Consider the following 109,240-nt stretch of genomic DNA (forward strand, 5'->3'; position numbering starts at 1 on the left):
TCGGCTTTCGCGAATAGTTTGACGAGTTTTCCGACCGTCTCCTCATTAAGCGGATCGTCAGTTTCAAACAGTGCGTTGGGGTTGTTAATTGGCATTTAGTTGGATCACTGCTGGCGAAGCCGCCAGCGGGCTAGTTGTGGACGTCGCGATTCGACTCGGGATCAATCAGTTCGCATCGACGAGCGGCACCCATTCGCCCGTCTCTTCATTCTGGATTTTCAGCGGGATCGGCGTCGCATCCGGGCCGAGTTTGATCGATCCGTCAGCGAACGCTCCGACAACTGTGCCGGATGCATCGACAAGATTCAGTGACGGGCCAAATTCTGGGGTCGACTCGTCAACCGAGATCGTTGCATCGCCCGTTTGTGACCACGATTCAGGGTCGAACGCCCCGTTATAGACATAATAGCAGTGGATCTCATTCGGTGACGTATGGCCACGGCATTTTTTCGTCCGTCGCGATGCGTCATCTCCAAACCCCCAGTTCCGCATCAGATAGTTCGCGCCTTTCCGAGCGGTCGGGTGGATCGTCCCGGTCGCGCTAAACGAATAGCCGCTGCCGGTCGAATTGCCCGAATTATCGATTTTGATGAACTGAATATCTGCATCAGTCATCGGGGGGTTCGAATCCGCGGGCGGGTCTGGCATCGGCCGGGTTGTGTTTGGCGGATCCGGGCTCCCGCCAAGTATCATATTATTCCGGACGTGTGCTGAATTCGAATAGTTCGAATCACTCCCGCCGAGGACACCGTTTACAGCGCCCCAGTTATCCGGTGTCGCATTCACTTCGATATGGTACTGGCCAGATACTCCGTTATGCGTGATATGGACGTCATCAAACGCCCAGTATCGTGCCGGCTGATCCGTACTATCGCCATTGTAGATCGCCCCGTCGCTTCGATTCGATCGGTAATAGATTCGGCAGTTGATGACTTCTGCACGCTCAGGGACTGCTGACCCGCCGATCGCCGCGCCAGGATACTGAGGCGGGTTATCCGGGACAGCATCGATAACGAAGTCACATTCGGTGACTGAGTGGGTGCCGGAGTATGTGTCGTAATCCGGGCCATTACTTGATGCCTCATCGGCTTCGTACTGGATTCCGCGCTGAAGTTGGCTATCAGCCCAGTTCGGAGGACAGCGTTCATTCTGGATAACGAGCGTGTTATGTATTTCCGTATTCCCGCCCGTCCGGATTCCGTTCTGGCTATTTTTAACAAACGAATTGAGTACTGTGACCTTCCCGCGGGGGTTTTTCGCATAAATCGTATTCTCACCCCAGCGTTCGAACCAGCAACGATTGATCGTCAGATCGCCAGACCCTTTTTCGACGAGAATAGCGCGTCGGTTGCTTCCCTGGCTGACTGATTGGTTACTGCCGTCATGAAAATAACAATCCTCGATAAGGCCGCTATGCCCCGAATCAGGGACTTCCGGTCGCAACCACGTTCGGGAAGGTGTTGAATCGCCTGGTGCCTGACCGTCAGTTTCACAGTGCACTTCGCCATGCGTCGCGAGTCGCGTCAACTCGAAATCATTACACCCGACAAACATCGTCCCGGGATTTCGACCATGCACGTCGATGCCAAACTGATCGGCAACGAATCCATCGCCAGTGACGTCCCACCATAGATTCGTTGCATTGCTGCCGTAGTCTTGCGGGATCAGCGTCGCGTTCGGACTGCCCTTGAGTGTGAAATTAGTTACTCCGGATCCAACGACGAGACTGTTTAACAGATACTGCCCCTCGGGAAAATAGACAGTATCGCCCGATCCGACCAGGTCGTCGAGTGTTGGATCAATAGGGTTGGATCCGGTGTTGTCCGCGCCCTGATCGACGATATTGTATTGTGCCATTGTTATTGCTCGACCTCGCTCGAGTCAGCCCATAGCGTCTGTCCGTCGAGATTCGATGGTTTGGTATCACTGATGACGACAACCGCTTGCTGCTCGCCGTCACCTAATGTCCGCACCGTCTGTCCAGTGAAACTCGGTAATGTCTCACCGTCCATTGGGAACGTCGCGATCGTCGTCCCCGATCGCGTCACTAGTCGGAACTCGCTGGGTGTGGTCGATGAATCATATTCGAGATGGGCATCCTCAATATGCAAATCGCCGATTTCTTTGACCGCGTTCGGCGTCATCGTTTCCGTATCGTAGACGATCTCACCAGTCGTATCGGATTGCGTGAGCCCGACTTGGTAATCAAAGCTCCCGAATTTATTGGGAGAATGCCAAATGACTAAGCGAGCATTCAGGTAGCTCGTTGCCTTGATATACAGGTAGTGTTCGTTGGTCGATGATGGCGATGTAATCACTACCTCCGCGTGTCGATTCTTCTCCGATCCGTATGATTCAAACTCGAGGTGTGGGTCGTCATCTCGGTTTGCGAAGTAGCCGCGAAGTCCGGTCGGTGGAGCGCTAATTGGCCCTGCGAACTGTAGATCAAATCCGAAATGTGAGTCATTGAAATTGCCGCCATTGTCTACCCGTCCGATCTTAAACCACTGCTCGGTGCCGTTATTCGACAACGAGAACATTCGCTGATTGACGACGTGATCGCTGAAATCGGCCGTCAATTCCCCATTCTGAATGTCCAGATTATCGCCCGCAAGAGTATCGACTGCCTGATTGTCGGTCACCCCGCCCGTGATCGAATCGAGTGTGAGATCATACCCGCGATTCATCGGCGTCGATTCGTCTTCGGCAGTGTCGATCGTTCCGAGCCGGAGCGTCCCGCCAGTTCCAACCATGGGAGCCGAATCCGATGATTTGATCTCGATCGTGACTGAATCCGCGTCGAGATCAACCACCAGAAAGACGTAGTTAATGCCGGAGGTGACCGGCAGATTGAGCCCAGTCTCAGCATGGACATTCACAGGGAATGCCATATTGTTCGTGCCACTGACGACAGCCCGCCCGCCCCCGATATCGACTTCATTTGCCGTATGGTCGACGTCGAAATTCAGGCCGACTTCGACAATATCGGTCGTCAGTGTGCGAAAGGCATGCTGTGCTAGTTCTGTCTCGGTTATATCGTCACCATTACCGAGTAAAATGTCTCCACTCATGAGTATTGTATTATCTAGTGTTTATGGATCGCAAGTTGCCGCCTAGCTCTGTCGCGTTACCGCGCTGAGTTGCGCGGACATTTGAGACAACATATCCTCGAATGTCGATCCATTCCCGAATGTTGCCTGTGTTTGGCCGAGGTTCCGCGTCACCGATTTCGGAGCGAGGGCCCGACCATCGGCGATCGGGTCGTCGAACCGCACCGACTCGACGAGCCCCCAGTTCGCATCCTCATTCGGGATCGTCACTTCGGCAAGGAATCGGGGCTCTTGCAGCTCTTCGACGATGACACGGGCCATTTGCTGGCAGCTTTGGTTGTTGATCAGCCCCGAGACGTCCTTCGGTGGCAACCAGTCCGCTTCGTCCGGATCGACGCCCGGCAGAACGTACTCGCCATAGGTGTCGTATCGATAGGTCGCGACGTATCGATCGCCATCGGTCATCCGGCCATCAGCGAGCGTGGTGATCGTCCCGTCCCGGTTGTCGATCTTGTAATCGAATCCCCGCGCGTATTCTGTGTCGTTGTTGACGTCGGTGACGGTCTCGGTTTGCGGCTGAATTCGCGCTTGATCGAGCTCGATAGCCGTCCCGTGATCGGCGTAAAAGAAATCCTCATAGTCACGCGATGAGCCATATACGCTCGCCGCCTGCACCCGTCGCGAGGTATCCTTCTCGATTGAATATCGCTCGGAACTAAACGACGTCTCGGCGATGCGCTGTCCTGGTTTCGTCCAGTCTAAACGCAAGCCTTCCCCCTCTTCATAGCTGACCGCCCATAGGAAATTTCCCTGGTTGGCCATCTCGGAGAGGATCGACTTGAGCTCGTCATTATAGCTTTGATTGACCACTAAGGGCAAATTCTCGAGATCCGCCCGCAACTCCCAGCTATGCAATTCCTGGGTAGCAAACCCGCGGGTCGGAAAGTCATTGCGCCCGGGATCGTCACCCGCTCGAGACAGGACGAAATAGGCACGAAGTGACGCTCCGGGATTTGGCAGTGATTCCCAGTCTGTTGAATCCGCGCCTTGCTGGCCCGTGATAACGGTATCAGTCCCGGTATGGCTAAATCCGACTCGTAAATCACCGCCCGAAACGGTATCGGTTCGGCTTAGTTCGGTCTCGATTGATGCCCCAGTGACTGCCATCGCTTGCGGGACGTTATCCGTCCAAAACCAGACATTATCCGGGTAAACCTCGGGGCCAGGGAGGTAATTGCCGGAGTTTTCATCGCCGGGATTCGGCCAGGTGTACTCATATCGAGTATCGTAAACGGCTGCCGAATCCAGGACATAATCGCACGGCCCGGTTGCGACCACGCCCAAGAAATAGGATTGGCCTGCCTCTAGCTTCCGTCCGATGACGCTCCGATAGTCCCGATCGGGCTGCCAGTAGCCTTCGGTGCCGATCTCTTTCCATGATAGCGATTCTGACGAGTCACTGAATTCCTGGAAAACTGCCTTTGACGCACCGGCACCTGTCCATCGAAATTCGATATTACTTGCACCGAGTACGAGATCGCGTATTTTCATCCCAACGCGGCCGACCGGGACGTCGTAATCAAACCGAACCTCAATGACAACCCGATCGCCCTCTTCCGTGAAATGATACGCCTGGCCGCCGTTGTATTCCGGTCCCGAGACGACTTCGGGCCCTGGTGCGATATTTGCGTCGCCCGGAACCGACTTTGGCTTGCACGTCTCACTACAGGAGATATACCCTCCGAATCGGGCTTGTACCGGATCGGTATCGGCGAATGAGGTTAGATTTTCCATCTCCTCCTGGCGGGTTGCCGATTGCACCAGGACGTCTTCGTCACGCTCGGTTGGGGGTCGATCGACGTTCGGGACAAGATCCGTCTCGGTCTCGATCAACTCTTTGACGGCATCATGCATCGCGATGACGTCATACTCGCGTTCGGCAGGATTCTCGAGCTCGACAGCACCGCGACCGCGCAGTTCGGTTTCGCTCTCGGTCTGGCGAATTAGATCGAGTGTGGAAATCGGCTTTCGATCGCCGTTTTTCCACACCCGCATCGGAGCGTCTTCAAACCGCTCGTCAGACCACTTGTCGTTTTTCTCCACCGGGACGGTAATGGATGGGATTCCGCCCTCTTGTGGTTGGTATTGGACGTCTTTTTGTGGCGAGATTGTATGCGTGTGTCCGTTTGGTGTGTCGACTTCGATATGCCAGCCGTCAGCGGTTATGCGTCCGTCTTTTGTTTGCATCGTTGGTTAGGCAGGGATATTTGAATCTCGAATGAGCGTTTGCACTTCGCGCGAGTCGCGACCGGATGGCCGTGCGATCGGCGCGAGTCGGTCGACGAGCCCGTCTGGCGTTGGCGATGCGTTATTTGGCTTTGTCCATTGTGCGAGTCCAAGGCCACGGCGAAGCATCATATCCAATCGATACAGGTCGTTTGTCTCCTGGTTGCGGAAATCAACCATCGCTTCGACACGCTCCGGGCCGATCCGCGAGAGATTGAAGGTTTTGAGCCGCCATGGAGACATTCCGAGTTGCAGCAAATCCCAGTGCGACGTCATGGAATTCCAGCGGAACGCCCGGAGTTTGCCGTTTACCTCATCTGGGATTAACCGCAAACTGCCACTCTCGACGATGATTCGGCCGTCGAAATCGTGATCTGTACGAAAGACACGCTGCCAAGTTGACGCAACCCGAACGCGCCGACCGCTGCCGACCGTTGCACTGCCGACGATTGCATCGCCGACCGAACTCCCGTCGCCCGGGGGCTCTTCATACAGGACTTTCTCCCGGTTGTGATCGTCCCAAACTCGGCAGTCGCCCCGCGGCTCTTGGTGATAATCGATCTTGTAGACGAGCGTGGGTTTCGTCCAGGGAGGATACTGCGAGTCATAGAGGACGTGGGTGCAGTATTCACCCTCGCGACGCGCGACCGGGCCCGCGTCTTTCCGCTGTCCGCCACGCTCGTCGATCCACATCACATCGCGAGCCATCTCCGGGATCGCGATGATCTCTCCGGGGTTCCCGCCGAACGGGTTATCGATACTGCCGGGATTCGTGCGCACGGCCCGATAGTGCGAGGTTGCCGTCCCCTGTCGGACGAGATCGCCGTCAATCCGATACAGGCCATCAGCACGCGCTTCGATCGGCTCGACGGTGACGTCCCGGAGCGTATAATAGCCGTGTTCGGGGCGATGTGCCGTATCGACGTGGGTGAACGGCACCGCACCGAACGATGCCGCGTTAAACAGTTCCTTGATTTCAGCCGCCATCTCGTCGGCAAAGCGAGCGCGGAACTGGCCCGTGATCGATCGGTCTTCCGGTTCAACCGCGACCGACTGCACCGCCGCAACGTCTTCGCCAGGGATGCTTCCGGATTGGATGTTTCTCGCTGCTGACCCGCTTGCCCCGGTCTGTGAGTCACCCGGGATAACGAGGTTGTATAGTTGTATATCTGGCATGATTCTTAAAACGGTAGTCGTTTGATCGCGTCGAGTGCGTTCCGTAGGTCAGCAGTTTTCAGACACGTCAGGCTGCCTTCCGCAATCCCGAACTTGTTGACGTCGAGCGTCGTCATCGGTTGTTCGAAGACGACGTCGAGCGCGCCGCCGCCGGTTCGGGTGCCGTACTCAAGTCGGGCAGGATGGAACGAATCAACCTCGGTCTGCTCGATCGCTTTCGAGAGTTCGCCTGCCTGAGACCAGACGTCACCGCCGCCCGCACCGCCGAAAGCGTCGGTGTTGCCCTGGTAGGTCTGGAACTCAATCTGCACCTGAAACACACCGCCGCCTTTGTCGATGTGGATGCCGGCACGCTGGCCGTCACCTGTCGAGTTGTTGAACGGGTTGCCGTCGTCCATCAACTCGTGAAACATCGCGTTCACGGTCGACCCGCCGCCATCACCGCCGACGAGAAAGCCGGTTCGGACACCATCCTCAATAACGATGCCTTTGGACATCTCGAAGACCTGGCCACCAACCGTCAGCTTCGCCCAGTGTTGTACCATTAGAAATCCACGATCCTTCGAATATCTTTGCGAACCAGATTGCTGATTCGACCGATGTTATTGTTGATCGCTCGCCAGACCGCGTTCTGAATATTCCGTGCGTTGATGCCCAGATTCAGGTTGAGTTCGGTGTTAAACCCGATATTGCCGTTGGCGAGTTTCTTGAGCCAGTTTGGCGCGGAGAGGTTAAGATCGGGCATCTCCGGCCACTTGAATTTCTTGAGCTGGTTGGCGACTGGCCAGTTCCAGTTCATGAGTTTCGATGGCTTCGGGAAGTCCCATTTGAGCAACTGCTTCGGTTTCGGGAAATCCCAGTTCATTAGCTTCCGTGGTTTCGGCCAGTTCCAGTTGAGGAGTCGCCCGGGTTTCGGCCAACTCCAGTTCATCAGTTTCTTCGGGTTCGGCCACTTGAAGTTCCGAATCGCCTTGGGCGCGGGTGGCCATTTGATATCGAATGCGTTGGTTGCCGCTTCCCCGATTTTCCGACCGATCGCGTCGCCGCCAATACCGCCGAGGATCGCGCCGCCGATCCCGCCGACAGCAGCACCCGCCGCGGTGCCAGCGCCGGGAACGATCGAGCCGATAGCAGCCCCTGCCATCGCGCCGCCTTTCGCGCCGGCAGCAGCACCAGCAAGCCCGCCGCCGAATCCGCCGACCGTCCGACCGCGTCCTCGATTCGTCTTTTGACCGGCGTACTCGCCACCGTACAGCAGGCCCTCAAGAATCGGCACTTTCCGACCGATGGATTTTGCGATTCCTGCTGGTTTTGAGGATGCAATCCGACCGGCACCCGATCGAAGACGTTTGATCAGCCCCGATCCGCCACCGCTGAGAAGACTGCCACCGCCCTTTCGGATGCCGGACAGCACACCGCCGCCGCCGAGCCCGCTTCGAAAGCCCTTCGGAATATTGTCGAGTGCGGACTTGATCGCACTGCCGGTTTTCGATGCCTTCTGTCGGAGGTTGACCGATCGGATTCCCTTGATCGCATCGTCAAACTTGTTCGATGACGTTTCGAACAGTTGCTTCGATGCTGACCCGACTCGCGAGTTCTTGGCATATCGCAGGGCATCGTCATAGACGCCTGCTCCGCGACGATAGGCGTTATCCGCGGCCCGACCGAGTCGCGTTTCCTTCGCATATTTCAGGGCATCGTCGTACGCCGACGCACCCGCTCGATACGCCCGGCCGGACGCCCGACCGAGTCGGCTCTTTCTCGCTCGAGCCAGCGCGTCGTCAAACTCCGATCGTGCTCGCGAGAACAGCCGATTTGCGCCTTTTCGCAGTCGCCCGGAGAACCGTTTCCCGCGTTTCCATAGGCCTTTGCCGCGCTTTTTCAGCCACGCACCGCCGCGTCGAAGCCGTTTCTAGGCACCCTTCCCGAATTTCTTGAGTCGCCCGAGTGCGGATTTCAGGCCCTTCGCGAGCCCGGCTTTCAGGCCACCGCCGCCGAGCATTCCAGCGAGTCCCGCTAGTGGCAGGAGTGGCAACCCACCGCCCTCGGAGGCCGCCATCTTCTCGACTGTTTCATGAAGATCGCGGATCTCCTCGAGCTGCAGGGTGAGTAGTTTGTTCGTGGTGTCCGTCGCAGCGCCAAGTCTCGACAGCCGATTGCGAGACCCGCCAGGGGCTGCCATCTGACCGCCGCCACCGCCACCACCACGGCGTCGACCGCCGATCTGTCCTCCGGGAACGGTGACGTCGACCGTGACGTCGCCGATCGAATCCTGGATTTTCGAGCGTGTTTTCTTTAGACTTCGATCGGATACATCGACGTCTAAAATCGCTTCTGTACTGAATTCTACCATAACGTTGTTATCAAAAATTGGCGGTGGTCACTCGTCGAAACCGCCCGCGAATGGATTTTCGATCGACTGGATCACTGGATACATCTCCATGAACGTCCAGACATCTCGGACTGGCCACGTATCGACTTCACGCGGATCGTGACCGTGAGACACGAGGAGCATCCGTCCGAACTCGAGCTGCAGCTGTTCGCTTACGTCGTTTCCAAGTCCTCCTGGGCCCTCTGTAACCGCTCGTTGAAGTTTCCCACGTCCACGTCAGGCGTTGAAAACTCGCTGACGCGTCCCTCGAGCCACTCTTTGAAGTGCGGAGGTGTCTCTCGGATGACGGCCGTCTTTTGTGGGAGATCAGTATCGGCATCGATCGGTGGGGCATCGATCAGGCCGGCTGCCGTCCGATAGATCGAGCCAGCACCCTGGACGACAGGATCATCACCCATCCCTACCATCTGGTTCCGAAGCGATTCAGTCCGATCCTGGACGTCCGCGAACTCGCCCGTGGTGAGTGCCCCGATCGTGATGGTGACGCTGTCGTCGTCGATCCGATTCGACCGCCGACTTTCGACTGCGTCTTTGACGTTCTGACTCGTCTCGACCGCTTCGATCTTGTCGAGAAAGTCATCGACGCGACCATCGCGAACGTACTGGGCGCGGGTTTCGTAGTTCTGATCGAGCCACGCTTGCTTGTCCCATTCGTTCCAGGTCTCGGCGGCTGTCGGGGTTTCTGCACCCCACTGATCGATCGCCCATTGGACGCCCGCGAGCTCCCGCTCGAGTTGATCACGCCGATCGAGCAGGCCATTTAGTTCCCGTGCGAGCGTCGCCTCTTCTTGTTCTGTCGTCTCGTCTTCGTCGTATTCCGCGTTTGTCTTCGCGACTTCATATGCAATTTCGTCAAGTTCGCTATCGATTTTATCAAACTCTTCTCGCAGGTCAATCGTTTCTGTTTTTCGTGGCATAGTTGGGACTCGTGAAATGTGGTGTCTCAATCGGTACCGGGTGTCGGTCAGTTACAGCGCGCTACTCTCGCTCGACGAGGCAGTCGCTTCGATATGCCCCGCGGTGAATGTGACGTCTTCCATCGCATCGTTTTCGGCGTCGATGAAGTTCGTCCAGCCGTATTCGCTTGGCTTTGCAAAATCAGTTACATTGAATGTAAGCCCACTTGTTCCGGGCGTCTGTAAGGACAGATTGGCAGTTGGGCCATTGACCTGTGTTTGCGGGCCGCCCGATCCGCCGTATGCTTCAGCGCGCAAGTCGGTGCCGGTGATCACCTTGCTCATGGTGAGTGACGTCTCGACACCGCCGAGAACTGCCTCCTGTGGGTGCTGATTCCAGCCGCGCTGGAAGCGAGCGTTTGGCGAGATCTCGAGTTCTGCCTCTTCCATCAGCGTCTGATTCGTGCCGCCGATGTTCATCTGGCCCTGGTGGAAAATCAGCGGCTCGGGTTCCGTTTCAAACGAACTTGGCGTGATCGATGCGTTCGGGGTCTCGTTGCCGTATAGTGCAGTCAGGGACGCCTCGACGGGATCGCCTTGCGAGACAGTGATCGAGTAATTCGTCCCGACAACACCCTCGAGTTGCCGCTCGGTGGTATTGGTCAGGTAGTTAATCCCGGCATACACGCGCATCGACTGGAAGCGACCGGGTGTAAACGACCAGGTGTAGTCATAGGGCCCACTTCCACTCGAACTCGGGGGGGTGCCGAAGACGTGGTTTAGGTGCCACGGATTCGTGACATGCCAGCTAGCCGAGAACGCACCTTCGAACTGGGTTTTAACCGCATCGACGATCTGGGGGTCGTCAGCAACCCGCATCGGCTCGAGTGCGTTCTCGAAGCTGATATCGTCGACTGATGGATTCTTACCGAATCGCTTGTAAGACGATCCGGACGGGTCACCGCCGTAGTTTCCAACTGGTTCATGATCCCAGCCGAAACTTGCATTACCGGCGCCCGTCATTCGATACCACTACTGTTGCTGTTACTGATGATGGTCAACATTGGTTTGAAAAGTATGTGAGTGTGACCGACTCGCCCCACGCGCCGCTGCTGGGGGTCACTGTGGTCTTTGTTCGTCTAATGCACGCAAAATCCAGCTGAGTCGAGAGGAATTAGTTGATTAGTCGTCTTCGTCTTGATCGCCGTTTTCTTCAAGCTTCTCGACGCGCTGTTCCAGCCGAGATATTTCGGCGTCAACTGCGTCCAATACTTCGACAAGACGAGTTTCTACGACGCCCATTGTGGCATAGGCCCCTCCACTATCTTCGTCTTCTATGTCGTCACGTAGTTCTTTCAGTTCTCCAGGCATGCATATAATGGTTATAAGAGTGGAACGAAAAAGGTGTTGGTCGTGTTAAATTCGTCTCGCGTATCTACCACTACCGATTAGGCGACTTGCACAAACGACCCATCGCGCTTTTGCCGATAATATCCCGTGCCACTGCCGTCACCACTGTCGGTAAAGTCCACAAATGTCCCAATTGGGTAGCTCCCTTGTGGGGTTTCTGCCGCCGCTGATTCGATGGCCTCACCGTTGATAATCGTTCCAGTGCCATTGTCGGTATATGACCCAGCGTTCCTTACGTCGATGAACTCCGTATCTGCTGAATTCGCAGTGATATTGATACCCGTCCCGCATTCGAAGTGGCTATTTTCAATGATTGCGGAGGTGTCGAGATGCAAATCATCGCTATTTGGCGTGCCACCGCGAAGAGTGACATTCTTTAGTTTGATGTTTGTTCCAGAGGTGGAGACTGTTATCCCCCTAAATCCAATATTCGGATAATGGAGGTCTGCACCATTGATTGTCACATCATCCGCATTCTCAGCAATCCAAAGACAGTGGGTCATTTCGGTTGTGGAATAGCCAGTCACATCCGAGATATACACATTCGTTGCATCGCCAAGGATGTAGACAGGACTCGAAGAGGTGTGCTCATAGGCGTGTATTCCACTTGCGCGGAGATTGTTACCATTGCCTGCAAAGCGCACTGTTCGCTGACACCGAACTGACGTGACATTATTCATCGAGATATTGTCGCTCGCCTGTGTGAATCCAAATGCGGTGCCATCAGTGATATCGTAGGCAATGCAATCGGAAATCACCACATGGCTTGCTTTATCTGTTGGCCCATCGGGTCGCTGTGCATCGCCTGCGATTGCACGGTCGTATCCCGTTTGCAGTTTGTAGCCGTGGATATGGCCTTCATCCCCGCCGAGTTGGATGCCACGGTCGCCGGGGTCTTCGATATAGCCGTCTCGAATTGTGTAATCCGTTGTCCCAGCATAGATGGTAATGCCCGAACCACCCGAACCGTGCTCTTGTGGTGAGGTGCGACGAATATCATATTCATCAAGTGTAAACCCATCGACTTGGTAGGTTGTAATACCGTGTAGTCGCGTTGCAGTGCCTTGATTTGGCCGATTGCCATCCCAGCCGTAGTTTTTGACGGTGATATCGCTACAGGCGGTTGTTTCGCCGAAGATGAAACCACCAATATCAGCACCGTCGGCGGCTTTCATGATGGGATTTCCGTCTTTAGCTAATGGGCTCTCGAATTCGATGGTGAGTCCATCCACCCCGTCGAATTTGATTTGGCTGGTGACAATATAGGGGGTATCGGGGCGCTTGACGCGCACCACATCGCCGTCGCTTACGTTTGATGGGAGTGATCCGATCCCGGACGCTGATGTGGTTAGAATGTCCCAATCGCCGGTCAGTTCGTCCGTTTCCACGCGTCCAATTTCTAACGATGAATTATCTGTCATTGTTTAATAGTTTTTGTAACAAGTTTGTGTTCGTGCTATCCTTTGAAGTCGAGCGAACCCGGTCCGTCCAGCGAAATCCCCCAGTCATAAATTCGCAGCTCAGACTGGCTTGCATCGGTCGAACCAATGCGACAATTCAGCAATTGGTAGGGGTTGACCTCTGGAGAACCTTCGGTCGTTTGATCCAATGGCGGGTTATTGTCGATGGTTTGTTCCATAATCCCGTCCATCCCTGATTCGCTCCATTTTGCGAATTGTGCGACACTTTTCTCTGCGTTATACCGACACTGGAACAATCGCTTCGTCCCATTTGTTGCTAACGGTTGATTCCCTAACCCTTCGGCAGTCCCATCGGCGACATGTGCGCAAACCTCGCCGTTAGTGATTCGAAGGCCGATATGAGGTGCAGTCCCGATCCCACCTCGTGTGACCCATCCCTCGGCGGTTGATATGTTGGGGATCTCCATGACAACATACCAGACCATATCAGGCCAATCTATCGTATCATCAAGAAGCGCGCGCGGCTGTCGTCGGTATTCGAGGATGCTATTTGTCCCATCAGTTCCCGATTGCAGTTGGGCAAAATCCACAACCCCACTTTGGTGGAATTTGATGCTCCCGCCAGTGCTTTCACTTGGGTTGAGGCGATAGGCGTCTAACGAATCAAATGAACCCTCATGTGTCCACTTTAGATTATCAACCAGCGGGGTCGACTGCGGGCGGGTTGTCCCGTTAAACCGCCATTTGTCTTGGTACCCTGTCTCGTCTTTCGAATAGGACTGTTCGACACTCACATGGCCGTCTTGATATATTTTAATTTTGCCGTATGGTGTGACGCTAAAGTCTGCATCGCGGCTAACTATCCCAACAGAGTGAGGATAGTGTTGGTAGAAGTAGCGAACACCATCATAGAATTGGGTAGTGGATTTTGTGAACAGTGGGTCACGACCATATGTATTTTGGTGGTGACAATGCGCGTAGAAGACCGTCGTGATGTTGTCATGTTCCGAGAGTAGCTGCGAGTACTTCGACCGACTCTCCGGGAGGAGGTTATCGTATGCACTCATCGCCCCACCAAGGAATGATGGAGTATGCGTCCAAATCAGAACGGGTTTTTCAGTAGATTTCAGTTCAGATTTGAGCCACGAATACTGGCCGGGCGGGACCATCGACCGCAGATTTTGACGCGACCCATCGTTGTAGCCAGTGTTGAGGACGATGAGTTTTGCGTGATGGTAGTCCAGCGAGTAGTAGGTTTCCTCAAGGGAACTGACTCCCCAATTGCTATACGACCAGTCTTCGCCCCAATCGTCAACCTTTGCGTATTCGTGATTGCCCCAGACCATATGAGCAGGGCAATTGAGTTGACTTTCCGCATAGTTGCGAAAGTCGTCGATTCGTTGTTGTGAGGTGCTAAGACTGCTTGCGTCCTCTTGGATCATGTCTCCGCCCCAGATAACGAGGTCTGCACCGTCCTCACCCCACGAATTCATATCTGCGACGAAGGTATCAATTTTTGACTGCAAATCAGCAAGCGTGTCGGACCACTGGCCGGATTGCGCTCCCCAGTGAGAGTCTGTAAAGTATCCGACTTTGAGCGGGCCAATGTTCACTTCGTTGCTCGATACACGCTCCGCATTTACCGCTTCGACATTGGCGACGTCCGTATTAACCGGCTGCTTGACCCACTCACCGATATTCTCATCATAGCGCCAACGTGCACCCGGCTCGCCCTGGGACTCGTCGGTTTCAATGAAAACCGCGTTGTGCGGGGCTTCCGGCGGTCGTGCCGACAGCGTCCCAAATCGGGGGACACTGTCAGGAGAAGGGGAAGTTTCCGCACCGGTCGACTCGTCGCTAGCGCTGTCGGGTGGTTCGTCCCCCGAATCGGTACCCTCATCTGGTTCTTTGCTTGCACCGTCGGCGTCCGGAACGACGACGTCGCCATCGTCGTACTCGACGTCATACCGATCGGCTAGTCGTTCCATCACCGCATCGGCGTGCTCGTCGTCGACGTCGAAGTAGCCCTCGTCATCGACGCCTGCCTGCAGGCGGTTGTATGCCGGGACGAGTGGCACCGATCCGGGCTTCCCGCTGCCGAGTGCGTACGCTGGGTGTTCAATTCTCATTCGTATCCTCCGTTGTGGTTTTGACTACCATGCTATGGCCCTCTATGCTGCCGGGTAGCTCGACAAGTACTGGATGTGGTTACCGTGCGATTTGTCGATGAGCGTGCCGAACTCCGCGAGCGCTGCCTTGTCGCCCAGGCCGACGCGCCCGAGTGGGACGGTCGTCAGCGGCATGAGCGCGCGGAACCGCACGTTGTTGCGATCCCAGATAAAGGCGTCCGTGTTGGATGCCGTGAAATTCGTGGTGGTCTGCCACGGCTGATCGCGAATGTTCGGACACTCGACGACAGGGACGTTCTGCTTGAGGTTGATCATCCGGCCGCCGAAGTTGATGTCCTGGTCGAATGCGTCCAGTCGCGTCGAGATGTTGGCCTCATTTTCGAGTCGATCGAAGAACGTCGGCGAGACCGCGATCTCGGCGCTGTCGTACGTGAGACCTGTCTCTTCGACGGCCTTCGTCAACTCGTATTTAAGATCCTCGAGCAGGGGCTGATCGCCGGACAGCGTGATCGACGATTTGTCGACCTGGTTTCCGGAATCAGTAGCGATCTTTGCCATGCCTTCGTAGGCGTGTTCGGATTCGAGCGACGCGTAGCCGTTGGCACCCGCGACACCGACCGATGGGTCACCGTAGAAGAACTGGGTGGCCTTGAACAGCGCGTGCGCGATGACTCGCTGTCCGAAGGTCATTTGACCGACGTCCATGTAGCCCAGCGAACTCTCCGCGCGAACCGTAAAGTCGGAGATGTTCACCTGGTCGGCAAAGATCTTCATGTCCTTTTTCTCGTTGCCGAGCGAGTGATCGGACTCCTTGTTATCGGACAGATCGAGCGCGTCCGACTCGCCGAGCATGCCGATCGGGTCGGATCGATCGGAAACCACGTTGTAGGACGCCTGGAAACCAGCCTGTCCCTCCTGGACAACGCGCGTCGTGATGGTCGCCGTCGACCGCTGGATATCGACAATCCGGGGGTCGAACTGGATCGGCGTTGCGCCCTGGACGGTGGCCGCCGTGATGGGGCCGTCTTTTTCGATCGTCTGGTCGAGACCTTTCAGGCCGCCAGTGTAATCGTCACCGACGCTTGCCGCCTGCAGGATAACATTTGAGTTGCCCTGACCGAGCTTCTCCTCGACCGCGTAAGCGTGCTTTTGCGAATAGCCACGCTGGTAGGCAGGGAGGTCGACCGCCGATGCCGTCTTCGACGACCAGCCGTCGCCTTCTTCAGGAACTTCTTTGCCGGCGTCCTCGAGGAGCTTCCCCGTGATCGGGTAGACGACTTCGTCACCGAGATCGCGGGCTTGGATGCCCCAATCGTTAAAGACGCTTTTGGCGATCTTCTCGGCCTGCGAGGGGTTCATCTTCTCGCTACCGGTCAGTGCATGCAGAACAGTGGTTCCAGCTGCGCTCATAGTTCAAACTCCTTGGTGGTGTCTTCAGATTCTCCCGTCTCGTCGTCAGGAACGGTGCTTTTCGTCCCGGATTCTTCCGGATCTAGCTCGTCGAGAAATGACCGCATCTCGCTGATGTTTTCCTCGAGCTTGTCGAGGCGCTCGCCATCGATGGCCGACTTTTCGTCGTCATCCTCGTCTTCATCGTCATCGTCTTCATCATCGTCGTCGCTCTCCTTTTCGAGAGCGTCGAGTCGGTTCTTGATTTCGCTACGCTCCTCGACGGCATCCTCTTCAAGAGAGATCAGCCGCTCGAGTAGCTCGTCGTTATCTTTGTCCGTCATAGTGTTGTCGCTGCCACCGTCACCGCCATCGGTGCCGGTGTCGGTATCTAGAACTTGTTTCACCCGCTGTTCGGGGGGTGCGGGGTCACTAGCGGTGCCGTCCTGGTGCTCGAGCATCTCGTCGACGATCGCCTTCGCGAACGTCCGCTCGTCGAGCTCGAGATCGTCAAAATCACCTGCACGTTTGGCCATCGCGACCGCCGTATTCGCGGCATTGGTCGCAACGGATTCACGGTTCGACTGAATGCCGACAGACGAGACTTCCATCAAGTCCGTCGAATTGAAGATAAGGCCGCCAGCGTCCTTCTCGTCGGCATTCTTAACGCCGAATCCGATTGAGAACCCAACCGGCATATCCGCTTTGACGTAGCCAGTGAGTTGCTGGCCACGCTCGTTTTGCGGATTCGGTCGGATGTAACCGTATAGAACGTCGACGCTCTCGCCGTCATCTGACTTTTCGGTTCCCTCTTCGATTTCTGCATCTTCTAAGGAACCGATAATGTCTTTCCAATCGTAGCGTAGCCCGCCGAAAAGCCCGCCACCGCCTTCTTTGCGGCCGTGGTTTTCGAATACGGGTCGCGATTTGGCCGTGATCTGATCGCGTAGGTCTTTGAGACCATCGTCCGAAAACTCGTCACCATCGCGATCGATGCCTGTCGACGAGATCGGAACTTTGAGGTATTCATGCTCGTCGCCATCCGGCGATCGAGTAACGACACCTGTCGCTTGCACCGACTTGCGGTGCATTGTATCGCTCATAATGTCCTCATCAAAATCGTTGATCCGCGTGTGCCCGCACCCTGATGTCCCGGGACTCTAGGACGTCATCGGAAAATCGTCAACAGTAGGCGTTACTCGTCAGTCAGATCGCCACCATCGACCTCAACCGTGTCACCGGACGAGACCGCACGAAGGGCGCGCTCGCCGATATGCTTCGGCAGCGCTCCGAAGTCAATTTCCTCGTCGTTGATTGAGACGACTGTCTCACCAGCGTCTTCGCCGAGCTGCTGGCGGTACTCACGATAAGAGATTGCGCCCTGATTCCAGCGCTCGAGCAGCGCCTTTTCGTGTTCACGCTCACGTACGGGGTCGGAATGCTGCAGTGAGACGCGGAAGGGTTTGTCGAGCGTTCGATAGACGTCGAATTTCGGGAGAAGTTGGCGGTTGATCGCCTGCTCAAAGGTCTGTGTGAGCGGCAGGGTAACCCGCTTGTAGATGATCGTCGAGACCTCCGACGCCGTGTTGCGGTTGACGTCCTCGATGATCCCCATCTCGTGCTTATTGACGCCGATCGTCGCCCAGCACAGCTGTTTGAACCATTTTTGCTCCTCGATCACATCTAGCTGGATCTTATCCCCGCCTATGTCGACCCACCGTGCCTGGCCGCTGCCACCGATCGACGGGGCTTTGCGTGGGTCGCCACTCGCGTCTTTGATCTGTTTGCGTACGTTCTTGAGATCCGAATCGCTGGCTTCGAGCCACTGCAGTATCCCGGGTGGGATCTGGTTATCGCTGTAGTAGCGACCGAGATGGACGGTCGAATCCTTGATGTGTCGCAGGTACTCTTTGACCTGCATGGTCGGACACATCACGTACGGGCGGTTGGTGCGGGTCGACCCTTTCCAGTGCATCTGGACAAGGTCGTCTTGCTCGAGCGCTGTTGGTTCGATCCCGGCCATCGATACCGCCGAGCCGCCGACTGTCTGAAACGGTGCCTGGTAGAATGCTGGCTCGTCGAATTCACCCTCTTGTGTGAGATTGTGCTGTACGGAAAGCGGATCAAGTGGCTTGAGCATGAGGACGGGAATCGAGCCGTCCTTGCTGGCCAGTGGCTGCCAGTAGCCATAGCCGGTGTCGATCATGTCCGCGATTGACGACGCAACCAAGTCGTCGAAGTCGTAGTTTTGCGTATGCGGGCCCTCGATGATATCCCGTAACAGATTCTGGAACTCTTCGACAGCGCTCGGGAATTCTTCGCCGTCGTCGCTGACAAAGGCAAGGTCGACGCCGTTCAGCTGGTCGATCACCGTGTTTTTGATGATCTCCATCGTCGGCGTTTCGCCGAGTTCGCGAGCTTCCCAGGCGTCTGTGCCGCGCGGGACGCCGTACTCCTGTGTGGTGAGGAACGTGTCTTCGACGTCGTACGTCCCCGCCGTTCCGCTGTCTTCGGCCTGGATCGTCTCGCCGCCGACCGTGGTCTCGCTCTTTTCGGTGTTGGCTCGACGCCGTCGCTCGCGAAGTGCGCGACTGAATAAACTGTCAGACATGATTTGTTAGTTTGCTATGGCCCTCTCACTTGCACGTATGGAAAGTCCCATTTGATATTTTGGTGATGATATCCACCCTTCGAAGAGGCAGCTAGAAGCCCTTCCCAAATGGATTCAGGGACGCCCCGATACCAGTACTCCCGACCGCCGTGAAACTCGATCGCGAGTACCTGGTCGAACTTACTGTATGAAACACGATGGATGTTTGACGACTGGACGCGCACCCACTCGCCGAGATTGACGCGGATCTCGTCAGGGGTCGACTCGAGTGCAGATATTGGTTGTTGGTTTGGCATTATAATCCTTGCATCCTGAATTTGTCGCGGAATTCTTCGACCGCCTGTCCGATCTCCGAGTCTCGAAACTCGTCGGACATCTCGTCGCCGACGTCGTCGACCTCGATCGTCCCGACTGGCGCTGCTTTGTCGATCGCCTTTTCGGCCTGGTAAAGTGCTGAAACGGGGTCGGGTGTGTGGCCGACGAGTTCGCCCTCTTCCATCGTCAGCGTGGTGAGTGCGTTGATCAGTTGCTCGGTATGATCATGGCCCGACCGGTAGAAGTTGTACGCACCCTGTGTAACGCGATGGGCGATCCGTGGGATGCCAGTCTCCCAGGAGTGCTTTTTGACGGATGTGTGTTCCTTGCGAATCGGCAGGTCGCGATCGAACTCGACCGCGTCATCGATGATGTATTGTTGCATGCCGTTGCCTTCGATGACGATATCGCTTGGCGCGTATAGCAAGTCGAGCTCTTGCAGTTTCGATTTGAAACGGGAGGGTGCGATCGACTGTGCATTGTAGACATGCAGGATATCACGAACGCCAGCCGGTCGGACGCCGACCACAACAAATGACGACTTGTCGGTGCCGCCAGTACTCGCCGGGTCGACACCGACAACCGTTCGTTCGTACGGGCTGTTCGCGACGTCGATGAGATCCGGTGGTCGTTCGTGAACCGAACAGCGCTCGTCGATCAGCGCGCGTTCGATGATGGCGTCCCGAACCTGCTCGAACACCATGCAGAACTCGCGGGCGAAGTACGGCCCGCCCATCGCTCCGAGTTTCCGGGCAAGCCAGTTCTCCGGTCGACCCTCCGGCCACAGGATATGGATTGCGTCGCCAGGGACGTCGAGTGCGTTCGCGAGGGTTGGATGTGTGACCTCCGTATAGAGTTCCTTCGGTGCCAGGTCGCCGGGGCGATCGTCGCCATACTTGCGATCCCATACTTCGCGGATCGCAGGATATTCTACGAGATCGTACGATGGGAGATCCCAGTCCTCCTCTTTGTTTTTCGTCCGGAGGATTTCATACAGATCGTTCGGACGTTTGCGTGTGCCGACGATGACGTGCACGCCATCGCGATTCAGCATCGGTTCGATGACCTTGCTGTACCACGCTTCGATCTCGACGTCGGGGATGCCGCCGATCTCTTTGAGCGGGTCGTCACCCACGCTCATATTGACGTGTGCACCTTCGGCAGCGCCGGTTACCCAGGTCGTGTGAACGTTGGATTTGTTATGGAAAACCTTGTGTTCGCGACCGCCGCAACAGTCGCCGCCGTCATGCAGCTGATCGAGCCATAGGTTTGACTCGACCATCTCCTCGAGCTCCTGCATGCGCTCGCGGACTTGATCCTGGGTGTTCGCCCAGTACAGACAGCCGTACCCCTGCTGATATTGGCAGGCGTACATGATCTCCGACAGCACCCACGTCGTCTTGGTGTGTTTGCGGCCGGCCAGGATCTCGTTGAGGGGACTAGTGTGGATTTGACGATGCCAATGCATCGCGTGTTCGGGGACGACCTCCCACTCGGTTGCCCGGACGTCCAGGTAGTTGAGCGAGACGAGATTGCAAAACAGCCAGAAGCGGGTTTCGTCGAGCTCGTCATCCTTTGGTTTGCAGACGTCCCGTTTCTCGGCAGCAGTGAGTTGCTGATTGAGGTCGTGAAAAGGGGTTTCGGACTCGCGAAGGGCAGCCGCGACCAGCGCTTCGGTGTCTCGATCAGACTGATTCGCGGATGCAGTACTCATTCGTCCGTTGAACTATTTCGAAGATCGCCGATCGCTTCTAGGAGCGCGCCTTCGCTGTCGTCGTCGAGGGTGTGTTCGACCTCCTGCTCGAGATTGATTGTGTTTTCGTAGACGCCCAGCACTTTGCCCTTTGCCTCGAGGTGTCTCGATTGTTCGCTTCGGGCTGCCTGCCGGGCAGGGATATCAGGTTGATCGCGAGCGAGCCCGACCATCGTCGTTGTATAGCGTGGTGATCCGTCGAGTCCCTGAATCGGGTAGTGTGTCCCGGGCTCGAGGGTGACGGTTCGGTCTAAGAATCGGACGATCGTATCACGCTCGACTGCCCAGTCCGGCCAATCGTCGTCACCAGGTTCAACGAACTCCCACGCTTGGAGTTCCTTGGGTGCACCTTCGACGACAGCCGTCTGTGGAACAGTGGCTTTGATCGGGACGTCTTCGGTTGCACGCTCTTCGTCCTGCCGGGCTCGCTTGTGTTTCTGTTCTTCGCGTTCGGCAATCTGCAGGCGGGTATTCGCGTGTTCTTCTTTGATCAACTCTTCAACTTCGTGTGCCTCTTTCTCGTCTAGGTAATCGCGGATGGTGCTGGGTGCGAGCTCGATGCCGACGCGATCGTCGAACCGATCGACGATTTCGGGGACGGACAAATGATCGAGATATGCCCATTTGACCGCCATCGTCACTCGCCATTCTCTAGAGCCTCTTTTGGTCATGGTTTGGAATGCGAATTGACGTCCTTCTTTTTATACTACTTGTAGGTCTATGGATGGATGACGTACGCCATCGCGCTGATCAGCAGAAAGTCGATACCGGCCACGAATGGGATCGCTGCAAGCCGGACGATCCAGCCGAACGGTGGGTTTGAGATATCCCAGCCGCCCTGGTCGTATTCGTCGTAGATGGCGACGATGTTGCCCCAGAAGACGTACGCACTGATAACGAGAAACGTGAGAAAGAGGCACAGAACGCCGAAATCAGCGAACGCCTGTGCTGGATTCTCGAGTGCGTAGATGAATGGATTCATCGTTGTGAATCGAGCCAGTCGGCGTAAGCGACTAGTCCTTTGCCGAGTGCTCGAAACCCGTGCTCGTAGACTAGCTCACCGAGTTGCTTGTCTTCGACGAGCCATTTTTCTTCGAAGACCGGTTTACACTCACTCGTCGTCATCGGTGTCCTTGTCGTCATTATCGTCTTCGTCGCTCGGTTCGCCGTTCTTGAAGCGGATCTTTTTTGCCATCGGTATCTCTCCTGGTGTCGGTGATTTCTCGGGTGTATTGTGTTGTATTGAAAGGGTTACGAGAGAGGTGTGAGCCTCTATCGAGGGGTTGGGAACGAGAACTTTCGCGGAATGGTTGGTGACACTATAACGGGAAGCCAACCCGTAGCCAGGGCATCCGGCAGCGCCCAACCCCTATGTCTCGGCCGTGGAATCGAACCACGATGATACCAATCGAGACGACAGCAACTGCAGTGCGTTAGACCGGCGTCGCCTGCTCGACGGGAACGCGATGGACGATCCCGTTATGCTCGACGCGATAGACATGCCGACCGTCAACCCACGGGCCAGGGTAGTGTTCGTTGATGACTGTCCCTTCGACTTCGTGGTCGGCGAAGCGGTAGCGGACTCTTTCTGGTGGCATGCTATCGATCGCACCAGGGGCATTGTGCCGTCGATCCCAGTGCGGTGATTCTGATGTGGTTGCACGAACACCGATGGAACGTCCTGGTGTTGGTGCGGTTAATGCAGTTCATCCGTTGATGACGCGCCCTAGTGCGAGCGCTAAATCTTGTGTTGCGCGGTACTCTCGGTGGAAGTGGTGAATTTGCGGTATGGTGAGGTCGATATCGAGCCTGGTGATGACCCGACCGATCACGGTGTGATCGTCCTCGAGGTAGGGGATATGAACAGTGTGATTGCAATTACCGCACGAATCGCAGATTGTTCCTGTGGTGATCAGATTCTTGAGTTGCTTCTCGCCGACGTCTGCTTCGGGGGTTCGGTGCTGAAACCCGACCGCCATCTCTTTGGTGATTTCTTGTCCGTATCGCTCAAGGAACCACCATTCATTTTCGGGATCCCACGACCATCCGGTGCCCGTGACGTCGAACGCATGATCGGGCTTCGGGGGTTCGATCGTCTTCAGCTGGGTAAAACACGAATAGCAGACAGTATGGTCGTGTTTGAGTTTTCTGAGGTGTTTGTAACTTTCGTGTTTGTGCTCGCACTCATTGGAACAATACGCTCCGTGATGGAATTCCCATACTTTGCCGTGGGTTTCGCAATCGGGATTCTGGCACTCGATCGATGCGGTGCTTTTGCTGGTGGTGGATTGGGTTTTTGACATACTCTCGGCTGGTGAAAAAGCGACGCGTTCCCCATCGCAGTGCCGTTCTCAGGATGCGACTTCTTGGGGAGTTATAGACTCGGTAACATCGTTATGTGAGTTGAGTGGGAAAATAAGCGTTTACGAAGCTGCTCTATCTATTCGTCCAGTGTCATATAGTGGGTTCGTGCTCGTTTCGTCGCAGGATGCCAAGCAGTCACTTGTTTGAGATCTTCCTCCTCTGCCAGCTGTCGGCACTGCCGTAACGCGGTGCTCTCCGCGATATCGAGATATTCTGCGACTGTGGAGGGATGTACGCCCGGGGTAACCGAGTTTGCAGGCTCGTCACTTTCCATCTGTTCGACTGCTTCTATGACGTCTGCTTTTGGAATTCGGTGTGATTTCATACTCATAGTTTACCCGGGAGAACTTCGAGGTGTTTCTCCGTACGTTTCGGCTTCGGGATTGGTCGAAACGTCTGCCACTCTTCGCCGCACCCTCCACAACCATGTACTGCATACTTTTTCCCGTTGGAGTACAGCGGGATTATCGTCCTACACTGTATGCATTCGTACGGGATTATCGGTCGATAGCCCGGATACTCATCTTGCTGGATTTCTCCCTCCATATTCATCGCCCTCCTCGCGCCCCCGGATACGCCGCGCCACAGATACAAAGCGCCGACGTGGAGACGACTTCTCGATTGCACTCGGGGCAACGCACCATATCCGCCTCGTATCCAGCGTCAGTCATGGCTCCACCTCATCGACAGGCTTCAACAGTAGCGTCTCACCGTCGCTGAAGACCGCGTACTCCGCCACCTCGTGCATATCAAGGATTACGTTGGGGAGCGCGTCCAGCCCGGACACGTGGGCGGTGCCTCGGATTGTCCAGTCCCATTCTGTGTTCTTCTCGTTCACGTCTCCCTTTTTGTGCCGGTCAACGCACTCTTCTGAACAGAACGGGCCATGATTTCCGTCCACGTCGCGGTACCACAATGCCCCCAAACTGTCTGATAGCATAAGTTCGCCACAAACACAGCATGGTCGCTGAATTGGTTCTACTGCTTGATCGCCCATCAGACCATCATCTCCGTTGGCATCTCTCTCATCGAAACACCGTCAGCCGATTCGTGTTGATACAGTCCGATATGCTCGCTTGTCGTCAGTGATGGGTCGTAGAATGCGATCCAGTCGAGAACGCCATAGTATGACGCGATCGCTTTGACCGATCGAGCGTGGAACAGCGACGCTTTCGAGAAGTCTAGCTTCGACTTTTCGAACGAGGTGAGTGGTTCCTGTCCGTATTTGTGGCCTTCGACCTCTTCGAAGGACTCGCGTTGCACGCGGATGATTTCATCCATACAATGTTTCGGCGTATCGGCGCTTAGCACAACTTCGAGTGTTCGTGCATCGTCTTCCGGTCGAACGGCGTCGAAAAACTGGTCACGAACCCAATTCGCCGCGGATATCGTTGCAAACTCGACAGGCTGACAAAGCCCGTTTTCGTATTCGTAGGAATTATTTTGCATCGTGGTCTCCTCCGTCAGCAATCGCACGATGTGCCTGTTCGAATTCTCGCTCTTCTTTGATGATCTCGGGGCCTTCCATCGTCGAGACGATCTCGCCGAACGGCCCATCAGACGGATCGGTCTCGGTCGGGGTTCGAAACACCGCGGGTTCCAGCGGCATCGTCCCTATGTCGGTGTTGAATGGGGCCAGCCGAGTGACTTTCTCGCAGTGTCGACACGGCCCGAAGACGACCATTCGTTTCTCCCATCCTGCTGGGACTCGGATGTGACCGAGTTTGCCACAGTGCTGGCATTTGCGAAGTGTGACACTCACTAGTCCTCGACCGGCGAGATAGTGCAACGGGGTGAGCTCATGACAAACCCGACAGCCCATCCGAATCACGTCTGGCAGATTGGGGGTTAAGCGGTACAGCATCGGTTGATGGCATCCCGCGCAGGCACGCAATTGGGCTGCTTTGCCGTCGACGTGATGGATTGCGCTTTGCCCCCGTTCGGGCAATTTCCATAGCCCATCAGCGAGGGGTTCGTCCGACATTATTCACCGACCTCTCCGAACAGTGTCTCGTCTGGTGCTCGGCCAAACGTGTCCGGACAGATGAACACCGTGCCGAACACCCCTCTCTGAATCTGACCGTGCATTTCGGCATGATCGACGAGCGGTGCTAAGCATCGCGAGCAGTTGCCGGTGGTTTTGGTGACGCTCATTGGTCGCGCTCCTGGGGTGTCATGTCCCGCGGTCGGCCGCCATCCGTCCGGGCTGCTTCCAATGCATCCATCTGTGAATCGACAGAATCGGGTGTTGCGGGCTCGGCGAAGTCGGACACCGTAGTTTCCGTTGGGCCGGTGACTAGTCCCGTGTCAGATTGTGCGTAGTCGATGATATCTTCGGCCAGGTAGCCGTCCGTGATGCCGTCTGCAACGTCAACACAAATCGTGGCTGCCTGTCCCGAATCGTCGAATGAATAGCCGTCCTCGAGGGCGACTTCGTTCATCAATTCGAGCGTGGATGCTCGCGAAACCTTCTCGTCGAGAATATCTTCGCGAATCTTCGTTGACGTTGCTCGCGTGCGACCTGTTCCGCTCGTCGCTGCCTTGCGGCCCAGCGCTATCTTGATCCGTCGGACGCGCTCGGCCCGATCGAGATAATCGACGTTTCGCCAGCAAACCGTCGGGACGCCCTCCGGTGCGAGCGATTCGGCAGCTTCCGGTTGCATCCACACGTCGGGGTTGTTCGGATGTTCGACGAATCCTTTCCGATCGACCACTCGTTTGAGATAGTCCTCGATCGTTGGTTCGGACGCCTGGCCGCTATGTGCGGCCACGTCCGACACTTCTGCCTCGAGCTCGGATCGGGTAAAGCCGGTTTTTCCGAGTCGGTTCGATATGATCATCGTCCGACGCTCCTTTGCCGAGAGACCGGACGACCCGCCTTCGCTCTCGTCGAGTTCCGACAGGAGGCTTTCGCAGTCGTCCAGGACGCGATCGAGTTTGTTTTCTAGGCGTTGTGCACGCCCGCCGTCTCGATATTGCTGAATTGCACGGGCGAACGTCACGCCTAGTGCATTCTCGCCGTCTTCTGCGGCACGTTTGAACTCGTCTTTGATCTGTGGGTCGACGCGAACCTGAACACGCGAGGTTTCAGACGCATCCAAGTCAGATGTTTTTTCTTTGAAACCCAGTTCGGAAGGTGTACGCCCCGCTGCTTGCACGAGTCGATCGACCTGTTTTTCGACGGGTTCGAAACGGTCGGCATCGGCGTACTCCCGCATCGCGAGTTCCGCTTCTCGGCCGAGATACCCCTCGACGCGTCCGAACTCGCTTTCGACGTGTTGGCGGAACTTCTCCCACTCGGCCGCTGGAACACGCCAGTCGAGTGGTTTGCGGTCGATCATTCAGCCGTCACCTCCACTACACCACTCCCTGCAAGCTGCAGGGAATGGACGAATCTCATTCTTCCATTTCCTGCACAGTGCAGGGAGGCAGGGGAGGGGGTCACCAGACCCCCTCTTGCGTAGCACATCGTTGATGCGCTACGATTCGGCAGGCAGCGGCCCGCTACCGCGGTTGGTGGGGGTGTCTCGACACCCCCTCCCTGCACCTTTGGGGCCGCTTTCAAACAAAAAATAAATCCTTGCAGGTTCCCGTGCTTGCCGTGTTCTTGCAGCCTTGCAGAACCGGGTTTATTGAGCCGCGTTTGAGACGGGTAGAAGGGAGTTTTAGCGCCTCTCCGTGATGATAGGCAAACTTATCTTTATTACTGGTGCCCTACTTGCCCGCTGAATTGCAACATAACTTTGTAAGTAGTACTGTAACTACGGCCATTTTGGGGCTACTAACGACGATATTATTTTATCGAGAGATGTAGAAAATCGTTCTACAAATACACACTATCTCGATGGTGGTTTTTTATCGAACGCTTTCCAACCGAGGCCGCTACGATTTTCACACTCCGTTTGGAGGCAGCTGCTAAAACGACGTACGTGAATCTCTCTTTGAGCGCGAATTTCTCTCTTTATCGCCCAGCGATATCGTATATCCATCATCGAAATGGGAGTCCGACGGCGATATTTTGTCCCCACTCGAACCATCGAGCGGTTCACGCCGGTAACCTCTATGAGCGAAGTACTTCGACTCTCTCCCTCTCTCGCGCTACTCGCTGCCGCCTCACAGATCTATAAATCATATGTCGCTATATCATTCGACTTAGGTCGCGGCTCGAAAAGCCGTCTGGAAAAACGGGTTTAGATGGTTATCACGAACGCCTTGATACAATGCATGCGAAGTCCCGTTGCAGTGTGTTAATACTGACGCGCGGTTGATTGCAAAACCTCAGTGATATCGTACGGAGATCCGTGCACTGTCCGATTGGGCTTGAATTTAATAAATTTCTAATATTTTAAAGTTGGTATATTAATAATTTATGATGTAGATTAGCGATTTACAAAAATTTGATGTATATGAATGTAATATACTGTATCTTTTTGGTTTAATAGATTCAAATATACAGTGTACGTCCGGTCCGGACGACGCCTCCTTCTGGGGTGCGGATGAATTCCTGACCGAATAGCTTGTTGTTTCTCGATCGACACGTATGAAAGGTCACTCGCATTCTGTCCGAAAAGCGGCGCACCGCTCTCAGAAGATATCCACTTCGACGAACTGGGACGCGCCCAGCGTCACGTCGTGGCTGATGGTCGCAGAGCAAAACAACAACCGGAAGGAGAGTTGACCAATGGTTCCCTTCGTTCGTCGAAGGCGGCGATGTTCAACTATTTCAGGCGCTGCCACGGGAGTCGCGGCGAGACGGACTCGAAGCTGTATTCGAAGGTCGCCCTCGCACTTAATCGCCTGAAGCGAACGACGAACGGGCACGACGAGTGGGATATGTACGTTTGGTTCGCGCTTGCCGAGCGCCTCGACTGGTTCGGATTCGACGTTCGGTGGATGAACGACCACATCGAGCCACGGTGTCCACAGTGCGCGGGCCGTCTCAAATACGAACGGCTGGAGAGTGGCCGACTCATCGCTCTCTGTGGCACGAACTGCACGAACGACCGGAGAGACCGTCTCGCGGAAATCCGTGAGACGGTTCTAAGCCTTTACGTCCGAACGTACGCCATAGATTCGAGCGAAGCACCGTCTGCTGACGACCTCGTGTTGTTGTGAACGCTGAGATGCTCGTCGAAACGGGTCACAATTCCCCACTTCACACAGCTTAGAAATGGCACAGGAAGACATGCGTCTGGTGGACGTAATGGCGTCTGGTGGACGTAATGGCGATATCGGAGCGCGCACGCGAACGAACAGTCGAGTTTCTCGACGACGAAGGACTCGACTACACGATATCCGACCACACCGACGGTTCCGCCGAATCGGCCCGCATTTCGTTCCCGGTTCCGACGCACCATGTCGAACCGCTTCGCGCGAAACTGGAAGATTGCGGTGTCGAAGACGACATATACACCGTGGTCACCAAGCCCGAAGCAATCGTTTCGGCCCGATTCGACCATCTCGATAAGCGGTACGAGAGCGTCGGAACGTTCGGCCACCAGCGAGTCGCGCGTGGCGAACTTCACTCGAAGGCGGCCGACCTCATCCCGGATATGGTCGTATTCGGTATCATGACCGCCATCAGTGCGTTCGTCGGCACTGCCGGGGTACTGCTTAGCTTCCTTTCGGTGATGGTCGGGTCGATGGTCATCGCACCGCTTCTCGGCCCGTCGATGGCGACGAGTGTTGCGACAGTTATCGACGACCAAGACCTGTTTACGACCAGCGCGCGGATGCAACTCATCGGTGGGGCTATCTCCGCCGCGAGTGCGGTCGCGTTTCGCCCTCTTCGTCAGGTTCATGCGAATTGGGACGAATGGCATCGACATTACGGCGAGTTTGGAACTTAGTGTCCATAGTTCGCCGACCGTCTTACTTCTCGTCGTCGCACTTTGTGCGGGTATCGCGGGTGCGGTCAGTCTGTCGACGAGCGGGATGACTTCCCTCGTCGGCGTGATGGGCGTCGGCATCGCGTGGATGCATCCTCGTTTGTCTCGGTCCCTTCTTCCTGTTGATGCCGTTTTTCGGCGAGATGAACTACTTCTGGATGGTCGCGCTCACCACCGTCGTCACGATCGAACGACTGCCCTCGACGTGGGGCGAAGAGCTCTCGATTGCGACCGGTGTCGTTTCTCTCGCGGCCGGTCTCGTCGTCGTCCTGTTCCAGCCATCCTTGCCGATCGGATTCGTGGTGTAACCGCGACTCACTTCTCTAAATTCTCTCGAATCGACTTCGCTACCGAATCCATCGCCTCGTCCGCGGCCGTAACCGAATCTGCGAGAGAGAGAAAGCCGTGCGCCATCCCGGCGTAGTGGCAGTGTCGAACCGCCACGCCGTCTTCTTCGAGTCGGTCGGCGTAGGCGATTCCCTCGTCGCGGAGCGGGTCGTGGCCACAGGTGACGACGGTTGCAGGGGGAGTCCCCGAGAGGTCGGTCGCGCGAAGCGGCGACGCGAAGGGGTTCGCCCCATCGACAGGACTCCGGAGGTAGCGGTTCCAGAACCACTCCATGTCCGCCCGAGTCAACAGGGGTCCGTCCGCATTTTCGGCGTATGAGTCGGTACCGAAATCGTGGTTCGTGATGGGATACAGAAGACACTGATGGGAAAGCATCGGCCCGTCGAATTCGCGCGCGCGGAGCGCGGTGACCGCCGCGAGGTTTCCCCCCGCGCTCGTACCCGCAACGCCGAGGCTCGTCGCGTCACCGCCGAACGAATCGGCGTGTTCTCCGACCCATTCGAGCGCCGCATATGCGTCGTCCGCCGGAAACGGATGCTCCGGCGCAAGTCGGTAATCGACCGAAACGACGGCGCATTCCCCCGCTTTGACAGTTCTCGACAAACGCCGTCGATCGAGTCGAGCGTTCCCAGCACCCAGCCGCCGCCGTGGTAGAAGACGACGACGGGAGCGGTTTGTACGTCGGGGCGATACACACGAATCGGAATGTCGCCTCCCGGCCCCGGAATCGAGAGGTCGCGGACGAAACTGATTTCCTCACGCTCGTCCGCGGTGAACACGTCGTCCTCGACTCTGCGTGCGCTTTCGACGGACATCGCTTGCCACGGCGGGACGCCCATCGCCTCGATTCGCTCGATTTCGGCGGCCATTTCGTCGTCCATACCCATCCCTTGCCAGCGGGCGTGTTATAGTTTCAGCGAGCGGTAGTACCAAACAGCAGCGCCAAGGGGGAAAGCAGCACTGGCAAGCAGACAATCAAGTGTTTTCGCCCGAAACGGCGGGTATGGACACCGACGAAATTGACGCCAAACGACGGGATGAAAACGACCCGCTGGCCCATCTGCGCGATCGATTTCATATTCCGAACGACGAACTATATATGGACGGCAACTCCCTCGGTCCGTTTTCTACGGACGCGAACCGAGCGTTGTCGAACGCGGTAGACGAGTGGCGCGAACGAGGAATCCGCGGTTGGACGGACGCAGACCCCGAGTGGTTCCACTACGGCGAGCGTCTGGGCGACCGACTCGCGCCACAAGATACCCGAGTGTGAAGTCGGGACGACGCGCGACCCGGCCCGCCGAGGTGGCCACGTCGCGGTCGAACACGACGAAGCGTATCGAATCAACGAGGCGCTCAAATCCCGCGGTGTCATCGTAGATTTCCGCCCGCCGAACGTGGTTCGAATGTGTCCGGCACCGCTCTACGTCGGCTTTCACGACGTGTGGCGAGTCGCAGAACAGCTTCGGGACATCGTCACGACGAACGAGTACGAATCGTTCGACATCCGAGGTGGTGGCGTGACGTAGCCATAGCACGTATCACGGATGATGGCCTTTGATGTTCGTATGAGCACTATCGCGGAAATGGAACTCCCCGCACAGGAGTTCGCATTGAGGAAGACGTTGGAACACGTTCCGGAGGCCGAGTTCGACATCGTTCGCGTTGCCGCTCACGACAACGACCAGGTGCTCCCCTATCTCTGGGCAACCGCGGACGACTTCGAGAAATTGGACGAAGCACTCCGTGACGACCCGAGCGTGGACGAGGTGACCCTGTTGGAAGACCTCGGCGACGAACGACTGTATCGGATGAACTGGGTCGAACAGATTCGCGTCGTCATCCACATTCTCGTCGAAGAGGAGGCGACGGTGCTGAATCTTCGCGGCAAGGAGAATCGGTGGCGACTCCGTACCCTGTTTCCGAACCGGGACGCGCTGTCCGCGACCTACGATTTTTGCGAAGAAACGGGTCTCACCCTCGATTTGCGGAACATCTACGAGATGAGCGACCAGCGTCACGGTCTGTTCGGCCTGACCGAAGAACAGCACGAGACGCTGATGATGGCGCTCGAATCGGGATACTACGACGTGCCGCGGGATGCGACCGCGGATGACCTGGCAGGAGACCTCCACATCTCGCATCAGGCGGTTTCGGAGCGCCTCCGACGCGGGCATCGGAGTCTCGTGAAAAATGCGCTCGCGGTCGGTCCCGGCGACGGACGGAAGTAATCGGAGTCGGTGCGGAAAAGAGCTGGCTGTCCCGAATTATTGGTCGTTCATTCGCTGACCCGTTTCCGCTCCACAGACGACACAAGTGCTAATTCGATACGGTTCCCGCGAAAACGCGCTGTTTTCCGCGTGCTCGTTTTCAGTTCGAATTTCGATACTCACGACGTGCGGCGTCTCGTCAGCGCAGCTGTCACATCGCTCCGCTATCTGCGAGCTGTCGTGCTTCGATTTCATAGTCGCACCATCCGGACTGCGGTTCCTTTTTGGTGAGCGAGCTGGCCGAAGTCGTCGGTGCTGTCGGAGTAGCCGGTCTGTCTGGAGTGGCTGGAACGGTCGATGCGGGTCGGTCGGTCGTACTCGAACGCACCCTTGTCGATTCGGAACAGTTCGAAGTCGGAGAGCGACCGGCCCATTTCGTGCTGTGGCTCTCCGTACAGCGTTTCGCCGGGGGCTTCCGTTTCGGGGACTTCGTGTTGCGGCTCGCCGTACAGATGGCGTTCATCGTCCCGTTCGCCATCCGAATCGGACACCGAGTGTGGCGTCATGGCTTGTTTCCTCGTCAGATATCAACGTACCCAAAGGCAGGTGGCTCCTGCCTGCGACCGCAAGCGGATAATAAGGGGTCAGTTACCACCGAAGACGGAGCCGAGTTGGTTGCGCCATTCGCGGAGTTCGGATAGGTCGTCTTCCAGTTCCGAGATGTCCGCCTGGAGCTGCTCGATTTCGCTCAGTTGGCTTTCGACGTTCGAAATATCCGTGCGGAGGCTATCGATTTCGTCGTCCAATTGGAATTTGGATTCCGAGACGGAGTCAGAGAGGTCGGACACCGTCTCCGAGAGAGTCTCGATTTCGGAAACACTCTTCTCTATGGTTTCGACGTCGTCTTCGAGAGCTCTCACGTCGTCGAAATCGTCGCGGAGGTCTTCGATTTCGTCGTCCAGCGCGGACGCCTCCTGCGTGTTCGTGGCGACGAGGTCTTCCAAGTCGTTGAGTTGCGTGTCGAGCGTGCCGAGGTTTTCGCCGAGATCGTCTACGCCGCCGAGCTTTTCGTCGAGGTCGTCAAGGTCGGCTTCGAGGTCTGCGACGCAAGCGCGCGCCTGCGCACCTTCGTCTTTCGCGCGCTCGATGTCGTCGTGCATCGTTCCGAGTTCGTCGCGGAGGGATTCGACTTCGTCCTCGAATCCGTCGATGACCGTCTGGGCCGTTCCGTTGTCGCCGATAAACTCTTCGAGCGCTTCGATGTACGCGGAGAGGTCGTCGACACGCGACTGAAGGTGGCGGATGCGGACGTTCGTGCTTTCGGGCGTATCGAGGTCGAGTTCCTGCTGGATGAGTTTGAGGTCGGACTCGCTCACCTCTCCGGCGCGAATCTCGTCCGCGAGCGCGGCGGCCACGCTTCCGGGGCGCGGAGGCGAAGCGGACCGTTCGACTTCGACGGCTTCGTTTTCTGCGGGTGGTTCGAGGATGTCGCCGTCATCCGATTCTGTGAGCACGTCGTCCGTCGAATCGGACGAATCCGCGGATTCGTCCAGTATCTCGCCATTGAAGCCAGTAAACGGCGCTTCAGATTCGCCGCTTTCTTCGTCCGTCTCGGACGAAGAAAGCGGATCGTCGGCCGCTTCGGTAGTTGGTACGTCTGCTATGTCCGTTGCGTCCGCCACATCCGAAACCGATTCGTCCGCGGTTTCTGCGGCCGGGTCGTCCGACGCTTCCGCAAGCGGGTCGCGCGCACTTGCGTTCGCGTTTGCGTCCGCGAGCGGGTCGGATTCCTCTCCAACGCCGAGACCCGGCAGTCCGCTGTCGCCCGCGATGACGTCGCGGACGACCTGACTGCTGTCTTCGGACACGATGTCGGTGATGGTGTGTTCCTCCATGCGATCTTCCGTCTCGATTCCCGCGTCGTTCGCGACCGGTGTAACCTCTTCGAGTTCCGGTTCGATGAGGAACGATTCCGCGTCCTGCCAGTCCGTGAGTCGGACCCCGTACACCGTCGTCAGTTCCTCTTCGGGCTCGAGGGTGCGTTCGAACTGGACGCGGTGGTCTTTGTACGCCGTCCAGTTTTCGTTCTCGTATTCGGGGTGGAACCCGACGTTATCCATGGGAAAATCGTCGGGAATTCGGTCGGTGACTCACACGGTGACCGTTTCGTCGCAGTTTGAGCGGACTTCGAATCGAATTGCCGGAACCGCAAATTCCTCGCCGTCGAACGATTTTTCGATTGTGACGCCGTGTTCGGAGCTCGTTATCACTTCATTTCCGCTACTGAAATCACTCATAGAGTTCACATCCGAGAAGGGATATATAAAACATGCGCCGACATCCTCGCCGCGTTCTTATTTAATTTTGATATCTATAGGTGTAGAAATAGTTTATAAAGCGGTGTCACGATCGCTCCCGATTCATGACACACGTTTGTCTATGTTCTCCGATGACTCTTCCATGATTCATCAAACATCAGTCATCAAGGCGCAGACGAACGGTGATTTCGTCCGAGTCTTCGATTTCGATACCGTTTTTCGTCGGAGTCGTCGTGATACCACGCGCGAAAAACCGCTCTCGAATCGTTTCGAGCGTTTCGCGATTCGGGACGACGAGTTCGAACCACGCCAAGCCGCGTCCTTCCGCCGGGTTCGTTCGGTTGTTCCAGACGTTGCAGCCGATGTGATGGTGGTAGTCGTCGGCTGCGAGGAACAGCGCAGAGGGACCGTACTCCTGTCGCACGTTCATTCCGAGCGCGTCGGCGTAGAACTCGCGTGCGGAGGGTATCGAGGACACTTCGAGGTGAACGTGACCGACGACGGTGTCCGACGGAACCGTCTTCGTTCCCGCCGCTTGCTCGCGGAGGTCGTCTGTATCGAGCGCGAGCGTGTCCATCTGAACTCGTCCGTCGTCGCCGGTCGGCCAGGCCTCGCGCGGTCGGTCGCGGTACACCTCGATGCCGTTTTCTTCGGGGTCTCGACAGTACAGTGCCTCGCTTACGTGGTGGTCGGACGCCCCGCTCAACTCCCACTCATCTTCGATACGGACGAGCGCGTCCGCAAGCGCGCTCCGCGAGGAGACGAGGAACGCCGTGTGAAACAGGCCAGTTTCGTCTCGCGTTCGCTCCGTGGCGTCGGCATCCGCGACCAGTTCGAGGAGCGGTACGCCTCCCGCGCCGAGAATGGCCTCGCCTTCGTTTTTCGATTGGAGTTCGAGGCCGACGACGTGCTCGTAGAACTCGCTTATTCGGTCGAGGTCGTTCACGCAGAGAGCAACCCGTCCGATGGTCGTCCCGTCCAAAAATCCCCCGTTGGTCTCCGTCATTGTCTGCTTCAATAGTCGGTTCGAACGACCCTGTACCTTGTTTTACAGGAAGAACCGGCCTTCGTCTATGGGGTTACTGTTCGTCCGAACCGTCGCCGTTTGCGTCCTCGTCCGTGTCCTCGTCTCCGGTCTCCTCTCCCGTAACGACACCTTCGTCTTCTTTATCGCCGTCCATATCGTCCGAGATGTCTTCAACTTCGATGCTGACGGGCTCCGTTTCGGATACCTCGTCGTTCAGGTGGTTATCGAGGTTAAACACCGTGTTGAGTTCCCCCTGCAGTTGGTCGACGATGCCGCCGACGAGTTCGCTCGGCGCGATTGCGGTGTACTCGTAGGGGTTGTTTCCGGCCCCGGCGCTCTCGCGCTTCTCGCGGACGACCTTCTCTTCCTCGTTGAGTTCGGCGAGCGATTCGCGCACCGTGCTCGGATACAGGCCGGTTCCTTCGGCGATTTCCTCGCTCGTGCTTCCCGAATGCTTGCGGAGGTAGACGTAAATTCGCGCGCGGGTTTCGGTGTCGAGCACCCACGAGAGAAGGTCAACGATTCCTTGGTCGAAGCCTTCAACCGCCTTATCGGCCTCCTTCCCGAGGCGCTTTCGTCCCCGGGACAGTGGTTTTTCGTCGGACGTTTCCTCGGCATCGCCCGTGTTGACGGGCACCTCGTCACCGACGTCGTTTCGGTCATCTCGGTCGTTGTCGATGTCATCCCCGGACATGTCGTTCCCAGAAGGACAAAAGCCGCTTTCGGGTAAAAAACTTGCTTACAGCAAGAGTGACTCACAGAGCGCTTCGAACCCGTCCTCGTTGCAGATACGTCGCTGATGCTCCGCACCGCTTTCTCCGTCGAAGATGTCGCCGATACCGGAAACGCCGAGTCGGTCACACTCTCGCCCGACGACTTCGGCGAGCGAGATTTCCCCGTCGCGGTCGCGGCGGATGAACGAAGCCTCGTGGCCGTAGCGCATCGCACGCCATTTGTTTTCGTCCAGCAGTTCCCTGCGGTGGCGGTAGCCCGTTTCGCCGTCCTCGTATCGCTCGACGAGGTCGATGATAAGCGCATGGGTGTACTCCACGAAGGCTAGCACGCGCTCCGGATCGGCCTGCCCGTCCGGCGTTCGAACCTCGACTGTTCCGTGACCCGAGTGCGGGCGCACGTCGTACCAGAGTTCGCCGCGGTCGTTTATCGACCCGTTTTCGACCATCATGCGCTCGAACTCGGCAAACTCCTCGAAAGAGTCAAAATCGGACGGCATTCCGGTGTTCGGGAGCGCCTCGAAAATCTTGGCACGCGCAGACTGGAGGCCGGTGTCGTAGCCGTCCCAGTATGGCGAATTGGCGGACAGCGCCAGCATGACCGGGAGGTACCATCGAACTTCGTTCGCTACCCACACCGCGGCGTCGGCGTCGTCAACGCCGACGTGGACGTGCAGTCCCGCGGTCGTATTGCGGTGCTGCGGGAACTGAATCCGGTCAAGTTGCGCGCGATAGCGCTCTTTCTCGGCGTGTTTCAGTTCCCGCCACTTAGCACCCGGGTGGAGACCCGCCGCCGCGATACCAAATCCGTTCGAACCCGCGTGTTCGACGAGCGCCTCGCGGACTTCTCGAACATCATTATCGACGTTTTCGAGCGTCGTTTTCGGCGTCTGTGTCTCGATGACGCATTTGAACAGTTCGTGGTCGAGACGGTCGTCCAGAATATTCGGGGGGTCGGTCTCGTAGACGAGTTCGTCAGTGCCCGCGGTCGGGACGCCTCGTTCGTCAACGACGAAGAACTCCTCTTCGACGCCGAGGGAACCCATTTCCGTGAAATTCTCGGCCGAACCCAAATCCATTTTCCGGAAATTAGCAACCGGACACGTAAATACTTCCGGAGACGGCGACCCCTACCGGGGAACCGCGACGACGCCGAGGTGGTCGGTGTGGAACGGTTCGAGTCGCTGGGTTTCCACGATTTCGTACGCTTCTTTCAGGGATTCTCTCGCGCGGTCGAATACGGTTTCTGGGTCGCTCGCCACGTCCTCGCTTCTAGCTTTTATAGCGAGGAGGAGTCGACCATCATCTGCTAGAAACTGTCTGTTCTCGCATGCAACCCGCGCCTGCCCGCGGGTTGCCACATCTTGTACGATAACATCAACGTCCGATTCGACGACGTGCGCGTAGGTCGCTGGTTTCCGTGCGTCCTTCAGCAGCGGAAACAGGTTGTTCCGTGAATCGGCCACATTCAACAGATCGCGGGTCGGGCGCGGTGCGAACTCGACCGCGTAGGTCGCGCCGGAAAAATCCGCGACGTGGCTCACGGTCGTTCCGCTGGCCCCGCCGAGGTAGAGCACCGTCTCGTCGCCTTGAAGCTCCGTATCCATCTCGCGTTCCAGCATCGCGGCCAACTTGGAACGTCGGGCGTCCCAGCACCGCCAATTGCCGTCGGTCGGTTCGCCGTAGACGGGCGACCCCTGCGTCGCCAGTCGGCTTTCACCCCCGAACTGCCTACGCTCGACACCCGCCGGGAGGTTATCGTCTTTTTTTGAGTCACTCATTGTTCTCACCCCGCGACTGAATCGCATCCATTCGCCTATCGAGTTCCGCCTTCAGTTCGGGATTGTGTTCGCCCGAGTAGTGATCGATTCGCGCGCCGATAACGAGTTTTCCGGAGAGGGTTCGGGCCGCAGAGCCCCGCTCGCCGTGGGGTGCTCTCCGGACGTATTCGTGCGTGTAGAGAATCCCGTGCTTCGGCGAGGACGCGTGTCCGCGAAGATGCGCGAACAGGGCGTTTTCCGCCCCCAACACCTGCACCGTTCCGCCGGGCATTTTCGCCAGCGATTCGAGACCTCCCGCCAGCGCGATGAGTCGCGCGGCGAGCACTGGTCCCGCGAGGTCGGAGAGGTTCGGCGCGACCGCTGGTGCCTGTCGCTCGACGAAACTCCGAAGTTCGTCGCGTTCGTCCGCGAGGTCTGCGACGCGCCGAGCCAATGAAACTACCTGTTCTTCGACCGGCGTCTCCGGATCCGTTTCTGCGAGCGTTTTCGCGTACTCGACGCCGGTTCCCGCGTCGGGATACAGAGTTCCGGCCCATTCCGCGACCCGTTCAGCGAGTTCGTTCGCTTCCGATTCGCAGTCGTCCATCGCGCGAACCGCGTGAACCAGTTGTTGGTCGTCCGCGCGCTCGCGCTCCGTGACGGCCTCGCGGGTCGCCCGGATGCTGGCCGAGCGAAGCTTCGCGTAGTAGTCCGATTCGTCCTCCGCAAAGCCAGATTCGACGGCTTCGCTGGGCCAGTCGGCCGGGGCGTCCGCGCTCCCCTCTCGGATGGCGTTCACACCCCCGCCAGTGTCGTCCGGCGAGACGCCTGCGAACCATCCGTCGGCGTCTGATTCGGTCATGTCCGTGGGTTGTTCGGCGTCTCGTTTAAACCTACGTTTACTATGGCAGGCGAAGGTACTTTTCGGGAGCTTGTGCGTTTGGGGTCCGTTTTCGGCCTCGAGTTGCTTTCTTCGTGGACTTTTACTGTTTCAGTTCGCCGCGTGTTCTGCGTTTCGTTCGAATGTGGTCTGCAATTTACGACTCCAAAATAACCGCCACCGCACCGCGCTCACGGCTTCGCCGTTCGCGATTGAGATTTCGAAGAAAGCTCGTCCGCCCTTGATTACCCAGCCGAAAGGTCGCGTCAGCGCGTTCACACGAGCGCCGAACGACAGTGAGACGCGAGTACAATCCCGCGCTGGCAAGAAGAAGCGGGGAGACTGCGATTGCGGAGGCGGTTTCATTGGAGTCGGCATACCTAGTGACGCGGTAACAAATGGAAATATTAGCAAGAATTGACAAAACTCTCCCGTGACCAAATTCGGTAAAGTCGGCAAGTCGCTACTCTCTATCCACGTCCAATTTCTCTATTCCGACTTCGTACACTAAACGAATCAAAACGAACTCCAGGACACCAAAAACAATCGTCGTGAAGTCGCTCATTCAACCGTTTTGACCGCGATGACAGCCGTTAAGACCCGTCCCCAGAGTTGGCACCTATGGCCGGTCTCTACGCGCATCCTGACTACTACGAAATCGCCTTCGATTTCCGCGACGTCGCCGCCGAAGTGGATTTCTTCGAAACTTGCATCGACCGATTCGGCGACGGAGCGACCGACGCGGACTCGGTGCTCGAAGTCGCTTGCGGCCCCTCGCCCCATCTCCTCGAATTCGACGCTCGCGGATACGATTTTACCGGACTCGACGAATCCTCGGAGATGATTTCCTACTCCATCGAAAAGGCCCGCGAGAACGACATCGAGGCGACGTTCCTCCGACGAAACGTAGCCGATTTCTACCTCCCGGAGCGCGTCGATTTCGCCTTCTGTGCCCTCGGGTCGCTCTACCTAGATTCGAACGACGCGCTTCGGTCGCACCTCGAATCCGTCGGAGATTCCCTTACTGGGGGATCGATCTACTGCATCGACGGGTCAATCGACTTTCCGGGCGGTACCTCCTCTGAACACGAATGGGAGACGACGCGGGGCGACACGACCGTCGAGTTCAGGATCGACCAACAACCGACGAACGCGGCAGAACAGTTGGTTCGCCAGACGGTTACGACGAAGGTGACGGACGGCGACGAGACGCACCGATTTCGGGAAGAGGACGAAATTAAGACCTTCGCACCCCAAGAGTTCCGCATGGTGGTCGAGGACAGCGATTTCGAGCACGTCGGCTGGTTCGACAGTTTCGACCTCTCGAAACCGGTTTCCAAATGTGAACCGGGAACGCTTCATCGTCCGACGACAATCCTCCGAAAACAATGATACAAACAAACATGTGGGACTGGCAGGTCGAAATCGACGATACGCTCGTTTCGGCCTCTCCCGACGAAATCCGCGGCCAGATAGTGGAATACGAGAACGGTGATCGCGACGAGTTCGACCTCAACGTCGAATTTCCAGCGTCGTTTACGGGCCGTGTCATGTCCGAGATGACGGACGTTCCCCGCGGCGAGACGCGAACCTACGGCGACATCGCGGAGACGCTCGACACCGCCGCAATCGCAGTCGGGCAGGCTTGTGGTCGAAATCCGGTTCCGGTCGTCGTTCCGTGCCACCGCGTCGTCGCGGCGGACGGACTGGGCGGCTACTCCGGCGGCAAAGGCGACCGACTGACGCTCAAAAAACGACTGCTCGACCTCGAATCGGAGTAGTTACTCCGGAACCACGCTTTTCACCCGCCCGGTGATTCCCGATTCCAGTTCGACTTTGACGCCGCCGGGTTCCGTCTCGCCTTCGGAGTGAATTTTCGCGATATTCCCTCGGATTGGCTCGGCTTCGTCCGCGTTCTCGGCGTTCGTCTGCTCGATTTCGACGGACATTCCCCTACGCAGTTCCTCCCGCGTCGGTCTGTCTACGGACATACGTGGGGCGTACAGCGCTCCGAACAAAGAGCGTGGTGGCCAGGATTGTTCGAACGCCTGTCTCTGGTAATAATGTACTTCAGATATAATTAATTCAACTACAAAAGAATATAATAAATCTCTCCGTAGCGGTACGTGCGGCGCCATCATCTCCCTTCCCCCTGACACCAAATTGGATAGTGGGCGCTATCGTTCACATTCTCGAAAAACAGTTCGACCACCCGAACAGTTCCTATTCGAACTTCTCGAACGGCTGTTCACAGCCATCACAGAAGTGCATCGATCGGCAGAGCGACGGCCCTTTCGGATGTTCGCGGTATGTGTTCGTCGAACCGCAGTACGGACACTCCGCGCCCTTATCTTCGCCGCTCGTCGTCACGCTGGGGTCGAGTCGCCTCATATGCTCAGTCCGAATTCCCGAAGGTCGTCTTTGCCTTGTTCTGTGACCATCTCGATAGACCACGGCGGATTCCAGACGAGTTCGAGGTCGGTACTTTCGACGCCCGAAACGCCCGCGACCGTCTCCTCGATTTCCTCGGTCAGCATCTTCCGCGCCGGACAACCGGTGTAGGTGAGGGTCATGATGACCGTCGCCTGCGTTCCGGCATCGCCGCCTTCATCGCATTGCACGCCGTAAATCAGTCCCAAATCTACGATGCTGATCGGCATCTCGGGGTCTTCGATGGCGTAGAGGGCGTCCCAGACGCGCTTTTCGACTCCCGTCGCTCCGTCGCCGGTTGCAGGCAGTTCCTCGGGCGACTGCCCCCGCTCCGAGTAGTCGGTGTACGCACAGGCCGTGGGTTCCGACTCGATGTCGTACTGTTCCGAGTCAATCTCGTACTCTTGTGGTTCGTTGCTCATGTTTGTCTCCGTGGGTCGGTCTGACCCCTCACTGCTCATCGTCGGGATCTGCCATGATGCGGTGGGCCTCGCTTCGTCCGAGTTCTCGGTACGACCGCGTCATGTCGTCGTGCAGGTTCGTCCAGTCGTCGGTGTGGCTGCCATCGCGTCCGAGATGCTCGGGGAGCAGTTCGTCCGGATTGCCATCCCGAATCTCCTGTGGTGTTTCCACACCCAGCGACGCGAGGAACGGAACGACGGTGTCGAGCCACTGTTCGCGCATGGATTCGAGCGATTCGGTTCGGATGCCGAAATGGTCGATTTCCGCGCTCGCATCGCCGTCCTCGAACAGCGTCAGCGCGTAGGGGAACAGTCGGTCGACCGACGACTGCACGCGTTCCGTCCCCTCGTCGTCGCTCGTTAGCCGTTCGAGCCAATTCTGGGCGTGTTCGAGGTGATAGTTCTCCTCGGACATGATTTTTGCAACCCTGTCGGCGATTCGCGGATAACTCGTCTCTTCGAGGGATTCGAGGCGCAACTTTTCGGCCACATCGTAGAGGTAACCGCGAACGATGGCGTCGGCCCAATCGCCCGATTCGAACGGCAGTTCCACGAGCGTCGCGTGTCGGAAATGGCTCGGGTCTCGCTCGAAGATGAGTTCGGATTCCGTGTGACCGAAATCCTGTAGCAGGTCGTACCAGAGGCGGGCGTGGCCGAGCTCGTCCTGTGCGATGTTCGAGATGGCGAGGTCGGATTCGAGCGTCGGCGCACGAACCTGCCATTCGGTGTAGCGCTCTGCGAGGACGAGTTCGTCGTCCGCGAGGCGGTAGAGCAGGGATTCGACTGCGGCCCGCTCGTCGTCGCTCAGTTCGTCCGGCCCGGCGAGCTGTGCGGACATTATGCCTCACCTCGCTGGCGGTCGGCTTTTTCCTGTTCGGCTTCGGAGTCCTCGATTTCCTCGGCGAAACTAGAATCGATGCGGTTGTACGCCATCACCCACCGATAGGATTTGTCCGTCGTGCCGCCGAAGGCGGTGTCGTCGGCATCAACTTCCGCGATTTCGTCCTTTGGAACGACCCAGATGCTGTTCGTCGGCTTGCGTCGCCCGTGCTGAATCTGGGCGAACATGAGCGCCATGTCGCGGTCGGGCGCGTGAACGTTTCCGCAGTGGGTGTGGTACTTGCCCGCTTCGTCCTGTCGGAATACTTCCCAAATCATCTTAATCGGCCGCCACCGGAGTGTTCGAACTGCCCGTTTCCCAGTCGTCCAGCACGTCGCGAACCCATTCGACCGCGTCCTGTGCGTTTTTGCGGCCGTTTATCTGGCCGACGCCGGGTTCGTAGCTGTTCTTGGCGATTTGGAAGAACTCGTCCCAGTCGAGGTCATCCTCGCGCACCTTGTAGGTGTTCGTCTCCTCGTCGTACTCGATGCGAGGTTCGTCCGGAATCTCCAGTCCGTACTTTTCCGCCTTCGGGATGTAGGCGTTGAGGAAGGCGTTCCGGAGGTCGTCGTTCGACATCGTCTTCAACCCGACGTCGGCGGAGAAGTCGTGGTGGGTACTTTTGTCGTTGGTCGGGCCGAAGAACTGGATGATGCGCGGCCACCATTCCTCGAAGGCGTCCTGCATGAGTTCCTGTTCCTTTTTCGACCCCATCGCGAGTTCGCGCATGATGTCCTCGCCGTGTTTTACGTGGAATCCTTCCTCGAAACACACCTTGTCCATCGCGTGGGCGTAGGGTTCCCAACTCGTGCGCTTCAGGGTCGCCTGTCGGCGCATCGCCGCGCCGTCGACGAAGAACGCGATCATCGGCGTTTCCCACCACTTCTCCATCTTGTAGTGGAAGCAGTTCAGGAATTTTCCTTCTCCGTTCGCCAACTCGTCGAGCATCTGTTCGCGGGTTTTGATGCCGAGTGATTCGGCGGCTCGGTAAAGCAACTGGCCGTGGCCGATTTCGTCCTGCACCTTTGCACTGCACGCCAGTTTTCGGTCGAGGCTCGGCGCCTGCCGGATGAACGGTCGTTCGAGGTACGCACCCATGATTTCGGAGTTCGCATGGAACTGAATCATGCGAGTTGCGGCTTTGCGGTACTCCTCCGGCATGTCGTCCTTGGGACTGAACTGCCGGGGACCCGCCCGCTCTTTGACGGTGTCTAAGTCCATATGCGTCTCTTCTATGGCCCGACCCATACCATTTCACCCGTTTATAGACTGCGTTTAAATACCCTCGATTCATACGATTCCACTATGATTGATGAGTGTCTCGTCGTCGAGTTTGTGGTCACCGGGGACGATTGTCCGCTCGCCGAGGCGTCGAAAACGATTGGCGTCCGTATCGACTGTCAGCCCCCACAACACAGAGACGACGGCTACGCCCTCCTTCGATTTAGCACTCCAAAAGGAAGCAACGGTCTCACCGACTTTCTCGATGCAGACGACCGAATCCGGTACCTGCACGTTTCGACGACCGACGGCAGACAGAATTTCAGATGTCTGTCGAAGCACCCCTGTGTCGTCCACGAACTGACCAACGTCGGATTTATGGCCGAATCGCTTCGCTACCGCGATGGAAGCGCGACCTTCACGGGTGCAGTTGTGGGCCACGATGTGCTACAAGGCGTTCTCGAAGCGGCGGGCGAAACTGTCGGAATGCAGTTACAGCGCATCCATCAGCTCGGTTCCGAGGACGAGAACGTCGTCGCCCAACAGTGGGATGTAACGCCGGCGCAGGAGCGCGCTCTGCGAACCGCGTCAGAAATGGGCTATTTCGGCGTTCCCCGTAAAACCACCGCGAGTGAAGTTGCCGAAAAACTCGGCATCAGCAAATCGGCGTTTCTGGAGCGAATTCACCGCGCTGAACGTTCGCTGTTCTCGCAAATGTTCGCCTAATTCGTCGTTCGTCTCTCGTTTCCGGCTGCCGGTTAGAAGAAAATACGTAATCCAGCGGAAGGTTATTGTGGATTGGCATCCTCGGATTTTTCACCGTGGCCTCCACAAACATCCCTCCGCATCCCCAGATAACTCTCATCGTTCTCGGCTATCTGGTCGTTGCGCAAGCCGAGAATCTTCCGGATGGATTTTCGGTAGTAGGATACGTACTTGGGTTCCTCCTCCTCGTTTTGATTCCGCTTCTCGCACTTGGCGACGGAGATTCAGCTCCGACGGCCAGTAGGGCGAAATAGCCATTCAGCGAAATAGTCACATGAATCTCGTGGCGGCGCTTTCCGCCGAATCGAGCCTGCTCTGTGTCGTCGGTGCGGGTGGGAAGAAATCGACGCTGTACGCACTGGCAAAGCGCGTCAACCGAGCGGTCGTGACGGCGACGGTTCGAATCCCGATTTTCGACGAGCACGTCGCTGACGTACTCGTCAGCGACACACCCCAAAAAGCACTCGAATCAGTCGAAGAGTGGCCCGTCGGCCTCGTGCCAGAGCGGGAACGACCCGACCGCTATCGAGGGTACGACCCGAAAACGGCGGCATCGCTTAAGGGACGTGACGCAACCTCGATTCTCGTGAAAGCCGACGGTGCCCGGACTCGATTGTTGAAGGCTCCGATCGAACGGGAGCCACAACTTCCGACGAACGCGGACGTCGTGGTTCCGATTGCGAGCGCTCACGCGGTCGGCAAACCGTTGACGGAGAGATTCGTCCACCGTCCGGAGAGAGTGGCGGACGTAACCAACCGACAGATGGGCGAGAAAATCCGTGCGTCCGACGTAGCCACTGTGTTGGCCGACGAACACGGCGGCATGAAGGACGTTCCCGACAGTGCGACCACGATTCCCGTCGTGAACATGGTGGACGACGAGAAACTGAGACAAGTCGGGAACGAGATTGCGGAGCAGGTGCTATCGAAGGCGGACGTTCCTCGCGTCGTTCTCACGCAGATGCCGGCCCAAAATCCGGTCATAGCCGTCGTTGAGTGAGCGTTAATAGGGCGAACAGACGACACGAACGACGGAAAGTCGCGAAGCGGTGTGCCGTACTTCCGCGAGTCGCTCCACGGCGAACGTCAACGCATGGCGACGATGGCCGCGGTTTTCGTGATAAAATTCAGGGTCAAAATCGTTTGACTGCAGCTTCGAACTCCGCTTTCGTGTTGACATTCTCGAACGACTCCATCGACCCGTGTTTTTGCAGGTCTTCTTCTTCGACAACCACGTAGTCCAGTGCGAACAGCGGTTCGATGATTTTTCGCTCGTTCTGCCGGAGTGCGGTGTCGCAGGCTTCGACCATCGGACTTGCTTGGTACACCGCGTGAGTCGTTTGAAACCAGCCGTCGCCCAATCGCGGAACCACGGCTTCGTGACCCTCGGCTCTGTCGAAAAGGTAGTCCACGAGTTCGGGGCTGACGAATGGCATATCGCAGGCGACGACGAAGGCGTATTCGGCGTCGCAATCTCGAAGTCCGGTTCGAATGCCAGCCATCGGCCCTTGGTCGGGGTTTGGGTCGATGGCGAACTTTGTCGGGTGAGGATAGTCGAGAATCGTTTTTTCGATGGCATCGCGCTGGCTTTCCCGGCAGTTGACGACGAGCTCGTCCACAACGCCCTCGATTCGGCCCGCGACTCGTCGGAGCATCGGCACGCCAGCGAGGTCGGCGACCGCTTTGTCTTCCTCTCCGAATCGCGTCGAACGACCGCCCGCGAGGATAACTCCTGCTGGCATCGTTCGACGGTAGGAGTCACGTCGGTAAGTGTCTGTGGCCGCGAGCGTTTTTGCCGCCCAGTTCCTCGATTCTAGATGAATGGCTCTCGCGGATACACTGCTCCGCATCGACCTCTCTGCTCGAACAGTCGAGAGTGAGAAAATCCCCGAACCGTGGTTGCGACGATTCGTCGGCGGAAAGGGTCTCTCGGCCCGCTATCTCTACGACGATCTCGCTCCCGGCACTGACCCGCTGGCTCCCGAAAATGCCCTGCTGTTCATGTTCGGCCCGCTGACCGGGAGGACGCCCGGTGGGTCGCGATACTCGGTCGTTACGAAATCGCCGTTGACCGGAACATTTCTCGATTCGTACATCGGCGGAACGTTTCCCGAACCGCTCGATTTTTCGCTGTCGAACCATCTCGGGATTTCGTTCACGGGTTCCGCTTCCGACCCTGTCGCGATTCGAATCGCGGACGGCGACGCGACGATTGAGTCCGCGGGAGACCTGTGGGGAAAAACGATTCCCGAAACGTGTGCAAACTTCGATTCACCGACTTCTTGCATCGGCCCCGCCGGTGAGAAACTCGTCCGATACGCGACCATCGCATCGGACGGCGGCGACCACCATGCGGCCCGCGGCGGGGCGGGTGCGGTGATGGGGTCGAAAAACCTCAAAGCGGTCATCGCCGGGGATTCGGAATCCGACGAAGGAACGGGAAAGAGCGAAGACCACGACCGATATCGGTCGACCGATATCGGTCGTTGGCAGGCGGCGAGCGAGACGATGGAAACGATAGATTTCGCGAACGAGGTGGGCGTCCTTCCGACGAGAGGGTGGCAGGAAAGCACCTTCGAAGGCGCGGACGACCTCGGAATCGAGTCGGTTCGGGAGTCGGCCGTCGGACGCGAACGCCCGGAGGACGACGTCTCCGGCGGCTTTCGAGTCGAAAGCGAGGTGGGTGAAACGGTTCCGCGCGGTGCGACCAGCATCTCGCTCGGCGCTGGTCTGGGTATCGATGATTTCGATGCGGTCGCCGTCCTCGGTTCCGTCTGCGACAATCTCGGTCTCGATCTCATCAGCACGGGCAACGCGGTGGCGTGGACGATGCGCGCAGTGGAGGAGGGGTTGCTGGAACGGGACATCGAGTTCGGTGACGGCGAATCCGCACGCGCCTTGCTGGAGGAAATCGCCGCCCGTTCGTCACCGCTCGGCGACGTTCTTGCGGACGGAATCGACGCGGCGACTGCCCGGTACAGCGGCGAGGAACTCATACCGACCGTGAAGGGGATGGATTTGCCGACATACGACCCTCGGAGTTCGCCGTCGATGGCGTTGGCTTACGCGACCAGTGACCGCGGCGCGTGCCATCGCCGGGCGCGACCGGTACTCGAAGAGGTGTTTGCGGCAGAGGAATGGAGCGACGACCGCCGCGCGGAGACGGTCATCGCGGAACAGAACCTTCGGTCGCTTCTCTGGTGTTTGGTCGCGGACGATTTCGCTGGCGAAGCACTGTGGAAGAGCGGTGCGGAGTCGGAAGACGGTGAGAACGAATGGCTCGGTGAAATCGCTTCCGAGCGTTCTCGCGACGAACTCCTTCGAATCGGGGAGCGCGTATGGACGCTGACGCGGTTGTTTAATGTCAGGGAGGGATTTTCGCGCAGGGACGATTCGCTTCCGCCAGCGCTCCAACGACCAAGTCGTGGCGATGAGCGCGACGGCGAACGACTTGAAAAAGAGTCGTTCGATCGACTACTGTCGGTGTATTACGAAACCCGCGGTTGGGACGAGCAGGGCCGTCCGACCGAGCAACTGCTTTCCCGACTCCAACTGAACGGCGTGGTTGATGAATGTACACCAGTTGGGGTCGATTAGTCGTCGCCCGTCGTCTGTTCTTCCGGCGTGTCTTCCCCGTCGCCTGCGGGTGGTTTGACCGGAAGCGGCTCCTCACCCGGATCGGTGCCGAGCGGTTGGATTCTGACGCTGGTCACCTTGTACTCAGGGATGAACGACGTCGGGTCGAGTTCGTGCTGCGTGAGTTCGTTGATTGCCCCGTGGGCGAAATGCATCGGAATGAAGACGACGCCGGGGTCGGACGTTTCCTCGACGTTCGCCTTCGTTACGATGTCGCCGCGGCGGGAGACGACGCGGACGTATTCGTCGTCCGTCACGCCGAGTTCGTCGGCCATCTCCGGGTGAATCGTAACGAAGCTTTCCGGGACGTGGTCCATCAGCACGTTCACCCGGCGGGTCATGGTGCCGGTGTGCCAGTGGTAGAGCACGCGCCCGGAGGTGAGCATCAGCGGAAACTCTTCGTCGGGGAGTTCGACCGGCCCGGCGTAGTCCGCGGGAACGAACCGGGCTTTGCCGTCCTCGAAGTTGAATTCCTTCTTGTAGAGGTACGGCGTTCCGGGGTCGGATTCGTCCTCGCAGGGCCACTGGAGTCCCTCCGGCGTCGATTCGAGGCGGTCGTAGGTGACGCCGCCGTAAATCGGCACGAGGTCGTTGATTTCCGCCATCACGTCCGCCGGACCGTCGTAGTCCCACTCGAAGCCGAACCTGTTTGCGAGGTCGGACAGGATTTCTAAGTCCGGCTTCGCCTTTCTGGGTGGCGAGACGGCGGGTCGAACGCGCTGGATGCGTCGTTCCGTATTCGTGAACGTTCCGTGCTTTTCGGCGGCGGAGGCGGCAGGTAACACTACATCGGCGAATTCGGCGGTTTCTGTGAGGAAGATGTCCTGTACCGCGAGGAACTCTAGCTTTTCGATCGCCTTCTCGGCCCCGCGGATGTCGGGTTCGGAGAGCACGGGATTTTCGCCCATGATGAACATTCCTTTGATGTGGCCCTCTTCCATCGCATCGTACTGTTCGGGGAGTCGGAGACCGATTTCGTTCGGCGGGCGAACGCCCCACGACTCCTCGAACTTGTCCAAAATCGCGTCGTCGGTGAGGTCTTGGTATCCCGGCAGGGTGTGCGGTGCTGGCCCCATATCGCCGCCACCGCCCTGCACGTTGTTCTGACCGCGGAAGGGCGACAGCCCCGCTCGCGGTTTGCCGAGATTGCCGGTCACCAGCGCGAGATTCGCCACCGCGAGGACGTTTCTGGTTCCGTGGGCGTGCTGGGTCATCCCCATCGCCCAGCCGAAGATACAGGTGTCGGCCGTCGCAATCGTCTCCGCGGCGTGTATCAGTTCGTCCTCCGGAACGCCAGTGAGCTCCTCGACTTTCGCGGGCGTGAACGGTTCGACCTTCTCCTTCAGTTGGTCGAAATGCTTCGTTCGCTCCTCGATGAACCCCCTGTCGTGCAGGTCGTTGTCGATGATGTGGCGGATCATCCCGTTCAGCCACGCGATGTCCTCCCCGGGTTTCGTCCGAGTGTACTGGGTCGCGTGTTCCGCGAGGCCGATTTCTCGCGGGTCGAACACGAAGAGATCGGCGCCGTCGCGGACGTTCTGCTTGATTCGCGTTGCGAGCACGGGATGGCTCTCGGTCGTGTTCGACCCTGTGATGAGGTAGCAGTCGGTTTTCCCGATGTCCTCGTTGATTCGGTTCGTCATCGCGCCGTAGCCGACGGTCTGCTGAAGGCCGACCACCGTCGAGGAGTGACAGAGTCGGGCGCAGTTATCGACGTGCTTCGTGTGAAGCACCTGCCGGGCGAACTTCTGGGCGAGGTAGTTCTCCTCGTTCGTGCATTTCGAAGAGGAGGTGACGGCAATCGCGTCGTCGCCGTTCTCTTCGCGGATTCTGGAGAGTTCCTCGTGTATCCTGTCGAGCGCTTCGCCCCACGTCGCCTCGCGGAACTCGTCTCCTTCCCGAATCAGCGGCGTTTTCAGGCGATTCGGACTGTTGACGAAGTCGTAGCCGAACTTGCCTTTCACGCAGGTCGAAAAATTGTTCGCCGGGGTTGCGTCCTCGTCCGCGGGTCGAACGCCGAGCACCTCACCGTCCTTCCCGTACAGGTCGAACCGACAGCCGACGGCGCAGTAGTTGCAGGTCGTTTCTGCCTTCGTCACCCTCGAGAGGCGGGCGTCGCTCACGACGCCCGCCACGTCGAACATCCGCCCGACGTTCATCGTGTTCGCGGCGGTTTCTTCGGCGACGTGTTCGAACTCGGCTACCGCCTCGTTCGTCACCCGTTTCGCGGTGTCTCGGGCCTTCGAGCGCGCCTTCGCCATGAATCGCGCGACGCCGGATTTTTCCTCGGTCACTCGCTCGCCCGGGACGTTTCGGTTCGGCGCGTCGGACGTGTCCGAGGTTTCGGCGTGTTCGCTCTCGACGGATTTCCCGATGGAGTTCTTCTGCGTGAATCCCGGAATGGGGAGCGTCGCGGAATCCTTCAATCCCTGCTCAACCAGCGAGCCGGTCGGACACACCGTGGCGCAGTGGCCACAGGAGACGCAGGTCGATTCTCGCATCGTCTCCGCGTCGCTCTGGAAGCCGATTCGGGTATCGGCTCCCTGACCTTCGATTCGCAGGACGCCCTCGACCTGCACGTCGTTACAGGCGTCCACGCAACGATTGCAGAGGATACACTTGTTGCGGTCGATCTGGATGGCCGAGGAGGTGTCGTCTATCGGTTCGTACTCGTCGCGGTTTTCCAGCACGCCGTACCGCGGTTCCTCCACGTCGTTGTCGATGGAGGCGTCTTGCAGTTCACAGCGTCCGTTCTGCCCGCAGGTCGTACACCGAAGGTTGTGATTCGACAGCACCAAATCGAGGTTCACGTCTCGCACTTCCGTGGCGGACTCGGCGTCGGTTCGAATCGACAGGCCGTCTTCCGCCGGAAAACTACAGGACGGAACCAGTCCGTGCTCGTCGGTTTCGACCATACAGGTTCGACACTCCGACCGCGGGCCGATGTTGTCCCCCTGCTCGGTGTCGCGGTCGTAGTAACAGAGCGCGGGGACGTACTCCTCCGTTTCCACTGCTTCCACGGCGTCGATGAGGGTCGCGCCCGGTGGCACGGCGATGGGGTGGCCGTCCACCGTGATGTGATTCATCCCCTCGGCGTCCGCACCGACTTCGGGGTCGTTCGCGGTTCCGGTGACGAAATCTTCGGTCAGCGGCGTACTCGGTCGCGGATCGTCGATGTCCGGAACGCCAGGTTGCGGCGATGCCGGGGCGGTGTCTTCGATTCCTGATTGCTCGTCCGAACTCATGATTCTGCCTCCTCGCACGCACCGCTCGGACAGCGTCCTTCGGCGTGCGCGTGAAACTCCAGTTCGAACTCGTCCATTGCGGTCGCTACGGGACGGGATGCGGACTGTCCGAAATAACAGATGCTCGTCTCGCGCATCGTCCGGGCGAGTTCGCGGAGCGCGTCGTCCGCGAACTCGCCGGAGTACACGTCGCGGAGCATCCCCACCAACTGCTTCGACCCCTCCCGACACGGAACACAACGCCCGCAGTTTTCGTCCTCCGCAAATTTGGCACGCGTTCCTGCGGTCGCAACCGCACACTGCGACTGATTCAGCAGTTCGACCGCGCCGTCAGTCCCGAGGTGTGCGCCCGCCAACGCGGGCGCACTCGGCGAGCGGTCAAGCGAGCGAGTCAGACCGCCGAACTGCCCGCCGACGCAGGCCATTTTGAACTCCCCGTCCACCGAAACTACTTCCCGACAGTCCGAAAGCGAACCACCGGTCGGCAGTTCGATAGTCGCAGGGGCGGCCACGTCGCCGGTCACGGCGACCAGTCGAGTTCCCGGGTCGGCGTCGTCGGCGTCGAACTCGTCCGGAAACAACAGCATCCGGCGAACCTGCGCGAACGATCTCGGCGTGTGAACGACGGTCGGTCGCCCGTACAATCCGTGCTTCGCGGGAGTCGGCGGCCGAAGTCGCGCTTCCAGTCGGTCGTTGCCTTCCAACGCCTCCAGCGCCATCGTCGGTTCGGACGCGATGTACTGATTCGGTGACGCGAAAATTTGTACCGTCAAATCGTCCGTACCGTCGGCTTTCTGAAAGACGCGAACTGCCTCTCGAACTCGCCGTTGGGTTTTGTCCGCCGATTCCGGTGAGTAGACGATAACGTCCTCCGCGCCGACGACGTGCGCGACAGCAGTCGCGCCGTCGAGCACGGAAATCGGGTCGCCTTCCAGCAGAAGTTGGTCGGTTCGATTACGTTCGTCGGTTTCGCCCGCGTTGACGACGACAACGGGTTCGCCGTCGGTTTCGCGCGCAACGTTCCACTCTTCGGCAACGGGTTCGTCCATTCGTGCATCGCCACGGCCCCGTCCGAGGAGGCCGAAGTGCGCGACCTGCGACAGAACCTCCTCCGGGTCGTCGCGCGCGCGCTCGGCGACGAACGGTTCGTTGTCCTGTATCTTCGCGGGGTCTGCCCAACCGCACCGAGCGAGCACGTTTCGACGACCGACGGAAAGCGGGCCGTGGTTCGGCACCGGCGGGGCGCTCTGGTCGGATTCGTGCGGGACGACTGCGTGCGCGTCGTCCTCCGGAAACGCTCCCGATTCCAGCTCAGAGACGAGCGTTCGCCCTCGCTCTGGCGTGCAGTTCGCGAAGAAGACGGTCGTTTCGTCGTCTGTTACCGAAACGAGCGGTGCGAGTGCTTCGATTCCGGTCGGGCCGACTTCCACGACGGACACCGCGTCGGCTTCGTCGCGCGCGCTATCGAATACAGCGGTAGCGCGTTCCCGCCCAACTCCCCCAGAGACGCGAAGAACCGGGGCGTCAGAAACGTCTGCAGTTCCCATCCCTTAGAACTGGTACAGCTACGTGATAAAAGGTTGTGGTCAAATGATTGACGCAGGTCTCAGAACGGCGGCTCGAGAGCCGTCTCGTTCCGGGTTCGCCGAACGAACACGAGCGCGAGAAGTGACGCTACGAGCACGATTCCGAGTACGAACCGGCGTTTTCTCATCGCTCACCCGGTTTTGTAAACGCCGCGGGCGTCCGCGATGTGTTCGTCGTCCTCGTCGTAGACCCTCACATCGACGGTTCCCACGTCGCTCCCGTTTCGAACGACGTCGGCCTCGGCGTGGAGGTCGCCCGTCCCCGCGCTCAGGTAGTCGATTCGCATGTCGATGGTCGGCACCGGTTGGTCGTTGAGCGAGACGAGCGCCGCGCCGCCGACGGTGTCCGCGAGGGTGAATGTGACGCCGCCGTGCGCCATCAGTTCGTCTTGGTTCCACGACAGTTCGTCGCGCATCTCGATTTTGCCTTCGGCGTGGCCGTCCTCGGCCACAGTTACTTCGACCCCGAGCAGGTCGGCGAAGGGCATCCCTTCGAAGAACGCTTCGATGTCCATACCTCGACTGGACGTGGGGAGTAATTAAATGTGCATGCCGTGACCCTCCCGTATGCACGTCTCTGACGACGACGGCGTTCGAACGGTGACGTTCGACCGACCCGAAGTACGAAACGCGTTCACACCAGAAGCCGCGGGCGAACTCGCGGAAATTTTGGCGGAGAGCGACCCGAAATCGATCGACGCGGTCGTGCTGACGGGCGAAGGGAAGGCGTTCAGCGCGGGCGGCGACATTCAGTCGATGGCCGAGCGCGAAGAGAACGTTCGAGAGGCTTACGAGCGAGTTCGGGATACGCTCTCGCGAGTCGTCCACGAGGTGCTGTCCGCACCCGTCCCGGTCGTCGCGAAAGTCAATGGCGACGCGGTCGGTGCCGGAATGGCGCTCGTCACCGCGGCGGATTTCGCATACGCCGCTGAACCCGCCCGATTCGCGGCCTCGTTCATTAACGTCGGCCTCATTCCGGATATGGGCGGCACCTTCCTCCTTCCGCGACTCGTCGGTCTGCGGAAAGCGAAGGAACTCGCGTTCACGGGCGAACTGATTTCGGCAGACGAAGCCGCGAAATTGGACGTAGTAAACGAAGTCGTGCCGGACGAGCAACTCGACGTCCGGGTTGCCGAGATGACCGAGACGCTGGCGAAGCAACCGACTCACACCATCGCGCTCGGGAAGCAGGCTCTGCACGAGAATCTAGGCAAGGATTGGCGCGAGGCGCTGGACTACGAGACGATGGTGCAGTCCCAAGCCTACGACATGCCCGCGCACAAAGAAGGCGTTTCCGCGTTTTTGGAGGGGAGAAAGCCCGAGTTCGAGTGAAACGATTCGATTGAAAGTCAATCACGGTGCTGTGAAAAGTCGAAATTTTCCCGAATTTCTGAAATTGAGATGACTATTTTGCGCGCAAACTACGTCGAATATCGAACTCATAAACTGTATCTCGCGCTATAGAATTGTGGGGATATCTCGTTCACGCTCCGGAGAGGTGAACGTGAATCACTCGGTTGCAGTCTTCCTCGCCGCAGACTGCACATTCACCGTTTTCGTCCGTGCCGTGCGCTTTGGCGAGCGTGGCGGCACCGTCCGCATCCAAATCGGTGGTTGCGAGCACCACACGCTCGCCAGCGTGGCCGAGTTCGTACTTTCCATCGGTTTCTCGGACGAATCGCTCACGGAGCTTTGAGAGGTGGTAGTTGAACCGACCCGTATCCCGGATCCCCACTCGTTCGCGGAGCTCCGAGAACGCGAGTGGTTCGTCCGCCACCGCGAGTTCACGGAGAATCGCGATACGGTGTTCGCTTGCGAGGGTGCCGAGTGCCTCTATCGCAGTTTCGGGGATGTCACCTGCGGTAGATTCCGTCGGGTGCATGGGTGGAATCAGTTAGTCTCCGTGACATACTTTTGGGAATTGATCATATCAGTTACAGAAACGAGTTTCGCGGAAACGATATATTCCTCTCGCTCGGCAGTCGAAACATGACTGGCGCAGATATCGAATTTCGGTTCGAATCGCTCGAAGACGAAGAACGGTTCGTTCGGGAGTACCTTCCGGATGCGTGGAATCGCTTCGAAGCGAGCGACTGCTGGGAAACCGGGTGGTTCTGGGCGTATCGGCAGTTCGCGGAGTACGACTCGGGGCCGGACTGCGGGCTAGCGCGAATCGTTTTCGAGGGCGACCCGGACGCGGTGGCTGATAGCGAAAAATCCCGTTGGAATCGATTCGACGGACTCGAATCGTGGCGACTCCGCCGATACGAGGAGACCGAGGAAGGATACGACAGTCTGCTCGAACAACAAAGGGACGCGAAGGGAGAGGTCGGCGGTGAGTGGGAGTACCGCCTGAAGCCACTCGCGGCCCGGTTCGCGGTTTCGTACTTCCGCGACTTCGACGAATCGCTTCCAATCGTCGGCGAAGCGTCCGACGACAACCGCGCCGGGGCCGGTTTCTGGGCGATGTACCACTACGCCATGATTCAGTGCGGTTTCGACTGGTACGACGAAACGGAAGCCTGTCTGAAAGGGATGCAAAATCGGTTGAAATCGCTTGCCAGTTACGAGGGGACGGACGCCGCTCGTGAGGAGTACGACCGTTTGCTCACCGAGTGGGAAGCCTATCGGGAGGAACTGGAAACGTGGTTCGACGAACATCCGACGGGGGAGGCGTCGGAACCGTGATTTCTCGAAGCGAAATCGCCGTCTCATCTCGATAATTCGTGATAGTTCGGGCAAAATCCCACCGAGTCACTTAACGGAATGGAACCCGTGTATTTGAAATACGAAATTCGATGCCCCTCGATTTCATCACGACCACCGCGATGGTACTGGCGTTGGGATTCGGCGTCGCGTTCACGTACTTCGGCTACGCGTTCGTGACACAACTGACGTCGCTGGTCGGCGCACTCGGCGGTGCACTGCTAGGAAGTTCCCTCGCACGTGCGTTCGTCGCGCCAATCGTTGGCGTCGCGTCGCCCGATCTGTTACTCGTGTCGCTTCTTGGCGCAATCGTCGGCAGTATCGTGGGCGGTCGCCTCGCTCGCTCCGCACAGCGATTGGCAATCGTCGCGCTCTGTTTCGTAGGTACCTCGACGATCGCTTACTCGATGTTCGGTCGTTCCAACCTCTTCGACCCGCTTTCGCTGCCGTCGATCGGTTCCGGCGTGGTAGATCCCTTCTTCGGGTCAATTATCGTCGGCGGAATCGTCAGCGTTCTCGTCTGGCAGTTCTATCTTCCGTTCTTGGCCGTCGTGACGAGCCTTCTGGGCGCGAGCATACTTCAGCAGTTCGTGCGCCACTGGAGCGACTTGCTCCCGGTGTTCCAGTCGGACGTGTGGGCGACGCTCGGAACGAACCATGTTCTCTGGGTGCTCCTCGTCGGAACGGGAATCGTCTATCAGTATCGACGCTATCGCAGACGGAAAGCGAGTAGACGCCTGCTGAAACCGATTCACCGACGCTTGAGCTAACCCTTCGCACCGGAACGACCCGACGCGAAGAGCCAGTACAGCTAACTACGTCGCCGTTTGCAGTCGAACACATGAATACCGCGAAACTCGTCGGACAGCACACTGTACCGACAACGCTCTCTCATCTCGTCTGATGGTCGCTCCTCCCGAACCGGCGTTCAACGACGTTTTCGGTAGCGTGGATTACACGGCGTTCCTGTTGCAACTCGGCGTTTTCGCCGTGTCGTTCATCGTGACCTACGGTGTCGGGCGTCTCGTCGCGGTGCCCGTCGGTCGGCGTCTTCTCAGGAGCCAACGCGTTACGCCGACGGTCAGAAAGCCCATGCTACGGTTCATCCGCGTTTCGACCGTCATCGTCGCCTTCTTCGTTGGACTCTTTTTGGCCAGGTTGGAGACCCTGTTGTCCGTGATGGGTGGGTTCGCGGCCGCGCTCACCCTCGCCGTCGGGTTCGCTTCTCGGGACATCGTCGGGAACCTCGTCGGGGGCGTGTTCATCATCAGCGACCCGAAGTTCAACATCGGCGATTGGATAGAGTGGGAGGACAACGAGGGAATCATCGAGGACATCAGTTTTCGAGCGACCCGCGTTCGAACGTTCAAAAACGAACTCATCACGGTGCCGAACTCCGTCCTCGCCAACAGCGTCGTCGTGAACCACGCAATCAAGGACGTGCTTCGAATCGATTACTCGTTCAGCGTCGAGTACAGCGGGAACATCGACGATATGCGGCGCGTCCTCCTCGAAGAAGCGGAGCGGAATCCCCAAATTCTCGCCGACCCGAAACCGGAGGTCATCGTAGACGACGTGACCGCGGCCGGAATCGGACTCACCTCGCGGTTTTGGATCGCCAACCCGAGTCGCCAGCGGTATCTCTCCGTCCGCTCGGCATACTTTCAGGCGGTCAAAGAGCAGTTCGAACGCGAAGGTTTCGAGATGTCTCCCGAGTTCCTCGAACTGACGGGTGAACTTGACGTACCCGACTCCTCCACTTCCGATAGGTAGCGAATCGACTGCGGCGAGGAACGTGATTAAAGCGTCGAGAGTGCTTATTCCACGTCCTCGAACGCTTTCAGCACCACCTTGCTCAGCGCCGGATGAATGTGAATCGTGTCGGTGACGTCGCTGATGGTTCCCGACCCGCTCGCCAGCGCGAGCAGGACTTCGTGAACCAGCGTCGAAGCGTCGGAACCGACGATATGACAGCCGAGAATGTCGCCGTCGTCGGGGGCGGCGAGCACTTTTACGAAGCCGTCTCGTTCTTTCTGCGCCTTGCCCATCACGGTGTCCTCGTAGGCACAGTGTCCGACGACGTACTCCCGTCCGGCCTCTCGGAGTTCTTCTTCGGTTTTCCCGGTTGCGGCCACCTGTGGCGACGTGAAGATGGCGTGGCCCATGCTCGAATAATCGACGGCTTCGCGCTCGCCGTCGAGCACGTTCTTCTCGATGTACTTCGCCTCTTGGTCTGCGGCGTGCTTGAACTGGTAGTTGCCCGCGATGTCGCCCTGCGCCCAGACGTTTTCCGCACTCGTCTCCAGATACTCGTTCGTCGCGATGAACCCCTGCTCGTCGGTGTCGATTTTCCCTGCTTCAACGCCGAGACTGTCGGTGTTCGGTCGCCTGCCGACGGCGACGAGCAGAGCGTCACCCGTCACCGAAACCTCCTCGCCATGGTCTCCCTCCGCAGTCACCGAAATTCTGTCGTCCTCCTGCGAAACCGCGGTCGCCTCGTGGCCGGTGTACACGTCGTGGCGTCGGCGCGCTACGTCGGTGAACGTCTCCGCGATTTCGCGGTCTTCGTTCGAGAGGAGAACGTCGCTTCGCCCGATGATGGTGACGGACGTGCCGAGCGCTTCGTAGAAGTACCCCAACTCGGCGGCGATGTACCCACCGCCGACGACGACGAGGTGTTCCGGTTGTCTATCGAGTCGAAGCGCGTCCTTGCTTGTGAGGAAGTCCACGTCGTCCAATCCGTCGATGGGCGGTACGACCGGCCGCGCTCCGCCAGCGACGACGACTTTCTCGCCCCGGATGCGCTCGTCACCGACTTCTAGCGTCCGGTCGTCCACGAATTGTGCTTCTTTCTGATAGAGTACGAGGTTGTCGTGGTCGCGGATGGTTTGCTCCATTTGCTCCGCTTTTCCATCGACCGTTTCCGTCACTTCGCGGACGATACCCCGAAAGTCGATGCCGATCGTCTCGGCGTCGATACCGAACTCGTCGGCGCGCGCTATCGTCTCCGCGACATCGGCGCGATGAATCAGCGTTTTCGACGGGTTACAGCCGCGATTCACGCACGTCCCGCCGATTGGCCCCCGCTCGACGAGCGCCACGTCCAACCCGCGCTCCGCACCGGCGCGCGCGACTTTGTTCCCTGTTCCCCCGCCGATAACGACGATGTCGAAATCCTCCACGTTCGGTCACCCACTCTCGATAGGGTCGGTATCGGTAAGAAACTCGTGCCCCAATCAGAGGAGCTTGTTCCCGCGAACCGTTACTTCGACGCTCTCGACCGTTTTTCCGTCGAAATCGACCGCAGTGAGCGTCGATTTTCCGACCGGGAGAAAAATCGACTTCTTGGTCTGTCCACTCCGCACAGCCGCCGTGTCGAACTCGGTTCCGCTGGAACTGATGACGGTTAGGTCACGGACGCCGGATTCCGTCGTCGCGGTCGGCGTGAGACTGACGCTCGCCACCACGCGCCCGCTCGCCCACGAGTCGCTGACTGACACTTTTTCGAAAATCTGAGAATCGGCGAGTCCGGAGACGCTCACATTCGGATTAAGTGTGAGACAACCGCTCAAACCCCCGATTCCAGCGCCGACGGTCGCACCGAGGAATTTCCGCCGCGAGAGGCAGGATGATCGTTCGTCCGTCTTTTCTCCCCTCGTCATCGTTGTGAGTCACGCAGAATCAGCGGTCCGATAGCCAGCGTTCGTTTCGCAACCGTGGCGATTCGCAGGATGTACGAAACCAGCAACATGAACGGAACGAGCGTCACGGTGAACGCGCCCGAGACGACCCAGAGGATGTCCGTGACGCCGAGCGTCGTTCCGGTAAACGTCCCGCTTCCGACGAACGCGAGCATCGCACCTGCGACGAAGAGGGCGGGAATCGCCGCGTAGAGAATCAACTGCGAGAGGTCGATGAGCGCCCACTGGAAGTAGAGCGTCTTGATGTGTTCCCGCGCCGGGCCGAACATCGACAGCGAGGTTTTCAACTCTTCGAACAGCCGGTGTTGCTCGTCGTCGAGGCTGTCGGAATACTCGTCGCGCATTCGCTCGACGTGGAAAATCTTCCACGAGTAGTTAAAATTAAGCGCCGCAAACAACACGTCGAACGTTCCGAACACCGCGCCGTCGAGTTGGTCTTTGACCGTGTCGGCGTTCCCGGTGAGACTGTCGACGAACTCGTCTAACTCCTCGCGCAGCTCCTCGTTTCCGTCTTCGCCGATCGAGTCCCGGAGTTCGTACGCCCGACTCTCGGTCGCGCTGATTATCTCCTTCAGGAACGCCGAGGGGTCGGAAGGCGTCGTGTGACCGAGCAGTTCCCCGACGAAGTTCCGGAAATCCATCGCATCGCTCATTCGCTGGCGTTGGTCGCCGAGCGGACCGTTTTCCTGCGATATGACCAACTGGCTGATGGTGACGACCAGCGTCGTCCCGGTGATGTTCGCGCCGATCATGGTGGAGAACATCGTCTCGATGGTGTCCGTTCTGGCGATTTCGGACTTCAACGGCGGATAGAGAACCGTTCCGGCGACGACGAACGAGACGAAGAAGACGACGGCTATCGCACCGGTTACGACGAGGCGTCGCGCGCCGAGGACCAACCAGAGTTTGATGCGACTCTCTCCGGCCCGTTCGCGCATCGTGTTCGCGGTGCTTATCTCTCCATCATTCCCGTCACTCATCTTCGTTCTCACCCTCCCACCATCTCGGTCGCTTGAAAACAAGATACTTCGTTCCGCCGCCGACATATTCGATGGTCGAGACGAGCTCCCATCCCTCCTCTCCGAGGTCGTTCAGGTCGTTAACGGGGTCTATCGACTCTTTTTTCGTACTGCCACGCGGTGGTCTGATAGTTTTGTACTCCCACCGGTCTCCAGTTTGCGATACCATCTTCTCGGTTACGTCGTCCGCGCGACCACGAATTACTGTTGTGGCTCTCCTATTTTGCGGAATGCTTGTGGGCCGATTCGAGATCGTCCACATCCTCTCCGAATCTCGAACCGCCTCAGTCGTTTCCTTTCCGAACGACCTCGACGCAGTTTTCGCCTTCGCCGTCTTCGGCGACCATCTCGAACACGGACGATTCTGGATTCTTCACGATGTAGCCGAGCAGGCTCCCGAATCCGTTGTGTTCGGGATGCAGGCCGAGGCCGCTTCCAGCACCGACCAATCCCGGCGGTTCCGTATCGAGCGTCTCCCGCCACCAATCGCCGTCGAAAAACAGGGTGGAAATCTCCATGTGTTTCACGTCGTGCGTGAAGCAGTAGCCACCCGACCGAAGGAGCGGCCAAAGATGTTCGAGGCAGGTTTCCGCGGATTCTCTGAGTCCCACGTCCAAAAAGAGGAGAACGCACGGTTGTTCGAACTCCGGCATCGTCCGGTCGAAGTATCCCTCGTGGAACGTACAGACTGAAACGTCGCCGTACCGAGCTATGTTTTCTTGAACTTCCTCTATCGGCGCACCCCACGCGTCCTCGTCGTAAGTGTGGATTTGCTCCGACTTGACGAGGACGTGTTCTCGGTCGTTTTCGTTCGGTTCCGGCATTCCCTCGAAGGAATCGAACACTTCCAGCGGTCGATTACAGAGTCCGGCGACGAGCGAGAGGTTGGCCGTACTCCCGCCCTTGTAACAGCCGCACTCGACCAAACTGCCGTCGTCCTCGTGGGGAATCGTCAGCACCTTCGTGGCGATGACGAGATGTTCGAGAAACGTCGAACCGGTCTGTATTTTCACGTTGTTCCGCGCCATCCTCGCGGCCAAGACGACCTTATCGACGAGTCCGACGCCGTACTCGGCTCCCGTTTCGGGGCGGAAGTATTCCGCGAGAACGACCGGCAAACTCGCCGCCAAGAGGGCGAACCGATATATTCGTGCGACTGACGCCACCACGCTTCGAGTGTTGTCTCCCATCTGTCGCCCTGAATTTCTCGTCACGGGATTTTGTTATGGCCCGTCAGAGTCGCGGTAAGAGGTTCCTACGCGGTGTCTCGCTCGCCGAACGAGATGTGCCAGTTCGACCGCTGGCTCAGTCGTTTGTCGCCGAGCGACCAGTTTTCGCAGTTGAGCGGAAGCGCGACGAGGCGACAGTCGAAATCCGACATCCACGATAGGGGTGGCACCGCATCGCTGATGAAGCCGAATTCGCGGAGCAGTTCGTCGGGAAGGTCTCCTTGCGTAACCGAAATGAGGTCGGAACCGGCGTACTCGCGGACGATTCGGTCGAGAAGTCGTGCGACCGCGCGACTTCTCGATTCGCTTTCGACCAGCGGAACGACGTCCGCGAGTTGCGTCACGGTTACCCCATTCGACGTCGTCCGCGTCCGTACCACGATTGCGGCGACCCCGTCGCCGCGCTCACGCGCAACGTAGGTTTCGCGTTCCCACGCGGGGCTCGAAAACCGCCAGCGATAGAACGTTTCGTCGCGGAGCGCATGAACCACATCCGGCGGTGTAGCGCGGTACAGTTCGGTGAGAATCGACGTTTCGACGCCCGAATAGCGAGTAACCGAGTGAGCCGTCGGAGTTCCCGAACCGTCCGACGGACCGTTCGTTCGGAATCGTCCCGTCCGGGAGCGATTCAGCCCGTGGAGACGACGCACGAACGGGGTCGCGAAATCGAGAAACCGCGACCGAATGCGTTTTCCGCGTCGAGCATCCCGGAAGAAGACGGACGGGTTCTGGATCCGATAGTACGTTTTTCGGTCGCCAACGATTTGCCAGCCGAGTTTGAGGTAGCCGGGCCTGGAACGCTGATTCGGGAAGTTGAAGAAAAACGCGGGTTCGCCGCCCGCGTAGTGGTCGATTGCGTGTTTCGTCATCCGGGTGAACAGCCCCCGTCGCCGATGCTCCGGATGCACCATGGTGTCCGCCGGTTGCAGTGCGAGTACCGTTTCTGAACCGGTACGCATTCGAAACGCGAGGAACGGCCGCGTACCGACGATTTCGCCGTCCTTCTCCACGACGAACACGGGGACGTGGTCGATGTAGGGATTATCCACGTACTTCCACCGAAACCAGCGTTCGCTCCGGTTTCGCCCGAAGACGGCGCGGTCGAGCGAGAGAAATCCGGACAAATCGCGCTCCTCGTACCACCGCACGACGTACCCATCTTCGGCAGTTCGATTTACTGTGGACATCTCTTCACGAACCTGCCTTCCGTAGTTTCGTACATAGTTATGCGGTGGAAGACCGGCGATTGGCCGACGCTACTGCATCCGCGAGAAGCGCCCGTCGATTGGATTATTGGTTTCCTCGTCGTGCGCACGGCAGCGGTAGACGCTCCGTTCGTTTCGGACGATATCGCGCTCCCGCAGGACGCGCAGGGCGCTGTAGAGTTCCAGATACTGAATTCCTAACGCTTCGTGTAGCTCTTCAACCGTCGCACCGCCCACAACGTGCAGATAGAGATACACCAGTTTCGTCCGCGGCGAGGGGAGGGTTGCGACGGATGCAAACCGCTGCCCGAGTCGAACGTTAACCATCAATCGAACTGTATCGCTCGCACCACTCCTTGTTATACGTCGCCTAAAAATCGGGGTCGAGGTGCTTATCTCGCCCTCGCGTTTCGTTCTCCCACTACTGCAGAACGCATGCCGTTCTCACAGGTCGAGGAACTCTTCTGCGTTTTCCCAAAGGATCTTGCGCTCGACTTCCTCGGGGAAGTCGAGTTCTTCGAACTGGTTCAACCACTTTTCGGGTCGAATCATCGGGTAGTCGGTACCGAACATCACCTTGTCTTGCAGGAGCGACTTCGCGTAGTGAAGCACCTGGTCGTCGATGTACTTCGGCAACCAACCGGAGAGGTCCATGTAGACGTTGCCCTTCTGCTGGCAGATGGCGAGCTGTTCTTGCTCCCACGGGAAGGCGGGGTGCGCGAGGAGAATCTGGAGGTCTGGATGTTCGGCGGCCACGTCGTCGATGAGCATCGGATTTCCGTACTTGATTTTCAGGCCGCGCCCGCCGGGTGCGCCCGCGCCGAGCGTCGAGTTACCGCCGTGGAAGACGACTGGAACGCCGAGGTCTTCGATGGTCGAAAACAGTTCCTCGTGTTCGGGGTCGCTCGGGTCGAAGCCCTGCGCGATTTGCTGGAATTTGAACCCGGAGAGGTCGAGGTCATTGGCGACGCGCTCCGCCTCCTCGACGCAGTCGGCCTTCAGCGGGTCGACGCTGCCGAAGCCGATGAAGAAATCATCGTACTCGTCGCGGATTTCGGCGACGTAGTCGTTCGGCACCGGCGGATTGCCGGTGTTGGTTTCCGCGTCCCAACCGAGCAGAATCGTCCGACCGATGCCCGCCTCGCGGTATTCCTCGACGAACGAATCGTAGGTGTCCGTCTCCATCTTCGCGCCGAACTTGTTCGCGGCGTCCTCCATCATTTGACCGCCAGCGTCCTCCAAGAACTCTTTCGTCGGCTGGTGGGCGTGGGTGTCGATAATTCGAGGTTCGTTCTCGTCTTCGAGGATGTCGATTGGCATACGCGATAGTTCGCGCTGGGGGTGAAAAAGATAGGCTACTCGGTTCCGCCTCGCTCTAAGAAGAACCGAGAACGTATTTAGTTATTTTAATAAAAAATGCGTGAATTAAACTTATAAATTAACGCCTGTACTGTTATCGAGATGAGCGAACCCTCTGATACAACGGCTTCCAATCCATCAAAAATCGACAGGCGCTCGTACCTGAAACTGGCGAGCAGTTCGATGGTCGCCGGTGCAACTCTCGGCGGTGTCACCGCCACAGCGACCGGCTTGGCGGACTCCACTGCATCCGACCAAACCACGGACTCCGACGATTTCCAATTCGATACCGTGTACAACGTCGTCTCCGACCTCGGCATGGATCCGACCGGGGAGGAACCCATCGACGACATTCTCGATGCGAACATCCAAAGCAATACGAAGCTGGAGTTCCCGCAGGGCGAGTACCGCGTCACGGATTTCACCTTCGATTTCGGCAACGGACTCCACGACTTCGGAATGGTTGGCGTCGAATCGGGCGCAACTATCGTCCTTGACACGGAGGACGACGTGACCGGAAATTCCGGCGCGGTGTGGTTGTCGCTCGGCGGGAAGGACTCGTACAACCTTCTCTACGAAGGTCTCACGCACGACGTCGGTAGTGCGCCGGAAGCGCCGAAAATGCAGCTTATCGTCGATGATGGACTGCTCGTCCGGGACGTGCTTCACCGCGGCAGTCACGACGGGTCACAAGGGCCGTTTCTGTTCGGCGTTCGAACAACATCCGGAACCGGCCTCGTTGAGAACCTTCGTGCGCCGGACGGTGCTCCGGACGGGAGCGGCGCAGTCGGTCTCTTTGTGGAAATGAACACGACCGGCGAATTGGAGTTTCGGGACTGTCACCTCGCGGGATTCCCGAACAACGGTCTCTACCAATCGAGTAAAAGCACCGGAACCGTCCGCGTCGTCGGCGGTGAGTACCGGAACAACAACATCGCAAACGTGCGACTCGCCGGGGCGGGAAGCGAGGTTCGTGACTGTTGCGTGACCGTGGACTCGTCCCATTCCGACGACTCGTTCCCGACGAATATGCGCGGTATCTGGCTGTTCGCGTCCGATGCCACGGTCGAAAATTGCGACGTGAACCTCACCGCGGAGACGGTTAGCGACGGTGCGATTGTCGTCGTCGGAGGCGGAACGCACGAGATTCGCGACACCCGGATCCGAGTCGATACCGACGACACCGCGGCGATGTACGCCGCCGCACCGGACACGACGCCAGCGCCCGTTTCGTGTACGAACGTTCAGGTGACGGGAGACGCGAACCACACGGCGAGCGGGTATCCCGGCAGCGCCGCCCTCCGCGTGTACGGCCGCCCTGATTCCGTCTTCGATTCCTGCTGCGTGGAACAGGCGGGAACAGACCGGGACGGTGTCCTGTTGCAGTACAGCGAGAACAGTCGGGTCTCAAACTGCTCGTTCGGCGTGACCGGCGACGCCGTCGTTCTCGACAACTCCGCCGACGTCGTCCGCCAAAACAACACGACCTGCGCTGCGTCCTGCGCCGCGCCATCGTGTTCGTCATCGACCGAGTGAGAGGATACACTCGCATCTAATTGAAAAACAGCAAGCCGAAAGAGAGCAGGACGACGCTGATAACGACCGCATCAGGGACCATATCTCGTTATTTATTCGTGGAAATATAGCCCGTTCGGAAGGGTCAAACAATTCGAATAACGATTCCCCGACAAAATACACATCGCCGATTACTCTTCGCGCTTGATGAGGAACTTCATGTCGCCCTCGAAGACGACGGTGTCTTCCTGGTTGGTCATCGTGGTGTCGATGACGACGAGGCCGGAGTCCTCGCGGCTGGACAGCTCTTTCGTCTCCACGACTTCCATGTCGAGCGAAATGGTGTCATCCATCCTGACGGGCGCGGGGATGTCCATGTAGTTCATGCCGAGGAACGCGAGGACGGTGCGCTCCAAGAAACCGCAGCGGTAGACGAAACCGGTCGCAAGGGAGAACGTCATCGGGCCGTGGGCGACGCGCTCGCCGAAGTATTCGTCCTCGGCGTAATGCTTGTTCGTGTGGAGTTCTGTCCAGTCGCCCGTGAACGCCGAATGCTGAACGAAATCGTATTCGGTGACCGTTCGACCGACGCTTTCGAACGTCTGGCCTTCCTCGAAGTCCTCGAAGTAGTGGGGTTCGTAGCTGTACGCCATATCGTCACCCTCTCGGGTAGAATATAAGTAACTACTGCACTGATGCGGATTATGGCGGAGATTCCCGACGACCACCGCGAAAAAATCGCAGCCGATCCGTTCTGTGCCACGCTCGGCATCGAACTGACAAGCCTCGAACCGAGCGGTGCGCGAACCGAACTGACGATTACGGACGACCTGCTCAACTTCCACGGGACGCCGCACGGCGGTGTCGTCTACTCACTCGCGGACGCCGCCTTCGCGGCGGCGTCTAACTCCGAGGGGAATGCGGCGCTCGCACTCGAAACGAACATGTCCTATCTCGCCGCGGCAGAGGTCGGGGAAACGCTAGTCGCGGTTGCGGAACGAGAGGACGAAACGCGGCGGACTGCATCCTATCGAGTTGACGTGCGTGCCGACGGCGAGAACGCGAATGGGGAGACGATCGCCATCTTCCGGGGCCGGGTGTACAAACCGTAGCTTTCGCTTCGCCCGCTTCGACTTCACTGCATTTTGTCGGAGACGTTTGACTTCGAAAATAGCAACTCAACGCTCGCCAGCGGTCATACAATCGAACCCAGAACATCCACGCTGTGAATTTCGGAATGGGTAATCAATCCACGGGATTTATACGCTCTCGAAAACTCGCGTGGAGTATGTATGTGAGTCCCGCTCCGTGGACTCCCTCGCTATTGTGCGCGGAGAGCGGTGGCCAATCCACCCGCCGAAACGTCGTCGTTCCGCTCTTCGACGGGATGGCAACCGACAGAACGGTTGAGTTTGCCGCCTCGATCGCCGATGAGTGGGAAGGTGACGTCATCCTCGCCAATCCGGTCGTCCGACCATCAGGGACGCAGTTCGACGGTTCAGACGATTTGCTGGACGAACACCAAAAAACGGCCGAACGGGCGCTCAAAACGACTCTCGGCCCGAATACGGGCGTCGAAACGCGGGGAACTGCCCGCGTCGGTCGATCGCTCCCGTCAATCGTCGGCGAGGTGAGCCAGGACTGTTCGGCCGGAGCGGTCGTGATAGACGACCCAGGTTCGGCGACGCGGTCGAATCCGCTGGGCCGGAACGTTCCCGCGCGCCTCGCTTGCAGCGTCGATTGCGACGTTCTCACCGTCGGCGGAAGCCACGCTTCGAAAACAATTTCGTCAGTTCTCGTTCCAGTTTCGGGCGGCCCCCACTCGGGATTAGCAGTGGACGTCGCCCGATACGTCGCACAAGCACACGGCGCGTGGGTCGAACTGCTTCACGTCATCGAAACCGGTGCGGACGAGCGACGACGGGACGATGCGGAGGAGTACGTCTCCGCCGCACGCGATCGACTCGGCGAGTTCGACGACTTCGATACGTGGGTACTCGAAGCCGACGACGCTACCGACGCGATTATCGAGCAGTCGAAATATTACGACATGACGGTGATGGGTGCGCCACAAAAGGGGAGACTTCGAGAGTTCGTCTTCGGTTCGACCATCGGTGAAGTTCGCTCGTCCGCACACAACACGGTCGTTACGGTCGAACGCCCGCACGAGCGGGATTCTCTTCTCGGTCGGTGGTTGTAGTTTCGGTCGGTGCTGTAACGGAAATCGGCATTTTCGAATCGCCGATTTCCGCGCGGGTTCGGGTATTCGTTTACGTTACCGGTGGTCGTAGACGCGCTTTACCTTTCCAACCTCCGTTCGCTCGATGGCACCCGGTTCGACCACTTCAAGTTCTTCGGGCGTTACGTCGAGTACCTCGCCGAGTCGAGCCTGAATTTCTGCCTTGAGTTCCTCCGGTGAGGCCTCGAACTGCTCGTGGTACTCGACCGTAATTTTCATGCGGTCTAAGTTTCCGTCCCGCGTCAGGTCGATTCGGTAGTGCGGTGCGACGGCGTCCAGGTCAACCATCACCTCCTCGATTTGGCTCGGATAGACGTTCACGCCGCGAACGATGAGTAGGTCGTCCGCCCGACCGGTGACGTTGCCCATGCGAACCATGGTTCGCCCGCAGTCACATTGCTCGTAGTTCAGGTTGGTCATATCGCCGGTTCGATAGCGCAAAACGGGAAGGGCTTCCTTCGTCAGACTCGTGATGACGAGTTCGCCTTCCTCACCTTCCGGAAGCGGTTCGCCCGTGGTCGGGTCGATGATTTCGGGATAGAAGTGGTCTTCCCAGATGTGTAGGCCGTCCTGCACGTCGGCACATTCGATGGAAACCCCCGGGCCGATGATTTCTGAGAGGCCATACACGTCCACCGCGGTCACGTCGAGCGCCGCTTCGATTTCCTCGCGCATCGGGTCGGTGAACGGTTCCGCGCCGATGACGACCGTCGAAAGCGGAAGGTCTCGGGGGTCGATACCCCGTTCTTCCGCGGCCTCCGCGAGGTAGAGGCAGTACGAGGGCGTGCAGGAAAGCACGTCGCTCTCCAAATCCTGAAGCATATCGATTTGCCGGGCGGTGTTTCCGCCACCGACCGGAATCACGCAGGCACCGAGTTCCTGTACTCCGTCGTGGAATCCGAGCCCCCCCGTGAACAAGCCGTAACCGTAGGCGTTCTGCACCACGTGTTTCGGTTTGACGCCCGCTGCGGCGAGCGACCGGGCCATCACCTCGCGCCAGACGCCGAGGTCGTCTTCCGTGTAAGAGACGATTTTTGGCTTTCCGGTCGTCCCTGACGAGGCGTGAATCCGGTGAATATCCTCGCGCGGAACCGCGAACATCCCGTCCGGGTAGTTGTCGCGGAAGTCCTCTTTCGTGGTGAACGGAAGCTTCGAGATGTCCTCCACGCTCTCCACGTCGTCCGGCGAAACCCCCGCCTCGTCCAACACGTTTCGGTAGAAGGAAACGTTCTCGTAGGCGTGTTCGACCGTTTCGACGAGTCGGCCATCCTGCAATGCCCGTAGCTCATCGCGTGACGCCGCTTCGGTGTCACTGTATACCATGCTGGTCGGTGCTTCGAAGAGCGACGGGAAAACTGTTTCTCGATTCTTGGCTGAACATTTATTTTGGTTGACGTTGCATTTCGATTGGATGGCAACAGTTTCGGAGCGGTTTTTGTGGGGTCGACAGGAGGGGAGGGTGCGCCACTGGTCGGTGTTCGTCGGGGGATTCGCAGGGGTGGTCTCGGCACTTTTCCTCGTGGTACTGCTCGGAAGCGGGTCGGGGTCGCGTCTCGCCTACGACTTCCTGCTTCCCGTATCGCTGTTTTACGCGCCGCCGATGATTTCCGCGATTAGCACGTTTCGCGGCGGTGGTCTGCTCGCCAGCCTCGCCGTCGGCGTCGTTCCGGCGGTGTCGTTCGGCGTCGTGTCCGTAGTTCGGCAGTTGGTGACCGGCGTTTCGTCCGCGGACGCGCCACTCTGGGCGCTCGTGCTGGGGTTCGGACTAATTGGGGTCGCCGGATCGATAGCTGGATTTCTGACTGGACGGGTCATTTTGCGGTTCGTTGAAGGGTGACATTCGGGAGTCGATATTCGGTAATTCGGAAGGAACTGTGATGAGCTGTGAATGATTTAGATTGGTGTCGAGGTGCTGTTAGCAGTTGCCGACACCAACGAAACCACCACGACGAATCCAGTAGTACGCGATTGAAACACGGTAGCTTGTCGGAAGCAAATCACACCAACACATGACCGCAACCGCGGGCCACACACCTCCCCAACCGACTGCGCTTCTCACTCCCTGCGGTCGTTGCGATGCTCATCCCTCGCACGACTCCAGCATGCCTTCACGTCCGAGGTTCCGCACCAAAGCCGCGCGAGGGACGAGCGAAGCGAGTACGATTGGAGAGGTATGTGGCTTGCGGTGGCGGTATATTTGGAGTCGTGACTTGCTCCCGGACAATCCTCCACCGGTGTAAATCGCGTCCTCTTAATTCGAACCACTCCGTCGAGACCCACCGAATCATACCGACACGGAAAACACGAAACAAAGCACTCCAACTGTCTCCCGATGGTTTTAAACAGATGAACGACCCGATATAACATATCAATGGCTTTCGAGGACCTGCTAAGCGACCCGGTGATTCAGAAGTACCTCCACGAACTGGTCGGGCCGAAGGGCATGCCGGTTGCCGCCGCGCCGCCGGACGGCGAGGTCACCGACGAGGAACTCGCAGAGGAACTCGACCTCGAACTCAACGACGTTCGCAGGGCACTGTTCATCCTCTACGAGAACGACCTTGCGACGTATCGCCGACTACGCGACGAGGATTCGGGCTGGCTCACCTATCTGTGGACCTTCGAGTACGACAAGATTCCGGAGAATCTGGAGGAGGAGATGCACCGCCTGCTCGACGCGCTGGAACAGCGCCAAGAGTACGAACGAAACCACGAGTTCTACCTCTGTGAAATCTGCTCTCTGCGATTCGAGTTCGGCGAAGCGATGGATTTCGGCTTCGAGTGTCCCGAATGCGGCTCGCCGCTCGAATCCATGGAGAACTCCATGCTCGTCACGTCGATGGAAGAACGAATCGAGGAACTCGAACGGGAACTTAATGTCGAGGTACTCGGTGCATAATGGTCGTTCTCGCAACCAAAGTGTACGTCAGCGGTGAGGCGAAACGCCGGGCGCTCGACGGACTCGAATCACTCATCGGCAACGCCCTTGGCGACTTGGACGTGGAGTACGACATCGGCGTCCGTCACGACGATTTCGTCTCGGTGACGGTCGAGGGGGAGGACGAAGTCGTCGCCCGAAACGTCCTCGGCGAGGAGTGGGGTGAGGTGACGCCGAACCTCCGCGAAGGAGACGTGTACGTCGGAACGCTCGAATCGTGGGACGACGACGGCTTCGTCCTCGACGCCGGGCAGGACGTTCGGATTCCGGCGTCCGAACTCGGACTGGGTCCCGGCAAACCCGAACAGATTATCGAACGATTCGGGCTGGTACAACACCTCCCGATGCGGTTCGTCTACGGCGGCGAGGACGACCCGTCCCGCCTCGCCGACGAGGAGCGCGACCGCCTGTTCGATTGGACGCGCGGCAACGGTCGAGTGAACGTCAACAGCGCGACCCGCGGCGAGGTTCGCGCGACGGTCAATCGCGCTGGACACGCCCAAGACATCGTGACGGTCGAACGCCTCGGCGTGCTGGAGCAGAGCATCATCTGTACGGAAAACACCGACCCGCCGGGACTGCTCTCCAGCATCGGGGGCTACATCCCCGCGGAGATCCGTTGCGTAATTCCATGAATCGACGCCTCGTCCTCGCATTCGGTCTGTTCGCTCTTCTCGCCATCAGCGCGGGCTGTACGTCGATTTTCGGCTCCGGAAGCATAAGCGACGACCAACTCGGGAAAGAGGCGTCGTACGACTGGAACACGGAGCAGAACGTCACCTACAACGTGACCAGCGACCAGTACCGAGCTATCTACGAGATGGACGGGAAGACGACGCTCGAAATTCACCAGGAAGAGGCGCTCGGCGAGCGCGCACCCGTCGAAATTTCGTCGGTACAGTTTCAGTACCCGAACGGAACGGTCGCAGGACACGAACAGATTCGAGTGAAAAAGACGAAAGAACAGACCATCATCACGCCGCCCCAGGGCGAGGGCAAACTGGCGTACACAGCGCCACGACAGGGGAAGACGTTCGCCGTTCCGACTCATCTGAACGATCAAACCTACGAGGTTATCATTCCAAAGGGAATGCGCGTCGATATGTTTCTGTTGAGCGACGTTCGTCCCGGTAGTTACTCGACGGAGATTCAGGACGGGCGCGTCCACGTCATCTGGGACCAACCGGTTGACGCGGATAACATCTCGGTTCGCTACTACCTCGCTCGTGATAAGTTCCTCTTCGGCGGCGTGGTCGGCATCGCGCTGGTGGCCGGATTGGTCGGACTCGCGTACTTCCGACTCCAGATTCGGGAACTCGAACGGAAGCGCGAAGAAATGGGCTTGAACACGGACATCACGGACGACGACTTCGGCGGCGGGCCGCCGCCAGGAATGCGATAGGCGGGTGTCGGTTGAGGGACGGCGGCGACGAGCGAGAAACGACGGGACGGGAGATGCAGTAGGGCTTTTCTTCATCGGGCCACACGATTCGATATGAAAATCGCGCTGATTTCCGTCGGAGACGAAATTCTTTCCGGCGACACCGTCAACACGAATGCGGCATGGTTGGGCGAGCGTTTGACCGAGCGCGGCGTCTCGGTCGAACGGGTACACGTCGTCCCCGACCGCGTGGCCGACATCGCCCGCGTGGTGAACGAATCGCTGGCCGAGTACGACGCCGTCATCGTGACGGGCGGACTCGGCCCGACGCACGACGATTTGACGATGGAGGGTGTCGCCGCCGCTGTCGGTGTTCCGGTCGAAGAGCACGCGGAGGCAGTCGAGTGGATAGAGAATCATTCGGACTACTCGCATGCCGACCTCGTTTCCGGGACGACCAATCTCCCGAAAGGGTCCCGAATGCTTCCGAACGAAGTCGGCGTCGCGCCCGGCGCGGAAATCAAGGACATCTACATCCTTCCTGGCGTGCCGGAGGAGATGAAGGCGATGTTCGAGCTCGTCGCCGACGAGTTCGACGGCGATCCGTATTTCAGACAGGTCGTTCCGGCGGACGAACCCGAAAGCGCGCTCATCGACCGATTCGAAGAACTACAGGAACGATTCGACGTGAAAGTGGGTAGCTATCCGGGCGACCACGTTCGCGTCAAAATCGAGGGGTCGGACGAAGAAATCGTGCAGAGCGCCGCCGGGTGGCTCCGCGAGCGGGTCGAACGACCCTGAAAACGGTTCGTTCGTCTATCGATAGAAGTACGCCATCCACGCGGCGACCGAGCCGATTGCGGCGACGAGAACGGCGATGCTGACGGCTTCGGTGGGAAACGTTGCGAGCGGAGCGAGGTCTGCGACTGGAATCATGTGCGGCGGTTGTCGGCGCTCTCTCTTAAGGTTTGAGAACTGTCCTCAGGACTGCTCGATTCGTCCCGATTTGTACTTACGATTATTTATGACGGCTATAAATAGTTTACCAGTACGCTCGATATATTTGCCATTTTGCAGGAGTACAAAACAGGCCCGTTAACGGCTGCGTTCGTTGCAGTCGGGCACTCGGTTTCTATCTCAGCGGACAATTCGATTATCCGCTGGCAACTGCGGAAGGATTTCTTGCGCTCGGATTCTTCTGGCCGCTTTTTTACTGTTACCGGCGGACTTCTGCCGCGGCGTAATTCGAGACGAATCGAACGCTTTCGCGAAAGCCACTACACTTATTGAAACGCTTGCTGGATTCGATTGCGGTGGGGAACGATGTTTTACCACGACAATGGGAAACTCCAGTACACAGTCGAAGTAGAGGAACCGAACCCGGAGTTTGCGAAGATGCTCCAGCAGGCCATCGGCGGCGTGGAGGGGGAGATGCGGGTAGCACTGCAGTACCTGTTTCAGGCGTGGGCGCTTCCGCAGAAACACAGCGAATACCGCCACGCGCTGTTGGAAACCGCCGCGGAGGAACTCGGACACATAGAAATGCTGGCGACGGCGGTTGCGAAGAATCTCGAAGGTGCGCCGGTCGAACTGCGCAATCAGATGGGACAGGACAACGCCGTCTCGGCGGCGATGAACGGGATGCAACCCCGACAGGTGCTTTCGTCCGGCCTGCACGCGATGCCCGTCGATAGCAACGGTGTCCCGTTCAACGGAAGTTGTATCGTCGCGAGCGGCAACCTCGTGGCGGACATGTACGCCAACGTGATGGCCGAATCGACCGGACGACTGCTCGCCACGCGACTGTGGGAGATGACCGATGACGACGGGATGAAGGACATGCTGTCGTACCTCATCGCGCGGGACACGATGCACCAGAATCAGTGGCTCGCGCTTCTACAGGATTTGGGCGACCCGGAAGACATGTTCGACCACCTGCCGGTTCCGGACAGTTTCCCGGACGAGATGGAACATCAGGAGTTCAACTACTCGTTCATGTCCACCGACATCAACGAACCGGACGACCCCCAACAGCCGTGGACACAGGGTGAATCGGTGGACGGCGAAGGGTCGTTTTCGTTCATCCGAGAACAAAACCTCGACGGAATGGAACCGGACCTCCAACCGCCGAACGAGAAGGCGCACAACGAAGTGAAAGAGAGCGACGACTAACGGGCGAGACAGGACCTATTTCGCCACTGCCCACACGCCTTTTATTCGCGCCGCCCAACCCACAGCCATGCGAATCGGCGTGGTCGTCAATCCCATCGCTGGCATGGGTGGGCGAGTCGGCCTGAAGGGAACAGACGGAAAAGTCGCGCAAGCGCGGGAGCGCGGGGCAAAACAACGCGCGCCGGACAGGGCGGAGGCCGCCCTGTCCGCGCTCAAGGAACGGGCCCCCGAGGCAGAAATCCTGACCTACGCCGACGAGATGGGTGCCGAAGAAGCACGACGCGCTGGATTCGACCCGGAAATCGTCGGCGAACCGTCGAAGGACGACGGGGAGAACGAAACGAGCGCAGAGGACACCCGCGAGGCGGTTCGCCGACTCGCGGCGGAAAACGTCGATTTAATTCTGTTCGTCGGCGGGGACGGAACCGCGGTCGATGTCGCCGAAACGCTCTCGGAGACGGATGCGGAAATCCCGATGCTCGGCGTGCCCGCCGGGGTGAAAATATACTCGTCCGTGTTCGCGGTTACGCCAGAGGCGGCGGGGCGAGTCGCCGCCGGATTCGACCGCACGGAGGAGCGCGAGGTGAACGACATCGACGAGGACGCCTACCGCGAGGGCGAGGTTCGTGCCGAACTGCGAGCGATTGCGCGCGTTCCCGTGGCGGAATCGCTCCAATCGAGCAAACAACTCGGCGGCGGAACCGTCGAAAGCCTCGCCGCCGGGGTCGCCGACGAAGTCGAGGACGGCGCAACCTACGTTCTCGGGCCGGGAAGCACCGTCGGGGCGATAAAATCCCAACTCGGATTCAACGGGTCGCCACTCGGCGTGGACGTGTGGCGCGACGGCGAGGTACTGACCCGCGACGCCAGCGAAACGGAAATCCTGTCCGCCCTCGGGGAGCGAAACGTAATCATTGTCTCGCCGATTGGCGGGCAGGGATTTATCTTCGGGCGGGGAAACCACCAGATTTCGCCCGCCGTGATTCGCCAGTCCGGGGTAGAAGTCGTCGCCTCGAAGACGAAACTCGACGACATCGGCGTCCTACACGTCGATACCGGTGACGAATCCGCGAACGAATCTCTGCGCGGATGGCGAAAGGTACGCGTCGGACGGTTCGAACGTCGGATGATGAAAGTCGAATGAATTTTTAATCTCTCCGCGTGAATGTACGAATCAAGACAGTTGTTGGCATATGGCGACATTTAAGGTTTGGTGGAGAAATTAAAGGACATGGAAACACGGAAGGTTCAGCGATTGGGGCCATCGACGTTGGCGATGACCCTTCCCGCGGAGTGGGCACAGGAACACGGAGTCGAAAAGGGCGACGAAGTGTCTCTTCGAATCAGCGGAAAAGGGTCGCTCACCGTTCTGCCGGAGTCCGCCCACGACGACGAGGCGGAAGCGACGATTCACACGGAACAGTTGGACGCTGGCGCGGTCGAGCGCGCAATCGTCGCGCAGTACGTTCTCGGGCGACGCGTCATCCACGTCGTCAGCGAAGACACGCTCGAAAGCAGCCACATCAACGCCGTTTACAAGGCTGAAACGCAGTTGATGGGACTCGGCGTCATCGAGGAGACGCCCGAAAGCATCGCCATCCGATGTTCGGTTGACCCGGAGGATTTCGACTTGGACAACCTGCTGGAGCGACTGGAGAACACGGGCAGCACCATGCGCGGCGAGGCGGTAAAGGCGCTGGCCCACGGTAACCCAGACCTCGCACAGCGGGCGTTGAACCGCGAGCGACAAGCGAACAAGATTTTCGTCCTCCTCCTTCGTCTCATTTTCACGGCGCACGAAAACCCGACGCTCGCTCGCGCAGTCGGATTGGACAGCGGTTTCCCGCTCATCGGTTATCGCTCGATTGCGAAAAATCTCGAACTGACCGCGGACAACGCCGAGGATATCGCGGACATCGTCCTCGAAGCGAACGGGCATACGCTCGAAGTCGATACTGGCACGATGCGGCGAATCCGCGAGTTCACCGACCAGGTGGATGATATGACCGCGCTGGCGGTACAGGCCGCGGTCGAGCGGGACTACGATATGACGCTCGAAGTTCGGCGGAAGTTCCACGAACTCGGGGACCGGGAATCGGACATCCTCTCCGACCTCCCCGAAATGTCGAACGACGACCTCCTGCAAGTTCGGGACGTGCTCGTCAGTCTCCAGCAGACCGCCCAGTACGCCATGCGAAATGCGGAAATCGCGGCGAATTTGGCGCTGAACGAAGAGAGCGAACACACGACTATCAATTGAACGCTGTGTGGTGACTCGTTTTTTGCCGATTGTTTCGATGAGTGGAACGAGTTTTCAGTCTGCTCCCACCTCGGCGTTTCCGTCGGACCCACCGACACCGGATTCTTCGGCCTCCTTTTCCGCGGTCAGCGGATTGTGCAGGGAAATCCGGCACGGGAAGTCGGGATGCTCCGCGAAGTGACGAACCAGCAGGTGTCGGCGAGACCCCGTGATTCCGGTTCGCCCCACGTCTTCCGCGGAAAATTCGTCCGGCAGGCGGTCGAACAGTCGTGCCATCGCATCGAAGCTTTGGAACACCTTGGCGTTCCCTGCCGAGTCGGCACCTCTCCGAGACACCTCGTAGCTCCCGTCCTCGCGGAAGGTTCCCGCGGTGCGGAAGAACTCTTGGCGCTCCGTCAACGCATCGCCGACGGCGTCTTGCAGTTGCGTCGCTGTTTCGCGCGACAGTTCGTAGTCCTGTCCGTCGATGGCCAGTACAATCGATTCACCGTCTCTCGTTGCCGTTACAGCACTCTCATCGCCCGAGAAGAACTCGACCAGGAGAGTGAGTACTCCGTGGCATACGCAGACATGGTTGGGCCAATATAAAAACTCTGTCGGTGGCGGGAATATTCAGCGATGGTCGGTTCTTCAGTACTGGTCGGCGCGTCAGCGACCGTCAAACAATTCGACAGCGAGCAGTGTTCCGAGGAGTCCGCCGTCGTCCGTGGTCGTCTCGTCGTCGGTCTCCACGGTGGTGGTTCCGTCACCTGATTCCGAAGTCGGCGTCGTCCCGGTCGTTTCCTCGACGGTTTCCGTTTCGTCGGTCGGTTCACCGTCAGTCGTCTTCCTGGTCGTCGAACCGGGCGCAGGATTCACGTCGTCCAACGCACCCTCCGCCGAGTCGTTCTGGAAGATTTCCGTTTCGATCTGTCGCTCGTAGGTCATCGAGCGAAGCGGCACGCGAACCGTGTCGCCGGTCGGTAGGTCGATTTTCGCGTGGAACTCGATTTGCAGCTCAGTCACTTGGTCGTTTTCGAGGTGACTCACCCACCAGTCGTCGAGTTGCTGGTTCCGGATGTTTGCTTGCAATCGAAGCGTTTTTTCGGATTTCGCCGGGATCGTGTACGGCTGTGCGGTCGTTCCGTTCCCAACCGGAACGTCGTTCATCGTCATCTCGTAGCCGATTTCCGAAATCGTGTAGGGGATCGATTTTGGGTTGTACGCCCGCATTCGCAGTTGAATCGGTGTCCGTTCCTGTGTCACTGAACCCCAATTCGCGCCCGTCTCGTTCACGTACAATACCGGGTCGGAGACAAACGGGGCGCTCGCGTTCACCGGGCGCGTTTCGGTCGAGTTGAACTGCCCGATAATGTCCGTCTCGATTTCGTCCTCGTACGGCACGCGTACGGAGCGACCGACGGCGGACGAGCGAACCTCGGACTGAATCCGGAGCGTCGTCTGTTCGTCGTTCCGGATGTGAGTGACCCACCACGCCGGAATCTTTCGATTCTGCATCTGCGTCGAGAACCCGAGCGTCGTCTCCCCCCGGTCGAGCGCGATATTCGAGCGGTGGCCGCTCGCCATCTCCACGTCGTTCATCTCGACGGTGTAGTCAACCGAAGTGTTGCCGACCTGAACGCTGAATGGATTCGGGTTGTCCACGACGAGCGCCGTTCCGATTTCCGTTCGTTCGTTCGTTACGTCGCCGAACTCGTTGTCCACGCCGGAGACGCGCGGTGCGCCGAGAACGCCGGTAAACACCGCGCCCCCGACGAGTACGACGACGAAAAACAGGGCGAGAAATCCTCGCTTTCCAACCGGTAATACCGACTTGAGTTTCTCCGCGACCATATGCGGTTCCTGCGGAGTGACACCAAAAACTTCCCGACTTGTCTCTCTGTCAATAACGGAATTGCACGCGAGTAGAATGAACTAAGTCAGCCCTCCCGCAAAGAGGACATATGGCAGGAAATCAGGTAGTTTCGACGGATATGGGTGTTGGTCTCTCCGTGCTGTTCACGCTCGTCGCGTTTGTGTGTGCGGGGGTAACATTTGTCACACCGGGGACGGAAACCGCCGCATGGGGTTTCGCCGCGGCCATCATCGCCGGTATCCTCGCAGTATCCGCGAGCCACGCCTACTCGAACTGACGCGAAATCAGCACTTGTTCTGTAGGGGATAATGGTTAAGGCCATCTGGCACGTATTGGTGGTGAGGATGACTGAGTTCACCAACGAGGAACAGCGTATCCTCGAATTCCTACGCGACAGCGTGTCGGGCGGTGAGCGCTATTTCCGCGCGAAAAACATCGCCAAACACCTCGGCCTCTCATCCAAGCAGGTGGGGTCTCGGCTGCCGAAACTTGCCGAGAAGTCCGACGACGTAGACATCGAGAAATGGGGGCGCGCTCGTTCGACGACGTGGAAAGTTAGCCCGAACTAAGTGGCTGGCTTTTTACCACCACAGCCCAATTCTAGCGTATGACTGTCCGGGTAGAGCGGACGTTCGAACTCTCGGTTCCTCCCGAGGACGTGTGGGAGTTCCTCGCCGACCCGAAGCGCCGAGCCAGTGCTATCAGCGTCGTCGCGGACTACGACGCGCACGAAGGCCATCGCGCGACGTGGCACATCGAACTTCCAATCCCGTTCGTGAACAAAACGATTCCAGTGGAGACGGAGGATGTTGCGCGCGAGGAACCGCGATACGTAAAGTTCGTCGGGCGCTCGTCGGCCCTTCGCGTTACCGGTGAGCACGAAATCGAACCGACGGGAAAGGGGTGTCGGCTCATCAACCGCTTCGTCGTCGATGGGCGCGTTCCCGGTATCGAACGCTACTTCAAGAAACATTTGGACGACGAACTGCAAAACTTAGAAGAAAAACTTCGTGAGGAGGTTGGCGTAACCACATGAGGCTCGCGCTCGCACAAATCGAAATCGAGGGCGGCGATGTCGAGTCGAACCGCAAGCGCGCCGCGGACGCCATCGAATCCGCGGCGGAACGGGACGCCGACCTCGTTTCCCTCCCCGAGATTTTCAACGTCGGCTACTTCGCGTTCGAAACCTACCAGCGAAACGCGGAGGCGCTCGACGGTCCGACGCTCACACAAATCAGTTCCCTCGCGGACGAACACGATATTGGCGTCCTCGCGGGGAGCATCGTCGAAGATCTGTCCTTAACGGACGGCGAGACCCCCGCCGAAGAGGGGCTTGCGAACACTTCCGTCTTTTTCGACCGTGACGGAAACCGGCGAGCGGTGTACCGGAAACACCACCTGTTCGGCTACGAATCCGCCGAAGCCGAGATGTTGGTTCCCGGCGAATCGCTCGGTATCGTCGAGTTCGAGGACGTAACTATCGGAATGACGACCTGCTACGACCTGCGTTTTCCCGAACTGTACCGCGATATTGCGGAGGCGGGCGCAACCCTCGTCCTCGTTCCGAGCGCCTGGCCCTACCCTCGCGTCGAGCACTGGAAAGTGCTCTCTCGGGCGCGGGCCATCGAAAATCAGTGCTTCCTCGCCACCGTCAACGGCTCCGGTTCCTACGAGGACGCGACTCTCCTCGGTCGTTCCACGGTGTACGACCCGTGGGGAACACCGCTTGCGAGTACGGGTGACGAACCGGAAATCGTCGTCAGGGACATCGACCCGACGCGCGTTTCGAAGATTCGGGAAGAGTTCCCGGCGTGGCACGATAGACGTCGCTAGGCGAACGAAAAAACAAAAGATGGGTTGATTTACAAGTCGATTGCGTGACCGTCCGACAGTGTTTCGGGCACGCTGTGGTGATAAGTCATCGCACCGGAGGAGATGACGACTTTAATCGTAAACTCCTCGCGCTCCTGCAAACCACCCGTTATCTGTTCCGTGTCGAGAACGATACGGAATCTATCTTTCTTGCTGACGAGGACGGGGAGGGAGTCTTCCTCGTCCCGAATTTTTTCGAGACCGAACTGCGTATCGTTTGCTTCACTTCCCATGGTCATGATTTGGGCGCCGTCCGGGCCGAGCCACTCGAGGGTGGCCTGTGACAGGTTGATGTCGCCCGCACCGGAGCCTTTCATCACGGTCATGTTGACGTAATCGACCTCGTGTGACTTGTCGGCCGAATCGTAGGTGACGTTCCCCATGGTGCTTACCACGTGGACGTGATCTGTCACCTGTGCGCTACTCTCTTGACCGGTTTGTTCGGCTTTCGATTGGAGAAAGCCCGCCGTATTGATGAGGACGCCTGCGGCGATTGCGGCGACCAACACCATTGCGATGAACACGATGAGCGTTCCAATACCGACCTGACCTCGGTTCGAACGCCGGTCGTCTGTGTCTTTTTTGTTCATTTTTATTTTATGACTATTTTAATTGATATCTTGCCAGTTCAGTAGTGATACAGTTAGCCCGGTTTCGTATTAAATCCCACAGACGGTTATCATGTCTGAGAATAGTATATAGTAAATAATTTGATATCAATCGATAGGAACCGAACAAAAGACGGCGTCATCACTCGTCTCTCCTACTAATGTCGGGGATCCGCAAACCGTAACTTAGTCAGCCTGAGGTGCAACCGCTTCGCGCTCAGTCGCACGCATCTCCGTCGTTATCGCGTTGGACAGTGCAAAAACAGCGGCTTTGTGGTCAGTTTTCGATTTGTGGATGGACGTCGGTCGTACCCCAAGAGATTCATAATCGTCCAGTGTAATCGGTTCTCCGGTTTTCTTCTCGAAATGATTCCCGACCTCTGCAAGCAGGCCGTGAAGGTGGATGAGCTCCTGCTTCTTCATAAGCATCGCTGAGTAACAGTTGCAGGGTTATATTATTATCTTGAGTGCCGTTAGCACGCCTTACAGTCAACATTTCGGGAGTTTCGCTTCCGTATCGCACTGGTACGCAGTCATTGTAACCGACCATTACCGTCACGATTGGCGATTACGAGGAATCAATTCTCCTTCGATCAGAAACGCTAGGGATTACTTGTTACTACTCGTCGCGAAGTCAGTCGAGAATGATTTGTGGAAAAGTCAGTCGAGAATGATTTGTGGAAAACTGTTCTCCCGCGTGGCGCACCAATAAGCAGTACTTACTGAAGTTGTTTGAGCGTGTTCAAATCGCTCTCGGTTCGTGTGAACTCAGACGTTCGTCGCGTCGCATGGCAGTTCGGGCAGTGGAACTGCTTGTCGGGAGTCGGCAAGTCGTCAGGGCTTGACTCCCAGTGTTTTCCGCATTCCGGACACAGCAATCGAACGTACGTTTCCACCATATCCCGCCTATCGAGTGGTAAGGAGAAAAATCTTGTTGGCGATGCCGTGAAAGAGAGCAGTCGCTGGCCGTCTGCTACGCCACACGGTTTCGTCTTAGAGCCGTTGGAGGTTCGTCGCTCGTGGTCCTTTGTCCGCCTGTTCGATGTCGAATTCGACTTCTTGTCCTTCCTCTAAATCCGGCCCGCCGATATCCTCCATGTGGAAGAATACGTCGTCGTCCGCGTCGTCAGTCTCGATAAAACCGTAACCGCCGGTATCGTTGAAGAACGTGACCGTACCTTGCGCCATTGCAGGTGAACAGAGCGGTGTGATGAAGATAAGAATTGCGGCTAATGGTACTACACTTCCACCGACTCTTTCACATCGTCTCCCGACCGAGTCCACCGCCGAAACATATAAGTTCCAAGGTGCAAAAATATATTTTAGAGATGTCTAAAACTGTCTTCGTCTCCGCGGAGGGGGCGTATATCTGATGAATGAACTACTAGAAGTGTTTCTGGCGTCGGTTCGTGATGGCTACGTCCAAGTGAGCGCGTTCGTCGCAGTCACAGTTCTCCTGTTTGGCCTCATCCAGTACCGAACGAGCGGTGCGCTAGTCGAACGATTGTCCGAAAACGAGCGGCTGCAACCGCTTTTTGGCGCGCTCATGGGACTCACACCCGGCTGTGGCGGCGCTATCGTCATGATGCCGTTGTACGTCCGCGGCACGGTTAGTTTCGGAACCGTCGTCGCCACGCTCATCGCGACGGCTGGCGACTCCGCCTTCGTCATCCTCGCGCTGGCACCGAAAGCCGGACTGTACGCGTACAGTATCGCACTCGCTGCCGCCATCGTCTCCGGCTACGCCATCGACCGGTTCGGCATGGGTGTCGGACGCGTCGATAACGCTGTGGCTACCATCAGCAACACGGCGACCGACGGCGGCGTCGTCAGCGCAAGTCGCGGCGGCAACCCGGCCCACGAGTACGATGCGGGCTGCGAAACGTCTACCGCGCGAGAATCGTCCATTCTGACACCCCTCAGCCACGCAGTTCACGCTCTCTGGTGGGTGTCCGCGAGTATCGCGCTCGCACTAGGTGTCATCTACCTCGCCGCGGGCGCACCCGAGGTTCCACTGGAACTCGGCACCTCCTTTGCAGGAGCATTCACGGTCGTCGGAATTGTGGGAACAACCGCGTCGTTTTACATCTACTTCGTCGGCCGACACTACCTCGGTGATGGCCATATCGGCCGCGCTCGAGACACGTTCGCTAACATCTACGAAACGCTCGTCCACGCGGCACAGGAGACGAGTTTCGTCACCGTTTGGGTGCTCACGGCGTACCTGCTGTACGAGTACTCCGTCCTCCTGTTCAACATCAACGTCGGCGAACTCGCCGCCGCCGCTGGCCTGCTCGCGCCCGTCGCTGGCGCGGCGCTCGGACTGATTCCGGGCTGTGGCCCGCAAATCGTGTTGGCGAGTGTGTACGCGGAAGGCGGGATTCCGTTTTCCGCGCTCACCGCGAACGCCATCAGCCAGGACGGCGACGCGCTGTTCCCGCTCATTGCCATCGACAAAAAGGCCGCAATCGTCGCGTCGGTTTACACGACCATCCCTGCGCTCATCGTCGGTATCGGGTTGCACGTGCTGTTTGACCTCGGTTCGGCGACCGGATTCGGCGTCATCGGGTAGCGCGAAAAGGCTGGTATGATCGGAGTCAGCTAACTGAACGATGAACTGTCCGGCGATTTCTTTGACCTCTTCCATCGTCTTCGCCTTGTCGAAGGCGTCTAGGTACGGCGAGACGCCGTTGAGCGCGTTGAACGACGTCGGGTGACCGCGCTTCGACGCTGTGGATGGTCACTGCCGCCGCCAGGATGTCCTTGTTCTCGATGGACGGTGTCGCACCGGCGTACGCCGCCACGCCTGTGTTTTCTCCGGAGCTGCCGCCGTCGCTATCGCCGCCGTGGTCGTCCGCGCCGACGATACCGATACCTGCTCTCGTCAATTCCACAGCCCCGATAGCCGCCGACCCTGCGAGAAGGTTACGTTATTAATGACTAGCTCATCGCATCGCAAGGTGCCTATCTCCCGATAGAAACAGAAAATCAGTCCCACGTCGCCCACAGGAGGAACGATAGGGCGAAAAACTCCAACACGTGAAGCGCGAGCATCGCGTGCCAGGCCACGGGCGGCACCGCGGTTGCGAACCAAGCGGCACGCATCTGATCCCAGGTGTACACGTAGAACGCCAGCGCGTTTTCGCCGAGCAAGAGGAGTGCGAACACCGACAGGCCGAGCGTCTGCTTCGAGCGGAACTGCATGTAGTTCCGGAGCCAAACGTAGCTCAGGCCGAGGAGCAACAGCACGTTCAGTGCCGTTGAAACCCGCGCTACGTCTATCCAGAGGCCCATCTGTTCCTCCCTTGTGATCGGTGACGGTTATATGCTTTCCCAGATTCAACCATACTTTACTCCACCTGTTCTATGATTTCCTCGACGATGTCCCAGTGCTGGCGGGTGTGCTCCGTGAGCAAGTATACTGCGCCGTAGTCGTCCCCGCTGTTCTCGATAATGTCGTTGTCCATCAGTACGTCGAGGTGATGGCGAACCGTCTTGTAGTCCAGGTCTAACGCCTCGGCCAGTTGATTGGCGTTCCGGGGACGTTCATCCAGCGCGCGAATCAGGCGGACGCGATTGGCACCGCCGCGCGTACCGGTGAGTACGTACCACAGGACACCCTCCATCACCGCCAACCGACACACCCCGGACACGTAAGCGCATCGCCCAACTAAACGGTGAAGAGATGGCCGTCTCTGGGCACGTCGAACAGACCGATTCGCGCTCCAGCGTCCAACCACGCGTGCCCGTAAGAAAACGATGCGAGTGCGTTCACGAGGTCGTCGTCGTCTCGGAAATGTCGCCCGTCTTCGAGATACGATCGGGCCATCTCTTGACAGTCCGCCGCCGCCTCGCCCATCGGCGTGTCGGCCGCTGGAGCTATTTCCGCGGCGTCGAGCGCCTCCAATAGGAGGCGCTCGTAGCGGTTCGTCTTCTCCACGATGTCTGCGCCCATGCACGACCCCTGGAAGGGGGCGAACGTAAGACCTTCGAGGTGTCTCCTCGACCGGGCGTAACGTGCCTAGTGAACGAACTCACCCGAGTGTCGAAACCGGAAACGACCGAAGACAGCGCAAGCTAAATACAGCGCGAACTGTGATATTGCACCATGAGCGAACACTCTCACGTCGAGATTTACACGAAGGAGAATTGCCCCTACTGCGACAAGGCGAAAGATCTCTTCGACGAGAAAGGAATCGAGTACGAAACGTACAACGTGACCGGCGACGACGACCGCTTCTCCGAGATGGTCGAACGCGCCGACGGGCGCAAGACGGCGCCCGAAGTGTTCATCGACGACGAACTTATCGGCGGATGGGATGAGACGAGCGCGCTGGAGGAAACGGGCGAACTGGACGAAAAACTCGGTATCGCGTCGCCGGATGCCGGAGATGAAACGACTCCCGAACACCGGACGCTCATCGTCTCCGGGAGCGGGATTGCGGGACTGACCGCCGCAATCTACGCGGCACGCGGGAACAACGACCCACTCGTCCTCCAAGGCGACGAACCGGGCGGCCAGTTGACTCTCACGACGGATGTAGAGAACTACCCCGGATTTCCGGACGGCATCAGCGGCCCGGAACTCATCAACAACATGCAGGAGCAAGCCGAGCGGTTCGGGGCCGAAGTGAAGACGGGCATCATCGAGAACGTTGACGACACGTCCCGCCCGTTCCGCGTCGAACTCTCGAACGGCGACGTGTACACAACTGACGCGCTCATCGCGGCCAGCGGTGCGAGCGCCAGAACCCTCTCGATTCCGGGGGAAGACGACCTGATGGGCTACGGCGTTTCGACCTGCGCGACCTGCGACGGGGCGTTCTTCCGCGACGAAGAAATGGTCGTCATCGGCGGCGGCGACGCCGCGTTCGAGGAGGCGTCGTTCCTCACGAAATTCGCGAAGAAGGTGTATCTCGTCCACCGACGCGAAGAGTTCCGCGCCGAGAAGTATTGGCAAGACCGCGTGCAGAAGAAAGTCGATGCCGGCGAAATCGAAATTATGAAAAACACCGAGGTAACCGAGATTCACGGTTCTCCCGAAGGGGGCGTCGATCACGTCACGATGGTCACCAATTCCGACGGGAAACCGTCCCAGAAACTCGACGACCCGGAAACCGAGGAGTTCGACTTCGACACTGGTGCGGTGTTCCTTGCTATCGGCCACACGCCGAACACGGACTACCTCGAAGATACGGGCGTCGAACTGGACGAGGAAGGCTACATTCGAACCCTCGGCGGCAAAGGCGGCGGTCAGACGAAGACGGACGTGTCAGGTATCTTCGGCGCGGGCGACGTGGTGGACTTCCACTACCAACAGGCCGTAACCGCCGCTGGAATGGGCTGTAAGGCCGCGCTCGACGCCGACGGTTATCTAGAAACCGCCGACCTCGGCGAGGCGACTGCCGCACAGGAAGGCGCGGCGGCGTCCGACGACTGAATTCGACCGGTAGAAATTCGATTTTTATCCCGTAAATTTCGCTCACATCGTTTTCATGGCGGACTCCGCGGACTCCGCCGATGCAGGCACCAACCACAGACCCTTAACGCTTGACGACGAAATGAGGGCTATGGTTGACGCAGACGAAGTCGAGACGACAACGTACAGCATCGAAGGACCGGACGGCGACAGCGACGAGCTCGAACTCCCGCCGGGACTCATCGACCTGCTCCGTGAGGAAGACGAGACGCGCGAAACGGTCGTCGGTGACATGGCGCTCGTGTCGTTCGTCCAGCAGGCCCACGCCGCGGTTCACCACACGCAGGGCGAACCGGACGAGGAAGTCGTCGCCATCGAGGAGAAAGCGCGCGACCTGTTCGAGGAACGACTCGGCATCTCCTTCGAGCAGGCGACCGGACATTCACACTAAACGATAGATCGGTTTCCGATTAAAACGAGCGTCCGGTTTGTTTCTTTCTGAACCGGTACTGTCTGTCGGATCATCAGCGAGCGCTACAGATCGATTCTGTCCCCGATTTCGACGATTTCCAGCGATTTCGGATAGTCGTAACTTCGGCCGTGTTCGTACAGTGCTGTCGGGTCTGCGGTGAGTCCTTTCCACATGTCCCAGTGGCTTGGAAGCAGGGCATCCAGCTTGAGTGCGTTCGCGGCCTCGATGGTCTGATTTTCGTCGCTGTACCACTTCGTCCGCTTCGGCTCGCGGGTCCGTTTGTCCGGAATTTGACCGACGGAACCGAAGGCGAGTACGCCGAGGTCAATGTCGTAGCGTTCGCCGATTGGTTCGAGTTCGTCGCCCGGTTTCGTGTCGCCGCCGTGGAAAAAGGTTCCCGCCTCGTGTTCGATGACGTAGGAAACGGGATGGGTGGAATCCGGGTCGTTCGCCGGTTCGACGCGAATCGTGAACTCGCCGACTTCGAAGCTATCACCGTCCGAGACTTCCTCGAATTGGTCGTCGGAAACGTCCCATTCGTCAGTCCAATTTTCGTCGTCGCGAGCGACGGCGAGGCTGTCGTCCGGGGCGTAAAATGTCGCGCCGGTCGATTCGAGAATCGGCGCCTGGCTCGGTCCGTGAGTGTGGTCTGTGTGTTCGTGCGTCGCCAGTACCGCGTCGGCCTCAGCCACGTCCTCCGGATCGAACGGAATCGGAATCATTCGGACGGTTCGCGGCGGGTCGCCGGTTCCGAGGTACGGATCGATGAACACCGTCGTTCCACTGTTTCCTTTGAGGACGAACCCGTTGCATCCGAGATACCAGATGGCAACGCCGTCGGGTGCTGCGTCTTCGACTGCGCGCGGAATCCAGTCTCCCCAGTCGCTGTGAATCGCCATACGAACTACTGGCCGGTATGCGTGCCTAAAGCTTGCGTTCACTCCCGGCAACCGAGTCGTAATATGCTTTTTGACGGTCGATGAATCGATATCTCTCAATTATTAACCAAAGACATATATTACGTCAGTCACATTCGAAAAACGCCTGACGATAGTAGTTTCACTGTCGCAGGCAGTCGGTACTGCAATGTGTCTCTGACAGGTGCGGTCGGTATCAACCGCACCCACATTCGAACGTTTTCACGAGTGGCGACTGTCGAAAGGAAGCGACGTTTCCAGCGCGGAGATATCACACGTTCGTTCGACGGTGTTCGTCTCCGCGTCGTAGACGATAAATCCGTAATCCATCAATCGCGGAAGGTGGTTGTGATGGAGTTCGATGACGGTCTGTCGCATGTCATCGTTCGATGCCGTCTCATCGATGAACATCGACTCGGCCAATTCGGGGAGTTCGATGGGACAGTCGTGTTCTGTGAGAGAGCGGATGACTTCTCTGCGGAGGGGATGCTGGAGGACTTCGAACACGGCGGAAGGTGTGGATGACAGTGCGTCGTCCGTGTCCGACAGCACGAATCTGTTGTTGCTCATGTGAATAGTATATCTCGTTGCCCCATTTCGTGGAGATGGGCCAATGGCGTAGCGGGTACCGAGTTCGAATCACGAACCCGGGCATCCGTTGTATTTGAGGCGAGCCCCATTACTTTACTTCGTCGAACGCAGTTTAGATTTGAAAAATGAGTTCCTACCCAAAAATCTATCTCGATAGTTCGGACGGTGATGATAAATGTTACTATTATTTAAAACATGTTTATAACGAATCCAGCACAACGACTGTTCACTGTATGAGTGAGGAGGGTACAACCCCGGACGAACTGATAGGGACGATGACTAAGCGAGCAGAGTTTCTCGCGGTGCTCTCGTCCGGGCCGATGGAAAAACGTGCACTCCGAGACGAATTGGGAGTCTCCCGTTCGACAGTGTACAAAGTAGTTCGAGAACTCAAGGAGTACGATCTCGTCAAGCGGATCAATGACGGTCTCGCGCTAACGCTCGCCGGTCGAATCCTCGAAACCGAGTACGAGACGTTTCGACGGCGTACCGAGGACGTCTGTCGTATTCGCCGTCTGCTTTTGACGCTCCCCGCCGACTGCGGGATATCGACCGCCCTCATCGAAGACGCCGAAATCATCCTTCCGGAGCGCCACGCACCGAATCATCCGATTCGATATTTCGAGCAGATGGTTTCCGACGCCGAGTGCGTGCGGGGGCTTTCACCGGTCGCCCTCCCGCAGTACGTCGATTTGTTTTATGAACGATCCGTTTCTGGGGGAATGGCGGCGGAATTGGTTCTCGAACAACCGGTGGTCGAATACCTCGTCACCGACTACAGCGACCAACTGCGCGAAGCGTTGGGAATCGGTAACCTGTCCGTTTGGGAAACGGAGAACACGCTCCCGTTCGGGCTCGTCGTCGCGGAAGGTACCGACGATAAACCCGACGCCATCTGCGTCGTCGTGTACGATGACCGGGGCGAACTCCGCGGACTCATCACCAACGACGGGCCGAAAGCCGTCGAGTGGGGGCACGAGACGTTCGAAGCGTTCCGAGACGACGCGACTCTCGTCGGTGGAGAGTAACTTACCGATCTTCCCACTCAGGGTCTCGGTCTTCGAGGAAGGCGTCGATGCCCTCGTTTTTGTCCTCGGAGGCGAACAACAGCGCGAACAGTTCCGCTTCGTACTCGATTCCGGCCTCCAAATCCATCCGACTGCTCGCCTTGACCGCCTTTTTCGCCAGTTCGAGCGCCTTCGGGCTTTTGTCCGCCATTCGCCCCGCGAGTTCGTAGATGCGGTCTTCGAACTCGTCGTCGGAACACACTTCGTCCACGAGACCGATATCGCGGGCTTCCTCCGCGTCGATGATTTCACCCGAGAGGACGAGGCGCATGGCTTGCCCCTCGCCGACCAGTCGGGCGAGTCGCTGGGTGCCGCCGCCGCCCGGCATGATACCGAGGTTGATTTCGGGTTGGCCGAGTTTCGCTCGCTCGTGCGCGATGCGCACGTCGCACGCTTGGGCGAGCTCGCACCCTCCGCCGAGCGCGTGACCGTTGAGCGCGCCGATGACCGGCTTTTCCAAGTCGTCTACGTACTCGTACACCCGCGGGCGTTTGCTGGCTTCGCGCTGTTCCATCGCATCGCGCTGTCGCAGCTCCTTTACGTCCGCTCCGGCGACGAAGGCTTTCGCCTCGTTCGCTCCGGTGAGGACGACGACGCGAACGTCCGGCGAAGCTTCCACCGCATCGAGCACGTCCTTCAGTTCGGCGCGCAGTTGCGCGTTCAGCGCGTTTCGCGCGTCGGGTCGGTTCAGCGTTATCGTGGCGACGTACTCTTCGACGGTCGCATCGACCGTTTCGCATTCGCTCGCGACCTGCTCGGGACTGCCGGGCGTTTCGCCGCCCACACCGCTTTCGTCGCTCATTCGCCGTCACCCTCGTTTTGGTCATACTCGCCGGAAACGCCCACAATCTCGCCGTCCTCCCAGACGTAGAACCCTTCGCCGGTCTTCTTGCCGAGTTTCCCGGCGCGAACCTTCTGGCGGAGGATCTGCGGCGGGCGGAATCGCTCGCCGAGTTCCTCGCGGAGGTGTTCGAGAATATCCAGACGAACGTCCAGCCCGACCACGTCGCCGAGTTCGATGGGGCCCATCGGGTGATTGTATCCGAGTTCCATCGCGGCGTCGATGTCCCGGGGACTGGCGACGCCTTCCTGAAGCATTCGAATCGCTTCGACGCCCAAGGAGACGCCGAGGCGCGAGGAGGCGAATCCAGGCGAATCGCGGACTTCGACGCCGACCTTGCCGATGTCTTCGACGAACTCGTCGGCGAATTTGACCGTCTCGCGGTCTGCCTGCTCCGGAACGACGATTTCAACGAGCTTCATGATGTGAACTGGATTGAAAAAGTGGAGTCCGACTGCTCGGCTTGGATTGTCCAACGCGCTGGCGATTTCGGTCAGCGAGAGCGACGACGTGTTCGACCCGATAATCGTATCGTCGGAGACGAGCGCCTCCACGTCGGAAAACGTCGTTCGCTTGATGTCCATCTCCTCCGGCACCGCTTCGACGACCATGTCCGCGTCGCCGACCGCGGTTTCGAGGTCGGTGGTTCCCGAAATCCGGTCGAGGGTGGCTTGCTTTTCTTCGGCGGTCACTTTGTCGCGTTCGACGCCGCCTTGGAGGTTCGCCGATATGCTCTCGATGCCGTTGTCCACGAACTCCTGTTCGATGTCGCGGAGGGTCACCTCGTGGCCGGCCATGGCCGTCACCTGTGCGATTCCGTGTCCCATCGTCCCTGCTCCGAGTACGGCTACCTTCATCGTCAGAAGTGGCGTGGGGGCGCACGAAAAACGTTGTTCTACGCGATTGAATTGCAGGGTTTTTTGCAGTCGGGCGGTTTTCACGGCGGTCAGTCAGAGTTGCTGATTCGATTTTCCCCACTGGTTCGACAAAATTTGAACTACACCGCTCCGGAATAGTGTAAATAGTGGACTAATTATGTGGGTGAATTTTCGCCCGAACGCGCGGCTGCAAACCGTCCTGGCGCAGAAAACATCCGAATTAACAAAACGTATTGCGACTCTGACTGTTTGCAGAAAGCTTTTACCGTAACCGGCAAATCGGTTAATTGTCTCGGGTAGGGGTACACGAGACAAACGATTCCTTCGGAACTGAAATCGGAGCGACTGGTGCGTTGAATGACTCGAAACGACCGCGGTGAGAAGTGTTTCTTCGGTTTAAAATTCCGTTCTTGGACGGATTTTAAACCCATACCTCGTCACGCCTTCCTGCGTGTAAATTCTGCGCATCGTTGTCTCCACCGAGTCGCCAATTTCGAGGGTTCCGGGGTCTGCGCCGGTTACCTGTGCGGGGGCGCTCGCGGTGTCCCCGTCCGGCCCGTCGAGCGCGACGATTGCCACGTCGAAATCGCCCGATTTGGCCTGCTGTTCCGCGAACTCCGGCGGCGCGCCGCCCTGCGAAATCGTCGTCACGGCTTCGACGGTTCCCGCGCCGGTCAGTCGTGCGTCGTCGTATTCCACCAGCGTTTTACAGCCGCTACAGGCACCTTCCGGCGGGAAATTCAGCGCGTCGCAGTCTGGACACTTTCCGGCCAGCAGTCGGTGTCGCTGGTCGAGCGTGCGCCGCCACGATGGAACGCTGACGTAGGCGCCCCCGCCGCTCGGCGGGCCGGATGTGAGGTCGCCGCGCTTGCGTAAATATTCGGCGTAGGAAACGCGATCGTCGCCGTCGAGCGCTATCGAAGCTGGAACGTCGCGCGCTTCGACCAACAGGGCGTCCGCACCGGCACCGCTTCCGAACGAAGCCGCGAGGATTCGTTCGTGGCCGTCCGATAGAGCTTTCGCCAAACTCAGGGGGACGCTCGCCGCGCCGGTATCACCGAGTTCGTGGACGAGCACGCCCGTCTGAATCTCCTCGGTTCCGACGCCGAGTGCGCCCGCCGCGCGGTACGGAAACTTTCCATCCGGGGCTTGGACGCATGCGACATCGACATCCGCGACGTCGAAATTCAACCGCTCGACGGCCCCGGCGAGCGTTTCGGAAAACGCTCGCCGGTCGTAGCCCGTCACGCCAAGGCCTTCGATAGCCTCCTCGCCGGTTCGTCGGAAGCGAGTTCCGGGGAACTCGCTTCCGTACTCGGCCTGCTGGACGACGTTGGCGGAGCCATTCGCATCGAGGACGAACGCCGCCGCACCCGCGCCCGCGCCGTGTTCTTCCGCCGAATCCGGTTTTCCGCGCGGGCAGTCGGCGGCGACGACCAGGCCGACGCCGTCCTCCCACGGCCCGGCGGACAGTCCGGCCACGAGCGCTCTGGTTCCGGCCCGAGTGCTTCCGGTGAAGACGTGCCGGGCCGCCGTCTCCGGCACGCCAAGCATACCGCCGAGACGGGGAGTCGGGTCTTCCTCGGCCATCGGAGGCGTAGTCGAGGCGAAGGCGAAGAAGGAAACGTCGGGATTTCCGGCGGCGGAAAGCGTCCGTTTTCCGGCCTCGTAGGCCATCGTCAAGGCATCCTCGTCGGCCTCTGGAACCGCTTTTTCGTTGACTCTGGCGGCGTGGAACTGCCCCCACGCGTCGCGGAACTCGTCCGCCGTGATTCGGAATCGGGGCGCGTACGCTCCGACCGCGGCGATGTTCGGGTTCGAATCGGTGTGTGAGTCGATGCTTGGATTCGTGTTGATGTTCGAATTCGTCATGCGTCCACCTCCGTTTCGCTCTCCCGTTCGAGGACGTGGACGACCGCCGCACCGCCGCTTCCGCCGACGTTGTGGGTCAGGCCGCGGGTCGCGCCTTCGACCTGCCGGTCACCCGCCGTTCCCGAGAGTTGCTTGAACGCTTCGACCAACTGCCCTGCGCCGGTCGCACCGATTGGGTGGCCCTTGGATTTCAGGCCGCCGGAGGTGTTGACGGGACGTTCGCCGCCGAGTTCGGTTTCCCCGGATTCGACGAGGGGACCGGCCTCGCCGGGTTCGCAGAAGCCGAGGTCTTCGTATGCCAGCAATTCCGCGATTGCGAAGCAGTCGTGAACTTCCGCGAAGTCGATGTCGTCCGGCGTAACTCCGGCCATCTCGTAGGCCTGCTGGCCCGCCTCCTTCGAGGCCGGAACCGAGGTGTACGACTCGCGCTGGAACAGGCCGACTCGGTCGCTGGCCGCGCCGACGCCCGCGATTCGAATCGGGTCGTCGGTGTACCGGTCAACCACGTCCTCGCTGACGACGAGGGCGCAGGCCGCCCCATCCGTCGTCGGACAGCAGTGGTAGAGCGTCAGTGGGTCGGCCACGACCGGCGCGTTTTCGGCGTCCTCGAGCGAACACTCGAAACCGAGATGTGCGTGGGGATTTTTCGCCCCGTTTCCGTGGTTTTTCACCGCCACGCGCGAGAGGTGTTCGCTGGTGGTTCCATACTCCTCCATGTGCGCGTCGGCCATCTGGGCGTAGACGCCTGCGAAGGTCGTTCCCGAGAGTCGTTCCCACTCGGTTTCGCCCGAGACGCCGAGCCAATATTTCGTCGCGTCGCTCGACGTGTCGGTCATGATTTCAACCCCGCCCGCGAGGGCCACGTCCGCCATGCCGCTTTTCACGGCTTGTACGGCGTGTCGTCCCGCGAATCCGCTCGCGGCGCAGGCGTTTTCGACCCGGGTGCAGGGGATTCCGTCGAGTCCGACGTGTTCGGTTACGGCGGGTCCAGAGAGACCGAGTTGTCGCCCGCCGACACCCAGCGTGCCGACGAACGCCTCGTCCACGTCGTCCGGGTCGATGCCCGCCGGAACGCTGTCGCGGGTCGCCTCGAAGGCGGTTCGAAACAGCGACCGATAGCTTTCGTCGGGGAACGACCCGAAATCCGTCTGGGCCGCGCCGACGAGATAGGCGTCTCGCATGGTTGGTGGTCGGGGGTGAGAGGAAAAATAACTGCCGTCACCGTCGCGGGTTTGCCGGAAGTAGGTGCGTGGTTTGGGATATTACTATCGAACAATCGGTCTATTTGACAGTACGCCGCTAGGTAATCAGGACAACAGCGAAAACAAAAGCTCAAATCAGTTGTTGATACAGTAAACGAACGACGGAAAACCCCTCTCCAGAAAGTACTCCGTCGCTTACTCCTCGACAGGCTCGACGCGCTTTCCGGTCGCTTTGGGAATCACGCGCTGGTCTGCGTCCTCCCACTCCCGGTCGAGTTCCTGACCTTCGAACAATCTATCCAAAAAGACGGCCAATCCGGCAACCTCGGAATGTGGCTGGTTCGTCACGCCCACGTTCCAATCCGCGGCCTCGTACACGTCGAAGGAAACCTTCTCGGCACCGACGACGACGAGCAGGGGTTCCCCGCTCCATTCCTCCCGAATCTCGCCTTCCACGTCCTGCACGCGCTCGCCGTACATCGTCAGGTGGACGACGATACCCTCCCAGTTTCGGATGAGCGCCTTCTGGCTCTCCGAGCATTCGACTTCGAAGGGGCCGCCGAACCGCTCGGTGATATCCGCGATGGTGTCGCGCGACTTTCCCGCGTTGTCGGGGAGGACGACGCAGTCTGCGCCCAGTGCTCGAGCGGTGAGGCCGACGTGCGTCGTCATTCGCTCGTCGCGCCCGGGTCGATGGCCGAGACGGACGACGGTAACCTCGGTTTCGTTCTGCATGACTGGAAAAACGGAGCGCGGTAGTTAGGGAGTTTCGAATCCTATTCGAACGCTTCCGCGACCCCGATTCCGTCCGTTATTCCGACGTGTTCTGAAAGGAAGTACGTCGCCCCGACCAGCATCACGACGCCGAGTGCGAGGGTAATCCCGACCGGCAGGCCGGTGTAGCCGCTAACGAGGAACGCCAGCGTCGCAAGTGCCGCGGCCAGTATCGCGTACGGAATCTGCGTGTTGACGTGATCGACGTGGTCGCTGGCGGCGAACATGCTCGACATAACGGTCGTGTCGCTGATAGGAGAACAGTGGTCACCGAACAGCGAACCCGTGAGGATGGCTCCGATGGCCAGCGCAATCGGTGACCCGATGGTATGCGCGAGCGGCACGGCGACGGGAAACAGTATCCCCATCGTTCCCCACGACGTTCCGATACAGAAGCTGATAACGGCGGCGCTCAGGAAGACGACCGCGGGCAGTAGTTCGGGGGTGATGATTCCCTCGGTGACGCTGACGATGTACGGGCCGACGCCCAACTGTTCGCTGACGGAACCGATGCTCCACGCCAGCGAGAGGATAGCGACCGGGAACATCACCATTTTGAACCCCTCGAAGATGGAGTCGCTGACCTTGTCGAGTTCGATTCGAGCGTGTCCGACGAGGATGGTGAGGATCGTCCCGCATCCCGCGAACGATGCCCAGAGGATAGCGTTGGCGGTATCCGCATCCTTCAACGAATCGCTGAACGCGGAGAGTATCGCCGAAATTTGGTCGATTCCCTCCGAACTGGCCAGGGCGGTCGCGGTTTTTTCGATACCGCCGCCGGAAAACCAGAGACCGAAGACGGTGACGAAGACGAGGACGACGATGGGCGAGACGAAATACCACCACCGTGGGTTCACGTGCTCGGGCGTTTCGATGTCACTCGCTTGCGTTTCCATCATGGGGTTGGCGTCGTCGCGGAGCAACTTTCCCTCGTCGCGGGCGCGACGCTCGGCGGTTTGCATGGGACCAAAATCCCAGTCCGTGAGAACGACGACGAACACGAGCGCCAGCGCGAACAGGCTGTAGAAACGGAACGGAATGGACTGGATGAACACGACGAATGCGTTTCGCTCGATTCCGAGCGATTGGAATTGCTGTGAGATGAGACCGACTTCGAAACCCAACCACGTCGATACGACCGCGATGCTCGCCGTCGGCGCGGTCGTCGAATCGAGTATGTACGCTAACTTCTCCCTGCTCACGTCGAAGCGGTCGGTCACGGGGCGCATCACCGACCCCGAAATCATCGTGCTGGCGTATGAATCGAAAAAGATGGTCATTCCCAAAATCGAGGTGCCGAGTTGCGCCTGCCTGCTTGTCCGAACTCGGCTGACGATGGCGTCCGCGACCGACTTCATCCCTCCGGAGAGGAATATCATCCCGAGCATCGCACCGATGAGGAACGTGAACAGGAGCAGTTTGACGTTGAACGTAGCGGTAACGTTCGCGACGATGAACTCCAAGCTGCGCGCCGCGCCTGCAACGGGATTCCATCCGACGAGAATCGTCGCGCCGAGCCAAATTCCGGCGAACAACGAAAGCAACGCCTGCCGCGACACTAACGTCAATACGATGGCGATCAGCGCCGGAAGTAAGCTCAGCAAGCCGTAAGTCTCACCTGGCATCGAATTTCCGAATACGCTCATTAAATATAAACATTATTTGTATCTGCTGAAAGGTGGCCACAAATCGTATCAGAGACGAACCTCCGTCACGCCGACCGCTCCGAAGACCGCAACACACTTCCCGGCAACACACGCAGAACGGAGCATGCAACTCTCCGGTAAGCGAGTGCTCGTAACCGGCGGTGCCGGACTCGTTGGCTCGCAGATGGTCGAAGACCTCGTCGAAGCAAACGACGTCGTCGTCGCGGACGACCTTTCGAACGGGATCCGTTCCTCCATCCCCGACGATGCGAAGTTCGTGCAGGCGGATTTGACGGACGAAGCGCAGGTTAACGATGTCATCACGAGCGAATTGGACGCCGTCTTCCACTTCGCCGCCGCGGACAAGTACGTCAACACGGACGACCCGCGCCCGCAGTTCGAGGAAAACGGCGAGATGACGTACAACATCCTCGAACGGATGGACGAGGTCGGCGTGACGAACTTCGTCTTTACCTCTTCTTCGACCGTATACGGCGAGGCTCCGCGCCCGACGCCGGAGGACTACGCTCCGCTCGAACCCATCAGCATCTACGGGTCGGCAAAGCTCTCCGAAGAAGCTCTCCTCTCGACGTTCGCACACTCCTACGATTTCACCGTGTGGAACTTCCGCTTCGCGAACATCGTCGGCCCGCGATTCGGCGCTGGCGTCGTTCCGGACTTCGTGGAGAAGTTAGACGAGAATCCCAGCCTCCTCACGATTCTCGGCAACGGACTCCAAGAGAAGTCGTACATGCACGTCACGGAATGTACCGAGGCGATTCGCTACGTCGTTGAAAATGCAGAGGGTGCGATGAACACCTACAACCTCGGCACGAAAACGACCACCTCGGTCAACGCCATCGCCGACATCGTGGCCGACGTGATGGATCTCGGCCCCGAGTACGAGTACACCGGCGGCGACCGCGGTTGGACCGGCGACGTACCGAAGATGCGCCTCTCCATCGAGAAACTGTCCGCACTCGGCTGGCAACCCGCCCAGAGCAGCGACGAGGCGGTCAGACGGGCAGCAGAACAGTTGTACGATAAGCTGGAGTGATTTTCAGGTTCGAAACAGCGAAACAATCAGACGGAAAAGTCGGTTCGCGCTTCGACGTCCGCTTCCATGATATCGAGCGTCGCAACGACGGTGTAGTAGCCAGGTGTCGGGTCGGGCCACCCGCCCGAATACGCCCGTTCCGAATCCGATTCGAACGTCTCCGATTGAAGCGCCTGCGTGAACATCCGTCCGTCGCTCGCGCGCCAGATTTCCCGGTCGTCTTCGAGGACGGCGAAATCCGCCTTGAGTCCGCTTCGAAAGGTAACGTCAACCGGGTCGTCACCGGGGTTTCTGACCGTCAGTTCGAACTCGACGTTGCCGTCGCCGGGCGTCGCCGTCACATCGCTTTCGAGCGTCATTGATTCACTCTTGGACGCGGTGATTCGAAAAGGTTGTCCCCGAGACTGAGACTTCCGACGTCCCAGCCCCGGTCGGCCGTGTACTCGATACCTTTTGCTACGTTCGCATCGTGAACTATTTGTTAACTGATGACTTCAGGTATAGTGCGAATATTTTACATTTCCGCGCAGTACTGTCCCTCAGCTGGCACGACGGCATCCACTGTTTTATCCGTGCTCGTGGCGTTTATTCCCCCGAGAACCCTCCGGGAACGTTGACCGTTTCGCCGGGAGATGACGGCGGTAAAATGGGTCGTCCTGCGGGCGGGATATCGGGACTGTCGGAACACGCTGGGCGGCATCTATTGACACTGGTTACACGCTGCGATACCTCGTAAAATGAGCGACCGTCGGCGCTGAGAAGCGGAAACCGAGCGGTTCGGCTTAGTTGTCGGTCGAGTTGAGACCGAGTGCGGACGCCACGTCGAGGAGACCCGAACCGGATTCGTTGCTCGACAGACCGATGTTCTCCGCCGTGTTCTTGAGCTGGCTGCGAGCGCCCGAGTTGGAGTAGCCCGCGGCCATCAGGACGCCGGCGGCACCGGCGACGTGCGGGCAGGCCATCGAGGTACCCGAAAGCGTGTCGTAGCCGCCGCCTGGGTACGTCGAGTAGATACTGCTGCCGGGTGCGGCGAGTTCGACTTCCGGGCCGGTCGAGGAGAACGAGGACAGGTTGTCGCTGGAGTTGGTCGAACTGACAGCCACGACCGAACTGTACGCCGCGGGATAGCCGACGCAGTACGAACACGGACCCGAGTTGCCCGCCGCCGCGACGACGAAGACGCCGCTGTTGTTGGCGTAGTTACAGGCGTCCTGGAGCGTGTAAGAACCGGACGAGGCGCCGAGGCTCATGCTGGCAACGTCGAAGCCTTGGTCCGCGGTCCACTCGACACCGGCGGCGATGTCTGAGAACGAACCGCTGCCGCTGTCGCTCAGCACTTTGCCGGCGTGGAGGGTCGCGTCGGGTGCGACGCCTTTGATACCTTGTCCGTCGTTTTCGGCCGCCGCGATACCGGCACAGTGGGTGCCGTGACCGTTTCCGTCTTCCCACGTACTATAGCCGAATCCGCGCCCGTAGCCGACGTTGTCGAGGTCCGGATGGTCGGAGTCGATACCCGTGTCGAGGATTGCGATGTCGGCACCCGCGCCGGTATAGCCGCTCGAGTGAGCGACCTCCGCATCGACGCGGTCGACGCCCCACGGGACTGAGTCCGCGAGCGCGTGCATCTGGCCGTTCTCCTCGACATAGCGTACGCTCGAGTTCTTCTGTAAAGCCGTCGTCGTTTTTTTCGGAACACGAATCGTCAGAGCATCGAAATCGAACTCACGAACGACTTCATCAGCCGCGTCGCGGGCCATCGTACGCCCGCTCGCGTTTTTAACACCGACGTTAACTTCCACCAAATCGTCCGGCTTTGCGTTCGCAAAACCAGTAACGGAAATCGCCGCCGCCGCTCCACCAGTTGCCTTGAGGACATTTCGCCGCGAAACGCTATCTTTGTTGCATTGCATTGCAAGTGAAAGAATGTAATGGTGTCTATTAAATTTTTCTCTAGAATACTTATTAATTAATACCTTCTAGTTAGGTGTGTCAATGGTGGAACGAAATCGGCGGTTCGCACCGAAGGTTAGTTGTCGCCCGAGTTCAAGCCGAGCGCGGCCGCTACATCGACCAGACCGTATCCCTGCTCGTCGCCGGACAGACCGAGGTCTTCCGCGGTGTCGCGGAGTCGCTGGCGCGCGTCCGTGTTCGAGTATCCGACGGCGGCGACCTGCGCCGCCGAACCCGAGACGTGCGCAGTCGCCATCGACGTGCCCGAAAGCGTCTGGTACGTGTCGTCGTAGTAGGTCGAGTAGACGTTCGTACCGGGACCTGCGAGTTCGATTTCCGGGCCGATCGAGGAGAAACTCGCCAGTTCGTCGTTCTCGTTCGTCGAACCGACCGCGATAACTTCCGGCTCTGCGGCGGGGTAGCCGACGCAACTCCCACTGCACGGCCCGGAGCCACCTGCCGCACCGACGAGAAGTGATCCTTGGCCGTAGGCGTATTCGACCGCGCTTTCGACGGTCGCGGACTTGCTCCCGCCGAGGCTCAAGTTGATAACATCGTGACCCTGATTCGCGGCCCATTCGATGCCCGCCGCGATGTCGGAGTACGACCCGCTTCCGTTACTGTTCAGAACTTTTACCGCGTGGAGGGTCGCTCCAGGCGCGATGCTTCCGACGCCGGAGTCGTTGTTGACCGCCGCAATCGTACCTGCGACGTGGGTTCCGTGCCCGTTTTCGTCCGACCACGAACTCCCGTGGTACGTTTTTCCGTTTCCGAGGTTTGCTTGCAGGTCGGGGTGGTCAGCGTCGATTCCCGTATCGACGACCGCCACGTCCGCTCCCGCACCGGTGTAGCCGTTCGTCTGCGCGACATCGGCGTCGATGCGGTCGACGCCCCACGGCATGGTCTCCGCGAGGGCGTGCATCCGGTTGTTCTCTTCGACGTAGTTCACGTCTGGCGCACGTTCGAGCGCGGCGACCGCCTGTTCGGGGACGCGAATCGTCACCGCGTTAATCGAATCGAACTCACGCACGACGTCGTTCGATGCCTCCACTGCGAATCGCCGTGCGGATGCGCTGTCGAATCCGACGTTCACTTCTCGAACGTCCTCACGTCCGGCGGCGGCACCACTGCCACCGAGTGCGATAACCGATGCACCCGTCGCTTTCAGTACCCTTCGTCGTGTGTGGTTTTCTTTCACCATCAGTAGTACAGAGAAAATACCCGAATATAATTCCTTCTATCTAGAAATTATATTATATAAAATTCGAATGATATAAGATGTCACTTTACCACGAATACGATAGGTCACGACTGACCGAGACGGCGTAAAATGGATGAAGTAGAGCGACAACCGCTTAGTTGTCACTGGAGTCGTAGCCGAGCGCAGCGGCCACGTCGAGGAGACCCTGTCCCTGCTCGTTTTCCGGCAGGCCGATGTCTTCCGCCGTACTCAGAATTTGACTCTCCGCGTCGCGGGCCGAGTAGCCCTGCGCAATCAGTTGACCGACGGCACCGGCGACGTGCGGGCAGGCCATCGACGTTCCCGAGAACGTGTCGTAGCCGCTCGGAACGGTCGAGTAGATGTCCGTCCCGGGTGCGATGATATCCACTTCCGGCCCTTGGCTGGAGAACGAAGACTGTCCGTCGCTGTCGTTCGAGGACGCGACCGCGATGGTTTCCGGGTAGGCGGCAGGGTAGCCGACACAGTCGGTACACTGACCGTCGTTACCGGCCGCGGCGACAATCGAGACACCGTTGTCGTAGGCGTACTGGATTGCGTCGCGGAGTGCCGAGGAGCCGGACGAGCCGCCGAGGCTCATGCTGGCAACGTCCCAGCCTTGGTCGGCGACGTACTCGACGCCAGCCGCGATATCGGAGAACGAACCGCTTCCGTCACAGTCCAGCACTTTGACGGCGTGAAGCGTCACGTCCGGTGCGACGCCGACGACCCCTTCCGTGTTGTCGTCGCCCGCCGCGATACCGGCGCAGTGGGTGCCGTGGTCGTTGTCGTCCGACCACGAAACGTTACAGGAGTTGCTGTTTCCGTAGAACGTACAGCTTCCGGTGAGTCCGCCGCTGCCGCAGGAGACGAACGCCTCGCCGGAGCCGAGGTGGTCTTGCAAATCCGGATGGTCGTCGTCGATTCCCGTGTCGATAATTGCAACGTCGGCACCGGAACCGAGGTCGCCATTCGAGTGGGCGACCTCCGCATCGACGCGGTCGACGCCCCACGGAAGAGTTTCCGCGAGGGCTTCCATCGTGCCGTTCGCTTCGACGTAGCGCACGTTCGGGTTTGTTTCGAGTGCGGTTGCCGCCTGCTTCGGCACTCGGATGGTCATCGCTTCGATGGAGTTGAACTCCCGGACGATCTCGTCCGCGCTGTTCCGAGCAAGTGCCCGTCCGCGCTCGCTGTTGAACCCGACGTTAACCTCCACCTTGTCGGTTGGAGCCGCGGATGCGAGACCAGTTGCACCGGCCGCTGCCAGCGAACCGCCAGTGAGTTTGAGTACATTCCGCCGCGAAACGCCATTGGCTTTCCTTACCATACCATTTGGTACAACTTAGCATATATTTAAATAAGTTTCTATAATAATTTATCAAATAGTATGCGGAGAAACCTCTAACGAAAAGGAGAATGGTCGAAGTCAATTTTTAGGGATTTAACTGCCCGTTTGTCCGTTTTCTTCGACGTACCTGATTTCGGGGTGGTTCTCCAGTTCAGTCCACACAGACTGCGGAATTCGAACGGTTACGACATCGAGGGAACCGAACTCGCGAACCACTTCTGCAGAGTTCTCTACCGCCGATTTTCGACCTTCATCGCCGTCGAATCCGACGTTCACCTCCACGATGTCTTCCCCGGAATCCCCTGTGTCACTATCCGGCACGCTATGTTCCTACAACACACGGGTTATTAAAGTATTCTTCTTCTATTCAAATATTCCAACACTATTCAATTTTAATTACCATATATAACAAATCAATAGATGCACATTATTCCGCTCCCGGCGAACGACACGACTTTTACTTCGTCGGAACGAATCTCCATCTGTGCAAATCGTCGGGTACGATACCGGTGCATCGGGAGATGGCGCGCCCGCCCTGTTGGTGAGCGACGCGGATTCCCTCGTTCGTGAAGAACTGATAATGGGTACCGAACTCGAATATACGCTCGGCCAGCGACGCTGCGCCGGAACGTTCGATGGGTCGGTACACGTTCCCTGTACCCGCCCCGGCGCACCCTACTGTGACGCCCACGCTTCCACGTGGATTTGCGCCCGCTGTACCGGCACCTGCCTCAAAGACGAGATGGACTGCCACGAACCTCACGCCGTCTACCTCGCGGCGTTCGCCCTCGCGACGTTCAAAGTCGGCGTCACCCGCGAATGGCGACTCGGAACTCGTCTCCGAGAGCAGGGTGCAGACCGCGCCGTCCATCTCCGAACGGTGAAGGATGGGCGAATCGCTCGCCAACTCGAAGCCGAAATCGCGGAACGGTTCACCGACCGCGTGCGCGTCCCGACGAAGATTCGCAACCTCAACCGAACCGTCGATGAATCCGCGTGGAACGACGCGCTTTCGGCGTTCGACCCCATCGACAGTTTTACCTTCGATTACGGATTCGAACTGGACTCCGCCCCGGTTCACGAAACGCTCGCCAGCGGCACCGTCGTCGGGACGCAAGGGCGCGTCCTCGTCCTCGAACGCGGCGGGACGGCCTACGCCACCGACATGCGCGATTTGGTGGGGTACGAACTCGAAGCGGGTGCGACCAATCGAAGCCTGCAAGCCAGCCTCGGCACCTTTTAGGCCGCAGAATCCCCAGTTTCGGTGTGGCCGACGTAACTATCTCGTTCGAGGGCGGGACGCTTCGAGTCGAAACCGAACTCGACGTGCCGTTTACCGAATCCGACCCTCGCTCGAAAACCCGGCGTGCCCCCGCGTTTCGCTACGCCACGCTTTGCGATTATTTCGATTCGCGCGACGTTTCGGTGGATGACTCGGTTCTCGACCTGCCCGAACTCCCCGCGCTTCTCTCAGCCTACGAACTTCGGGAGTATCAGGCGGACGCCCTCGATTCGTGGGACGACGCGAACCGTCGTGGAGTGCTCGAACTCCCTACCGGAAGCGGAAAGACGGTTATCGGCGTCAAAGCAATCCAGGAATGTCAGACGCCGACGCTCGTCGTTGTTCCGACCATCGACTTGCTCGAACAGTGGCGCGGAATCCTCGAAACCGAGTTCGACGTGCCAATCGGGCAACTCGGCGGCGGCGAACAGCGCGTGGAAGCCCTCACGGTTTCGACGTACGATTCCGCCTACCTCCGAGCGGACGACATCGGCGACCGATTCGGCCTCGCGATTTTCGACGAGGTTCACCACCTCGGCGGCGAAGGCTACCGCGAAATCGCGCGCCTTCTCGCGGCACCGGCGCGGATGGGGTTGACCGCGACGTTCGAGCGCCCCGACGACGCACACGAAGTCGTCTCCGACCTCGTCGGAGAGAAAGTGTTCGACATCGGCGTGGACGAACTCGCGGGTGAATTTCTCGCCCCATACGACGTTAAACGCCTGACGGTCGAACTCACGCCGGGGGAACGCGAGCGATACGAGCGAGAACAGGGCATTTTCACCGACTATCTCGTGCAGTCGAGCATCCAGATGCAGAGCGGGAGCGACTATCTGGAACTCGTCAAACGCTCCGGAAACGACCCGAAAGCCCGCGAAGCGCTGCTTGCAAAACAGCGCGCGCGAGACATCATGATGAACAGCGAGGGAAAAGTGACCGCACTCGCGGATATTTTGCGCCAGCACCGCGACGACCGCGTCATCGTGTTTACTGCACACAACGACCTCGTATACCGACTTTCGGAGCGATTTCTCATCCCCGCGATTACGCACCAAACCGCCGCGGCGGAGCGTCGCGACGTACTCGACCGATTCCGGCGAGGGGTGTTCTCCCGCGTCGTCACGTCGAACGTGCTGGACGAGGGGGTTGACGTTCCCGACGCCAACGTCGCCGTCGTCCTCTCGGGAAGCGGAAGCGAGCGCGAGTTTACCCAACGACTCGGACGAATTCTTCGCCCGAAAGATGGCGACGGACGAGCGATTCTCTACGAAGTCGTGACGACGGAAACCGCGGAAGTTCGGGTGGCAAACCGCCGCCGCTGAGGACGGTTTTCGTTCCCTCACGCCGTTCTCCGTTGCAAATAGTTCGTACTGTTTTGATACTATCTATTGTCAATATAGTTTTGATACTATTTTGTGAGTACTCAATACCCGACTTCTCCTTCTTTCAAACGGGGGCGACCCCCCTCCCTCTGACATGGCTTTCGGGGGAACCCCCTTCTAATATGCGGTAGTACGAAGGACAATGGCCCGAGCATCCACCGACCCCGCGACCGAAAAGTACGAACTGCTGACCACGAAACAGAAAGAGCGAGACGGCAACACAGAGACGGCGACCGTCCAACACGTTTACGTGAGTAAAACGCAGGTCGTCCTCACGCTCGCCTTCGAGTGGACGACCGAGACCTGCGCAAACTCGAATCGCTGACGAACGACCACGGGTTCGAGTTCGCACAGGTCGGCCACCTCGAAGGGCTTTCGCTGCCGGTTCGGTACACCGGTCACGGCTGGGTTCCGATTTCCACCCTCGCATACACCGACGGGGAAGGCTCCGTGACCGAGACGTTCCGAACGGAACTCGAACTGCTCGCGCGAGAACTCGCCCGTTCACCCGGCTATCTTCGTCGATTCGTCGCGTGGACGCGGTCACTATCCATGAAACAGACCGTTATCGCGGTTATCATCGTCAAAAAAATAATCGTCATCGCACTCGTCGCGGGGATGGTGCTGTAGTTACCGCAAGTCGAGGTCGATGCTCGTCCGCGATGCCTCGTCGTACTTCGCGTACTCAACTTCGAACGGGATTCGAACGGCCTTCGTCTGACCGCCCGGAACGGTTACTTTCGGCGTCTTTTCGTGTACCGTCCCGTCGATTGTAGCGGATACCTTGAGTGGCGCCGACGACTTGCTATCTCCGTGGTTCTTGATGTTGACGACGACGACGAGATTTCCGCTCTCGCCTTCGGTGATGCCGTCGATTCCGATCGTCTCTAAATCGCCCGAGCGCGCTCTGTCGCCGTCGTCGTTCGTCTGATTTCCCCCGCCGAGGATGGAGGCGCAACCGCCAGTCGAAGCGAGGGCGGCGACCAAGCCGAACTGCTGGAGGGCTTTTCGTCTGCGCATACTCCACCCCATTAGGTCACGCGGAATGAATCTTCTCATTCCAACGGCTTTTGTACGCACCTCGTCTACGTCGAATCGTGCTTACGAAAGACCTGCTCCGGGTGTCTCGCGCCGGAGGGGGCTACCATCCGCAGTTCGCCGGGCGAGAACACCGACCGCTCGCCGCTCGCGTTCTCGGTACCTATCAGGGTCACGTCGGCGAATCGCGGTCGGAGCTCCAGTCGGCTCTCACCGACCTCGAAACCGACGCTGCGGATTTCAAACTCGTCCGGGGGTTCGCCAAACTGCTCGAACGAGAATCGACGTTCGAGCCACGGGCACCCGTTCACCCCGAGCGCGCTCGAACCGTAGCGTTCGAGGAGGCGGAAGCGGTCGGAGTCGCGCGCGACTCCGACCGCGAAACCGCACTTCGACGCGCCGCAGACCGCCTCGACGCAACGCCGAACGCGATCGAAAACTCGTTGTACGCCGACTTGGAAGAGCGTCAAATACAGAGTTCTTTCGACTCGCGCTGGAATCCCGACGAACTAGTCGCCCAGTACAACCTCTCGCTCGCCCAAACCGCGCTGTTCGACGCGACGAAACTCCGCGTTCGGAGCTCCGACCCGAAGGCGCTCGTTTCCGCCGTCAAGCGCCTTCGACTGATGTACGAAATCCGCAAAACCGACCGCGGGCGGGAAATCGTCGTCACCGGACCGGACGCGCTCTTTCGGGCCACGCGACGGTACGGAACGCGGTTCGCCCGTCTCCTCCGAACGTTAGTGAAAGCGGACGAATGGCGCCTCACCGCGACCATCGACGATTCCGGAACCGAGCGCGACCTCGCACTCTCTGATTCCGACCCGATTCGGCCACCGGGAACCGAACCAATCGGCGAGGTTTCGTTCGACAGCGACGTCGAACGCGAGTTCGCCGCGCGATTCGATGCGCTCGGTCTGGACTGGAACCTCGTGCGCGAACCGGAACCGCTTGAAGCGGGCGCGCGAGTGATGATTCCCGACTTTGCGTTCGACTATCGACACGCTGATTTCCGCGTCTTCTTCGAAATCATGGGCTTCTGGACGCCCGAGTACGTCGAAAAGAAACTGTCGCAACTCGACACCGTCGAGGACGAACTGCTCGTCGCGGTAGACGAAACCCTCGGTGTGGGCGAGGAAATCGCGGCCCGCGACCACCGCGCGATTCCGTATTCCGGTCGAATTCGCGTCAAGGACGTGCGCGACGCGCTCAGACGCTACGAAGACGAACTGGTGGCCGAGAGTGCAGAGTCGCTTCCCGATGAAATGATTCCGGAGGAGGACGTAATTTCGCTGACCGACCTCGCGGACGACCACGGCGTCAGCGAGGACGCGATAGAAAACAAGGCGTTTCCGGAACACGGCCGAGTCGGGCGAACGCTGATTCGTCCCGCGGTGCTGGCCGAACTGCGGGACGAAATCGAGGACGGGATGGCGTATTCAGCGGTCGAAAATCTGCTCCGAGAATTCGGAATCGAAGATGCCAGCGCCGTTCTCTCCGAACTCGAATACGCAGTCGAATGGGAGGGGTTAAGCGGCGGAACCCTTCGGCGAAACGGTCGGTGACAACCGACTTTGGCATCCCGTCTACGACGACCGCTTAACGGTTGCTCTACACAGCAACTGACGGTCGTTCGGATTACTCCGCTACAGGTCGCGCTGTCGTCCTTTCGGAACGAGCGATTGCAGTTCGCCGTGGAGATACAACCCGACGCCCAACGGTTCCCGACCGCCTGCGATTTCGTGGCTCACGATGAGATAGCCCCAGTCGCCCTCCCAGTCGAGTTCTTGGTCTTCACCGCGGACGAACCGATTCGCTTGTTCTTCGTCCAGTTCGAGGACGTTCTTATTTGCGAGGCCGCCGAGTCGCTGGGCCGCGTTCGTCGTCGGTTTCCAGTGTCGCTGTCGGGTTCGGAGGAACGTCATTCCGAGCGCTTCGATGCGAACCGGCGAGTCGAGGTCGCCGCGAAGAATCCAGATTTTACCCTTCCCTTTTTCCCAGAAGGAGTGCCCCTCGAACGTCTCGGGTTCGATGCCAAACCGTTCTTGCCACCAATCGAGAATCTCCTTTCGCGTCGCTCGTCCGGCGACTTTTCGCTCCTCGGCAGTGGCGGGAAGGCGGTCGAATCGCTGGCCGTCGTTCGTTTTTGTTTGGTCGTCGGTCATGCGTTCACCTCCAGTTTCGCGCAGAAGAAACCGCCCGTGTCGTTGTGGTGCGGGTAGAACCGCTTTGCCTTTCGAATACTGTCGTCGTAGTCGTCGCCCTGCCACTCCGTGAGTCCGGGTTCGGATCGGAGGCCGATGTCGTACTCGACTAGTCGGCAGTCCTCGCGCTTGAGAACGTACTCCAGAACGGCCTCGTTTTCCTCCGGCGCGAAGGTGCAGGTGGAGTAGACGACGCTGCCGCCCTCCCGCGTGGCTTGGATTGCCCGCCGAAGGATTCCCTTCTGCACGCCAGCGACGCCCTCGATGTGGTCTAAACTCCAATCGTCCAGTGCGGTCGGGTTCTTTCGAATCGTCCCCTCACAGGAGCACGGAACGTCCACGAGCGCGGCGTCGAACGTCTCGATGCCGAGCGGTTTGAGCGAGAAGTTGCGCGCGTCCTGATTCGTCACGGCGGCGCAGGTGACGCCGAGTCGTTCGGTGTTGAATCGGAGCGCGGACAGCCGCCCGAGGTTGCTGTCGTTGGCGACGATGAGACCGTCGTCGTCCATCAGCGCGGCGAGCTGCGTCGTCTTGCTTCCCGGTGCGGCACAGGAGTCGAGGACGCGCTCGCCGGGGTTCGGGTCAAGGGCGAACGCCGAAATGGAGGACACTTCCTCCTGTCCGTGTGTCCAGCCGTGAAACGAGGGCCACGTGTTTCCGGGACTGCTGTCGATTTTCAGCACGTTCTCGTTCCAGTCGCGCGATTCCCATTCGACTCCCTCGGCGTCGAACGCCTCGGTCACCTGCTCGCGGGTCGCTTTGATTTCGTTCACCCGAACGACCGACGGGAGCGGGCGTTCGCAGGCGGCGCGAAACGCCTCGAAGTCGTCGATGATGGGTTCGTATCGCTCCAGTGCGTCCATTACTCGCCAGTGCGTGCGAGAGGTGTTTGTGGGTTTCGGAGCGACGTGACGGGTTCGATAACTGACCGCGCCATCCTTTTTAAGTTGAAGCCGCCCGAACCGTGATGTATGAGTAATATTACCGTGGTTACAGAGGAGATCGAACTCGACGCGCCGACGCTGGTCGAAGGGCTTCCGGGACTCGGACTGGTCGGGAAAATCGCTACCGACCACATTGTAGAGCAGTTCGATATGACCTACTACGCCGGTATCGACTGCGACGGGATTCCGGAAATCGCGGTGTACGACGGCGACGACCGCGAACTCCTTCCCCCGGTTCGACTGTACGCCGACGAGGAGCGAAATCTGGTCGCGCTCAAAAGCGACGTGCCGGTTTCCGCGGACGGGTCGCCGCAGTTCGCAAAATGCGTTTCCTCGTGGATTCAGTCGAAAGACGCGACGCCACTCTATCTGAGCGGTCTTCCCCACCAGAAAGAGACAGGGACGGTTCCCGAACTGTACGGCGTCTCAACCGGCGAAACGGGACACATGCTGGACGACAACGGAATCGACTTTCCGAACGAAACTGGGGCGGTCAGCGG

128 protein-coding genes and 4 pseudogenes (2 of these 132 running past the window's edge) are annotated in these 109,240 nt (G+C 58.7%); 44 read left to right on the forward strand and 88 right to left on the reverse strand.

The annotated features are described in order from the left end of the window. The 23 genes from LIX15_RS19590 to LIX15_RS19695 form a co-directional block, all read right to left on the reverse strand. Window positions 1-95: the 5' end (the start) of a glycoside hydrolase family protein gene (locus LIX15_RS19590; RefSeq protein ID WP_227775253.1), read on the reverse strand. It extends 1,597 nt beyond the left edge of the window; the window shows 95 of its 1,692 coding nt (coding positions 1-95); it begins with the start codon at window positions 93-95; the stop codon falls past the left edge of the window. A gap of 70 nt (window positions 96-165) precedes the next feature. Beyond that, a complete protein-coding gene (locus tag LIX15_RS19595) occupies window positions 166-1,857 on the reverse strand; it encodes a pectate lyase family protein (protein ID WP_227775254.1) in 1,692 nt (563 codons plus the stop codon). A 2-nt stretch (window positions 1,858-1,859) separates the two neighbouring features. Next, a complete protein-coding gene (locus tag LIX15_RS19600; protein ID WP_227775255.1) occupies window positions 1,860-3,071 on the reverse strand; it encodes a hypothetical protein in 1,212 nt (403 codons plus the stop codon). A 42-nt stretch (window positions 3,072-3,113) separates the two neighbouring features. After that, window positions 3,114-5,297, reverse strand: a complete 2,184-nt coding sequence (locus LIX15_RS19605; protein ID WP_227775256.1) for a hypothetical protein — start codon at window positions 5,295-5,297, stop codon at window positions 3,114-3,116. 6 nt (window positions 5,298-5,303) lie between these two features. Further along, window positions 5,304-6,512, reverse strand: coding sequence for a hypothetical protein (locus tag LIX15_RS19610; RefSeq protein ID WP_227775257.1), 1,209 nt, complete (start codon window positions 6,510-6,512; stop codon window positions 5,304-5,306). A gap of 5 nt (window positions 6,513-6,517) precedes the next feature. After that, on the reverse strand, window positions 6,518-7,057 hold the full coding sequence (locus LIX15_RS19615) for a hypothetical protein (RefSeq protein ID WP_227775258.1): 540 nt from the start codon (window positions 7,055-7,057) through the stop codon (window positions 6,518-6,520). Continuing rightward, entirely contained in the window at window positions 7,057-7,926 is an 870-nt protein-coding gene (locus tag LIX15_RS19620; protein WP_227775259.1) for a hypothetical protein, read from the reverse strand. Before LIX15_RS19620 ends, LIX15_RS19615 begins: the two co-directional genes overlap by 1 nt. Window positions 7,927-8,424: 498 nt before the next feature. Further along, on the reverse strand, window positions 8,425-8,865 hold the full coding sequence (locus LIX15_RS19625) for a hypothetical protein (protein ID WP_227775260.1): 441 nt from the start codon (window positions 8,863-8,865) through the stop codon (window positions 8,425-8,427). A 27-nt stretch (window positions 8,866-8,892) separates the two neighbouring features. Further along, entirely contained in the window at window positions 8,893-9,027 is a 135-nt protein-coding gene (locus LIX15_RS32870; protein WP_265338385.1) for a hypothetical protein, read from the reverse strand. A 29-nt stretch (window positions 9,028-9,056) separates the two neighbouring features. Continuing rightward, window positions 9,057-9,821: a hypothetical protein gene (locus tag LIX15_RS19630; protein ID WP_227775261.1), complete on the reverse strand. Its 765-nt coding sequence runs from the start codon at window positions 9,819-9,821 to the stop codon at window positions 9,057-9,059. Window positions 9,822-9,872: 51 nt separating this feature from the next. After that, window positions 9,873-10,823, reverse strand: coding sequence for a phage tail tube protein (locus LIX15_RS19635; protein WP_227775262.1), 951 nt, complete (start codon window positions 10,821-10,823; stop codon window positions 9,873-9,875). Between the two features lie 159 nt (window positions 10,824-10,982). Continuing rightward, a complete protein-coding gene (locus tag LIX15_RS19640; RefSeq protein WP_227775263.1) occupies window positions 10,983-11,171 on the reverse strand; it encodes a hypothetical protein in 189 nt (62 codons plus the stop codon). A 77-nt stretch (window positions 11,172-11,248) separates the two neighbouring features. Then, window positions 11,249-12,631 carry a hypothetical protein gene (locus tag LIX15_RS19645; RefSeq protein WP_227775264.1) on the reverse strand — a complete coding sequence of 461 codons (1,383 nt, stop codon included), beginning with the start codon at window positions 12,629-12,631 and terminating at the stop codon, window positions 11,249-11,251. A 35-nt stretch (window positions 12,632-12,666) separates the two neighbouring features. After that, window positions 12,667-14,760, reverse strand: a complete 2,094-nt coding sequence (locus LIX15_RS19650; RefSeq protein ID WP_227775265.1) for a metallophosphoesterase — start codon at window positions 14,758-14,760, stop codon at window positions 12,667-12,669. Between the two features lie 42 nt (window positions 14,761-14,802). Then, window positions 14,803-16,170 (reverse strand): hypothetical protein, encoded by a 1,368-nt coding sequence (locus LIX15_RS19655; RefSeq protein WP_227775266.1) that lies wholly within the window; start codon window positions 16,168-16,170, stop codon window positions 14,803-14,805. Further along, on the reverse strand, window positions 16,167-17,252 hold the full coding sequence (locus LIX15_RS19660; protein WP_227775267.1) for a hypothetical protein: 1,086 nt from the start codon (window positions 17,250-17,252) through the stop codon (window positions 16,167-16,169). The genes LIX15_RS19655 and LIX15_RS19660 overlap by 4 nt, the downstream gene beginning before the upstream one ends. A gap of 92 nt (window positions 17,253-17,344) precedes the next feature. Beyond that, the gene (locus LIX15_RS19665; RefSeq protein ID WP_227775268.1) at window positions 17,345-18,760 is read right to left on the reverse strand and encodes a phage portal protein; all 1,416 of its coding nucleotides are present in this window, start codon (window positions 18,758-18,760) and stop codon (window positions 17,345-17,347) included. Window positions 18,761-18,774: 14 nt separating this feature from the next. After that, the gene (locus tag LIX15_RS33300) at window positions 18,775-19,056 is read right to left on the reverse strand and encodes a KTSC domain-containing protein (protein WP_227775269.1); all 282 of its coding nucleotides are present in this window, start codon (window positions 19,054-19,056) and stop codon (window positions 18,775-18,777) included. Further along, the gene (locus LIX15_RS19675) at window positions 19,056-20,789 is read right to left on the reverse strand and encodes a hypothetical protein (RefSeq protein ID WP_227775270.1); all 1,734 of its coding nucleotides are present in this window, start codon (window positions 20,787-20,789) and stop codon (window positions 19,056-19,058) included. The genes LIX15_RS33300 and LIX15_RS19675 overlap by 1 nt, the downstream gene beginning before the upstream one ends. Next, window positions 20,786-21,463 (reverse strand): hypothetical protein, encoded by a 678-nt coding sequence (locus LIX15_RS19680; protein ID WP_227775271.1) that lies wholly within the window; start codon window positions 21,461-21,463, stop codon window positions 20,786-20,788. The genes LIX15_RS19675 and LIX15_RS19680 overlap by 4 nt, the downstream gene beginning before the upstream one ends. A gap of 83 nt (window positions 21,464-21,546) precedes the next feature. Continuing rightward, window positions 21,547-21,810 (reverse strand): hypothetical protein, encoded by a 264-nt coding sequence (locus LIX15_RS19685; RefSeq protein WP_227775272.1) that lies wholly within the window; start codon window positions 21,808-21,810, stop codon window positions 21,547-21,549. Then, window positions 21,807-21,971 (reverse strand): hypothetical protein, encoded by a 165-nt coding sequence (locus tag LIX15_RS19690; protein WP_227775273.1) that lies wholly within the window; start codon window positions 21,969-21,971, stop codon window positions 21,807-21,809. The genes LIX15_RS19685 and LIX15_RS19690 overlap by 4 nt, the downstream gene beginning before the upstream one ends. Window positions 21,972-22,261: 290 nt before the next feature. Next, window positions 22,262-22,426: a hypothetical protein gene (locus LIX15_RS19695; protein ID WP_227775274.1), complete on the reverse strand. Its 165-nt coding sequence runs from the start codon at window positions 22,424-22,426 to the stop codon at window positions 22,262-22,264. Window positions 22,427-22,594: 168 nt separating this feature from the next. Here LIX15_RS19695 and LIX15_RS19700 point away from each other — a divergent pair, with 168 nt between their 5' ends. After that, window positions 22,595-23,128, forward strand: a complete 534-nt coding sequence (locus LIX15_RS19700) for a hypothetical protein (protein WP_227775275.1) — start codon at window positions 22,595-22,597, stop codon at window positions 23,126-23,128. A gap of 140 nt (window positions 23,129-23,268) precedes the next feature. On the opposite strand, the gene LIX15_RS19705 is transcribed toward LIX15_RS19700, so the two are convergent. The 8 genes from LIX15_RS19705 to LIX15_RS19735 form a co-directional block, all read right to left on the reverse strand. After that, complete coding sequence (locus LIX15_RS19705) at window positions 23,269-23,517, reverse strand: hypothetical protein (RefSeq protein ID WP_227775276.1); 249 nt, start codon at window positions 23,515-23,517, stop codon at window positions 23,269-23,271. Window positions 23,518-23,740: 223 nt separating this feature from the next. After that, on the reverse strand, window positions 23,741-23,863 hold the full coding sequence (locus LIX15_RS32875) for a hypothetical protein (RefSeq protein WP_265338386.1): 123 nt from the start codon (window positions 23,861-23,863) through the stop codon (window positions 23,741-23,743). Beyond that, a complete protein-coding gene (locus tag LIX15_RS19710; RefSeq protein WP_227775277.1) occupies window positions 23,860-24,189 on the reverse strand; it encodes a hypothetical protein in 330 nt (109 codons plus the stop codon). Before LIX15_RS19710 ends, LIX15_RS32875 begins: the two co-directional genes overlap by 4 nt. After that, window positions 24,189-24,641 carry a hypothetical protein gene (locus LIX15_RS19715; RefSeq protein WP_227775278.1) on the reverse strand — a complete coding sequence of 151 codons (453 nt, stop codon included), beginning with the start codon at window positions 24,639-24,641 and terminating at the stop codon, window positions 24,189-24,191. Before LIX15_RS19715 ends, LIX15_RS19710 begins: the two co-directional genes overlap by 1 nt. Next, entirely contained in the window at window positions 24,631-25,176 is a 546-nt protein-coding gene (locus tag LIX15_RS19720; protein ID WP_227775279.1) for a hypothetical protein, read from the reverse strand. Before LIX15_RS19720 ends, LIX15_RS19715 begins: the two co-directional genes overlap by 11 nt. Next, on the reverse strand, window positions 25,176-25,346 hold the full coding sequence (locus LIX15_RS19725; RefSeq protein WP_227775280.1) for a hypothetical protein: 171 nt from the start codon (window positions 25,344-25,346) through the stop codon (window positions 25,176-25,178). The genes LIX15_RS19720 and LIX15_RS19725 overlap by 1 nt, the downstream gene beginning before the upstream one ends. Beyond that, window positions 25,343-26,533 (reverse strand): hypothetical protein, encoded by a 1,191-nt coding sequence (locus tag LIX15_RS19730; protein ID WP_227775281.1) that lies wholly within the window; start codon window positions 26,531-26,533, stop codon window positions 25,343-25,345. Before LIX15_RS19730 ends, LIX15_RS19725 begins: the two co-directional genes overlap by 4 nt. Before the next feature lie 1,243 nt (window positions 26,534-27,776). Further along, window positions 27,777-28,097 carry a hypothetical protein gene (locus LIX15_RS19735; RefSeq protein ID WP_227775282.1) on the reverse strand — a complete coding sequence of 107 codons (321 nt, stop codon included), beginning with the start codon at window positions 28,095-28,097 and terminating at the stop codon, window positions 27,777-27,779. Between LIX15_RS19735 and LIX15_RS19740 the strand changes: the two genes are divergently transcribed. The 4 genes and pseudogenes from LIX15_RS19740 to LIX15_RS19750 all read left to right on the forward strand — a co-directional run bounded on the left by LIX15_RS19740 (window position 28,086) and on the right by LIX15_RS19750 (window position 29,388). Next, entirely contained in the window at window positions 28,086-28,307 is a 222-nt protein-coding gene (locus LIX15_RS19740) for a hypothetical protein (RefSeq protein ID WP_227775283.1), read from the forward strand. The genes LIX15_RS19735 and LIX15_RS19740 overlap by 12 nt on opposite strands. A gap of 107 nt (window positions 28,308-28,414) precedes the next feature. Continuing rightward, window positions 28,415-29,041 (forward strand): DUF389 domain-containing protein, encoded by a 627-nt coding sequence (locus LIX15_RS32880; protein ID WP_265338387.1) that lies wholly within the window; start codon window positions 28,415-28,417, stop codon window positions 29,039-29,041. Further along, window positions 29,031-29,090 (forward strand): annotated as a pseudogene (locus LIX15_RS33305) (hypothetical protein); the annotation flags it as partial. The gene LIX15_RS32880 and the pseudogene LIX15_RS33305, both read left to right, overlap by 11 nt. 115 nt (window positions 29,091-29,205) lie before the next feature. Further along, window positions 29,206-29,388, forward strand: coding sequence for a copper chaperone (locus tag LIX15_RS19750; protein WP_265338388.1), 183 nt, complete (start codon window positions 29,206-29,208; stop codon window positions 29,386-29,388). A gap of 7 nt (window positions 29,389-29,395) precedes the next feature. Here LIX15_RS19750 and lipP1 read toward each other — a convergent pair. Continuing rightward, a pseudogene (gene lipP1 / locus LIX15_RS19755) lies at window positions 29,396-30,309 on the reverse strand (LipP1 family hormone-sensitive lipase). Between the two features lie 122 nt (window positions 30,310-30,431). Here lipP1 and LIX15_RS33725 point away from each other — a divergent pair. The 3 genes and pseudogenes from LIX15_RS33725 to LIX15_RS19765 form a co-directional block, all read left to right on the forward strand. Further along, window positions 30,432-30,683, forward strand: a pseudogene (locus LIX15_RS33725) (kynureninase); the annotation flags it as partial. A 1-nt stretch (window position 30,684) separates the two neighbouring features. After that, window positions 30,685-30,957 (forward strand): annotated as a pseudogene (locus LIX15_RS33730) (kynureninase/PvdN C-terminal domain-containing protein); the annotation flags it as partial. 39 nt (window positions 30,958-30,996) lie between these two features. After that, window positions 30,997-31,659, forward strand: a complete 663-nt coding sequence (locus tag LIX15_RS19765) for a helix-turn-helix domain-containing protein (protein WP_227775285.1) — start codon at window positions 30,997-30,999, stop codon at window positions 31,657-31,659. A 36-nt stretch (window positions 31,660-31,695) separates the two neighbouring features. Here LIX15_RS19765 and LIX15_RS19770 read toward each other — a convergent pair whose 3' ends face one another. The 9 genes from LIX15_RS19770 to LIX15_RS19810 all read right to left on the reverse strand — a co-directional run bounded on the left by LIX15_RS19770 (window position 31,696) and on the right by LIX15_RS19810 (window position 38,336). Beyond that, window positions 31,696-31,893 (reverse strand): DUF7835 family putative zinc beta-ribbon protein, encoded by a 198-nt coding sequence (locus LIX15_RS19770; protein ID WP_227775286.1) that lies wholly within the window; start codon window positions 31,891-31,893, stop codon window positions 31,696-31,698. Then, window positions 31,890-32,204, reverse strand: a complete 315-nt coding sequence (locus LIX15_RS19775) for a hypothetical protein (RefSeq protein ID WP_227775287.1) — start codon at window positions 32,202-32,204, stop codon at window positions 31,890-31,892. Before LIX15_RS19775 ends, LIX15_RS19770 begins: the two co-directional genes overlap by 4 nt. A gap of 78 nt (window positions 32,205-32,282) precedes the next feature. Continuing rightward, the gene (locus tag LIX15_RS19780) at window positions 32,283-33,758 is read right to left on the reverse strand and encodes an AAA family ATPase (protein ID WP_227775288.1); all 1,476 of its coding nucleotides are present in this window, start codon (window positions 33,756-33,758) and stop codon (window positions 32,283-32,285) included. 30 nt (window positions 33,759-33,788) lie between these two features. Further along, window positions 33,789-33,935, reverse strand: a complete 147-nt coding sequence (locus tag LIX15_RS19785; RefSeq protein WP_227775289.1) for a hypothetical protein — start codon at window positions 33,933-33,935, stop codon at window positions 33,789-33,791. A 178-nt stretch (window positions 33,936-34,113) separates the two neighbouring features. Next, window positions 34,114-34,962, reverse strand: a complete 849-nt coding sequence (locus tag LIX15_RS19790) for a VOC family protein (protein WP_227775290.1) — start codon at window positions 34,960-34,962, stop codon at window positions 34,114-34,116. 73 nt (window positions 34,963-35,035) lie between these two features. Next, window positions 35,036-35,677, reverse strand: coding sequence for a helix-turn-helix domain-containing protein (locus LIX15_RS19795; protein WP_227775291.1), 642 nt, complete (start codon window positions 35,675-35,677; stop codon window positions 35,036-35,038). A gap of 45 nt (window positions 35,678-35,722) precedes the next feature. Continuing rightward, window positions 35,723-36,793 (reverse strand): glutamate--cysteine ligase, encoded by a 1,071-nt coding sequence (locus LIX15_RS19800; RefSeq protein ID WP_227775292.1) that lies wholly within the window; start codon window positions 36,791-36,793, stop codon window positions 35,723-35,725. 51 nt (window positions 36,794-36,844) lie between these two features. Next, a complete protein-coding gene (locus tag LIX15_RS19805) occupies window positions 36,845-37,495 on the reverse strand; it encodes a fibrillarin-like rRNA/tRNA 2'-O-methyltransferase (protein WP_227775293.1) in 651 nt (216 codons plus the stop codon). Beyond that, complete coding sequence (locus LIX15_RS19810; RefSeq protein WP_227775294.1) at window positions 37,488-38,336, reverse strand: NOP5/NOP56 family protein; 849 nt, start codon at window positions 38,334-38,336, stop codon at window positions 37,488-37,490. The genes LIX15_RS19805 and LIX15_RS19810 overlap by 8 nt, the downstream gene beginning before the upstream one ends. Window positions 38,337-38,975: 639 nt before the next feature. On the opposite strand from LIX15_RS19810, the gene LIX15_RS19815 reads away from it, so the two are divergent. Together LIX15_RS19815 and LIX15_RS19820 are read left to right on the forward strand one after the other, a co-directional pair. Beyond that, entirely contained in the window at window positions 38,976-39,746 is a 771-nt protein-coding gene (locus LIX15_RS19815; RefSeq protein ID WP_227775295.1) for a methyltransferase domain-containing protein, read from the forward strand. Beyond that, the gene (locus LIX15_RS19820; protein WP_345410658.1) at window positions 39,746-40,135 is read left to right on the forward strand and encodes a methylated-DNA--[protein]-cysteine S-methyltransferase; all 390 of its coding nucleotides are present in this window, start codon (window positions 39,746-39,748) and stop codon (window positions 40,133-40,135) included. Before LIX15_RS19815 ends, LIX15_RS19820 begins: the two co-directional genes overlap by 1 nt. On the opposite strand, the gene LIX15_RS19825 is transcribed toward LIX15_RS19820, so the two are convergent. The 6 genes from LIX15_RS19825 to paaA all read right to left on the reverse strand — a co-directional run bounded on the left by LIX15_RS19825 (window position 40,136) and on the right by paaA (window position 43,346). Continuing rightward, a complete protein-coding gene (locus LIX15_RS19825) occupies window positions 40,136-40,345 on the reverse strand; it encodes a DUF2196 domain-containing protein (RefSeq protein WP_227775297.1) in 210 nt (69 codons plus the stop codon). It lies immediately after the preceding gene. A 232-nt stretch (window positions 40,346-40,577) separates the two neighbouring features. After that, on the reverse strand, window positions 40,578-40,745 hold the full coding sequence (gene paaE / locus LIX15_RS19830; protein WP_227775298.1) for a 1,2-phenylacetyl-CoA epoxidase subunit PaaE: 168 nt from the start codon (window positions 40,743-40,745) through the stop codon (window positions 40,578-40,580). Next, complete coding sequence (gene paaD, locus LIX15_RS19835; RefSeq protein WP_227775299.1) at window positions 40,742-41,206, reverse strand: 1,2-phenylacetyl-CoA epoxidase subunit PaaD; 465 nt, start codon at window positions 41,204-41,206, stop codon at window positions 40,742-40,744. Before paaD ends, paaE begins: the two co-directional genes overlap by 4 nt. A 28-nt stretch (window positions 41,207-41,234) precedes the next feature. After that, on the reverse strand, window positions 41,235-42,083 hold the full coding sequence (gene paaC / locus LIX15_RS19840; RefSeq protein WP_227775300.1) for a 1,2-phenylacetyl-CoA epoxidase subunit PaaC: 849 nt from the start codon (window positions 42,081-42,083) through the stop codon (window positions 41,235-41,237). Continuing rightward, window positions 42,083-42,403 (reverse strand): 1,2-phenylacetyl-CoA epoxidase subunit PaaB, encoded by a 321-nt coding sequence (gene paaB, locus LIX15_RS19845; RefSeq protein ID WP_227775301.1) that lies wholly within the window; start codon window positions 42,401-42,403, stop codon window positions 42,083-42,085. The genes paaC and paaB overlap by 1 nt, the downstream gene beginning before the upstream one ends. A 1-nt stretch (window position 42,404) precedes the next feature. After that, on the reverse strand, window positions 42,405-43,346 hold the full coding sequence (gene paaA, locus LIX15_RS19850; RefSeq protein WP_227776936.1) for a 1,2-phenylacetyl-CoA epoxidase subunit PaaA: 942 nt from the start codon (window positions 43,344-43,346) through the stop codon (window positions 42,405-42,407). Window positions 43,347-43,430: 84 nt separating this feature from the next. Here paaA and LIX15_RS19855 point away from each other — a divergent pair, with 84 nt between their 5' ends. The 3 genes from LIX15_RS19855 (at window position 43,431) to yqeC (ending at window position 45,111) form a co-directional block, all read left to right on the forward strand. Next, complete coding sequence (locus tag LIX15_RS19855) at window positions 43,431-44,072, forward strand: helix-turn-helix domain-containing protein (RefSeq protein ID WP_227775302.1); 642 nt, start codon at window positions 43,431-43,433, stop codon at window positions 44,070-44,072. A gap of 95 nt (window positions 44,073-44,167) precedes the next feature. Beyond that, entirely contained in the window at window positions 44,168-44,365 is a 198-nt protein-coding gene (locus tag LIX15_RS19860) for a hypothetical protein (RefSeq protein WP_227775303.1), read from the forward strand. A 20-nt stretch (window positions 44,366-44,385) separates the two neighbouring features. Next, window positions 44,386-45,111, forward strand: coding sequence for a selenium cofactor biosynthesis protein YqeC (yqeC, locus tag LIX15_RS19865; RefSeq protein WP_227775304.1), 726 nt, complete (start codon window positions 44,386-44,388; stop codon window positions 45,109-45,111). Between the two features lie 133 nt (window positions 45,112-45,244). Here yqeC and mobA read toward each other — a convergent pair whose 3' ends face one another. Then, on the reverse strand, window positions 45,245-45,853 hold the full coding sequence (mobA, locus tag LIX15_RS19870; protein WP_227775305.1) for a molybdenum cofactor guanylyltransferase: 609 nt from the start codon (window positions 45,851-45,853) through the stop codon (window positions 45,245-45,247). 79 nt (window positions 45,854-45,932) lie between these two features. On the opposite strand from mobA, the gene LIX15_RS19875 reads away from it, so the two are divergent. Continuing rightward, window positions 45,933-47,708, forward strand: coding sequence for an aldehyde ferredoxin oxidoreductase family protein (locus LIX15_RS19875; RefSeq protein ID WP_227775306.1), 1,776 nt, complete (start codon window positions 45,933-45,935; stop codon window positions 47,706-47,708). Here the strand turns inward: LIX15_RS19875 and fdhF are convergent. The 3 genes from fdhF to LIX15_RS19890 all read right to left on the reverse strand — a co-directional run bounded on the left by fdhF (window position 47,705) and on the right by LIX15_RS19890 (window position 53,093). Further along, window positions 47,705-50,992 carry a formate dehydrogenase subunit alpha gene (gene fdhF, locus LIX15_RS19880; protein ID WP_227775307.1) on the reverse strand — a complete coding sequence of 1,096 codons (3,288 nt, stop codon included), beginning with the start codon at window positions 50,990-50,992 and terminating at the stop codon, window positions 47,705-47,707. The genes LIX15_RS19875 and fdhF overlap by 4 nt on opposite strands. Then, window positions 50,989-52,539, reverse strand: a complete 1,551-nt coding sequence (locus LIX15_RS19885) for an NADH-ubiquinone oxidoreductase-F iron-sulfur binding region domain-containing protein (protein ID WP_227775308.1) — start codon at window positions 52,537-52,539, stop codon at window positions 50,989-50,991. The genes fdhF and LIX15_RS19885 overlap by 4 nt, the downstream gene beginning before the upstream one ends. A gap of 170 nt (window positions 52,540-52,709) precedes the next feature. Next, window positions 52,710-53,093, reverse strand: coding sequence for a PaaI family thioesterase (locus tag LIX15_RS19890; protein ID WP_227775309.1), 384 nt, complete (start codon window positions 53,091-53,093; stop codon window positions 52,710-52,712). A gap of 52 nt (window positions 53,094-53,145) precedes the next feature. Here LIX15_RS19890 and LIX15_RS19895 point away from each other — a divergent pair, with 52 nt between their 5' ends. Beyond that, window positions 53,146-53,910, forward strand: coding sequence for an enoyl-CoA hydratase/isomerase family protein (locus LIX15_RS19895; RefSeq protein WP_227775310.1), 765 nt, complete (start codon window positions 53,146-53,148; stop codon window positions 53,908-53,910). Between the two features lie 151 nt (window positions 53,911-54,061). Here the strand turns inward: LIX15_RS19895 and LIX15_RS19900 are convergent, their stop codons facing one another. Further along, complete coding sequence (locus tag LIX15_RS19900) at window positions 54,062-54,460, reverse strand: winged helix-turn-helix domain-containing protein (RefSeq protein ID WP_227775311.1); 399 nt, start codon at window positions 54,458-54,460, stop codon at window positions 54,062-54,064. 107 nt (window positions 54,461-54,567) lie between these two features. Here LIX15_RS19900 and LIX15_RS19905 point away from each other — a divergent pair, with 107 nt between their 5' ends. From LIX15_RS19905 to LIX15_RS19915, 3 genes are all read left to right on the forward strand, one after another. Then, window positions 54,568-55,266, forward strand: coding sequence for a hypothetical protein (locus tag LIX15_RS19905; protein ID WP_227775312.1), 699 nt, complete (start codon window positions 54,568-54,570; stop codon window positions 55,264-55,266). Window positions 55,267-55,376: 110 nt separating this feature from the next. Further along, a complete protein-coding gene (locus LIX15_RS19910; protein WP_227775313.1) occupies window positions 55,377-56,054 on the forward strand; it encodes a hypothetical protein in 678 nt (225 codons plus the stop codon). A gap of 133 nt (window positions 56,055-56,187) precedes the next feature. Further along, window positions 56,188-57,057 carry a mechanosensitive ion channel family protein gene (locus LIX15_RS19915; RefSeq protein ID WP_227775314.1) on the forward strand — a complete coding sequence of 290 codons (870 nt, stop codon included), beginning with the start codon at window positions 56,188-56,190 and terminating at the stop codon, window positions 57,055-57,057. A gap of 44 nt (window positions 57,058-57,101) precedes the next feature. On the opposite strand, the gene LIX15_RS19920 is transcribed toward LIX15_RS19915, so the two are convergent. The 8 genes from LIX15_RS19920 to LIX15_RS19955 form a co-directional block, all read right to left on the reverse strand. Beyond that, window positions 57,102-58,466, reverse strand: coding sequence for a dihydrolipoyl dehydrogenase (locus LIX15_RS19920; RefSeq protein ID WP_227775315.1), 1,365 nt, complete (start codon window positions 58,464-58,466; stop codon window positions 57,102-57,104). Between the two features lie 54 nt (window positions 58,467-58,520). Then, window positions 58,521-58,946: a hypothetical protein gene (locus LIX15_RS19925; RefSeq protein WP_227775316.1), complete on the reverse strand. Its 426-nt coding sequence runs from the start codon at window positions 58,944-58,946 to the stop codon at window positions 58,521-58,523. After that, a complete protein-coding gene (locus LIX15_RS19930) occupies window positions 58,943-59,965 on the reverse strand; it encodes a DUF7972 family membrane protein (protein WP_227775317.1) in 1,023 nt (340 codons plus the stop codon). The genes LIX15_RS19925 and LIX15_RS19930 overlap by 4 nt, the downstream gene beginning before the upstream one ends. After that, entirely contained in the window at window positions 59,958-60,173 is a 216-nt protein-coding gene (sp36, locus tag LIX15_RS19935; RefSeq protein WP_227775318.1) for a Sp36 family protein, read from the reverse strand. The genes LIX15_RS19930 and sp36 overlap by 8 nt, the downstream gene beginning before the upstream one ends. 115 nt (window positions 60,174-60,288) lie before the next feature. Continuing rightward, a complete protein-coding gene (locus tag LIX15_RS19940) occupies window positions 60,289-61,194 on the reverse strand; it encodes a TylF/MycF/NovP-related O-methyltransferase (protein ID WP_227775319.1) in 906 nt (301 codons plus the stop codon). A gap of 65 nt (window positions 61,195-61,259) precedes the next feature. Beyond that, window positions 61,260-62,420: a GNAT family N-acetyltransferase gene (locus LIX15_RS19945; protein WP_227775320.1), complete on the reverse strand. Its 1,161-nt coding sequence runs from the start codon at window positions 62,418-62,420 to the stop codon at window positions 61,260-61,262. A gap of 69 nt (window positions 62,421-62,489) precedes the next feature. Then, window positions 62,490-62,765 carry a helix-turn-helix domain-containing protein gene (locus LIX15_RS19950; protein WP_227775321.1) on the reverse strand — a complete coding sequence of 92 codons (276 nt, stop codon included), beginning with the start codon at window positions 62,763-62,765 and terminating at the stop codon, window positions 62,490-62,492. A 117-nt stretch (window positions 62,766-62,882) separates the two neighbouring features. After that, window positions 62,883-63,758, reverse strand: a complete 876-nt coding sequence (locus LIX15_RS19955; RefSeq protein ID WP_227775322.1) for an amidohydrolase family protein — start codon at window positions 63,756-63,758, stop codon at window positions 62,883-62,885. 141 nt (window positions 63,759-63,899) lie between these two features. Between LIX15_RS19955 and LIX15_RS19960 the strand changes: the two genes are divergently transcribed. Beyond that, on the forward strand, window positions 63,900-65,333 hold the full coding sequence (locus LIX15_RS19960; protein WP_227775323.1) for a right-handed parallel beta-helix repeat-containing protein: 1,434 nt from the start codon (window positions 63,900-63,902) through the stop codon (window positions 65,331-65,333). 170 nt (window positions 65,334-65,503) lie between these two features. Here the strand turns inward: LIX15_RS19960 and LIX15_RS19965 are convergent, their stop codons facing one another. After that, window positions 65,504-65,965 carry a MaoC/PaaZ C-terminal domain-containing protein gene (locus tag LIX15_RS19965; RefSeq protein ID WP_227775324.1) on the reverse strand — a complete coding sequence of 154 codons (462 nt, stop codon included), beginning with the start codon at window positions 65,963-65,965 and terminating at the stop codon, window positions 65,504-65,506. 51 nt (window positions 65,966-66,016) lie between these two features. On the opposite strand from LIX15_RS19965, the gene paaI reads away from it, so the two are divergent. Beyond that, entirely contained in the window at window positions 66,017-66,424 is a 408-nt protein-coding gene (gene paaI, locus LIX15_RS19970; protein ID WP_227775325.1) for a hydroxyphenylacetyl-CoA thioesterase PaaI, read from the forward strand. Between the two features lie 176 nt (window positions 66,425-66,600). Then, on the forward strand, window positions 66,601-67,512 hold the full coding sequence (locus LIX15_RS19975) for a universal stress protein (protein ID WP_227775326.1): 912 nt from the start codon (window positions 66,601-66,603) through the stop codon (window positions 67,510-67,512). Between the two features lie 75 nt (window positions 67,513-67,587). On the opposite strand, the gene paaK is transcribed toward LIX15_RS19975, so the two are convergent. Further along, on the reverse strand, window positions 67,588-68,874 hold the full coding sequence (gene paaK, locus LIX15_RS19980; RefSeq protein WP_227775327.1) for a phenylacetate--CoA ligase PaaK: 1,287 nt from the start codon (window positions 68,872-68,874) through the stop codon (window positions 67,588-67,590). Between the two features lie 88 nt (window positions 68,875-68,962). On the opposite strand from paaK, the gene LIX15_RS19985 reads away from it, so the two are divergent. The 8 genes from LIX15_RS19985 to LIX15_RS20020 all read left to right on the forward strand — a co-directional run bounded on the left by LIX15_RS19985 (window position 68,963) and on the right by LIX15_RS20020 (window position 76,302). Continuing rightward, a complete protein-coding gene (locus LIX15_RS19985) occupies window positions 68,963-69,388 on the forward strand; it encodes a hypothetical protein (protein WP_227775328.1) in 426 nt (141 codons plus the stop codon). 534 nt (window positions 69,389-69,922) lie between these two features. Beyond that, entirely contained in the window at window positions 69,923-70,450 is a 528-nt protein-coding gene (tfe, locus tag LIX15_RS19990) for a transcription factor E (RefSeq protein WP_227775329.1), read from the forward strand. Then, on the forward strand, window positions 70,450-71,124 hold the full coding sequence (locus LIX15_RS19995) for a DUF2110 family protein (RefSeq protein WP_227775330.1): 675 nt from the start codon (window positions 70,450-70,452) through the stop codon (window positions 71,122-71,124). The genes tfe and LIX15_RS19995 overlap by 1 nt, the downstream gene beginning before the upstream one ends. Next, window positions 71,121-71,891: a DUF5803 family protein gene (locus LIX15_RS20000; RefSeq protein WP_227775331.1), complete on the forward strand. Its 771-nt coding sequence runs from the start codon at window positions 71,121-71,123 to the stop codon at window positions 71,889-71,891. Before LIX15_RS19995 ends, LIX15_RS20000 begins: the two co-directional genes overlap by 4 nt. Before the next feature lie 93 nt (window positions 71,892-71,984). Further along, window positions 71,985-72,671, forward strand: coding sequence for a competence/damage-inducible protein A (locus LIX15_RS20005; RefSeq protein WP_227775332.1), 687 nt, complete (start codon window positions 71,985-71,987; stop codon window positions 72,669-72,671). 522 nt (window positions 72,672-73,193) lie between these two features. Then, window positions 73,194-74,042 (forward strand): manganese catalase family protein, encoded by an 849-nt coding sequence (locus tag LIX15_RS20010; protein ID WP_227775333.1) that lies wholly within the window; start codon window positions 73,194-73,196, stop codon window positions 74,040-74,042. Window positions 74,043-74,109: 67 nt separating this feature from the next. After that, window positions 74,110-75,186, forward strand: a complete 1,077-nt coding sequence (locus tag LIX15_RS20015; RefSeq protein WP_227775334.1) for an ATP-NAD kinase family protein — start codon at window positions 74,110-74,112, stop codon at window positions 75,184-75,186. 87 nt (window positions 75,187-75,273) lie between these two features. Continuing rightward, window positions 75,274-76,302: a phosphate signaling complex PhoU family protein gene (locus LIX15_RS20020; protein ID WP_227775335.1), complete on the forward strand. Its 1,029-nt coding sequence runs from the start codon at window positions 75,274-75,276 to the stop codon at window positions 76,300-76,302. Window positions 76,303-76,356: 54 nt separating this feature from the next. Here LIX15_RS20020 and LIX15_RS20025 read toward each other — a convergent pair whose 3' ends face one another. Both LIX15_RS20025 and LIX15_RS20030 read right to left on the reverse strand, forming a co-directional pair. Continuing rightward, window positions 76,357-76,776, reverse strand: a complete 420-nt coding sequence (locus LIX15_RS20025; RefSeq protein ID WP_425556730.1) for a DUF7528 family protein — start codon at window positions 76,774-76,776, stop codon at window positions 76,357-76,359. A gap of 174 nt (window positions 76,777-76,950) precedes the next feature. Further along, window positions 76,951-78,135 (reverse strand): LEA/WHy family protein, encoded by a 1,185-nt coding sequence (locus LIX15_RS20030; RefSeq protein ID WP_227775337.1) that lies wholly within the window; start codon window positions 78,133-78,135, stop codon window positions 76,951-76,953. A 110-nt stretch (window positions 78,136-78,245) separates the two neighbouring features. Here LIX15_RS20030 and LIX15_RS20035 point away from each other — a divergent pair, with 110 nt between their 5' ends. From LIX15_RS20035 to LIX15_RS20050, 4 genes are all read left to right on the forward strand, one after another. Then, window positions 78,246-78,434, forward strand: coding sequence for a DUF7525 family protein (locus tag LIX15_RS20035; protein ID WP_227775338.1), 189 nt, complete (start codon window positions 78,246-78,248; stop codon window positions 78,432-78,434). A gap of 67 nt (window positions 78,435-78,501) precedes the next feature. Further along, window positions 78,502-78,726 (forward strand): DUF7123 family protein, encoded by a 225-nt coding sequence (locus LIX15_RS20040; RefSeq protein ID WP_076429064.1) that lies wholly within the window; start codon window positions 78,502-78,504, stop codon window positions 78,724-78,726. A gap of 38 nt (window positions 78,727-78,764) precedes the next feature. Next, the gene (locus LIX15_RS20045; RefSeq protein ID WP_227775339.1) at window positions 78,765-79,193 is read left to right on the forward strand and encodes an SRPBCC family protein; all 429 of its coding nucleotides are present in this window, start codon (window positions 78,765-78,767) and stop codon (window positions 79,191-79,193) included. Beyond that, entirely contained in the window at window positions 79,190-79,990 is an 801-nt protein-coding gene (locus tag LIX15_RS20050) for a carbon-nitrogen family hydrolase (RefSeq protein WP_227775340.1), read from the forward strand. The genes LIX15_RS20045 and LIX15_RS20050 overlap by 4 nt, the downstream gene beginning before the upstream one ends. 29 nt (window positions 79,991-80,019) lie before the next feature. Here the strand turns inward: LIX15_RS20050 and LIX15_RS20055 are convergent, their stop codons facing one another. From LIX15_RS20055 to LIX15_RS20070, 4 genes are all read right to left on the reverse strand, one after another. Beyond that, window positions 80,020-80,619, reverse strand: a complete 600-nt coding sequence (locus LIX15_RS20055; protein ID WP_227775341.1) for a flagellin — start codon at window positions 80,617-80,619, stop codon at window positions 80,020-80,022. A 204-nt stretch (window positions 80,620-80,823) separates the two neighbouring features. Continuing rightward, on the reverse strand, window positions 80,824-81,060 hold the full coding sequence (locus tag LIX15_RS20060; protein WP_227775342.1) for a UPF0058 family protein: 237 nt from the start codon (window positions 81,058-81,060) through the stop codon (window positions 80,824-80,826). Between the two features lie 296 nt (window positions 81,061-81,356). Beyond that, on the reverse strand, window positions 81,357-81,536 hold the full coding sequence (locus LIX15_RS20065; RefSeq protein WP_227775343.1) for a DUF7836 family putative zinc-binding protein: 180 nt from the start codon (window positions 81,534-81,536) through the stop codon (window positions 81,357-81,359). Between the two features lie 94 nt (window positions 81,537-81,630). Beyond that, window positions 81,631-81,825 (reverse strand): cold-shock protein, encoded by a 195-nt coding sequence (locus tag LIX15_RS20070; protein ID WP_049970639.1) that lies wholly within the window; start codon window positions 81,823-81,825, stop codon window positions 81,631-81,633. A gap of 184 nt (window positions 81,826-82,009) precedes the next feature. Here LIX15_RS20070 and LIX15_RS20075 point away from each other — a divergent pair, with 184 nt between their 5' ends. Beyond that, a complete protein-coding gene (locus LIX15_RS20075; protein ID WP_227775344.1) occupies window positions 82,010-83,209 on the forward strand; it encodes a putative manganese transporter in 1,200 nt (399 codons plus the stop codon). Between the two features lie 25 nt (window positions 83,210-83,234). Here the strand turns inward: LIX15_RS20075 and LIX15_RS20080 are convergent, their stop codons facing one another. The 4 genes from LIX15_RS20080 to LIX15_RS20095 form a co-directional block, all read right to left on the reverse strand. Next, the gene (locus tag LIX15_RS20080; RefSeq protein WP_227775345.1) at window positions 83,235-83,531 is read right to left on the reverse strand and encodes a ferritin-like domain-containing protein; all 297 of its coding nucleotides are present in this window, start codon (window positions 83,529-83,531) and stop codon (window positions 83,235-83,237) included. Window positions 83,532-83,625: 94 nt separating this feature from the next. Beyond that, window positions 83,626-83,931, reverse strand: a complete 306-nt coding sequence (locus LIX15_RS20085) for a DUF8036 family membrane protein (RefSeq protein WP_227775346.1) — start codon at window positions 83,929-83,931, stop codon at window positions 83,626-83,628. A 56-nt stretch (window positions 83,932-83,987) separates the two neighbouring features. Next, window positions 83,988-84,263, reverse strand: coding sequence for a winged helix-turn-helix domain-containing protein (locus LIX15_RS20090; protein ID WP_227776937.1), 276 nt, complete (start codon window positions 84,261-84,263; stop codon window positions 83,988-83,990). A gap of 44 nt (window positions 84,264-84,307) precedes the next feature. Further along, complete coding sequence (locus LIX15_RS20095) at window positions 84,308-84,592, reverse strand: DUF357 domain-containing protein (RefSeq protein WP_227775347.1); 285 nt, start codon at window positions 84,590-84,592, stop codon at window positions 84,308-84,310. 153 nt (window positions 84,593-84,745) lie between these two features. On the opposite strand from LIX15_RS20095, the gene LIX15_RS20100 reads away from it, so the two are divergent. Together LIX15_RS20100 and LIX15_RS20105 are read left to right on the forward strand one after the other, a co-directional pair. Beyond that, on the forward strand, window positions 84,746-86,077 hold the full coding sequence (locus tag LIX15_RS20100; RefSeq protein ID WP_227775348.1) for an FAD-dependent oxidoreductase: 1,332 nt from the start codon (window positions 84,746-84,748) through the stop codon (window positions 86,075-86,077). Window positions 86,078-86,207: 130 nt separating this feature from the next. Further along, on the forward strand, window positions 86,208-86,507 hold the full coding sequence (locus LIX15_RS20105; protein ID WP_227775349.1) for a DUF7545 family protein: 300 nt from the start codon (window positions 86,208-86,210) through the stop codon (window positions 86,505-86,507). 83 nt (window positions 86,508-86,590) lie between these two features. On the opposite strand, the gene LIX15_RS20110 is transcribed toward LIX15_RS20105, so the two are convergent. After that, the gene (locus LIX15_RS20110) at window positions 86,591-87,427 is read right to left on the reverse strand and encodes an MBL fold metallo-hydrolase (protein ID WP_227775350.1); all 837 of its coding nucleotides are present in this window, start codon (window positions 87,425-87,427) and stop codon (window positions 86,591-86,593) included. A gap of 240 nt (window positions 87,428-87,667) precedes the next feature. Then, complete coding sequence (locus LIX15_RS20115) at window positions 87,668-88,015, reverse strand: DUF7344 domain-containing protein (protein WP_227775351.1); 348 nt, start codon at window positions 88,013-88,015, stop codon at window positions 87,668-87,670. Window positions 88,016-88,269: 254 nt separating this feature from the next. On the opposite strand from LIX15_RS20115, the gene LIX15_RS20120 reads away from it, so the two are divergent. Further along, the gene (locus tag LIX15_RS20120; RefSeq protein ID WP_227775352.1) at window positions 88,270-89,064 is read left to right on the forward strand and encodes a helix-turn-helix transcriptional regulator; all 795 of its coding nucleotides are present in this window, start codon (window positions 88,270-88,272) and stop codon (window positions 89,062-89,064) included. A gap of 1 nt (window position 89,065) precedes the next feature. Here the strand turns inward: LIX15_RS20120 and LIX15_RS20125 are convergent, their stop codons facing one another. From LIX15_RS20125 to LIX15_RS20150, 6 genes are all read right to left on the reverse strand, one after another. Beyond that, the gene (locus tag LIX15_RS20125; RefSeq protein WP_227775353.1) at window positions 89,066-89,905 is read right to left on the reverse strand and encodes an enoyl-CoA hydratase/isomerase family protein; all 840 of its coding nucleotides are present in this window, start codon (window positions 89,903-89,905) and stop codon (window positions 89,066-89,068) included. After that, complete coding sequence (locus LIX15_RS20130; protein WP_227775354.1) at window positions 89,902-90,801, reverse strand: 3-hydroxyacyl-CoA dehydrogenase family protein; 900 nt, start codon at window positions 90,799-90,801, stop codon at window positions 89,902-89,904. Before LIX15_RS20130 ends, LIX15_RS20125 begins: the two co-directional genes overlap by 4 nt. Window positions 90,802-91,218: 417 nt before the next feature. Next, the gene (locus LIX15_RS20135; protein ID WP_227775355.1) at window positions 91,219-92,694 is read right to left on the reverse strand and encodes a zinc ribbon domain-containing protein; all 1,476 of its coding nucleotides are present in this window, start codon (window positions 92,692-92,694) and stop codon (window positions 91,219-91,221) included. Further along, a complete protein-coding gene (locus tag LIX15_RS20140) occupies window positions 92,691-93,875 on the reverse strand; it encodes a thiolase domain-containing protein (protein ID WP_227775356.1) in 1,185 nt (394 codons plus the stop codon). Before LIX15_RS20140 ends, LIX15_RS20135 begins: the two co-directional genes overlap by 4 nt. Before the next feature lie 216 nt (window positions 93,876-94,091). Next, on the reverse strand, window positions 94,092-94,631 hold the full coding sequence (locus LIX15_RS20145) for a tRNA (cytidine(56)-2'-O)-methyltransferase (RefSeq protein WP_227775357.1): 540 nt from the start codon (window positions 94,629-94,631) through the stop codon (window positions 94,092-94,094). Window positions 94,632-94,672: 41 nt separating this feature from the next. Beyond that, a complete protein-coding gene (locus tag LIX15_RS20150; protein WP_227775358.1) occupies window positions 94,673-96,295 on the reverse strand; it encodes a Na+/H+ antiporter NhaC family protein in 1,623 nt (540 codons plus the stop codon). 145 nt (window positions 96,296-96,440) lie between these two features. On the opposite strand from LIX15_RS20150, the gene LIX15_RS20155 reads away from it, so the two are divergent. Next, a complete protein-coding gene (locus LIX15_RS20155) occupies window positions 96,441-97,373 on the forward strand; it encodes an NAD-dependent epimerase/dehydratase family protein (protein WP_227775359.1) in 933 nt (310 codons plus the stop codon). 26 nt (window positions 97,374-97,399) lie between these two features. On the opposite strand, the gene LIX15_RS20160 is transcribed toward LIX15_RS20155, so the two are convergent. The 5 genes from LIX15_RS20160 to LIX15_RS20180 form a co-directional block, all read right to left on the reverse strand. Further along, a complete protein-coding gene (locus LIX15_RS20160) occupies window positions 97,400-97,732 on the reverse strand; it encodes a BsuPI-related putative proteinase inhibitor (protein WP_227775360.1) in 333 nt (110 codons plus the stop codon). Between the two features lie 423 nt (window positions 97,733-98,155). Then, a complete protein-coding gene (locus LIX15_RS20165; RefSeq protein ID WP_227775361.1) occupies window positions 98,156-99,283 on the reverse strand; it encodes a S8 family peptidase in 1,128 nt (375 codons plus the stop codon). A 116-nt stretch (window positions 99,284-99,399) separates the two neighbouring features. Further along, window positions 99,400-100,524 carry a S8 family peptidase gene (locus LIX15_RS20170; RefSeq protein WP_227775362.1) on the reverse strand — a complete coding sequence of 375 codons (1,125 nt, stop codon included), beginning with the start codon at window positions 100,522-100,524 and terminating at the stop codon, window positions 99,400-99,402. A gap of 154 nt (window positions 100,525-100,678) precedes the next feature. After that, on the reverse strand, window positions 100,679-101,869 hold the full coding sequence (locus LIX15_RS20175; protein ID WP_227775363.1) for a S8 family peptidase: 1,191 nt from the start codon (window positions 101,867-101,869) through the stop codon (window positions 100,679-100,681). 114 nt (window positions 101,870-101,983) lie between these two features. Further along, a complete protein-coding gene (locus tag LIX15_RS20180) occupies window positions 101,984-102,211 on the reverse strand; it encodes a hypothetical protein (RefSeq protein WP_227775364.1) in 228 nt (75 codons plus the stop codon). 163 nt (window positions 102,212-102,374) lie between these two features. On the opposite strand from LIX15_RS20180, the gene LIX15_RS20185 reads away from it, so the two are divergent. The 4 genes from LIX15_RS20185 (at window position 102,375) to LIX15_RS20200 (ending at window position 105,184) form a co-directional block, all read left to right on the forward strand. Further along, a complete protein-coding gene (locus LIX15_RS20185; RefSeq protein ID WP_227775365.1) occupies window positions 102,375-103,133 on the forward strand; it encodes a DUF2797 domain-containing protein in 759 nt (252 codons plus the stop codon). Window positions 103,134-103,156: 23 nt separating this feature from the next. Continuing rightward, the gene (locus LIX15_RS20190) at window positions 103,157-104,494 is read left to right on the forward strand and encodes a DEAD/DEAH box helicase (protein WP_227775366.1); all 1,338 of its coding nucleotides are present in this window, start codon (window positions 103,157-103,159) and stop codon (window positions 104,492-104,494) included. A gap of 202 nt (window positions 104,495-104,696) precedes the next feature. Next, window positions 104,697-104,879, forward strand: coding sequence for a hypothetical protein (locus LIX15_RS20195; RefSeq protein WP_227775367.1), 183 nt, complete (start codon window positions 104,697-104,699; stop codon window positions 104,877-104,879). Next, on the forward strand, window positions 104,843-105,184 hold the full coding sequence (locus LIX15_RS20200; protein ID WP_227775368.1) for a hypothetical protein: 342 nt from the start codon (window positions 104,843-104,845) through the stop codon (window positions 105,182-105,184). Before LIX15_RS20195 ends, LIX15_RS20200 begins: the two co-directional genes overlap by 37 nt. Here the strand turns inward: LIX15_RS20200 and LIX15_RS20205 are convergent, their stop codons facing one another. Further along, complete coding sequence (locus LIX15_RS20205; RefSeq protein WP_227775369.1) at window positions 105,185-105,574, reverse strand: hypothetical protein; 390 nt, start codon at window positions 105,572-105,574, stop codon at window positions 105,185-105,187. A 77-nt stretch (window positions 105,575-105,651) separates the two neighbouring features. Here LIX15_RS20205 and LIX15_RS20210 point away from each other — a divergent pair, with 77 nt between their 5' ends. Then, entirely contained in the window at window positions 105,652-107,157 is a 1,506-nt protein-coding gene (locus LIX15_RS20210) for a DUF790 family protein (RefSeq protein ID WP_227775370.1), read from the forward strand. 81 nt (window positions 107,158-107,238) lie between these two features. Here the strand turns inward: LIX15_RS20210 and LIX15_RS20215 are convergent, their stop codons facing one another. Next, window positions 107,239-107,757 (reverse strand): DUF7122 family protein, encoded by a 519-nt coding sequence (locus LIX15_RS20215; protein WP_227775371.1) that lies wholly within the window; start codon window positions 107,755-107,757, stop codon window positions 107,239-107,241. Beyond that, the gene (locus LIX15_RS20220; protein ID WP_227775372.1) at window positions 107,754-108,659 is read right to left on the reverse strand and encodes an RsmB/NOP family class I SAM-dependent RNA methyltransferase; all 906 of its coding nucleotides are present in this window, start codon (window positions 108,657-108,659) and stop codon (window positions 107,754-107,756) included. Before LIX15_RS20220 ends, LIX15_RS20215 begins: the two co-directional genes overlap by 4 nt. A gap of 108 nt (window positions 108,660-108,767) precedes the next feature. Between LIX15_RS20220 and LIX15_RS20225 the strand changes: the two genes are divergently transcribed. Beyond that, a protein-coding gene (locus LIX15_RS20225) for a proteasome assembly chaperone family protein (RefSeq protein WP_227775373.1) crosses the window boundary here: on the forward strand, window positions 108,768-109,240 show its 5' portion. 274 nt of this gene lie beyond the right edge of the window; 473 of the gene's 747 nt are visible here — the first part of the coding sequence; the start codon lies at window positions 108,768-108,770; its stop codon lies off the right edge, out of view.

The sequence above is a fragment of the Haladaptatus pallidirubidus genome (assembly GCF_020700235.1).
Classification (GTDB): Archaea; Halobacteriota; Halobacteria; order Halobacteriales; family Haladaptataceae; genus Haladaptatus; species Haladaptatus pallidirubidus.

Coding starts and splice junctions, on each gene's coding strand:
- LIX15_RS19595 (WP_227775254.1), bottom strand. CDS start 1,857: ATGGCACAATACAATATCGTCGATCAGGGCGCGGACAACACCGGATCC.
- LIX15_RS19600 (WP_227775255.1), bottom strand. CDS start 3,071: ATGAGTGGAGACATTTTACTCGGTAATGGTGACGATATAACCGAGACA.
- LIX15_RS19605 (WP_227775256.1), bottom strand. CDS start 5,297: ATGCAAACAAAAGACGGACGCATAACCGCTGACGGCTGGCATATCGAA.
- LIX15_RS19610 (WP_227775257.1), bottom strand. CDS start 6,512: ATGCCAGATATACAACTATACAACCTCGTTATCCCGGGTGACTCACAG.
- LIX15_RS19615 (WP_227775258.1), bottom strand. CDS start 7,057: ATGGTACAACACTGGGCGAAGCTGACGGTTGGTGGCCAGGTCTTCGAG.
- LIX15_RS19625 (WP_227775260.1), bottom strand. CDS start 8,865: ATGGTAGAATTCAGTACAGAAGCGATTTTAGACGTCGATGTATCCGAT.
- LIX15_RS32870 (WP_265338385.1), bottom strand. CDS start 9,027: ATGCTCCTCGTGTCTCACGGTCACGATCCGCGTGAAGTCGATACGTGG.
- LIX15_RS19630 (WP_227775261.1), bottom strand. CDS start 9,821: ATGCCACGAAAAACAGAAACGATTGACCTGCGAGAAGAGTTTGATAAA.
- LIX15_RS19635 (WP_227775262.1), bottom strand. CDS start 10,823: ATGACGGGCGCCGGTAATGCAAGTTTCGGCTGGGATCATGAACCAGTT.
- LIX15_RS19640 (WP_227775263.1), bottom strand. CDS start 11,171: ATGCCTGGAGAACTGAAAGAACTACGTGACGACATAGAAGACGAAGAT.
- LIX15_RS19645 (WP_227775264.1), bottom strand. CDS start 12,631: ATGACAGATAATTCATCGTTAGAAATTGGACGCGTGGAAACGGACGAA.
- LIX15_RS19650 (WP_227775265.1), bottom strand. CDS start 14,760: ATGAGAATTGAACACCCAGCGTACGCACTCGGCAGCGGGAAGCCCGGA.
- LIX15_RS19655 (WP_227775266.1), bottom strand. CDS start 16,170: ATGAGCGCAGCTGGAACCACTGTTCTGCATGCACTGACCGGTAGCGAG.
- LIX15_RS19660 (WP_227775267.1), bottom strand. CDS start 17,252: ATGAGCGATACAATGCACCGCAAGTCGGTGCAAGCGACAGGTGTCGTT.
- LIX15_RS19665 (WP_227775268.1), bottom strand. CDS start 18,760: ATGTCTGACAGTTTATTCAGTCGCGCACTTCGCGAGCGACGGCGTCGA.
- LIX15_RS33300 (WP_227775269.1), bottom strand. CDS start 19,056: ATGCCAAACCAACAACCAATATCTGCACTCGAGTCGACCCCTGACGAG.
- LIX15_RS19675 (WP_227775270.1), bottom strand. CDS start 20,789: ATGAGTACTGCATCCGCGAATCAGTCTGATCGAGACACCGAAGCGCTG.
- LIX15_RS19680 (WP_227775271.1), bottom strand. CDS start 21,463: ATGGCGGTCAAATGGGCATATCTCGATCATTTGTCCGTCCCCGAAATC.
- LIX15_RS19685 (WP_227775272.1), bottom strand. CDS start 21,810: ATGAATCCATTCATCTACGCACTCGAGAATCCAGCACAGGCGTTCGCT.
- LIX15_RS19690 (WP_227775273.1), bottom strand. CDS start 21,971: ATGACGACAAGGACACCGATGACGACGAGTGAGTGTAAACCGGTCTTC.
- LIX15_RS19695 (WP_227775274.1), bottom strand. CDS start 22,426: ATGCCACCAGAAAGAGTCCGCTACCGCTTCGCCGACCACGAAGTCGAA.
- LIX15_RS19705 (WP_227775276.1), bottom strand. CDS start 23,517: ATGAAATCACACCGAATTCCAAAAGCAGACGTCATAGAAGCAGTCGAA.
- LIX15_RS32875 (WP_265338386.1), bottom strand. CDS start 23,863: ATGACTGACGCTGGATACGAGGCGGATATGGTGCGTTGCCCCGAGTGC.
- LIX15_RS19710 (WP_227775277.1), bottom strand. CDS start 24,189: ATGGGCGATCAAGCAGTAGAACCAATTCAGCGACCATGCTGTGTTTGT.
- LIX15_RS19715 (WP_227775278.1), bottom strand. CDS start 24,641: ATGCAAAATAATTCCTACGAATACGAAAACGGGCTTTGTCAGCCTGTC.
- LIX15_RS19720 (WP_227775279.1), bottom strand. CDS start 25,176: ATGTCGGACGAACCCCTCGCTGATGGGCTATGGAAATTGCCCGAACGG.
- LIX15_RS19725 (WP_227775280.1), bottom strand. CDS start 25,346: ATGAGCGTCACCAAAACCACCGGCAACTGCTCGCGATGCTTAGCACCG.
- LIX15_RS19730 (WP_227775281.1), bottom strand. CDS start 26,533: ATGATCGACCGCAAACCACTCGACTGGCGTGTTCCAGCGGCCGAGTGG.
- LIX15_RS19740 (WP_227775283.1), top strand. CDS start 28,086: ATGAACGACCACATCGAGCCACGGTGTCCACAGTGCGCGGGCCGTCTC.
- LIX15_RS32880 (WP_265338387.1), top strand. CDS start 28,415: ATGGCGATATCGGAGCGCGCACGCGAACGAACAGTCGAGTTTCTCGAC.
- LIX15_RS19750 (WP_265338388.1), top strand. CDS start 29,206: ATGCCGTTTTTCGGCGAGATGAACTACTTCTGGATGGTCGCGCTCACC.
- LIX15_RS19765 (WP_227775285.1), top strand. CDS start 30,997: ATGAGCACTATCGCGGAAATGGAACTCCCCGCACAGGAGTTCGCATTG.
- LIX15_RS19770 (WP_227775286.1), bottom strand. CDS start 31,893: ATGAAATCGAAGCACGACAGCTCGCAGATAGCGGAGCGATGTGACAGC.
- LIX15_RS19775 (WP_227775287.1), bottom strand. CDS start 32,204: ATGACGCCACACTCGGTGTCCGATTCGGATGGCGAACGGGACGATGAA.
- LIX15_RS19780 (WP_227775288.1), bottom strand. CDS start 33,758: ATGGATAACGTCGGGTTCCACCCCGAATACGAGAACGAAAACTGGACG.
- LIX15_RS19785 (WP_227775289.1), bottom strand. CDS start 33,935: ATGAGTGATTTCAGTAGCGGAAATGAAGTGATAACGAGCTCCGAACAC.
- LIX15_RS19790 (WP_227775290.1), bottom strand. CDS start 34,962: ATGACGGAGACCAACGGGGGATTTTTGGACGGGACGACCATCGGACGG.
- LIX15_RS19795 (WP_227775291.1), bottom strand. CDS start 35,677: ATGTCCGGGGATGACATCGACAACGACCGAGATGACCGAAACGACGTC.
- LIX15_RS19800 (WP_227775292.1), bottom strand. CDS start 36,793: ATGGATTTGGGTTCGGCCGAGAATTTCACGGAAATGGGTTCCCTCGGC.
- LIX15_RS19805 (WP_227775293.1), bottom strand. CDS start 37,495: ATGAGTGACTCAAAAAAAGACGATAACCTCCCGGCGGGTGTCGAGCGT.
- LIX15_RS19810 (WP_227775294.1), bottom strand. CDS start 38,336: ATGACCGAATCAGACGCCGACGGATGGTTCGCAGGCGTCTCGCCGGAC.
- LIX15_RS19815 (WP_227775295.1), top strand. CDS start 38,976: ATGGCCGGTCTCTACGCGCATCCTGACTACTACGAAATCGCCTTCGAT.
- LIX15_RS19825 (WP_227775297.1), bottom strand. CDS start 40,345: ATGTCCGTAGACAGACCGACGCGGGAGGAACTGCGTAGGGGAATGTCC.
- paaE (WP_227775298.1), bottom strand. CDS start 40,745: ATGAGGCGACTCGACCCCAGCGTGACGACGAGCGGCGAAGATAAGGGC.
- paaD (WP_227775299.1), bottom strand. CDS start 41,206: ATGAGCAACGAACCACAAGAGTACGAGATTGACTCGGAACAGTACGAC.
- paaC (WP_227775300.1), bottom strand. CDS start 42,083: ATGTCCGCACAGCTCGCCGGGCCGGACGAACTGAGCGACGACGAGCGG.
- paaB (WP_227775301.1), bottom strand. CDS start 42,403: ATGATTTGGGAAGTATTCCGACAGGACGAAGCGGGCAAGTACCACACC.
- paaA (WP_227776936.1), bottom strand. CDS start 43,346: ATGGACTTAGACACCGTCAAAGAGCGGGCGGGTCCCCGGCAGTTCAGT.
- LIX15_RS19855 (WP_227775302.1), top strand. CDS start 43,431: ATGATTGATGAGTGTCTCGTCGTCGAGTTTGTGGTCACCGGGGACGAT.
- yqeC (WP_227775304.1), top strand. CDS start 44,386: ATGAATCTCGTGGCGGCGCTTTCCGCCGAATCGAGCCTGCTCTGTGTC.
- mobA (WP_227775305.1), bottom strand. CDS start 45,853: ATGCCAGCAGGAGTTATCCTCGCGGGCGGTCGTTCGACGCGATTCGGA.
- LIX15_RS19875 (WP_227775306.1), top strand. CDS start 45,933: ATGGCTCTCGCGGATACACTGCTCCGCATCGACCTCTCTGCTCGAACA.
- fdhF (WP_227775307.1), bottom strand. CDS start 50,992: ATGAGTTCGGACGAGCAATCAGGAATCGAAGACACCGCCCCGGCATCG.
- LIX15_RS19885 (WP_227775308.1), bottom strand. CDS start 52,539: ATGGGAACTGCAGACGTTTCTGACGCCCCGGTTCTTCGCGTCTCTGGG.
- LIX15_RS19890 (WP_227775309.1), bottom strand. CDS start 53,093: ATGGACATCGAAGCGTTCTTCGAAGGGATGCCCTTCGCCGACCTGCTC.
- LIX15_RS19895 (WP_227775310.1), top strand. CDS start 53,146: ATGCACGTCTCTGACGACGACGGCGTTCGAACGGTGACGTTCGACCGA.
- LIX15_RS19900 (WP_227775311.1), bottom strand. CDS start 54,460: ATGCACCCGACGGAATCTACCGCAGGTGACATCCCCGAAACTGCGATA.
- LIX15_RS19905 (WP_227775312.1), top strand. CDS start 54,568: ATGACTGGCGCAGATATCGAATTTCGGTTCGAATCGCTCGAAGACGAA.
- LIX15_RS19910 (WP_227775313.1), top strand. CDS start 55,377: ATGCCCCTCGATTTCATCACGACCACCGCGATGGTACTGGCGTTGGGA.
- LIX15_RS19915 (WP_227775314.1), top strand. CDS start 56,188: ATGGTCGCTCCTCCCGAACCGGCGTTCAACGACGTTTTCGGTAGCGTG.
- LIX15_RS19925 (WP_227775316.1), bottom strand. CDS start 58,946: ATGACGAGGGGAGAAAAGACGGACGAACGATCATCCTGCCTCTCGCGG.
- LIX15_RS19930 (WP_227775317.1), bottom strand. CDS start 59,965: ATGAGTGACGGGAATGATGGAGAGATAAGCACCGCGAACACGATGCGC.
- sp36 (WP_227775318.1), bottom strand. CDS start 60,173: ATGGTATCGCAAACTGGAGACCGGTGGGAGTACAAAACTATCAGACCA.
- LIX15_RS19940 (WP_227775319.1), bottom strand. CDS start 61,194: ATGGGAGACAACACTCGAAGCGTGGTGGCGTCAGTCGCACGAATATAT.
- LIX15_RS19945 (WP_227775320.1), bottom strand. CDS start 62,420: ATGTCCACAGTAAATCGAACTGCCGAAGATGGGTACGTCGTGCGGTGG.
- LIX15_RS19950 (WP_227775321.1), bottom strand. CDS start 62,765: ATGGTTAACGTTCGACTCGGGCAGCGGTTTGCATCCGTCGCAACCCTC.
- LIX15_RS19955 (WP_227775322.1), bottom strand. CDS start 63,758: ATGCCAATCGACATCCTCGAAGACGAGAACGAACCTCGAATTATCGAC.
- LIX15_RS19960 (WP_227775323.1), top strand. CDS start 63,900: ATGAGCGAACCCTCTGATACAACGGCTTCCAATCCATCAAAAATCGAC.
- LIX15_RS19965 (WP_227775324.1), bottom strand. CDS start 65,965: ATGGCGTACAGCTACGAACCCCACTACTTCGAGGACTTCGAGGAAGGC.
- paaI (WP_227775325.1), top strand. CDS start 66,017: ATGGCGGAGATTCCCGACGACCACCGCGAAAAAATCGCAGCCGATCCG.
- LIX15_RS19975 (WP_227775326.1), top strand. CDS start 66,601: ATGTATGTGAGTCCCGCTCCGTGGACTCCCTCGCTATTGTGCGCGGAG.
- paaK (WP_227775327.1), bottom strand. CDS start 68,874: ATGGTATACAGTGACACCGAAGCGGCGTCACGCGATGAGCTACGGGCA.
- LIX15_RS19985 (WP_227775328.1), top strand. CDS start 68,963: ATGGCAACAGTTTCGGAGCGGTTTTTGTGGGGTCGACAGGAGGGGAGG.
- tfe (WP_227775329.1), top strand. CDS start 69,923: ATGGCTTTCGAGGACCTGCTAAGCGACCCGGTGATTCAGAAGTACCTC.
- LIX15_RS19995 (WP_227775330.1), top strand. CDS start 70,450: ATGGTCGTTCTCGCAACCAAAGTGTACGTCAGCGGTGAGGCGAAACGC.
- LIX15_RS20000 (WP_227775331.1), top strand. CDS start 71,121: ATGAATCGACGCCTCGTCCTCGCATTCGGTCTGTTCGCTCTTCTCGCC.
- LIX15_RS20005 (WP_227775332.1), top strand. CDS start 71,985: ATGAAAATCGCGCTGATTTCCGTCGGAGACGAAATTCTTTCCGGCGAC.
- LIX15_RS20010 (WP_227775333.1), top strand. CDS start 73,194: ATGTTTTACCACGACAATGGGAAACTCCAGTACACAGTCGAAGTAGAG.
- LIX15_RS20015 (WP_227775334.1), top strand. CDS start 74,110: ATGCGAATCGGCGTGGTCGTCAATCCCATCGCTGGCATGGGTGGGCGA.
- LIX15_RS20020 (WP_227775335.1), top strand. CDS start 75,274: ATGGAAACACGGAAGGTTCAGCGATTGGGGCCATCGACGTTGGCGATG.
- LIX15_RS20030 (WP_227775337.1), bottom strand. CDS start 78,135: ATGGTCGCGGAGAAACTCAAGTCGGTATTACCGGTTGGAAAGCGAGGA.
- LIX15_RS20035 (WP_227775338.1), top strand. CDS start 78,246: ATGGCAGGAAATCAGGTAGTTTCGACGGATATGGGTGTTGGTCTCTCC.
- LIX15_RS20040 (WP_076429064.1), top strand. CDS start 78,502: ATGACTGAGTTCACCAACGAGGAACAGCGTATCCTCGAATTCCTACGC.
- LIX15_RS20045 (WP_227775339.1), top strand. CDS start 78,765: ATGACTGTCCGGGTAGAGCGGACGTTCGAACTCTCGGTTCCTCCCGAG.
- LIX15_RS20050 (WP_227775340.1), top strand. CDS start 79,190: ATGAGGCTCGCGCTCGCACAAATCGAAATCGAGGGCGGCGATGTCGAG.
- LIX15_RS20055 (WP_227775341.1), bottom strand. CDS start 80,619: ATGAACAAAAAAGACACAGACGACCGGCGTTCGAACCGAGGTCAGGTC.
- LIX15_RS20060 (WP_227775342.1), bottom strand. CDS start 81,060: ATGAAGAAGCAGGAGCTCATCCACCTTCACGGCCTGCTTGCAGAGGTC.
- LIX15_RS20065 (WP_227775343.1), bottom strand. CDS start 81,536: ATGGTGGAAACGTACGTTCGATTGCTGTGTCCGGAATGCGGAAAACAC.
- LIX15_RS20070 (WP_049970639.1), bottom strand. CDS start 81,825: ATGGCGCAAGGTACGGTCACGTTCTTCAACGATACCGGCGGTTACGGT.
- LIX15_RS20075 (WP_227775344.1), top strand. CDS start 82,010: ATGAATGAACTACTAGAAGTGTTTCTGGCGTCGGTTCGTGATGGCTAC.
- LIX15_RS20085 (WP_227775346.1), bottom strand. CDS start 83,931: ATGGGCCTCTGGATAGACGTAGCGCGGGTTTCAACGGCACTGAACGTG.
- LIX15_RS20090 (WP_227776937.1), bottom strand. CDS start 84,263: ATGGAGGGTGTCCTGTGGTACGTACTCACCGGTACGCGCGGCGGTGCC.
- LIX15_RS20095 (WP_227775347.1), bottom strand. CDS start 84,592: ATGGGCGCAGACATCGTGGAGAAGACGAACCGCTACGAGCGCCTCCTA.
- LIX15_RS20100 (WP_227775348.1), top strand. CDS start 84,746: ATGAGCGAACACTCTCACGTCGAGATTTACACGAAGGAGAATTGCCCC.
- LIX15_RS20105 (WP_227775349.1), top strand. CDS start 86,208: ATGGTTGACGCAGACGAAGTCGAGACGACAACGTACAGCATCGAAGGA.
- LIX15_RS20110 (WP_227775350.1), bottom strand. CDS start 87,427: ATGGCGATTCACAGCGACTGGGGAGACTGGATTCCGCGCGCAGTCGAA.
- LIX15_RS20115 (WP_227775351.1), bottom strand. CDS start 88,015: ATGAGCAACAACAGATTCGTGCTGTCGGACACGGACGACGCACTGTCA.
- LIX15_RS20120 (WP_227775352.1), top strand. CDS start 88,270: ATGAGTGAGGAGGGTACAACCCCGGACGAACTGATAGGGACGATGACT.
- LIX15_RS20125 (WP_227775353.1), bottom strand. CDS start 89,905: ATGAGCGACGAAAGCGGTGTGGGCGGCGAAACGCCCGGCAGTCCCGAG.
- LIX15_RS20130 (WP_227775354.1), bottom strand. CDS start 90,801: ATGAAGGTAGCCGTACTCGGAGCAGGGACGATGGGACACGGAATCGCA.
- LIX15_RS20135 (WP_227775355.1), bottom strand. CDS start 92,694: ATGACGAATTCGAACATCAACACGAATCCAAGCATCGACTCACACACC.
- LIX15_RS20140 (WP_227775356.1), bottom strand. CDS start 93,875: ATGCGAGACGCCTATCTCGTCGGCGCGGCCCAGACGGATTTCGGGTCG.
- LIX15_RS20145 (WP_227775357.1), bottom strand. CDS start 94,631: ATGCAGAACGAAACCGAGGTTACCGTCGTCCGTCTCGGCCATCGACCC.
- LIX15_RS20150 (WP_227775358.1), bottom strand. CDS start 96,295: ATGCCAGGTGAGACTTACGGCTTGCTGAGCTTACTTCCGGCGCTGATC.
- LIX15_RS20155 (WP_227775359.1), top strand. CDS start 96,441: ATGCAACTCTCCGGTAAGCGAGTGCTCGTAACCGGCGGTGCCGGACTC.
- LIX15_RS20160 (WP_227775360.1), bottom strand. CDS start 97,732: ATGACGCTCGAAAGCGATGTGACGGCGACGCCCGGCGACGGCAACGTC.
- LIX15_RS20165 (WP_227775361.1), bottom strand. CDS start 99,283: ATGCAATGCAACAAAGATAGCGTTTCGCGGCGAAATGTCCTCAAGGCA.
- LIX15_RS20170 (WP_227775362.1), bottom strand. CDS start 100,524: ATGGTGAAAGAAAACCACACACGACGAAGGGTACTGAAAGCGACGGGT.
- LIX15_RS20175 (WP_227775363.1), bottom strand. CDS start 101,869: ATGGTAAGGAAAGCCAATGGCGTTTCGCGGCGGAATGTACTCAAACTC.
- LIX15_RS20195 (WP_227775367.1), top strand. CDS start 104,697: ATGGCCCGAGCATCCACCGACCCCGCGACCGAAAAGTACGAACTGCTG.
- LIX15_RS20205 (WP_227775369.1), bottom strand. CDS start 105,574: ATGCGCAGACGAAAAGCCCTCCAGCAGTTCGGCTTGGTCGCCGCCCTC.
- LIX15_RS20215 (WP_227775371.1), bottom strand. CDS start 107,757: ATGACCGACGACCAAACAAAAACGAACGACGGCCAGCGATTCGACCGC.
- LIX15_RS20220 (WP_227775372.1), bottom strand. CDS start 108,659: ATGGACGCACTGGAGCGATACGAACCCATCATCGACGACTTCGAGGCG.